89 protein-coding genes and 1 pseudogene (1 of these 90 cut by a window edge) are annotated in these 102,888 nt (G+C 63.2%); 50 read left to right on the top strand and 40 right to left on the bottom strand.

Annotation, left to right across the window (positions count from 1 at the left end; translation table 11 throughout):
* The first annotated feature begins 189 nt into the window (after window positions 1–189).
* The 5 genes from ACSAMP_RS11365 (at window position 190) to ACSAMP_RS11345 (ending at window position 5,693) form a co-directional block, all read left to right on the top strand.
* A complete protein-coding gene (locus ACSAMP_RS11365; RefSeq protein ID WP_457800528.1) occupies window positions 190–1,962 on the top strand; it encodes an N-tau-methylurocanate hydratase in 1,773 nt (590 codons plus the stop codon).
* A gap of 109 nt (window positions 1,963–2,071) precedes the next feature.
* A complete protein-coding gene (gene hutI, locus ACSAMP_RS11360; protein ID WP_457800527.1) occupies window positions 2,072–3,349 on the top strand; it encodes an imidazolonepropionase in 1,278 nt (425 codons plus the stop codon).
* Between the two features lie 174 nt (window positions 3,350–3,523).
* Window positions 3,524–4,111 carry a signal peptidase I gene (gene lepB, locus ACSAMP_RS11355; protein WP_441796809.1) on the top strand — a complete coding sequence of 196 codons (588 nt, stop codon included), beginning with the start codon at window positions 3,524–3,526 and terminating at the stop codon, window positions 4,109–4,111.
* A 505-nt stretch (window positions 4,112–4,616) separates the two neighbouring features.
* Window positions 4,617–5,186 carry a DUF3793 family protein gene (locus ACSAMP_RS11350; RefSeq protein WP_441796810.1) on the top strand — a complete coding sequence of 190 codons (570 nt, stop codon included), beginning with the start codon at window positions 4,617–4,619 and terminating at the stop codon, window positions 5,184–5,186.
* 75 nt (window positions 5,187–5,261) lie between these two features.
* On the top strand, window positions 5,262–5,693 hold the full coding sequence (locus ACSAMP_RS11345) for a flavodoxin (protein WP_441796811.1): 432 nt from the start codon (window positions 5,262–5,264) through the stop codon (window positions 5,691–5,693).
* Between the two features lie 146 nt (window positions 5,694–5,839).
* On the opposite strand, the gene ACSAMP_RS11340 is transcribed toward ACSAMP_RS11345, so the two are convergent.
* Complete coding sequence (locus ACSAMP_RS11340) at window positions 5,840–7,015, bottom strand: amidohydrolase (RefSeq protein ID WP_457800526.1); 1,176 nt, start codon at window positions 7,013–7,015, stop codon at window positions 5,840–5,842.
* Between the two features lie 68 nt (window positions 7,016–7,083).
* Window positions 7,084–8,769, bottom strand: a complete 1,686-nt coding sequence (gene ilvD / locus ACSAMP_RS11335; RefSeq protein ID WP_457800525.1) for a dihydroxy-acid dehydratase — start codon at window positions 8,767–8,769, stop codon at window positions 7,084–7,086.
* 350 nt (window positions 8,770–9,119) lie between these two features.
* On the opposite strand from ilvD (ACSAMP_RS11335), the gene ACSAMP_RS11330 reads away from it, so the two are divergent.
* The 4 genes from ACSAMP_RS11330 to ACSAMP_RS11315 all read left to right on the top strand — a co-directional run bounded on the left by ACSAMP_RS11330 (window position 9,120) and on the right by ACSAMP_RS11315 (window position 14,052).
* On the top strand, window positions 9,120–9,491 hold the full coding sequence (locus ACSAMP_RS11330; RefSeq protein WP_457800524.1) for a GntR family transcriptional regulator: 372 nt from the start codon (window positions 9,120–9,122) through the stop codon (window positions 9,489–9,491).
* Complete coding sequence (locus ACSAMP_RS11325; RefSeq protein ID WP_457800523.1) at window positions 9,488–10,390, top strand: ABC transporter ATP-binding protein; 903 nt, start codon at window positions 9,488–9,490, stop codon at window positions 10,388–10,390. The genes ACSAMP_RS11330 and ACSAMP_RS11325 overlap by 4 nt, the downstream gene beginning before the upstream one ends.
* A complete protein-coding gene (locus tag ACSAMP_RS11320; RefSeq protein ID WP_457800522.1) occupies window positions 10,344–12,374 on the top strand; it encodes a hypothetical protein in 2,031 nt (676 codons plus the stop codon). Before ACSAMP_RS11325 ends, ACSAMP_RS11320 begins: the two co-directional genes overlap by 47 nt.
* A gap of 418 nt (window positions 12,375–12,792) precedes the next feature.
* Window positions 12,793–14,052, top strand: coding sequence for an acetyl-CoA C-acetyltransferase (locus tag ACSAMP_RS11315; RefSeq protein ID WP_457800521.1), 1,260 nt, complete (start codon window positions 12,793–12,795; stop codon window positions 14,050–14,052).
* Between the two features lie 658 nt (window positions 14,053–14,710).
* Here the strand turns inward: ACSAMP_RS11315 and tadA are convergent.
* Both tadA and spoIIP read right to left on the bottom strand, forming a co-directional pair.
* The gene (gene tadA / locus ACSAMP_RS11310; RefSeq protein ID WP_457800520.1) at window positions 14,711–15,172 is read right to left on the bottom strand and encodes a tRNA adenosine(34) deaminase TadA; all 462 of its coding nucleotides are present in this window, start codon (window positions 15,170–15,172) and stop codon (window positions 14,711–14,713) included.
* Between the two features lie 247 nt (window positions 15,173–15,419).
* On the bottom strand, window positions 15,420–16,571 hold the full coding sequence (gene spoIIP, locus ACSAMP_RS11305) for a stage II sporulation protein P (protein WP_457800519.1): 1,152 nt from the start codon (window positions 16,569–16,571) through the stop codon (window positions 15,420–15,422).
* Between the two features lie 506 nt (window positions 16,572–17,077).
* Between spoIIP and ACSAMP_RS11300 the strand changes: the two genes are divergently transcribed.
* The 4 genes from ACSAMP_RS11300 (at window position 17,078) to ACSAMP_RS11285 (ending at window position 19,209) form a co-directional block, all read left to right on the top strand.
* Window positions 17,078–17,542, top strand: a complete 465-nt coding sequence (locus ACSAMP_RS11300) for a helix-turn-helix domain-containing protein (RefSeq protein WP_457800518.1) — start codon at window positions 17,078–17,080, stop codon at window positions 17,540–17,542.
* Between the two features lie 155 nt (window positions 17,543–17,697).
* The gene (locus tag ACSAMP_RS11295) at window positions 17,698–18,051 is read left to right on the top strand and encodes a hypothetical protein (RefSeq protein WP_457800517.1); all 354 of its coding nucleotides are present in this window, start codon (window positions 17,698–17,700) and stop codon (window positions 18,049–18,051) included.
* Between the two features lie 25 nt (window positions 18,052–18,076).
* Window positions 18,077–18,946, top strand: coding sequence for a hypothetical protein (locus ACSAMP_RS11290; protein WP_457800516.1), 870 nt, complete (start codon window positions 18,077–18,079; stop codon window positions 18,944–18,946).
* A 17-nt stretch (window positions 18,947–18,963) separates the two neighbouring features.
* Entirely contained in the window at window positions 18,964–19,209 is a 246-nt protein-coding gene (locus ACSAMP_RS11285) for a hypothetical protein (RefSeq protein ID WP_457800515.1), read from the top strand.
* Window positions 19,210–19,274: 65 nt separating this feature from the next.
* Here the strand turns inward: ACSAMP_RS11285 and ACSAMP_RS11280 are convergent, their stop codons facing one another.
* From ACSAMP_RS11280 to ACSAMP_RS11245, 8 genes are all read right to left on the bottom strand, one after another.
* Window positions 19,275–20,273: an ABC transporter permease gene (locus ACSAMP_RS11280; RefSeq protein ID WP_457800514.1), complete on the bottom strand. Its 999-nt coding sequence runs from the start codon at window positions 20,271–20,273 to the stop codon at window positions 19,275–19,277.
* Window positions 20,260–21,375, bottom strand: a complete 1,116-nt coding sequence (locus ACSAMP_RS11275) for an ABC transporter permease (RefSeq protein WP_457800513.1) — start codon at window positions 21,373–21,375, stop codon at window positions 20,260–20,262. Before ACSAMP_RS11275 ends, ACSAMP_RS11280 begins: the two co-directional genes overlap by 14 nt.
* Window position 21,376: 1 nt before the next feature.
* On the bottom strand, window positions 21,377–23,017 hold the full coding sequence (locus ACSAMP_RS11270; protein ID WP_457800512.1) for an ABC transporter ATP-binding protein: 1,641 nt from the start codon (window positions 23,015–23,017) through the stop codon (window positions 21,377–21,379).
* Between the two features lie 192 nt (window positions 23,018–23,209).
* Window positions 23,210–24,466 carry a BMP family ABC transporter substrate-binding protein gene (locus ACSAMP_RS11265; RefSeq protein ID WP_457800511.1) on the bottom strand — a complete coding sequence of 419 codons (1,257 nt, stop codon included), beginning with the start codon at window positions 24,464–24,466 and terminating at the stop codon, window positions 23,210–23,212.
* Window positions 24,467–24,566: 100 nt separating this feature from the next.
* Window positions 24,567–25,145 (bottom strand): xanthine phosphoribosyltransferase, encoded by a 579-nt coding sequence (locus ACSAMP_RS11260; protein WP_457800510.1) that lies wholly within the window; start codon window positions 25,143–25,145, stop codon window positions 24,567–24,569.
* Between the two features lie 990 nt (window positions 25,146–26,135).
* On the bottom strand, window positions 26,136–26,981 hold the full coding sequence (locus ACSAMP_RS11255; protein ID WP_457799222.1) for an IS3 family transposase: 846 nt from the start codon (window positions 26,979–26,981) through the stop codon (window positions 26,136–26,138).
* Window positions 26,975–27,328 carry a transposase gene (locus tag ACSAMP_RS11250; RefSeq protein ID WP_457799214.1) on the bottom strand — a complete coding sequence of 118 codons (354 nt, stop codon included), beginning with the start codon at window positions 27,326–27,328 and terminating at the stop codon, window positions 26,975–26,977. Before ACSAMP_RS11250 ends, ACSAMP_RS11255 begins: the two co-directional genes overlap by 7 nt.
* A gap of 100 nt (window positions 27,329–27,428) precedes the next feature.
* Window positions 27,429–28,670: a dicarboxylate/amino acid:cation symporter gene (locus tag ACSAMP_RS11245; RefSeq protein ID WP_457800509.1), complete on the bottom strand. Its 1,242-nt coding sequence runs from the start codon at window positions 28,668–28,670 to the stop codon at window positions 27,429–27,431.
* A 263-nt stretch (window positions 28,671–28,933) separates the two neighbouring features.
* Between ACSAMP_RS11245 and ACSAMP_RS11240 the strand changes: the two genes are divergently transcribed.
* Window positions 28,934–29,743, top strand: coding sequence for a ParB/RepB/Spo0J family partition protein (locus tag ACSAMP_RS11240; protein ID WP_441796829.1), 810 nt, complete (start codon window positions 28,934–28,936; stop codon window positions 29,741–29,743).
* A gap of 54 nt (window positions 29,744–29,797) precedes the next feature.
* Here ACSAMP_RS11240 and ACSAMP_RS11235 read toward each other — a convergent pair whose 3' ends face one another.
* Window positions 29,798–30,472: a FadR/GntR family transcriptional regulator gene (locus ACSAMP_RS11235; RefSeq protein ID WP_441796830.1), complete on the bottom strand. Its 675-nt coding sequence runs from the start codon at window positions 30,470–30,472 to the stop codon at window positions 29,798–29,800.
* A 139-nt stretch (window positions 30,473–30,611) separates the two neighbouring features.
* Here ACSAMP_RS11235 and ilvD (ACSAMP_RS11230) point away from each other — a divergent pair, with 139 nt between their 5' ends.
* On the top strand, window positions 30,612–32,273 hold the full coding sequence (gene ilvD / locus ACSAMP_RS11230; protein ID WP_457800508.1) for a dihydroxy-acid dehydratase: 1,662 nt from the start codon (window positions 30,612–30,614) through the stop codon (window positions 32,271–32,273).
* A gap of 87 nt (window positions 32,274–32,360) precedes the next feature.
* On the opposite strand, the gene ACSAMP_RS11225 is transcribed toward ilvD (ACSAMP_RS11230), so the two are convergent.
* The 5 genes from ACSAMP_RS11225 to ACSAMP_RS11205 form a co-directional block, all read right to left on the bottom strand.
* The gene (locus ACSAMP_RS11225; RefSeq protein WP_441796832.1) at window positions 32,361–34,220 is read right to left on the bottom strand and encodes an LTA synthase family protein; all 1,860 of its coding nucleotides are present in this window, start codon (window positions 34,218–34,220) and stop codon (window positions 32,361–32,363) included.
* A 327-nt stretch (window positions 34,221–34,547) separates the two neighbouring features.
* Window positions 34,548–36,908, bottom strand: coding sequence for an acetylglutamate kinase (gene argB / locus ACSAMP_RS11220; protein WP_457800507.1), 2,361 nt, complete (start codon window positions 36,906–36,908; stop codon window positions 34,548–34,550).
* Window positions 36,909–36,981: 73 nt separating this feature from the next.
* Window positions 36,982–37,695 (bottom strand): cysteate racemase, encoded by a 714-nt coding sequence (cuyB, locus tag ACSAMP_RS11215; protein WP_457800506.1) that lies wholly within the window; start codon window positions 37,693–37,695, stop codon window positions 36,982–36,984.
* A gap of 13 nt (window positions 37,696–37,708) precedes the next feature.
* A complete protein-coding gene (locus tag ACSAMP_RS11210; protein WP_457800505.1) occupies window positions 37,709–38,926 on the bottom strand; it encodes a carboxylate--amine ligase in 1,218 nt (405 codons plus the stop codon).
* Between the two features lie 287 nt (window positions 38,927–39,213).
* Window positions 39,214–40,281, bottom strand: coding sequence for an alanine racemase (locus ACSAMP_RS11205; protein WP_457800504.1), 1,068 nt, complete (start codon window positions 40,279–40,281; stop codon window positions 39,214–39,216).
* Window positions 40,282–40,499: 218 nt separating this feature from the next.
* On the opposite strand from ACSAMP_RS11205, the gene ACSAMP_RS11200 reads away from it, so the two are divergent.
* A complete protein-coding gene (locus ACSAMP_RS11200; protein WP_457800503.1) occupies window positions 40,500–41,942 on the top strand; it encodes a nicotinate phosphoribosyltransferase in 1,443 nt (480 codons plus the stop codon).
* 56 nt (window positions 41,943–41,998) lie between these two features.
* Here ACSAMP_RS11200 and secG read toward each other — a convergent pair whose 3' ends face one another.
* The 3 genes from secG to mnmG form a co-directional block, all read right to left on the bottom strand.
* Window positions 41,999–42,229, bottom strand: a complete 231-nt coding sequence (secG, locus tag ACSAMP_RS11195; protein WP_227147136.1) for a preprotein translocase subunit SecG — start codon at window positions 42,227–42,229, stop codon at window positions 41,999–42,001.
* Window positions 42,230–42,357: 128 nt separating this feature from the next.
* Window positions 42,358–43,251, bottom strand: a complete 894-nt coding sequence (locus tag ACSAMP_RS11190; protein WP_457800502.1) for an MBL fold metallo-hydrolase — start codon at window positions 43,249–43,251, stop codon at window positions 42,358–42,360.
* On the bottom strand, window positions 43,248–45,155 hold the full coding sequence (mnmG, locus tag ACSAMP_RS11185) for a tRNA uridine-5-carboxymethylaminomethyl(34) synthesis enzyme MnmG (RefSeq protein WP_457800501.1): 1,908 nt from the start codon (window positions 45,153–45,155) through the stop codon (window positions 43,248–43,250). Before mnmG ends, ACSAMP_RS11190 begins: the two co-directional genes overlap by 4 nt.
* A gap of 273 nt (window positions 45,156–45,428) precedes the next feature.
* Between mnmG and recJ the strand changes: the two genes are divergently transcribed.
* From recJ to ACSAMP_RS11145, 8 genes and pseudogenes are all read left to right on the top strand, one after another.
* A complete protein-coding gene (gene recJ, locus ACSAMP_RS11180) occupies window positions 45,429–47,471 on the top strand; it encodes a single-stranded-DNA-specific exonuclease RecJ (protein ID WP_457800500.1) in 2,043 nt (680 codons plus the stop codon).
* 53 nt (window positions 47,472–47,524) lie between these two features.
* Window positions 47,525–49,768, top strand: a complete 2,244-nt coding sequence (locus ACSAMP_RS11175; protein WP_457800499.1) for a RelA/SpoT family protein — start codon at window positions 47,525–47,527, stop codon at window positions 49,766–49,768.
* A 116-nt stretch (window positions 49,769–49,884) separates the two neighbouring features.
* Window positions 49,885–50,319: a D-aminoacyl-tRNA deacylase gene (dtd, locus tag ACSAMP_RS11170; protein WP_457800498.1), complete on the top strand. Its 435-nt coding sequence runs from the start codon at window positions 49,885–49,887 to the stop codon at window positions 50,317–50,319.
* A 15-nt stretch (window positions 50,320–50,334) separates the two neighbouring features.
* On the top strand, window positions 50,335–50,949 hold the full coding sequence (locus tag ACSAMP_RS11165; RefSeq protein ID WP_457800497.1) for an MBL fold metallo-hydrolase: 615 nt from the start codon (window positions 50,335–50,337) through the stop codon (window positions 50,947–50,949).
* On the top strand, window positions 50,946–52,451 hold the full coding sequence (gene hemZ, locus ACSAMP_RS11160; protein ID WP_441796844.1) for a coproporphyrinogen dehydrogenase HemZ: 1,506 nt from the start codon (window positions 50,946–50,948) through the stop codon (window positions 52,449–52,451). The genes ACSAMP_RS11165 and hemZ overlap by 4 nt, the downstream gene beginning before the upstream one ends.
* A gap of 44 nt (window positions 52,452–52,495) precedes the next feature.
* Window positions 52,496–53,434, top strand: a complete 939-nt coding sequence (locus ACSAMP_RS11155; protein WP_457800496.1) for a uridine kinase family protein — start codon at window positions 52,496–52,498, stop codon at window positions 53,432–53,434.
* A gap of 143 nt (window positions 53,435–53,577) precedes the next feature.
* The gene (locus ACSAMP_RS11150; RefSeq protein WP_457800495.1) at window positions 53,578–54,867 is read left to right on the top strand and encodes a glycoside hydrolase family 13 protein; all 1,290 of its coding nucleotides are present in this window, start codon (window positions 53,578–53,580) and stop codon (window positions 54,865–54,867) included.
* Window positions 54,864–55,346, top strand: a pseudogene (locus ACSAMP_RS11145) (DUF3459 domain-containing protein); the annotation flags it as partial. The gene ACSAMP_RS11150 and the pseudogene ACSAMP_RS11145, both read left to right, overlap by 4 nt.
* A gap of 159 nt (window positions 55,347–55,505) precedes the next feature.
* On the opposite strand, the gene ACSAMP_RS11140 reads toward ACSAMP_RS11145, so the two are convergent.
* The 9 genes from ACSAMP_RS11140 to ACSAMP_RS11100 form a co-directional block, all read right to left on the bottom strand.
* Window positions 55,506–56,030, bottom strand: coding sequence for a Gx transporter family protein (locus ACSAMP_RS11140; RefSeq protein ID WP_457800494.1), 525 nt, complete (start codon window positions 56,028–56,030; stop codon window positions 55,506–55,508).
* On the bottom strand, window positions 56,011–56,388 hold the full coding sequence (locus ACSAMP_RS11135) for a NusG domain II-containing protein (RefSeq protein WP_457800493.1): 378 nt from the start codon (window positions 56,386–56,388) through the stop codon (window positions 56,011–56,013). Before ACSAMP_RS11135 ends, ACSAMP_RS11140 begins: the two co-directional genes overlap by 20 nt.
* Window positions 56,385–57,530: an FAD:protein FMN transferase gene (locus tag ACSAMP_RS11130; protein WP_457800492.1), complete on the bottom strand. Its 1,146-nt coding sequence runs from the start codon at window positions 57,528–57,530 to the stop codon at window positions 56,385–56,387. The genes ACSAMP_RS11135 and ACSAMP_RS11130 overlap by 4 nt, the downstream gene beginning before the upstream one ends.
* Entirely contained in the window at window positions 57,527–57,769 is a 243-nt protein-coding gene (locus tag ACSAMP_RS11125; RefSeq protein WP_441796850.1) for an RNA-binding S4 domain-containing protein, read from the bottom strand. The genes ACSAMP_RS11130 and ACSAMP_RS11125 overlap by 4 nt, the downstream gene beginning before the upstream one ends.
* Before the next feature lie 465 nt (window positions 57,770–58,234).
* Window positions 58,235–58,507 (bottom strand): HU family DNA-binding protein, encoded by a 273-nt coding sequence (locus ACSAMP_RS11120; RefSeq protein ID WP_441796851.1) that lies wholly within the window; start codon window positions 58,505–58,507, stop codon window positions 58,235–58,237.
* Window positions 58,508–58,606: 99 nt separating this feature from the next.
* On the bottom strand, window positions 58,607–59,410 hold the full coding sequence (gene mazG / locus ACSAMP_RS11115; RefSeq protein WP_457800491.1) for a nucleoside triphosphate pyrophosphohydrolase: 804 nt from the start codon (window positions 59,408–59,410) through the stop codon (window positions 58,607–58,609).
* A gap of 91 nt (window positions 59,411–59,501) precedes the next feature.
* On the bottom strand, window positions 59,502–61,169 hold the full coding sequence (locus ACSAMP_RS11110; protein ID WP_457800490.1) for a putative polysaccharide biosynthesis protein: 1,668 nt from the start codon (window positions 61,167–61,169) through the stop codon (window positions 59,502–59,504).
* 44 nt (window positions 61,170–61,213) lie between these two features.
* Window positions 61,214–62,518: an amidohydrolase family protein gene (locus ACSAMP_RS11105; RefSeq protein WP_457800489.1), complete on the bottom strand. Its 1,305-nt coding sequence runs from the start codon at window positions 62,516–62,518 to the stop codon at window positions 61,214–61,216.
* A 34-nt stretch (window positions 62,519–62,552) separates the two neighbouring features.
* The gene (locus ACSAMP_RS11100; protein WP_457800488.1) at window positions 62,553–63,377 is read right to left on the bottom strand and encodes a purine-nucleoside phosphorylase; all 825 of its coding nucleotides are present in this window, start codon (window positions 63,375–63,377) and stop codon (window positions 62,553–62,555) included.
* Between the two features lie 392 nt (window positions 63,378–63,769).
* Here ACSAMP_RS11100 and ACSAMP_RS11095 point away from each other — a divergent pair, with 392 nt between their 5' ends.
* The 13 genes from ACSAMP_RS11095 (at window position 63,770) to ACSAMP_RS11035 (ending at window position 76,829) form a co-directional block, all read left to right on the top strand.
* The gene (locus tag ACSAMP_RS11095) at window positions 63,770–64,534 is read left to right on the top strand and encodes a ParA family protein (protein ID WP_441796856.1); all 765 of its coding nucleotides are present in this window, start codon (window positions 63,770–63,772) and stop codon (window positions 64,532–64,534) included.
* Window positions 64,535–64,892: 358 nt separating this feature from the next.
* Window positions 64,893–65,786 carry a ParB/RepB/Spo0J family partition protein gene (locus ACSAMP_RS11090; RefSeq protein ID WP_457800487.1) on the top strand — a complete coding sequence of 298 codons (894 nt, stop codon included), beginning with the start codon at window positions 64,893–64,895 and terminating at the stop codon, window positions 65,784–65,786.
* The gene (locus ACSAMP_RS11085) at window positions 65,783–66,433 is read left to right on the top strand and encodes a hypothetical protein (protein WP_457800486.1); all 651 of its coding nucleotides are present in this window, start codon (window positions 65,783–65,785) and stop codon (window positions 66,431–66,433) included. Before ACSAMP_RS11090 ends, ACSAMP_RS11085 begins: the two co-directional genes overlap by 4 nt.
* 347 nt (window positions 66,434–66,780) lie before the next feature.
* The gene (gene serS / locus ACSAMP_RS11080) at window positions 66,781–68,085 is read left to right on the top strand and encodes a serine--tRNA ligase (RefSeq protein ID WP_457800485.1); all 1,305 of its coding nucleotides are present in this window, start codon (window positions 66,781–66,783) and stop codon (window positions 68,083–68,085) included.
* A gap of 495 nt (window positions 68,086–68,580) precedes the next feature.
* Window positions 68,581–68,994: a large-conductance mechanosensitive channel protein MscL gene (gene mscL / locus ACSAMP_RS11075; RefSeq protein WP_441796860.1), complete on the top strand. Its 414-nt coding sequence runs from the start codon at window positions 68,581–68,583 to the stop codon at window positions 68,992–68,994.
* A 25-nt stretch (window positions 68,995–69,019) separates the two neighbouring features.
* Window positions 69,020–69,385, top strand: a complete 366-nt coding sequence (locus tag ACSAMP_RS11070) for a hypothetical protein (RefSeq protein WP_457800484.1) — start codon at window positions 69,020–69,022, stop codon at window positions 69,383–69,385.
* Between the two features lie 9 nt (window positions 69,386–69,394).
* Window positions 69,395–70,111, top strand: a complete 717-nt coding sequence (rsmG, locus tag ACSAMP_RS11065; protein WP_441796862.1) for a 16S rRNA (guanine(527)-N(7))-methyltransferase RsmG — start codon at window positions 69,395–69,397, stop codon at window positions 70,109–70,111.
* A 152-nt stretch (window positions 70,112–70,263) separates the two neighbouring features.
* A complete protein-coding gene (locus tag ACSAMP_RS11060; protein ID WP_147563853.1) occupies window positions 70,264–70,998 on the top strand; it encodes a nucleotide-binding protein in 735 nt (244 codons plus the stop codon).
* A gap of 45 nt (window positions 70,999–71,043) precedes the next feature.
* A complete protein-coding gene (locus tag ACSAMP_RS11055; RefSeq protein ID WP_457800483.1) occupies window positions 71,044–71,460 on the top strand; it encodes a methylglyoxal synthase in 417 nt (138 codons plus the stop codon).
* Between the two features lie 702 nt (window positions 71,461–72,162).
* Window positions 72,163–73,539 (top strand): histidine--tRNA ligase, encoded by a 1,377-nt coding sequence (hisS, locus tag ACSAMP_RS11050; RefSeq protein WP_457800482.1) that lies wholly within the window; start codon window positions 72,163–72,165, stop codon window positions 73,537–73,539.
* Between the two features lie 103 nt (window positions 73,540–73,642).
* A complete protein-coding gene (gene aspS / locus ACSAMP_RS11045; protein ID WP_457800481.1) occupies window positions 73,643–75,448 on the top strand; it encodes an aspartate--tRNA ligase in 1,806 nt (601 codons plus the stop codon).
* 236 nt (window positions 75,449–75,684) lie between these two features.
* The gene (locus tag ACSAMP_RS11040) at window positions 75,685–76,542 is read left to right on the top strand and encodes a fumarylacetoacetate hydrolase family protein (protein ID WP_441796865.1); all 858 of its coding nucleotides are present in this window, start codon (window positions 75,685–75,687) and stop codon (window positions 76,540–76,542) included.
* The gene (locus tag ACSAMP_RS11035; RefSeq protein WP_457800530.1) at window positions 76,542–76,829 is read left to right on the top strand and encodes a DUF4491 family protein; all 288 of its coding nucleotides are present in this window, start codon (window positions 76,542–76,544) and stop codon (window positions 76,827–76,829) included. Before ACSAMP_RS11040 ends, ACSAMP_RS11035 begins: the two co-directional genes overlap by 1 nt.
* A gap of 26 nt (window positions 76,830–76,855) precedes the next feature.
* Here ACSAMP_RS11035 and ACSAMP_RS11030 read toward each other — a convergent pair whose 3' ends face one another.
* The 9 genes from ACSAMP_RS11030 to rpmH all read right to left on the bottom strand — a co-directional run bounded on the left by ACSAMP_RS11030 (window position 76,856) and on the right by rpmH (window position 85,279).
* A complete protein-coding gene (locus ACSAMP_RS11030; RefSeq protein WP_457800480.1) occupies window positions 76,856–77,800 on the bottom strand; it encodes an AEC family transporter in 945 nt (314 codons plus the stop codon).
* Window positions 77,801–78,068: 268 nt separating this feature from the next.
* Window positions 78,069–79,418 carry a PSP1 domain-containing protein gene (gene ricT, locus ACSAMP_RS11025; protein ID WP_457800479.1) on the bottom strand — a complete coding sequence of 450 codons (1,350 nt, stop codon included), beginning with the start codon at window positions 79,416–79,418 and terminating at the stop codon, window positions 78,069–78,071.
* A gap of 97 nt (window positions 79,419–79,515) precedes the next feature.
* Window positions 79,516–80,433, bottom strand: coding sequence for a DNA polymerase III delta subunit-related protein (locus ACSAMP_RS11020; RefSeq protein WP_457800478.1), 918 nt, complete (start codon window positions 80,431–80,433; stop codon window positions 79,516–79,518).
* A gap of 44 nt (window positions 80,434–80,477) precedes the next feature.
* Window positions 80,478–81,800 (bottom strand): aminotransferase class I/II-fold pyridoxal phosphate-dependent enzyme, encoded by a 1,323-nt coding sequence (locus tag ACSAMP_RS11015; RefSeq protein ID WP_457800477.1) that lies wholly within the window; start codon window positions 81,798–81,800, stop codon window positions 80,478–80,480.
* A gap of 73 nt (window positions 81,801–81,873) precedes the next feature.
* On the bottom strand, window positions 81,874–82,905 hold the full coding sequence (gene jag, locus ACSAMP_RS11010) for an RNA-binding cell elongation regulator Jag/EloR (RefSeq protein ID WP_457800476.1): 1,032 nt from the start codon (window positions 82,903–82,905) through the stop codon (window positions 81,874–81,876).
* A 2-nt stretch (window positions 82,906–82,907) separates the two neighbouring features.
* Window positions 82,908–84,257, bottom strand: coding sequence for a membrane protein insertase YidC (yidC, locus tag ACSAMP_RS11005; RefSeq protein WP_457800475.1), 1,350 nt, complete (start codon window positions 84,255–84,257; stop codon window positions 82,908–82,910).
* 46 nt (window positions 84,258–84,303) lie between these two features.
* Window positions 84,304–84,522: a membrane protein insertion efficiency factor YidD gene (yidD, locus tag ACSAMP_RS11000; protein WP_441796920.1), complete on the bottom strand. Its 219-nt coding sequence runs from the start codon at window positions 84,520–84,522 to the stop codon at window positions 84,304–84,306.
* Window positions 84,522–84,923 (bottom strand): ribonuclease P protein component, encoded by a 402-nt coding sequence (gene rnpA / locus ACSAMP_RS10995; protein ID WP_227148032.1) that lies wholly within the window; start codon window positions 84,921–84,923, stop codon window positions 84,522–84,524. The genes yidD and rnpA overlap by 1 nt, the downstream gene beginning before the upstream one ends.
* 221 nt (window positions 84,924–85,144) lie before the next feature.
* Complete coding sequence (rpmH, locus tag ACSAMP_RS10990; RefSeq protein WP_147563723.1) at window positions 85,145–85,279, bottom strand: 50S ribosomal protein L34; 135 nt, start codon at window positions 85,277–85,279, stop codon at window positions 85,145–85,147.
* Between the two features lie 544 nt (window positions 85,280–85,823).
* Between rpmH and dnaA the strand changes: the two genes are divergently transcribed.
* From dnaA to ACSAMP_RS10935, 11 genes are all read left to right on the top strand, one after another.
* The gene (gene dnaA, locus ACSAMP_RS10985; RefSeq protein WP_441796873.1) at window positions 85,824–87,137 is read left to right on the top strand and encodes a chromosomal replication initiator protein DnaA; all 1,314 of its coding nucleotides are present in this window, start codon (window positions 85,824–85,826) and stop codon (window positions 87,135–87,137) included.
* Window positions 87,138–87,497: 360 nt separating this feature from the next.
* A complete protein-coding gene (gene dnaN / locus ACSAMP_RS10980; RefSeq protein WP_457800474.1) occupies window positions 87,498–88,604 on the top strand; it encodes a DNA polymerase III subunit beta in 1,107 nt (368 codons plus the stop codon).
* A gap of 519 nt (window positions 88,605–89,123) precedes the next feature.
* Entirely contained in the window at window positions 89,124–89,339 is a 216-nt protein-coding gene (locus tag ACSAMP_RS10975) for an RNA-binding S4 domain-containing protein (protein WP_457800473.1), read from the top strand.
* The gene (gene recF / locus ACSAMP_RS10970; protein ID WP_457800472.1) at window positions 89,336–90,439 is read left to right on the top strand and encodes a DNA replication/repair protein RecF; all 1,104 of its coding nucleotides are present in this window, start codon (window positions 89,336–89,338) and stop codon (window positions 90,437–90,439) included. Before ACSAMP_RS10975 ends, recF begins: the two co-directional genes overlap by 4 nt.
* 21 nt (window positions 90,440–90,460) lie before the next feature.
* A complete protein-coding gene (gene remB / locus ACSAMP_RS10965; protein ID WP_457800471.1) occupies window positions 90,461–90,724 on the top strand; it encodes an extracellular matrix regulator RemB in 264 nt (87 codons plus the stop codon).
* A 101-nt stretch (window positions 90,725–90,825) separates the two neighbouring features.
* Window positions 90,826–92,772: a DNA topoisomerase (ATP-hydrolyzing) subunit B gene (gene gyrB, locus ACSAMP_RS10960; RefSeq protein ID WP_457800470.1), complete on the top strand. Its 1,947-nt coding sequence runs from the start codon at window positions 90,826–90,828 to the stop codon at window positions 92,770–92,772.
* 39 nt (window positions 92,773–92,811) lie between these two features.
* Window positions 92,812–95,325, top strand: coding sequence for a DNA gyrase subunit A (gene gyrA / locus ACSAMP_RS10955; RefSeq protein WP_457800469.1), 2,514 nt, complete (start codon window positions 92,812–92,814; stop codon window positions 95,323–95,325).
* A 3-nt stretch (window positions 95,326–95,328) separates the two neighbouring features.
* On the top strand, window positions 95,329–95,772 hold the full coding sequence (locus ACSAMP_RS10950) for an SHOCT domain-containing protein (RefSeq protein ID WP_457800468.1): 444 nt from the start codon (window positions 95,329–95,331) through the stop codon (window positions 95,770–95,772).
* 260 nt (window positions 95,773–96,032) lie between these two features.
* Window positions 96,033–96,470 (top strand): ribonuclease HI, encoded by a 438-nt coding sequence (gene rnhA, locus ACSAMP_RS10945; RefSeq protein ID WP_227148069.1) that lies wholly within the window; start codon window positions 96,033–96,035, stop codon window positions 96,468–96,470.
* Between the two features lie 219 nt (window positions 96,471–96,689).
* Window positions 96,690–97,499: an AAA family ATPase gene (locus tag ACSAMP_RS10940; RefSeq protein WP_441796881.1), complete on the top strand. Its 810-nt coding sequence runs from the start codon at window positions 96,690–96,692 to the stop codon at window positions 97,497–97,499.
* A gap of 4 nt (window positions 97,500–97,503) precedes the next feature.
* Entirely contained in the window at window positions 97,504–98,703 is a 1,200-nt protein-coding gene (locus tag ACSAMP_RS10935; protein ID WP_457800467.1) for a vWA domain-containing protein, read from the top strand.
* A 609-nt stretch (window positions 98,704–99,312) separates the two neighbouring features.
* On the opposite strand, the gene ACSAMP_RS10930 is transcribed toward ACSAMP_RS10935, so the two are convergent.
* Window positions 99,313–100,734 (bottom strand): glycine--tRNA ligase, encoded by a 1,422-nt coding sequence (locus ACSAMP_RS10930; protein ID WP_186878588.1) that lies wholly within the window; start codon window positions 100,732–100,734, stop codon window positions 99,313–99,315.
* Between the two features lie 486 nt (window positions 100,735–101,220).
* On the opposite strand from ACSAMP_RS10930, the gene miaB reads away from it, so the two are divergent.
* Together miaB and mutS are read left to right on the top strand one after the other, a co-directional pair.
* Window positions 101,221–102,633 (top strand): tRNA (N6-isopentenyl adenosine(37)-C2)-methylthiotransferase MiaB, encoded by a 1,413-nt coding sequence (gene miaB, locus ACSAMP_RS10925; RefSeq protein ID WP_457800466.1) that lies wholly within the window; start codon window positions 101,221–101,223, stop codon window positions 102,631–102,633.
* Window positions 102,634–102,739: 106 nt separating this feature from the next.
* Window positions 102,740–102,888, top strand: the start of a protein-coding gene (gene mutS, locus ACSAMP_RS10920; RefSeq protein WP_457800465.1) for a DNA mismatch repair protein MutS. Its footprint extends 2,455 nt past the window's final position; only the first 149 of its 2,604 coding nucleotides appear in the window; its start codon is at window positions 102,740–102,742; its stop codon lies beyond the right edge, outside the window.

Genomic DNA, 102,888 nt, shown 5'->3' with positions numbered 1-102,888 from the left:
ACGATAAAAAGTGGATTATCGACGAAAAAAGCTGTAAGAAAAAATGGAGAGGGCAAATTTATCGATGGTCTATCGACAGTTGGCTGGTATGATAAACGCGTACTTGAAAGCTACGAACCCCCGACAGTCAATAAACCCTGACAAACAAAAACGCGATAAAAATTTTTGCTTGAATGGAGGAAAATAGTTATGTCTCAGAATGGTGGTAACATGTTCCCCGCCAAGGCGGAGAAGCCCGAGGTCCTGTATGAAGTAAAGGCCCAGCGCGGTGGCTTTGACAAGCCCGACACCCTGCGCTGCAAGGGTTGGAAGCAGGAGACCATCCTGCGGATGCTGGAGAACAACATGGAGAACGCCGAGATCCCCGAGATGCTGGTCATCTACGGCGGCAACGGCAAGTGCGCCCGTAACTGGGAGTCTTACTACGCCATCATCGAGTCTCTGAAGAACCTGGAGAACGACGAGACTCTGGTCATCCAGTCCGGCATGCCCGTGGCCGTGTTCAAGACCCACAACCTGGCCCCCCGTGTTGTGATGGCCACCACCAACATCATGAAGGCCACCTGGGAGCGGTTCTATGACCTGCAGGACAAGAACCTGACCATCTTTGCCCAGTACACCGCCGCTCCTTGGGAATACATCGGCACCCAGGGCGTTATCGAGGGTACCTTCGAGACCCTGTCCGCCATCGTCCTGAAGAAGGGCTGGGACAACGACATGCACGGCAAGATCTTCCTGACCGCTGGTGCCGGCGGCATGGGCGGCAACCAGACCTGGGCCGGCAAGATGCACGGCGCCGTGGTCATCCTGGCCGACGCTGACGAGCGCGTCATCGACCGCCGTATCTCCAAGGACTACATGGACATGAAGGTCCACTCCCTGGACGAGGCTTGGAAGATCGCTCAGGAGCACGTGGCCAAGGACGAGCCCATCTCCATCGGCGTGGTCGGCAACGCCGCCGACATCTACGAGGAGGCCCTGGCGAAGAACTATCTGCCCGCCGTGGTCACCGAGATGTGCCCCTGCCACGACCCCATCTCCTACATCCCCTCCGGCTACACCGGCGAGCAGGCTGATATCTACCGCGGCGAGCACCGCGAGCAGTATCTGCACGACGCCCGCGAGACCATGAAGCGCCAGCTGCGCGCCATGATCGAGTTCAAGAAGCGCGGTGTCGAGGCCTTTGAGTATGGCACCAGCATCCGCAAGGAGTGCATGGACGCCGGTATGCCCGAGGCCGAGGCCAAGCAGATCGAGGGCTTTGTGGCCGGTTACATCCGTCCCCTGTTCTGCGAGGGCCGTGGTCCCTTCCGCTGGACCTGCATCTCCGGCGATCCCGCCGACCTGGCTCGTCTGGACGACCTGGCTCTGGAGATCTGCAAGGGCGATCACCTGGTGGAGCGGTGGATCGGTCTGGCCCGCAAGTGCCTGCCCATCGAGGCTCTGCCCGCCCGTATCTGCTACATGGGCTTTGGCGAGCGCAAGCGCTTCGGTCTGGCCGTGAACGACCTGATCAAGAAGGGCGAGATCAAGGGCCCCGTGGCCTTCTCCCGCGACAACCTGGACTCCGGCTCCATCGTGAACCCCACCTTCGAGTCTGAGAACATGCCCGACGGCGGCGACTACATCTCCGATTGGCCCATGCTGAACGGTCTGCTGGACTGCGCTGCCATGTGCGACCTGATCGCCATCCAGGCCAACTACTCCATGGGCGAGGCCGTCCACACCGGCGTTACCATGATCGCCGACGGCACTGAGGAGGCCGACTTCCGTCTGGCCGCCTGCATGACCACCGACTCCGGCATCGGCGTGGTGCGTCACGCTCAGGCTGGTTACCAGATCGCCAGGGACGTCTGCAACGGCAAGGGCAAGATCGCCGGCGGCGAGAGCATCAAGATCCCCCTGTGGTGGGAGCCCGCCGACAAGGTCACCTTCGGTCCCGAGGGCCGCTTCGTCCGGTAATCTACACAGTCTTATTCATAAGTTCCTTCATAATAACAGCGGAAAGGGCGGGCGTATTTCACGCCCCGCCCTTTTCGCCCTACCTGAACCATCACGGAGGGAAAGCCATATGATCAAAGAAGAAAAGCCCGTCACCAAGCTGCTCATTGAAAACGCCAAGCAGATCCTGACCATGCAGGGGGAGAGCAACCACGACGTGGGGATGCTGGAGGGCGGCTCCATCTATATCGAGGGCAACCTCATCAAGGCCATCGGCCCCAAGGCCGACGTGGACAAGTATGTGGAGGGCATCGAGGACGTCCAGCACATCAACGCCCAGGGCAAGGTCATCTGCCCGGGCTTTATCGACTGCCACACCCACGTGGTGTTCGGCGGCTCCCGGGTGGCGGAGTATGCCATCAAGCTCACCGACCCCCGGCCCGAGACCCTGGCCAAGTTCGGCATCCCCACCGGCATCTATGCCTCCGTCAACATGACCCGAGACGTGCCCGTGGAGGAGCTGGCCGCCCGCACCGAGCGCCGGATGCGGAACATGGTGGTCACCGGCACCACCACCATCGAGAGCAAGAGCGGCTATGGCTTCACCCTGCCCTCTGAGATGAAGATGCTGGAGGTCAACCGTCTGCTCAGCGCCACCCTACCCCTGGACATCGTGCCCACCTTCTTGGGCGCCCACGGCTGGGAGGAGGGCAAGTCCAAGGAGTGGTACATCGATCACCTGTGCCAGGACATGATCCCCCAGGTGGCGGCCTTCCACATGGCCTCCTTCAACGACGTGTGGGTGGACGAGGGCCACTTCACCGCCGCCGACGCGGAGAAGATCCTCTCCTGTGGCCGGGACCACGGCCTGATCCCCTCTATCCACACCGACGCCTATTCCGACATCGGCGGCTCCACCCTGGCTGCCGAGATGAAGATGGCCAACGCCGGTCACCTGAACTACACCCCCCTGGAGGTGCTGCCCAAGCTGCGGGACGCCGGTGTGGTGGGCGTCATCCTGCCCGGCACCGACTTTGCCGTGCAGCACCCCCGCCCCGTCCGCGCCCGGCCCATGCTGGACTGCGGCATGACCCTGGCCCTGGCCACCAACTGTAACCCCGGCTGCTGGATGGAGTCCATGCAGATGGTGCTGGTGCTGGCCTGCCGTCTCCACGGCTTCTCCCCCGCCGAGGCCTTCCGGGCAGCGACTTACGGCTCCGCCAAAGCGCTGACCCTTACGGATCGCGGCGTGCTGGACGTGGACAAGGTGGCCGACCTGCTGATCCTGGACGTGGACACCTTCGAGGACGTGATCTATAAGTTTGGCCGCAACCATGTTGAAACCGTCATCAAGGGCGGCAAAGTGGTGGCCCGGGACGGGCGCATCCTCCAGCAGGAGCAGGAGTAAGTCCCCGTTTTCCCATTTCATCTTTCGCACCGTGGATGGCTCTGCCGTCCACGGTGTTTTTTTGCCCGGGAAAAAGCCGCCGCCATTGCTTTTTCTCCCGGGAGCGGCTATAATAAATCGTAATTTCTGAAAACACGCCGGGCGCGCCCGGCTTTCGGCAAGGAGGTCCTTTTTTTGGCGGAAGAGATCCATGCCAGCGCCCAGGACAAACCGGAGGAGGTCAAGCTCCCCGGGGCCGACCTGTTCGACTGGCTCCAGATGGTCATGGGCTGCATCCTGGCGGCGGTGCTGCTGTTCAACTGCTTCGCCCGGCTGACCCAGGTGGACGGCGAGTCCATGACCAACACCCTTCAGGACGGGGAGATGATGCTGGTCTGGTCCCTGGGCTATCACCCCAAAGCGGGGGATATCGTCGTCGTGAACAAAAAGACGGCCACGTTTCTGGATGACCGGGCCATCGTCAAGCGGGTCATCGCCGTGGGCGGCCAGTCTGTGGACATCGACTACGCCAGCGGCACGGTGTACGTGGACGGCTCCCCCCTGGACGAGCCCTATATCAAAGAGACCATGTACTTCCCCGCCAGCTATACCATGAGCCAGACCCACTGGGACGTGCCCCAGGGCCAGCTGTTCCTCATGGGCGACAACCGCAACGGCTCCACCGACAGCCGGGACGAGCGCTTAGGGCCGGTTGACGAGGGCTATGTCCTTGGCCGCGCCGTCCTGGCCCTGTGGCCCCTGAGCAAGGCGGGGGTGCTGTAAAAACTGCCCTCTCCGCCCCCGTCCCCCTTGGCTCCCCCCGTGGGGGAGCTGGCACGGCGAAGCCGTGACTGAGAGGGCGGGCGGCCAAAGGCCGCCCGCGATGACCGCGCATTTTCGACGGAATCCTCCAGTCATCGCCTGCGGCGATGCCAGCCCCCTTTGACAAGGGGGCCTGATGAAGCGCAACAATAGCCTCCCTTGTTAAAGGGAGGTGGCACGGGCGCAGCCCGTGACGGAAGGATTCCGTCCCCCGCAAGCCCTTCGGCGTTCCCCTCATCCGCCCCTTCGGGGCACCTTCCCCCAGGGGAAGGCTTTTGGGACAACCCATACGCATCACCAGTCAGCCCCTCCCGGGCTGACTTTTTATTTTCCTCTTGACAGCCACGGGGCGGATGTGGTATCCTCATGCAGTAGTTAGCGTTAGCTAACTTTCTGGGACGACGCATCGGTCGTCTGTTTTTTGGCATACTAGTTAGCATATGCTAATCGCAAAGGAGGCCCTGCCATGTCCCCGCTCCACTATCGGTTTGAACAGACCCTGGCCTGGCACTGCGCCCCCTCTCTGGCGGGCATCAAGGCCGCCGACCTGCTCACCTGGACGGTGGAGGGCCGGGAGGGAGCCGACCTGCTCTCTCACTACGCCGGGATGCTGTCCAGCCGGGGCGTCCGTCTCTATGTGCTGGGCTCCCGCCGGGGGCGGACCCTGCTGCTGATCTTCCGGCCCCGCCAATTAGACCGCTGGCTGGCCCAGCCCCGGGTGCAGGAGATGCTGGACAGGGCGGGCTATCCGGTGAGCCAGGGGACCGAGGCCATGCTGGCCCACCTCCGCCGACGCTTACAGGGCGGGGAGTTCCCCCACGAGATCGGTCTGTTCCTGGGCTATCCCCCGGGAGATGTGGAGGGCTTTCTCCGGGACGGTGGCCGCCACTGCAAGCTGTGCGGCCCCTGGAAGGTATATGACAACGTGGAGGAGACCGCCCGGCGCTTTGCCGCCTTCCACCGCTGCCGGGACGCGCTGACAGAGCGGGTGGACCGGGGCATCCCCCTTGCCAGCGTGTTCCCCGCCGTGTCCTGACCCTTTCTTTTGCTGTGACCGCCCAATGGGCGCTTACAAATACGATGTAAATTTTTATCGCAGGAGGTTTTTCTTATGAGCAAGATCGCCGTGATCTATTGGTCCATGTCCGGCAACACCGAGGCCATGGCCAATGCCATCGCCGAGGGCGCCCAGGGCGCCGGCGCCGAGGTGGACGTGAAGCAGGTGAGCGACATCACCGTGGACCAGGCCCTGGAGTATGACAAGCTGGCCCTGGGCTGCCCCGCTATGGGCGCCGAGGTGCTGGAGGAGAGCGAGTTCGAGCCCTTCTTCACCGAGCTGGAGAGCCGCCTGGGCGGCAAGAAGGTGGCCCTGTTCGGCTCCTATGGCTGGGGCGACGGCCAGTGGATGCGGGATTGGCAGCAGCGCGTGGATGACGCCAACGCCAGCCTGTATAACGGCGAGGGCCTGATCATCAACGAGACCCCCGACGACGACGGCCTGGAGCAGTGCCGCCAGTTCGGCGCCGGTTTCGCCGGTTTCTAAGCCGCTCTCCTCTCCTTTTACAACTTTTCTTACAACTTTCGCGACCAAGCAGACCATCCTCTGCTCATTCTATTTGGTATCATCGCTTCATACGAAGCCGCCGCCCGGGCATTATGTCCGGGCGGCGGTTTTGCGTTTATTTCGGTTTACTGCTTGGCCTTCAGGCTCTCCTCAAAGGAGGCGCGGACCCGGCGGCGGAAGTCCTCGTCGTTGAACACCCGCAGGGCCATGGCGGACAGGAACTCCGCCCCGTCGGCGATGGTCTGGTGGGCTCTGTCGGTGATGGTGGCGGCGCAGAACTCGTGGGTGTGGGGGGCGAAGGGCTCCGGGCAGATGTCCAGCAGGGGCTGGATGGTGGGGCAGTGATAGCTCACGTTGCCCACGTCGGAGGAGCCCATGGGCGGCGTGACCGGGGCGATGGTCCGGCCCAGCTCGCCGATCAATTGGGCGGAATACTCCTCCAGAGCGGGCACCCGCACCATGTCCATAAAGCTGTCGAAGGTGGGCTGGAACTCCACCTGGCACTTCAGGGCCATGGCTGCCCCCTGGGCGCAGGCGTGGACGGTCTCGTCCAGCTCCTTCAGCTTCCGCTGGGAGTCGGTGCGATACTCCATGCGCACGTCCGCCTGGTCGGGGATGACGTTGGTGGCCCTGCCGCCGCTGGTGATGATGCTGCTCACCCGGATGTCCGAGGTGAAGGACTCCCGGCAGGCGTCCAGCAGATCCAGGAACTTTCGGGCGGCGGTGAGAGCGTTGTGCCCCGCCCAGGGGGCCCCCGCCGCGTGGGCGGACCGGCCCAAAAAGCGGATGTCATAGGAGCCCAGGCTGAGCACGTCCTGGTCGGGGATGCTGCTGCCCCCGCTCCAGCTGTGGATCATAATGGCCAGGTCCATGCCGTCAAAGGCCCCCTGGGCCGCCATGCCCACCTTGGCCCCCGCGGTCTCCTCCGCCGGGGTGCCGACGACATACAGGGTCCCCTGGAACAGCTCCTTGTGCTGGGCCAGGGCCATGGCCGCCAGGATGGACATGGAGCCGTGGACGTTGTGGCCGCAGGCGTGGCCCACCACCGGCAGGGCGTCATACTCCACCAGCAGGGCCACCGAGGGGCCCTCCCCGGTCTTCAGCACCCCGCGAAAGCCGGTGGGGTAGTCCAGATAGGGATATTCCACCTGATAGCCCGCCTGGCGCAGCAGGTCCACCATAGTCTGGCTGGCGTGAAATTCCTTGTGTCCCAGCTCCGGGTGGTCGTGGAGGTCGTCGCTGAGGGCCACGGCCTGGGGCCAGAGCTGACGAATAGTTTCTTTCAGTGCGTCTGGAAGCATAGAGATCCACCTTTCTGTTTTATATTCTGTCCCTATTATAGCACGTGGGGCGGGCGTTTGAAATGCCCTCAGTCCTGCAAAATGGCCCCCCGGTCCGCCGAGGTGGCCTCCTTGGCATAGCGGCGGAGATAGCCCCGGGGGACGGGGGGCATCTGGGGCGGGGTCCATTTGGCCCGGCGAATGTCCAGCTCCTCCTGGGTCAGGTCCACGTCGATGCGGCCATGGGGCACGTCGATGACGATCCGGTCCCCGTCCTCCACCAGGGCGATGGGTCCGCCCTCGGCGGCCTCCGGGGAGATGTGGCCCACAAAGCAGCCGTTGTTGGTGCCGGAGAACCGCCCGTCGGTGATGACGGCGGTGGAGCCGCCCAGGCCCATGCCGTACAGCAGCTTCATGGCCTTATACATCTCCCGCATCCCCGGGCCGCCCCGGGGACCCTCATACCGCACCACCAGCACGTCCCCCGGCTGGATCTCTCCCGCCAGAATGGCCCGGTCTGCGGCCTCCTCCCCGTCGAAGACTCTGGCCCGGCCCTCAAAGTGATGCAGCGTCTCGGGATAGGCCCCGGGCTTGGTCACGCCGGTGCGGGGGGCCAGGTTGCCCCGGAGCACCGCGATGCCCCCCACCGGGGCGAAGGGGTCCTGCCGGGTGCGGACGATCTCCGGGTTCTCGGGGTAGAGATAGGCGTACTCTGCCAGGTTCTCCCCCACCGTCTTCCCCGTACAGGTGAGGGCGGAGCGGTCAATGAGATCGCCCAGGCGGTCCATCACCCGGGGAATGCCCCCGGCCTGGAAAAAGTCCTCCATGTCCCACTTGGCCGCCGGGTTCACCCGGGCCAGCTGGGGGGTGGTGAAGTACATGGACCGGAAGCACTCCATCACGTCCAGGTCCAGCTCCGCCTCGTGGGCCAGGGCGCACAGGTGGAGCACCGCGTTGGTGGAGCCGCTGATGCTGCTGACCACCCGCACGGCGTTTTTGATAGACGCCGGGGTGAGGATATCCCTTGCCCGGATGCCCCGGCGTGCCAGGTCGCACACCGCCCGGCCCGACTCAAAGGCCAGCTGCCGCCGCTGGGCATAGGTGGCGGGGGCCAGGCCGCTGCCGGGCAGTCCCAATCCCAACGCCTCGGCCACGCAGCCCATGGTGTTGGCCGTGCCTAAAAAGGCGCAGGAGCCGCAGGCGGGGCAGGCGGTGTTCTCCAGATTCAGCACGTCCTCCGCCCCGATCTTGCCCACTTGCAGCATCCCCAGGGCCTCGTCGATGGAGGTCTGGTCCGACTTGCGCCCGTCGAACACCGCGCCCCCGGGCATGGGGCCGCCCACCACCATCACGGCGGGCAGGTTCAGCCGGGCGGCGGCCATGAGCATCCCCGGGACGATCTTGTCGCAGGAGCCCAGCAATACCAAGCCGTCCAGCATGGAGGTCCGGGTCTGAAGCTCGATGGCGTCGCAGATGACCTCCCGGCTGGGCAGGATGTATTTCATCCCCTCGGTGGCGTCGGGGATGCCGTCGCAGGGGGCGATGACCCCAAAGTCCACCGCCGTGCCCCCGGCGGCATAGATGCCCTTGCGCACAAAGTCGGCCAGCTCGTTTAAATTATAGTGCCCCGGGGAGATGGTGTTCCAGGAGCTGGCGATGCCGATGAGCGGCCTGTCCTTCAACTCAAAATCCGTATAGCCCATGGCCTTGAGCAGACTGCGCTGGGGCGCGCAGCGCACCTGTGGGCCAAAGGTCTGTTCGCTGGGATATGCCATGTGGTCCCCCTCCTGTTCGGTTATGGACATTCGTCCTGTATACAGTCAGAATACCGCATAGGGCAGCAGATGTCAACGCTCTGACGCGATAACGGAGTGAAAAACTGATTCAGGGGATAAAACGAATGTTTCACCACTTTCCACACAGTTTTCCACAGGGGGGGTGTTAAGCCTTCCCCTGGGGGAAGGCTTAAACTCATCACTCCTATCTCCTAACTCCTAACTCTCCCGCAATCTAAAGGAAATCTTAAACCTTTCTTAATTGTATTTCCCGCTCCCCCCGGCTATACTGGATTGTACTAGCAAGACTCATACAGTTCCGGCGGCAGCGCCGGGAAAGGAGGCAGCTTATGCTGAATCTGGACTATCGGGACGCCCGGTCCATTTACGAGCAGGTGCGGGACGGCCTGCGCCGGTTGATGGTGTCCGGCGTCATTCAGGAGGGGGAACAGCTCCCCTCTGTGCGGGCGATGGCCACCAGTCTGGCCATCAATCCAAACACCATCCAGCGGGCCTATGAGCTGCTGGAGGCAGAGGGCTATGTCAGCTCCGTCCCCGGCAAGGGTTCCTTCGCCGCGCCCCACAGTCAGGTGGACAGCGCCCGGCGGGACGGCCTGCTGCGGACCTTTGACGAGACAGCCACCGAGCTTTTCTTCCTGGGCCTGTCCGCCGACGCCCTGTCCCAGCGCCTTAGTAAGTTAGATGGAGGTGTTCGCCAGTGATAAAAGTGAACAACGTGACCAAGACCTTCGACGGCTTTCGCGCCCTGGACGGTCTGACCATGACGGTGGAGCAGGGCTCCATCTATGGCCTGGTGGGGCCCAACGGCGCGGGCAAGTCCACCATCCTGCGCCACATCATGGGCGTCTATCGCCCCGACTCCGGCTCGATCTTAGTGGACGGCCAGCCGGTGTTTGAAAACCCGGCGGTGAAGGCCAAGATCGCCGTCATCCCCGACGACCTGTACTACTTCCCCTCCGCCTCCACCCGGGATATGGCCCGCTTTTACCGGGGGATGTACCCCGCCTTCGACGGCAAGCGGTACGAGGCCCTGCGGGAGGCCTTTCCCGACGTGGACGACAAGCAGCCCATCCGCCGCCTGTCCAAGGGCATGCAGAAGCAGTCCGCCTTCTGGCTGGCCCTGTGCTGCCAGCCCCAGGTGCTGGTGCTGGACGAGCCGGTGGACGGCCTGGACCCGGTGATGCGCCGCCAGGTGTGGTCTTTGCTCATGGGCGACGTGGCCCAGCGGGGCACCACCGTGCTGGTCAGCTCCCACAACCTGCGGGAGCTGGAGGACGTGTGCGACCATGTGGGCATCCTGTCCCACGGCAAGGTGCTGCTGGAGCGCTCCCTCACCGACCTGCAGGACAACGTGGTCAAGCTGCAGGTGGCCTTCCCCCAGCCGGAGCCCCCCCAGCTGCCCGGCGATCTGAACATCCTCCACACCAGCCAGATCGGCCGGGTGTTCACCTACATCGTCCGGGGCAACCCCGCAGATATCAAGGCCCGCATGGCCGCCTATCAGCCCCTGCTGCTGGAGGCCCTGCCCCTGTCTTTGGAGGAGATCTTTATTTATGAATTGGGAGGTGAGGACTATGCGGTCCGGGATATCGTGCTTTAACGGGACCCTCTATCGCAAGACCATGGCCCGCTTCTGGCCCCTCTGGGCCCTGTACGGCCTGTTTTGGATGTTTGCCATTCCTCTGAATCTGATGAACCGCTATTTCAACTATCTCCGCTGGACCGGCGGGACGGGCACGCCACAGGACCTGCTGCTGGACCTGGCCCAGTCCATCCCCGAGTATCTGGCCCCCGGCGTCTGGCTGGCCGCCCTGATGGGGCTGCTGTGCGCCATGGCCTGCTTCGGCTACCTTTATAATAACCGCTCCGCCTGCATGATGCACGCCCTGCCCATGCGCCGGGAGACCCTGTTCGTCACCCAGTATCTGGCCGGGCTGTCCTTCCTGCTGCTGCCCGTGGCGGCGGTGGCCCTGTGCGGGGTGCTGGTGGAGCTGGCCCTGCTGCCCCCCAACATGTGGGCCGACGCCCTGCCCTGTCTGGCCGTGTGGTTTTTGGCTCACAGCGGCGCCTGTCTGTTCTTCTTCTCCTTCGCCGCCTTCTGCGCCATGTTCACCGGGCACATTCTGGCCCTGCCCGTCTTTTATGGGGTGCTCAACGGCCTGGCCCTGGGTGTCTACGCCCTGATCCAAAGTCTGCTGGACCAGTTCTACTATGGCTTCTTCTTCCAGGACCCCTCCGGCGGCCCCGTCTATTACCTCACCCCCCTATACGCCCTTATCGAGGCCAACGGCCACTACTATAACCCCCACAGCTGGTCCATCGACGACCCCCTGCTGGTGGCCATCTATGCCGGGGCGGGGGTGGTGCTGGCGGTGCTGGCCCTGCTGATCTACCGGGCCCGCCAGGTGGAGTCCGCCGGAGACGTGGTGTCCATCCCCCTGGTCCGCCCCCTGTTCCAGATCGGCGTGGCCTTCTGCGCCGGGCTGTCCCTGGGCCTGTTCACCGCCCTGTTCTTCGGCTGCTATGAGGACCCCCTGGCCCTGACCCTGTGTGCCCTGATCTGGACGGCGGTGGGCTTCTTCGTGGCGGAGATGCTGCTGAAAAAGTCCTTCCGGGTGCTGGGGGCCTGGAAGCGCTGCCTGGCCATGACGGCGGCCATGGCCGCCCTGTGCCTGGTGTGCTTCCTGGACCCCTTCGGCATCGAGGCCCGCACCCCCCAGGCCGGAGAGGTGGCCTCCGTCCGCCTGTCCCTGGAGTCCGGCTATCCCTATGACAGCGGCCAGCTCGCGGGGCTGGAGCTCACCGACCCCCAGCACGTCCAGCAGGTCATCGACCTGCACAAGGCCATCATCCGGGACAAGGACCGGCTGGAGGACAAGATCGACAACTCCGTCTATGTCAGCCTGGACTACACCCTGACCGACGGCACCCGCTTGACCCGGCGGTACAGCCAGGTGTTCCTGTACAAGGCCGAGGAGCACGCCGAGGGCACCCTCACCTGGCAGGTGGGCCAGCTGATCTCTGACCGCGGCCTCGTCGCCCGGGCCTATGGCTTTGACCAGGCGGAGCAGGGCACGCTGATGGAAACCTATCTGAGCAGCGTGTACAACACCCGGGAGCAGTCCTATACCGACCTGTCCCTGGACGACTATGGCCAGCAGCTGTGGCAGGCCGTGAAGGCGGACTTCGATGCCGGGAACATCGGCAAGCGCTATCTCTTCGACGACGAGGAGCGCAGCGAGAACACCTATGTCACCGACCTGGACTTCACCTGGGGCCGCCTGAATAAAGACGGCGAACAGGAGGACTTCTACCGCAGCGTCACCGTCACCCTCACCCCCCAGGCCGCCAATACTTTGGCCGTGCTGGAGTCCACCGGTCTGCTGGGCGATGACTATCAGCTCCAGCCCCACAGCTGGAACGGCGGCGACGATGACTATGTGGACGGCGGCAGCTGGGACAGATCCGCCTCGGTGGAGGTCCCCGCCGAGCCCGCCATGGATGACCTTGCCTCCAGCTACGGCATCATCGGCGGAGCGGATGGCCCCACGGTGATCGTGTCGGGTACGGCCATTACGGGCTGAATATTTGTCTTATGCCTTCCCCCTTCCAGGGGGAAGGTGGCATGGCGCAGCCATGACGGATGAGGGTGGGTCCCGTAGGTGCGTCGGTCATCGACGGGCGGACACAGAGGTCCGCCCCTACAAGAGCCATCGTGACACGCCGTAGGGGCCGACCTCCGTGTCGGCCCGCTCGACAACGTATGCACCCCCGTGGTCCCCCTCATCCGCCCCTTCGGGGCACCTTCCCCCCTGGGTGGGGAAGGCTGACCTCTATTCCCTCCCCTCCAACTCTTCCGTCAACCTGAGACATAAATTCCCGGGGAAACACCCATTTCCCGCATTGCTTTTTTCCAGTCGTTCCGATATAATAATGTTGAATGTAGACTTGAAACATGCGTCTTTGGAATAGACGCCAAATTTATGTTGGAGGTTTTACATTATGAAGGAAGTTTATGTTGTTAACTGCTGCCGCACTGCCATCGGCTCCTATGGCGGCTCTCTGAAGGATACTCCCGCCGTAGAGCTGGGCGCTCTGGTCATCAAGGAGGCCCTGAAGCGGGCCAACGTGGCCCCCGAGCACGTGGATGAGGTCATGTTCGGCTGCATCCTCACCTCCGCCCTGGGCCAGAACCCCGCCCGTCAGGCCGCCGTCAAGGCCGGTGTGCCCCTGTCCGCCCCCGCCTACACCGTGGGCATGGTCTGCGGCTCCGGTATGAAGTCCGTCATCGAGGCCGGCCGCGCCATCCTCTCCGGCGACGCCGACATCGTGGTGGCCGGCGGCATGGAGAACATGTCCGCCGCTCCCTATGCCCTGCCCGAGGAGCGCTGGGGCGCCCGCATGGGTGACAAGAAGGTCATCGACACCATGATCCGTGACGGTCTGTGGGATGCGTTCAACAACTATCACATGGGCACCACCGCCGAGAACATCTGCGATGTGTGGGGCATCACCCGTGAGGAGCTGGACGCCTTCGGCGCCGCCTCCCAGCAGAAGGCCGAGGCCGCCATCAAGGCCGGCCGCTTCGAGGACGAGATCGTCCCCGTCATGGTCAAGAAGAAGAAGGAGACCGTGGAGTTCAAGGTGGACGAGTTCCCCCGCTTCGGCACCACCGCCGAGAGCGTGGCCAAGCTGCGCGGCGCCTTCCCTGTGGGTCCCGAGGGCGTTGAGGACACCATCGAGCACACCTTCCAGCCCACCCAGGTCCACGAGGCCGACGCTCACAAGCACGTTCAGCGTGTGACCGCCGCCAACGCCTCCGGCATCAACGACGGCGCTGCCGCCATCATCCTGGCCTCCGGCGAGGCCGTGGAGAAGTACGGTCTGAAGCCCATGGCCAAGCTGGTCTCCTGGGGCCAGGGCGGCGTTGACCCCAAGATCATGGGCGTGGGCCCCGTGCCCGCCTCCCGTCAGGCCATGGCCAAGGCCGACCTGAAGATCGAGGATCTGGACCTGATCGAGGCCAACGAGGCCTTTGCCGCCCAGTCCATCGCCGTGGCCCGCGAGCTGCACTTTGACATGAGCAAGGTCAACGTCAACGGCGGTGCCATCGCTCTGGGCCACCCTGTCGGCGCTTCCGGCGCCCGCATCATCGTCACCCTGCTGCACGAAATGCAGAAGCGTGACGAGGCCAAGAAGGGCCTTGCCACCCTGTGCATCGGCGGCGGCCAGGGCGTGGCCACCATCTTCGAGAAGTGCTGAGCTTCTAACTGAAGAAATGAGAATGAAAACCCCGGACCTGAAAATCAGGTCCGGGGTTTTTTAGCCTTCCCCTGGGGGAAGGTGGCGCGGGCGTAAGCCCGTGACGGATGAGGGGAACGCCAGAGGGAAGGCTTGGGGACGAGAGAACGGAATCCTTCCGTCACGGCTTCGCCGTGCCACCTCCCTTTGACAAGGGAGGCTGATGTCCTGCACCAATAGGCCCCCTTGTGAAAGGGGGCTGGCATCGCCGCAAGGCGATGACTGGAGGATTCCCACGCAACAGCTCCCGATCCTTCGGCGTTCCCCTCATCCGCCCCCTTCGGGGGCACCTTCCCCCAGGGGAAGGCTTTTTGAATATAGCAAAACCCGGACGCCAGCTCCAAAGCGTCCGGGTTTGCCGTTGAAAAAGAGGATTAAAATGAAACGAACTGTCTCTTGCGAAGTTTATGATACTAAAAAGTTATTAACAAATCCAACATCAAATGTTACATAAGTTTTAAATATTTCAAACGCTGTCCTGCATAAGAGAACGGCTGCCGGGTCTCCCCGGCAGCCGTCCCAAAAGATTGGAGGATAGAATGAAAAGATGCTCTTGCCTTGCAAGTATGAGTATAGCCGGATGATATTACAAAAATTCAGAAAAACTGTTACAGAAGCATTAAATCTCCCCGCTCTTTTCTCTTAATCCCCGGAAGAAGTCCTGGAGCTGACTCTCGCACTCCTCTTTCAGCGGCCCCTGGTAGATTCGCGGGTGGTGGTTGAAGCGCTCCTCGAACAGGTTGAGCACCGAGCCGCAGCAGCCCGCCTTGTCGTCCCGGGTGCCATAGCGCAGGGTGTGGATGCGGGAGTTGATGATGGCCCCGGCGCACATGGGGCAGGGCTCCAGGGTGACGTACAGGGTGCAGCCCGTCAGCCGCCAACTCCCCGTGTGGGCGCAGGCGTCCCGGATGGCCTCTACCTCCGCGTGGGCGGTGGCGTCCCCCCGCTCCTCCCGGCGGTTGCGGCCCCGGCCAATGACCTGGCCGTCCTTCACGATGACGCAGCCCACGGGCACGTCTCCGTCCCCCTCCGCCTGGGCCGCCAGCTCCAGCGCCATACGCATATATTTTTCGTGGTCCATGTGGTCGCCCTCTCCCCGTAGGGGCGGATATCATCCGCCCGGAATCGCATTTTCTCCAGTGTACCCGATGGACGGTCTGAGTGCAAGGGAAGAATGTCATTCCGAGGAGCGAAGCGACGTGGGAATCCGTCTCCCCCGTCTCTTGCTCGAAAGGAACGGATTGCCACGTCGGCCTGCGGCCTCCTCACAATGACAGTACGCTGCTCGTGAAAGTTTCCACATTTCCGTCCAATTTTGTGGAAAGTTTTCACCCCTTCTCCCGCGCCAGCAATGTCCTTGCCACGTTGTCCGCCCACAGGCGGGCGGCGTCCACCGCTTCTGTCAGGGTGTTGCCGTGACCGCCCACCTCCACCAGCAGGGAACCGGGGAGCAGCTGCTGGTTATACCGGCTGTTGCGCAGGACGATGGGCCGGGCCAGCTGGCTATAGCCCCGGGTCAGCCCCTGCTGGAGCAGCACGGCGAAGGCCAGGTTGTCCCGCCATCTGGGGTGCTCTTTCCCCCCGCCGTCAGAGCCCACCACCAGCATCACCTGGGCGACCTTCTGCCCCGCCTCCTGGGCCACCATTTTATACACCTGGCCGTCCTTGCCCACCAGCGCGTCCCGGTGGACGTCCAGCACGATCTTGATCGTCGGGTATTTACTCAGCCACTGCTCCACCGCCGCCCCGGAGCGGTCATAGGCCCCGGTGTAGGAGGGGTAGTCGTACAGGGTGGGGTCGTGGACCACCCCAAAGCCGTGGGCCCGGAAGACGGTGGCCATCTCCTCTCCCACCCGCACCACGTTGTGGGTGCAGTCGGTGGTGCGATAGGGGTCGCTGGGTTCATAGGTATCCCCGTCCGTCTGGGCGTAGGCCTCGCTGCCGTGGGTGTGGACGATGAGGATCTGCGGCCCCTCCCCCAGGTCCACGTCCACGCTCCCCTGGGTCAGCACCGACTCATCCAGGTCATAGTTGGTCCGGTTGTAGAGATAGACCCCCTGGCCGTAGAGATACTTCCCGCCGCTCTTGCCCTGGGCGGTCATCTCGATGATGCCGTCATCCTCCTGGTGGGACAGCTGGGGCTCCTCCCGGTCCTCCTCGTGCTCTTCGCTGGAGGAGGGCTCCGGCTGCTCCTCCGGGGCGGGCGGCTCGGCGGCAGAGCCTACCCCCGCCCGCAGCAGGGCGGACTGCTCCAGCAGCAGCCGCCCCCAGCCGGAGAGCTTGTCTGTCCGCGCCCCACCCTCCAGCTGGGAGGACAGCAGGGCCACCGCCACCGCCGGTTCCTCCCCCGCCGCCTTTGCCCGGCCCAGCCAGCCCGTCAGGTCCGCCGCCCAGCTCATGCACCAAAGAGCCGCCCCGGTCAGCCCCAGGGCCACCCCCCGGCGCACAGCCCGTCCCGCTCCCCTCGTCCTTCGTCCCATCCAGCCGCCCTCCTTATCTCGCGTGACCTCTGTTCCAACAGTGTATGAGGGGGAGTACGGGGGTATGACAGGACGTTTTTTAGTACGTTGTGTTAACTCAGATTTAAATATTTCAATATGTATATAGCCATGGCGTAGGGGCGGACCTCTGTGTCCGCCCGCTCGATGACCGCCGCATTTTCGACGGAATCCTCCAGTCATCGCCTGCGGCGATGCCAGCCCCCTTTCACAAGGGGGCCTATTGGTGCGCAACAACAGCCTCCCTTGTTAAAGGGAGGTGGCACGGCGAAGCCGTGACGGAAGGATTCCGCCCCCCTTGCTTCCCCCTTTTGGGGAGGTGCCCCCACAGGGGGCGGAGAGGGCCGCTCCGTCAATTTTTCCCGTTCTTCTATTCAAAACGAAGAAAATATGTTAAACTTCACCTATGTAACATGTTGTTGCCCCCGATGCAACCTCCGTATGGTTTACTTTTGCCATGCACTTCGATAGGATAGGAGCAGAAAACCATGAGTCTTGCGGAAAAGATGATCGAACTGAGAAAGCAAAACGGCCTGTCTCAGCAGGACCTGGCCGACCGGCTGGGTGTGTCTCGCCAGGCTATCTCCCGGTGGGAGACCGGGGCCGTCCAACCCCTGGCCGACAGCGTAAAGAGCCTGGCCCAGGTGTTCCAGGTCTCCACCGACTACCTGCTCAACGACGACCTGGACACTCCCACGCCCCCGCACTCCCCCCAGCCTGCGCCGACACCCCAGGAAGAACCAACGCCCACCCGGAAGCACCGGAAATGGCTCCTGGCTCTGGCTGCTCTGGCTGCTGCCGCTGTGCTGGTCCTGGTCACGGCGGCGGGCACGGCGTACTATCTCCAATGGAAGGAGAGACAGCCGGTATCCATTTATGATATGAATCGAGAAACTGCTGAGGAGAGTATTCGTGACCGCTCTGTCGTCATGTATTCATTTGACGAGTGGTAATTGATAACGGAATGAGGTGCAGCGCTTTGTTCTCCTATACAAAACGCAAATTCCATGATACAATGCTTACAGAACCACCATTCCCATATCCTTCCCCTGTACATAAAACGACTGACCGGCCCGTTCGGGCCACAGCAGAGAAAGGAGCCGACCACATGAAACACACCTGGAAACGATGGATCACGGCGGCGCTGGCTTTGGTTTTGGTTGCGGCGCTGTTCGGCTGCGCCGGGGACGCGTCGGATAAAAAGGTCTGGACCCCTGGCGCATTTGAACAGAAAGACGGCAACGGCGACCCGTCTTACAGCATCCGGCTCCCCCTGTCGGAAGACAACACGGGGATATGCGTCAGCTCCACCCATGACGGTACTGCCATCGCCATGGCCGATTTAGAACGTGGTCGAATCGACTTCATCCGCGTGGACCACAACACCGGCGAGGTCACCCGCTGGACCACAGAGAATGTACCATTCAGCGACATCTATGACCTTCCTATGGAGACCGACTAAAGGCCGACAGAGAAAGGAGCCAACTATGATCTTATGGAACGAACGTCAGTGGCGGCGGGAGATGCTGCTCTGCGCGCTGATCTTTCAGGCAATCTTTCTGATTGAGCTCGTAGGGCTTTGGGGTATGATCGTGGTAGACCCAAAGGTACATTTTATAAGCTACGAGAATTGGGGTTGGCTCTGCCAAGAGTGGCAGCAACCCGCTTGGCAGCACAATTACTTTACCCAAATCACAGGAACTGCCCTGGCCCTGAACTGGGTGGCCCAGGTCCTCTTCTGGGCCAACGCCGTCTATGTTTGGCTCCACCGGGAGCGATTCGGGCACAGCCGCCTAGCCATCGCCGCGGAGATTGTCCTGGTCACGGCGGCGGCCCTGGCCGCCCGGTGGTACATCAAGTACAACGTGGACTTCTACCGCCTGTCTATGTACGCCATCTACCCGGAGCTGCTCATGCTCCTGCAGCTGGTCTGGGTGCTGAAAAAGAGGGACCCGTGCGCTGAGAAGGAGGAAACAGCCACGACCAAACGAACTTCTCTTGAAAAAGTCCTGCTGCTGCTCGTCCTGGTTCTGGGGGTGTCCCTGGCGGCGGCTCTGTACCGCCTGTACGCCCTGAATCCCCTGGGCAGTATGTTCGGCATGTATCAGACGGAGTGGACAGATGGGGCCTTCTACAATGCGCAATTTTTCAACAAAGACCAATACTACCTGGAGGTGGACGACGGCCAGCGGACGAAGTTCTCCCAGGGGACGTATGAGAGCCTGGGAAATAACAATTATCTCCTCACCGACCAGGCCACCGGGGAGTCCACCCTCATCACCCTGGGGCACCGGGGGTTTTATTACTACTATGCGCCCATCGACACGGTGCTGTATTTCACCAAGCGGGCACCCTAAAAGGAGGCGTGACGACCATGAAAATTATCCTGCTCTTCCTGTGCATATTCGCTGGCTTTCTCATTTTCCTGCCCCAGACGCCCGTTCCCGTTGTGTACCACCGCCCACTTCTGGCACTCTTTTTTCTGGTGTGCAGTCTGGTCACTGCGGTGCGGACCTACCGCCAGGGCATAGCAAAAAACTCCGCCTATTTGAAGGTACTTGCCGTCCTGACACCGATCATGATAGCGGCGATCATCCTATTTGGCCTACTGTATCTCTAAACAAAACTTCCGGGCAGAGCCATGTGTAAGCTACATGGCTCTGCCCGGTTTTTTGTGTTTTCCATTTACCGCTCTTCCCGGAAATAGTTCAGTCCCAGGGCGGCGGGGCAGCCGGAGCCCTCCCGTTTCCGCACGGAGGTGGCCACCAGGACCACGGCGGTGATGAGGAAGGGCAGGGCCTGATAGAGCTGGGTGGGGACCTTGGCCAGCCAGCCCAGGGCGGCGGGGAAGGCGGCGGCCAGGCTGCTGCCGGACACCCGCAGGGTGCTGAAAAAGCCGAAGACGAAGGTGCCCAGAATGGCCAGGGCGGGGTTCCAGTTGGCGAAGATGACCAGGGCCACTGCGATCCAGCCATAGCCGTTGATCCAGCAGCTGCTGGAGAAGGAGCCGGACATGTTCAGGCCCATGTAATAGCCGCCCAGGCCCATGATGCCGCAGCCAATGCAGATGTGGATATACTGAAAGCGCTTCACGTTCACGCCCACCGAGTCGGCGGCGCCGGGGTTCTCCCCCACCGCCCGCAGCCGCAGGCCGGGGGTGGTGCGGTTGAGATACCACCAGGCCACGATGGCGATGACCACGCCCAGATAGACCAGCAGGTTGTGGTCAAACAGGCCCTCGCCGATGAGGGGCAGCTTGGACAGGCCGGGGATGGGTAAATTCGCAAAGCCGTTTTTGATGCCGGAATAGTCGTTCATGGCGGGCCAGCGGACGGCCTTCAGGCCGTTGCCCACGAAGAAATATACGCCCAGGCCAAAGGTGGTCAGGGTCAGGCCGGTGATGTTCTGGTTGGCCTGGAGGGAGACGGTGAGGGCGGCAAACAGCAGCCCGCACAGGGCCCCGGCCAAAAAGGCGGTGAGGATGCCGATGAGCATACTGTTGGTGTAGCAGCCGATGATATAGCCGAAGATGGCGCCCACGGCCATGATGCCCTCCACGCCCAGGTTCAGGCTGCCCGACTTCTCCACCATGATCTCCCCCACCGTGCCGTACAGCAGCGGGATGTTATAGACCACAATGTTATGCACAAAGGAGGTGACCACCCCCAGCTTATCCATTTCCATTGTCGTTTCCCCCTTTCTTCACGGGAACCACTTTAAACCGGGTGCAGAAGTCCGCCGCCAGCACCAGGAACAAGATCACGCCCTGAAGCATGTTGGCGAAGCTGGAATCCACCCGGGAGAAGGTGGCCGCGGCCACCGTGGAGCCATAGCGCAGCACGCCGATGAGGGCGGACACCACAAAGATGGCGGCGGTGTTCATCTTGGACAGCCAGGCCACAATGATGCCCGTCCAGCCCACGTCGTCGGTGATGGCGGTGGCCAGCACCCCGGCGGTGCCCACCTTAAAGGCGGCGGCCAGGCCGATGAGACAGGCGGACAGGAACACGGTGCGCAGCACGATGCGGTCCACCTTCATGCCCGCATACCGGGCGGTGCCCACGCTGTCGCCCACCACGGCGATCTCATAGCCGTGCTTGGTGTACTTCAGATAGACATACACCAGGATGCCGATCAAAAACGTGAAGATGACGCACACGTTCAGCCCGAACTTACCGAAGGGGATGCGGGGGAAGGCGGCGTACTGGGAGAAGGTGGCGAACATGGGCCGGGCGGAGCTCTTGTCCAGATAGAAGTTCCAGTCGGCCTGGGTCTCCCCCAAAAAGGTGACAAAATACAGGGCCACATAGTTGAGCATCAGGGTCATCAGGGTCTCGTTGGTGCCAAACTTCACCTTCAGCACCGCCACGATGGCCCCGTAGATCCCGGCGGCCAGCATTCCGGCCAGACACATAAGGATCAGCGTCACCGCCGAGGGCAGCACCGGCCCCAGCTTAAAGGCCACGGTGGTGGCGGCCACCGCGCCCAGGATGAACTGTCCCTCGCCGCCGATGTTCCAAAAGCGCATTTTAAAGGCCAGGGACAGTGCCACCGAGGTCAGCGCCAGGGGCACGAACACTTTTAAATAGTTCTCAAAGGTCTTATAGGCGATCTTGTTGCCCACCATGCCCATGGTGAACATGCGGCTGTAATAGGCCAGGGGGTTCACCCCCAGGGCCAGCAGCACCACGCCGCCCAGGACCAGGGCGGCCAGCACCGCCAGGACATACAGCCCCAGCTTCTTCCACAGGGGGCAGCCGTCCCGCTTTACCACATGAAAGCGCATCTCACTTCTCCTCCTGTTCTTCTTCCAGTTTTTTCGCCTGCTCCCGGTTCTGCTGCTCCAGCTGGGCCAGCTCCTGGGGGGTGATGTTGGTGTCCTTGGCATAGCCGGCGGGCTTGTCCTCATAGCGGTTTGACAGGTCCAGGGCGCCGGTCATCATCAGGCCAAGCTCCTCTTTCGTGGTCTTGTGGGCGTGGACCACGCCCATGACCCTGCCGTGGCACAGCACCATGATCTTGTCGCACAGGGCCAGCATCACGTCCAGGTCCTCGCCCACGAACAGGATGCCCACGCCGCTCTGCTTCTGCTCGTTCAAGATATTATAGATGGCGTAAGAGGAGTTGATGTCCAGCCCCCGCACGGGATAGGCGGTGACGATGACGTTGGGTCCGGCCTTGATCTCCCGGCCCAGCAGCACCTTCTGCACGTTGCCGCCGGACAGGCGGCGCACCGGCGTCTCGGTGGAGGGGGTGACCACCTCCAGCTCCTTGATGACGTGCTCCGCGTCCGCCCGGCCCCCCTTCCGGTCCACAAAGGGACCCTTGGCCAGGGCGTAATTCTTCAGGATCATGTTGTCCGTGATGGACAGAGAGGGGGCCAGGCCCATGCCCAGCCGGTCCTCGGGGATGAAGGACATGGAGATGCCCTTTTCCAGGATGGCCTTGGGGGACAGGCCCACGATGTTGTCCCCCTTGTGGATCATCAGGCCGGACTGGACAGGCCGCAGACCGGCGATGGCCTCGCACAGCTCCTTCTGGCCGCAGCCCGCGATGCCCGCCACGCCCAGGATCTCGCCGCCGCGGATATAGAAGTTCACGTGGTCGATGGCCACGGCACCCTCGTCGTTGCGGATGGTCAGGTCCCTTATCTCCAGCAGGGGGCGGGTCTTCTCCACCAGGGGGCGGTTGATGTTCAGGTCGATCTTCCGGCCCACCATCCACTCGGTCAGCTCCTGCTCGCTGGTCTCGGCGGTGTTCACGGTGGTGATATACTCGCCCTTGCGCAGGATGGCCACCCGGTCAGACAGCTCCATCACCTCGTTCAGCTTGTGGGTGATGATGATGATGGAGTGCCCCTCGTCCCGCATCCGGCGCAGGACGGTGAACAGCTTTTCGATCTCCTGCACCGTCAGCACGGCGGTGGGCTCGTCCAGGATGATGACCTTGGCCCCGTAATACAGCACCTTGATGATCTCCAGGGTCTGCTTTTCCGACACGGCCATGTTGTGGACCTTCTTCTTGGGGTCCAGCTCAAAGCCGAACTTGCGCACCATGTCCTGGATCTCGCCATAGCGGTCCTTCTTCAGGCCAAAGCCCGCCTTTTCTTTGCCCATCCAGATGTTGTCCGCCGCGGTGAACACGTCCACCAGCTTGAAGTGCTGGTGGACCATGCCGATGCCCAGCTTTTTGGCGTCCTCCGGGGAGTCGATGGACACGGGCTTGCCCTCCACCAAGATCTCCCCCGCGTCTGGCTTATAGATGCCGGAGAGCATGTTCATCAGCGTGGTCTTGCCCGAGCCGTTCTCCCCCAGCAGGGCCAGTATCTCCCCCTGGCGCAGGTCCAGGTGGACGTTATGGTTGGCCGTCACGCTGCCAAAGGTCTTGGTGATGCCCCGCATCTCAATGGCATAGGGTCGCTCCGCCATAAGAAATTCCTCCTTTGTCCCGGCAAGGCCCGCCTGGCGGGTCTCTTGCCGTTGTTCTCTCCTGTTCGGGCCGGTGCTTTCTAACTCCCGGCCCCAACAGCAAAGGCCGACCTGGGTCGGCAAAAAAGTCCGGGCCGGCCGGATATCCGGCCGGCCCGGGTTTCGGGTCTTTGATTGTCCGGGCAGGGGGCCTTAGGCCTCCTCCACCCCGGCCACAAAGTAGTTCATGGAGCCGGTGATGACGCTGTCCTCCACGCTGGGGCCGCCGGCGGCGACGATCTCGTTGCCCGCATTGTCCACCAGGGCCTCGTCGGCCTGGTCCACGGACACGGTGCCGTCAGTGTTCACGTTGACGTGCAGCTTCACGCCGGAGAACACGTCCCACTCGCCGGAGACGATCTTGGCCTTCACGGCCTCGATGGCGGCATCGGTGCCGGGGGCCACGGTGTCCTGGTTCAGGGGGGACACGTTCACAAAGTCCTGGGCCAGGCCGCCGTAGTAGGCGCCGCCGCCCATCTTGGTGACGAACTGGGAGGCATCGCCAGCACAGTCCATGGCGGCCTGGATGGCGGTGTGATAATACACGTTCCAGTTCCAGATGGCGGCGGTCAGATGGGCCTTGGGAGCGTCGGCGGTCATGTCGGAGTTATAGCCGCAGCCGAACACACCGGCATCCTGAGCGGCGATCTGGGGCTGGGCGGAGTCGCAGTGCTGGGAGATGACGCCGCAGTTATAGTTCTGGATCAGCTCCTTGGCAAAGGCGGACTCGTTCACCTCGTCGGCCCAGGCGCCCAGTTCCTTCACATAGACCTTGGCGTTGGGGTTCACGGCCTGGGCACCCAGGGTAAAGCCGTTGATGCCGGAGCAGGTCTCGGCGTACTCGGTGCCGAAGGCGGAGACATAGCCCAGGTTGTTGTTGCCCGTCTCCAGGCTCTTCAGACCGGCGGCCACACCGGCCAGATAGCGGGCCTGATAGATGCGGCCAAAGTAGTTGTTGAAGTTGGTATCGTTGCTCATATAGCCGGTGGCGTGGGAGAAGATCACGTCGGGATACTCCTGAGCCTTGTCGGCCATGGCCTGCATATAGCCGAAGGAGATGCCGAAGATGATGTTGCAGTCGGCGGCCACCAGGGTGTCCACGGCGCTGGCGATGCCGTCATAGTCGTTGTCGTTCACCTCGTCCACAATGACCAGCTGGCTGTCGGGGTTCAGGCCCAGTTCCTCCATGGCCTTGGTAATTCCGTTGTGGTGGGCGTAGGTATAGCCGGCGGTGTCGTTCTTGCTGTTGATGTAGATGGCACCAACCTTAAAGTCGGCGTTGGCAGCGGAACCGGACTCGGAGCTGGCGGAGCCGGTGGAGCCGCTGGCGGCGGGGGTGCTGTTCCCGCCGCAGGCGGCCAGGGACAGGGACATGGCGACGGCCATGACCATTGCAAGCAGTTTCTTCATGGGTGAATAATTCCTCCTTGATATTTTTGCGGTTTTTCTTTCTCGGGCAGAATGTTCTTCCGCCCTATCTTAAAGCCGGTGCCCCGGCCTTAATTCCAATTCAGTCGTCCACAAAGACCACGCCGGTCTCCTCGCTCATGGACTTCACCCGGGCCAGGGACTCCACCCGGATGCCCTGGGCCCGCAGCCGGTCGCCCCCGGGCTGGAAGGCCTTCTCCACCACGATACCGGCACCCACCAGGGTGGCCCCTGCCTGGCGGACCAGGTCGATGAGGCCTTCCAAAGCCGCGCCGTTGGCCAGGAAGTCGTCGATGATGAGCACCCGGTCCTCCGGCCCCAGGAACTTCTTGGAGACGATCACGTCATAGACCTTCCCGTGGGTGAAAGACTTTACTTTGGTGGAGTACACCGCGCCGTCGATGTTCTTGCTCTGGCTCTTCTTGGCGAACACCACCGGGCAATGAAAAGACTGCGCCGTGACACAAGCGATCCCGATGCCAGAGGCCTCGATGGTCAATATCTTGTTCACGCCGCAGTCTGCATACAGCCGCTTGAATTCCTTGCCGATCTCCTCAAAAAGGGCAACATCCATCTGGTGGTTCAGAAAACTGTCCACCTTCAGCACGTCGTTCCCCTTCACAGTGCCATCCTTGCGGATGCGCTGCTTCAACAGCTCCATAGTCCTGTTCCGCCCTTCCTCTTCATAAAAATGACAATGGCCCGGAAAAACGGGCCACGCGGATCATGTCGATACAGTGCTATTGTACAAGAAAATTTTTCGCCCTGCAATCCCTTTTTTTAATTTCTTTCCCCCCGCCGCCTTTCTTTTTTGTCCCTCCCCCCGGGCAAATGACCCTGTGAAAGCCAAAATCGCAAAAAACGTCAGCGTTCTCCCCCGCTTTTCACACTTTCCACCGACTTTTCCACAAATTTATTTCAGGTTTTGATTTTTTGCGGTTTCAGGCGGAATTGGCCGGGTTTTCCGGGGAAATGGGGTGGTTTTGATACGGGGGGTTGAATCTGATTTTAATATTGCGGGGTGTATTCGAAAAGCCTTCCCCTGGGGGAAGGTGGCGCGGGCGCAGCCCGTGACGGATGAGGGGAAGGCTTTCGGCATTTGAATGCTCCCGTCAGAACGGTCATAGCCTTCGCCCCGCAGGGGAGAAGGTGGCATGGCGAAGCCATGACGGATGAGGGGGACCACGGGGGTGCATCCGTTATCGACGGGCGGACACGGAGGTCCGCCCCTACACCAGGTTACGATGGCTCTCGTAGGGGCGGACCTCTGTGTTCGCCCACGATGACCACCGCATTTTCGACGGAATCCTCCAGTCATCGCCTTGCGGCGATGCCAGCCCCCTTTCACAAGGGGGCCTATTGGTGCGGAACATCAGCCTCCCTTGTGAAAGGGAGGTGGCACGGCGAAGCCGTGACGGAAGGATTCTGTCCCTCGTCCCCCGCAGGGCGAAAACCACGTCCATTTTAACATTAGCGCTACAAGCCCTTCGGCGTTCCCCTCATCCGGCCCTGCGGGCCACCTGCCCTATCCCTTTTGTCCCTGTGGGACATTTCCCCTTGACAAGGGGAATCGGCCCCAGGGGAAGGCAGAAAAACAGCCGCCTCTGAAGTGACCCCCAAAAGTTAGACAATATTTTGAAGTAAAAATTGTTCAAGCAGCCGAAAGGGCTTGCTGTCTGTGAATTGCAGGCGGCAAGCCCTTTAGCTTTGCCTTGATGCGGCGGTTGTTGTAGTAATCCAGATATTCGATCAGTTCCAGTTTGAAGTGTTCCATGGAGCGGAACTCCTGCAAATACAGCAGTTCACTTTTGAGTAAGCCGAAGAAATTCTCTATCACGGCGTTGTCCAGACAGTTTCCTTTCCGGCTCATGCTCTGGCGAACACCTTTCTCCCGGAGCATCTGTTGGTATTGTTTGTGTTGGTACTGCCAGCCCTGGTCAGAATGGAGAATCAGGTTTGTTCCGGCCGGGATCTTTGCAAACGCCTCGTCCAGCATGGTGGTTACCATGCTGAGTACAGGACGATCCGATATGGTGTAACTGACCAGATCGCTGCTGCACAGATCGAGAATCGGGGACAGATAGAGCTTCTCTCCAAACAGGCTGAACTCCGTCACATCCGTGACCCATTTCTGATTCGGCTTTTCGACATGAAAATCCCGATTTAGCAAATTTGGTGCAATTTTGCCTACTTCTCCCTTGTAGGAACGATATTTTTTCATCCTGACACGACAAACTAAGCCCAGCTTCTTCATGAGCCGCTGGACAGTCTTGTGGTTCACAGAGAATTTACGCTTGCGAAGTTCTGCCGTGATCCGGCGATAGCCGTACCGGCCCCTGTTTTCGTGGTAAATTGCTGCGATTTCTTCCTTAACAGATGCATATTTGTCTTCTCTCTGCATCTGCTTCAAATGATAGTAGAAAGTTGCACGGGGCAGCTGAGCGATTGAGAGCAGAATACTGAGTGCGTGTTTTTGCCTTAGCTTCTGAACTACCAGCGTTTTCTGCGCTGGCGTCGCTCGTCTTCCAAAACCAAGGCTTGCAAGTTTTTTAGGTAATCGTTCTCCGCACGCAGTCGCTGCACTTCGGCCAGCAGATCTTCTTCCACCTGCTTCGGCAGCTGCTTTGGCGGACGACCCTTACTGCTGCGGCCACGCCGTTCGATGGCTAACCCTTCCGGCCCTTCTTCCAGGTAGATTCGCTCCCATGATTTGATTCGATCTCTACTGTTTACCTCAAATCTACGGCAGGTTTCGCTGTAACTCAATTTCTCTTTCTGCATGGTTTCAATCACCAGTTTTTTGAATTCCGGCGTATATCGTTTGTTTGGTACTCCTTTTGGCATAGCAAAACACCCCACTTGTTAGATAGTATACCATACTGTCTAACAAATGGGGTGCAGTTCACTCCCGGCGGCTGTTTTTCACGCAAACTCTCAAACTCTTTCAGCCCAGCGCGCCTTTGGTGCGCTGCTCTTTCCGCTCCTCCATTTTGGAGATGACCACGGCGCAGGCGGCGTCGCCGGTGATGTTCACGGTGGTGCGGCCCATGTCGAAGATGCGGTCCACACCCATGACCAGGCCGATACCCTCCACGGGCAGGCCCACGCTCTCCAGCACCATGGCCAGCATGACCATGCCCGCGCCGGGGACGCCTGCGGTGCCGATGGAGGCCAGGGTGGCGGTGAGGACGATGGTGACCATCTGGCCCAGGGTCAGGTCGATGTTAAAGCAGGAGGCGATGAACACGGCGCACACGCCCTGATAGATGGCGGTGCCGTCCATGTTGATGGTGGCCCCCAGGGGGATGATGAAGGAGGCGATCTCCTTCCGGGCCCCCAGCTTCTCGGCGCACTCCAGGGTGAAGGGCAGGGTGCCCACGGAGGAGGCGGAGGAGAAGGCCATCATCATGGCGGGGACCATCTCCCGGAAGAAGGCCACGGGGGAGATCCGGGCCAGGGCGGCCATGCTGAAGGAATAGACGCACAGAGCGTGGATCACATAGCCGATATAGGCCACCAGCAGCACGGCGGCCAGGGCACCCAGGATCTTGGGGCCGTTCTCCGCCACCACGGGGGCCAGCAGGCAGGCCACGCCCACGGGGGACAGACGGATGATCAGGTCCATGACCTTCATAGACACCTCGTTAAAGCTGTCCACCACCTGGGCGCACACCAGGCCCTTCTCCCCGGCCACCAGGATGCCCACGCCGAAGAGGATGGCGATGACGATGACCTGGAGCATAGAGGCCGAGCGCATGGGCTCGATGACGTTGGCGGGGAAGATGTTCACCAGGGTGTCCATAAAGCTCACCGGGTCGCTGGCGGTGTACTCCCCGGCGGCCAGCTTGTCCAGGGGCGGGAAGAAGCCGCGGCACAGGTTGGCCAGCACCAGGGCGATGACCACGGCCAGGGCGGTGGTGCACATGTAATAGACGATGGTCTTCACGCCCACCGAGCCCAGCTTTTTGATGTCCCCCATGGAGATGATGCCGGCGGTGATGGAGAACAGGACGATGGGCACCACGATGAACTTGATGAGGTTCAGGAAGATGGTGCCGAAGGGCTTGACATAGGTCTTGGCGAAGTCCACGCCGCCGGGGATGGCCATCAGGGCCAGACCGGCCACGATGCCGATGACCAGGCCCACGAAGATCCAAAATGCAAGGGGCAGTTTCTTTGTGTTCATTTTCTCTCCTCCTAAATTTCAGGGTCGATTGTTTCGGGGTCGTTTCTCTTCTCTCTTTTCCCCTCCATTATATCGGCATTTTCCCCCTTTTACAAGAAAAATTTCCCCCTATTTCGTCCATTTTCCCCATTTCCCCGGGAAAATTTCGGTTTTTGCCATCCAGATGCAGGAAAATTATTTCTCCGGCCCATATTTCGACGGTTTTAATTCCACAATGTGGTAAACTGTTTTTGACAACACCAGAAAGAAAGCGGGGGTCCAGTATGCGTTTTCTCACCAAAAAGGGACTGTATGACAGCGGGCGGGTGCTGTTTCTGCCCGTGGAGGACATCGCCCCCAATCCGGGCCAGCCCCGCACCCAGTTCTCCCAGCCCGAGCTGGAGGAGCTGGCCGGGTCCATCCGCGCACTGGGGCTGCTCCAGCCCCTCACCGTCCGCCGGGGGGAGGGGGGCTGGGAGCTGGTGGCGGGGGAGCGCCGCCTGCGGGCGGCCAAGCTGGCGGGGCTACAGCAGGTGCCCTGCCTGTCCGTCCAAGCCGACGGCCAGACCTCCTCCCTGTTCGCCCTGGTGGAAAACCTCCAGCGCCGGGACCTGGACTTCTGGGAGGAGGCCCTGGCCCTGCGGCGGCTTCAGGGGGACTTTGCCCTGTCACAGGAGGAGCTGGCCCGGCGGCTGGGCAAGAGCCAGTCGGCCATCGCCAACAAGCTGCGGCTCCTCAAGCTCCCCCAGGAGGTCCTGTCCGCCCTGCGGGACGCCGGGTGTACCGAGCGCCACGCCCGCTCACTCCTCCGCCTGCCCGACGGGGAGCAGCAGCGCCGGGCGGCGGACCGGGCCATCCGGGACAAGCTCACCGTGGCCCAGACGGAGGCCCTGGTGGAGTCTATGCTCCGCTCCCCGCCCCCCAAAAAGCGCCGCCCCACCCTCATCGTCAAGGATGTGCGCCTCTTCCTGAACACCATCTCCCACAGCCTGGATGTGATGCGCTCGGCAGGGGTGGACGCCCAGTGCCAGCGCCAGGACGCCCCCGACGCCATCACCCTGACCATTCGCATACCCACGCCGCCCAGAACATAGCAAACGCGCCCATGGATCGATGTTCAAACGATCCATGGGCGCGTTTTGTTTTGTTTATAGTCCCTCCACGCCCAGCTCCTCCACGGCGTGGCGCATGTGGATGGCCATGGCGTGCTCGGCCCCCTCGCCGTCCCGCTTTTGGATGAACTCCAGCAGCAGGGCGTGGTCTTGCAGGGTGATCTGGGCCAGGGCCTCCTTGTGCTCCCCGGCGGAGATGGCCGTCTCCACCGCCCGGTCGATCATGGGCAGCAGACGCATCATAAATTCGTTGTGGGCCGCCCGGACGATGGCGGCGTGAAAGGCCCGGTCTGCCTGGGTCCGGTCCGCCCCCCGGCGGATGCAGTCGGCCACCGCCGCCCCCTGGGTCAAAATGTCCTCCAGCTCCCGCTCGGTGGCCCGGCGGCAGGCCAGGCGGGCGGCCTGGGGCTCGAAAATAGTCCGCAGTTCGAACAGGTCCCGCAGCTGGCCCTTCACCCGGGCCAGGTCGTCAAAGCCGAAGTCCTCTACCTCTGCCGCCCGCTGGGTGACAAAGGTGCCCCGGCCCCGGCGGACCTCCACCACCCCCTGGACCAGCAGGGCCCGCAGGGCCTCCCGCAGGGTGGCGCGGCTGACCCCCAGCTGGGCGGACAGCTCCACCTCGTTGGGCAGCTTCTCCCCGGGCCGGAACCGCTTTTCCACCGCGATCCAGCTGTACAGCGTCTTTCCCGCCTGCTGGGACAGATTTCCCATGGTCCACGCCTCTTTCCTCTTGACAATTCTGAAGCATATGATATAACATGTAGTCAGACAATGCAATAGTTATCAGACAACTATTTTTGTTTTGTATTCCCGTGAATACAAAACACTATTTTGAGGAGGAGTTTTTTGTATGCGTTCTGACGTTGTGAAAAAAGGCATCCCCGCCGCCCCCAACCGCTCCCTGCTCTATGCCCTGGGCTATACCAAGGAGGAGCTGGAGCGCCCCCTGATCGGCGTGGTCTGCTCCTATAACGAGATCGTCCCCGGCCACATGAACCTGGACAAGATCGCCGAGGCGGTGAAGGCCGGTATCCGGGCCGCCGGGGGCACCCCCGTGGAGTTCCCCGCCATCGCCGTGTGCGACGGCATCGCCATGGGCCACGTGGGCATGAAGTCTTCCCTGGTCACCCGGGACCTCATCGCCGACTCCACCGAGGCCATGGCCATGGCCCACCAGTTCGACGGTCTGGTGATGATCCCCAACTGCGACAAGAATGTGCCCGGCCTGCTCATGGCCGCCGCCCGGGTGAACATCCCCACCATCTTCTGCTCCGGCGGCCCCATGCTGGCCGGTACCCTGAACGACGGCCGCCGCACCTGCCTGTCCCACATGTTCGAGGCCGTGGGCGCTTACTACGCCGGAAAGCTGGACGAGGCGGGCGTGGAGGAATATGAGAACGCCGCCTGCCCCACCTGCGGCTCCTGCTCCGGCATGTACACCGCCAACTCCATGAACTGCCTCACCGAGGCCATCGGCATGGCCCTGCGGGGCAACGGCACCATCCCCGCCGTCTATTCCGCCCGGCTGCGCCTGGCCAAGCACGCGGGCATGAAGATCATGGAGCTGGTGGAAAAGAACATCCGGCCCCGGGACATCATGACCCGCGCCGCCTTCCACAACGCCGAGACCATCGACATGGCCCTGGGCTGCTCCACCAACACCATGCTCCACCTGCCCGCCATCGCCCACGAGTGCGGCATCGAGCTGTCCTTCGACATGGCCAACGAGATCTCTGACCACACCCCCAACCTGTGCCACCTGGCCCCTGCGGGCAACACCTATATGGAGGACCTGGAGCGGGCCGGCGGCGTGTACGCCGTGATGGCCGAGCTGGCCAAGAAGAACCTGATCGACACCAGCCTGCTCACCTGCACCGGCAAGACCGTGGCCGAGAATTTGGAAGGCGTGGTCAACCGCAACCACGACATCATCCGGCCCATCGATGACCCCTACACCAAGACCGGCGGCATCGCCGTGCTGAAGGGCAACCTGGCCCCCGACGGCTGCGTGGTGAAGCAGTCCGCCGTGGCCCCGGAGATGATGGTCCACCAGGGCCCCGCCCGGGTGTTCAACAGCGAGGACGACGCCATCCAGGCCATTTACGACGGCAAGATCGTCTCCGGCGACGTGGTGGTCATCCGGTATGAGGGCCCCAAGGGCGGCCCCGGTATGCGGGAGATGCTCAACCCCACCTCCGCCATCGCGGGCATGGGCCTGGACAAGGACGTGGCTCTCATCACCGACGGGCGCTTCTCCGGCGCTACCCGGGGCGCGTCCATCGGCCACGTCTCCCCTGAGGCGGCCAGCGGCGGCCCCATCGGCCTGGTGGAGGAGGGCGACCTCATCTCCATCAACATCCCCGAGCACACCATCCAGCTGCTGGTGGACGACGCCACCCTGGCCGAGAGAAAGGCCAAGTGGGTCTGCCCCGAGCCCAAGATCAAGACCGGCTATCTGGCCCGCTACGCCAAGATGGTCTCCTCCGCCGACAAGGGCGCGATCCTGGAGTAAACTTATCGCAATTTTCTTTGAAAATACAACAAAAAGCAATCAGCGTGTTCCCGGATTTAAACGGGAACACGCTGATTTTTGTTTTGTTTATTTGGCAGACAGGCCTTGGGTCTCCCGCCAATACTCCGCCCACAGGAAGCGGGTGACAAAGTCCTGCTGCTCCTGGGGGAGGGCGTCGGTGATCTGGCCGTCATACAGGTACAGCCCCCGCTCGTGGACCAGGGGGGTCACCTCCCGCACCTGGCGGGCAAGCTGCATAAAGGCCGGTCCCGTCCAGCCGCACAGGTCAAAGACCTTGGGCATGAGGAAGCAGGGAGAGAAATCCCCGCCGTCCCCGGTGAAGTCGTCGCCCAAAATCTCTTTGGCGGCGGCGTTGGCCCAGATGAGATAGGGCGTGGCGTAGTAGTCGTAAAAGCCCTGGAGGGTGCCCAGGTCAAAGGTCAGCCCCATGGCGGCATAGGCGGAGTTGCCGTTGCCCCCCCAGGGCTTGTGGTCCCCAAAGAGCACCAGCACCACCGGCTCGTCCAGACTGTCCAAGTCTTGGGTCAGCTTGTTCATGGCGGCGATGGTCTCCCCCACCCCGGAGAGATAGTGGTTCCAGATGTTGCAGCTCTCCTGGTCCAGACCGCTGCCCTCGGGGGTGACGTACTCGGTGTTGGCCGGGGCGGCCCACTCATAGGGGCCGTGGTTCTGATAGGACACGGAGAAGGAGAAGCAGGGGCCGTCGGCTACCCGCTCCTTCAGCTGAGCGAACAGCTCGTCGGTGAGAATATCGTCGGAGTGATAGATGGCGCTGGTGGGGTCCACCAGATCGCCATAGTGGTTCTCGGTGAACCAGCTGTCCTGAAAACCCAGATAGCCGTTCACGTTCTGGCGGTTATAGAACCAGCTGTAGCCCGGGTGGCTGAAAAAGGTCTGATAGCCCTGGTCCCGGAGATACCAGACGTAGGAGTCGGTGTCCCGGCGGAAGTCGTCGTGCTGGGAATAGCCGGACAGAAAGCCCCACTCGCTGTCCACCGTGCCCCCGGCGAAGATGTTGGTCAGCAGCCTGCCGGACACGCCCTGGTCGGTCAGCTCATGCCACTGCTCATATACCTGGGCCACGGCGGGCTGGCTTGCCATAAAGTCAAAGTCGGTCAGGTCGCAGAAGGCCTCCAGCATAATGCCCATGACGGACACCTGCTTGTCCGCCGGGATGTCCTCGTCGGTAAACTCCGCCAGCATGGCCTGGGCCGCCTGGGCGTCATACCCCGGGGGCGGCGCGGGGAACATGTCCCGCATGCTGTATAAGAAGGGGTACAGGCAGCCTTTCGATACGAAGACCTCCACGTCGGACCAGGGGTTGATATACTCGGAATTGTCCGTGGCCTGATACAGGTCCTGGTCAGTAAACAGGCTGGCGCAGCTCACGGCGCACAATGCGGCGCAGGAGGCGGCGGCAAAGGCCCGCACCCAGCCCCGACGGGGCCATTTGGGGATGAGCAGGGCCGAGAAGAGCAGCCCCGCCACCAGCGCCCCCAGGGTCAGCCAGGTGAGCCAGTCCACATCCAGGGAGTAGTTGCCCACGATGCCCCCGGCCTCGGAGACAAGCCGGAGGTCGGCGGCCAGAAAGGGGTCAGACCGCAGGCGGATCTTGAAATAGTTCACCATGGCCACGATGATACAGGGCAGAAAGCTGCCCAAAAAGGCGCACCAGCCCCGGCGGGTGAGGAAATAGAACAGCCAGATGAGCAGCACCGGGGGCAGCAGATTCAGCCCCAGCAGGGCCGGGTGGTGAAAATAGGACTGGAACAGGGCCAGCCCCGGCAGCTTCACATAGGCCGCCGCCCCATACAGCAGGGCCAGCACCCCCACGCAGCAGCCCAGCCCCGTGAGGGCGAAGAGCAGCCACACCCGCCGCAGCGGCGTGAGGGGCGGGGTTTGTTTGTGGGGATGATGTCGTGTCATGTGGATACCTTCCTTATCAAAAAGCCCTTCCTATGCCTTCCCCTGGGGGAAGGTGGCGCGGGCGCAGCCCGTGACGGATGAGGGGAAGGGTGGCAAATATCTGGGCATTCTCGGCGGAATCCCCCCGCCGCTTCGCGGCCCTCCCCCCTTTAACAAGGGGGGCTGCTGTTGCGCACCAATAGGCCCCCTTGTTAAAGGGGGCTGGCATCGCCGTAAGGCGATGACTGGAGGATTCCCACGCAACAGCTCTCAGCCCTTCAGCGCTCCCCTCATCCGCCCCTTCGGGGCACCTTCCCCCAGGGGAAGGCTTTGGGACGAGGGGTTTTCTCACCCCGTAATGACCGTTCCCTCCACCCGCTGGCCCAGGGTGTCCAGCAGGAGGGCGTGTTCTACCCGGCCGTCCAGGATGGACACCTGGCCCACGCCGGACTGGATGGCATGGACGCAGCCCCGGACCTTGGGGGCCATGCCCCCGGCGATGAGACCGGCGTCCATCAGCTCCAGGGCCCGCTTCACGTCCATGTGGGGCACGGCGGTCTTGGTGTTGTGGCTGTCGATGAGGATGCCCCCCACGTCGGTGAGGAACACCAGCTTCTGTGCCCCCAGGGCCTCGGCCACCGCCCGGGCGGCGTCGTCGGCGTTGCAGTTCAGGCCGCCGCCGTCCTCCCCCAGGACGATGGGAGAGATGACAGGCAAAAAGCCCGCGTCCAGCAGGGTGGTGATGAGCCTGGTGTCCACGTGGGTGATCTCCCCCACCCGGCCCAGGGCCGGGTCCTTCACCGTGGCGGTGATGAGGCCGCCGTCCTTGCCGGACACGCCCACGGCGGACACCTTCTGCCGGGCCAACTCCTGGACGATGGACTTGTTCACCTGGGCCGACAGGGCCAGCTCCGCCGTGTCCAGCACGGCCTGGTCCGTGTAGCGATAGCCGTTTTCAAACCGGGTGGGCACGTGCAGCCGGGACAGCAGGGCGGTGATGTGCTTGCCGCCCCCGTGGACCAGCACCACCCGCACCCCGGCCATGCGCAGGGCGGCCACGTCCTGGAGGGTGGTGTCGTGGACAGACTCCGCCCCGATGGCCGAGCCGCCGTATTTTACAACGACCGTCTGCCCCTCCGCCCGGTTCAGGATGGGCAGGAGGGAGAGCAGGCTGCGCACCTTCTCCATGCCGTCCAGGCCGTGGGACACGTCATACTCCTGGAGATAGGTGTGGACATAGTCCACGTCAGAGGGGGTGTCGATATACTCGCTGCCCCGCTTCTGCCGGGTCTCCGCCCCCTTGCCGGTGATGAGCAGCACCGTGGGGCTCTGGCAGGACAGGATGGCCCGGCGGATGGCCTCCCCCCGGTTGGGCTCGATGGAGTAGTCGCAGGCGACATACTGGGCGATCTCCCGGCAGATGGACACGGTGTCCTCCTCCCCGGAGTCCTCCTCGGTGAGAATGATGAAGTCGGAGTTGGCCCCGGCCACCTCGCCCAGATCTTTCCGCCGGTCCAGGGCCTTCTTGCCGGGGCAGCCGAACACGGTGACGATGCGCCGCCCGGGATACTCCGCCTGGACGGAGCGGAACAGAGTCTCGAAGCTCATGCGGTTGTGGGCATAGTCCACAATAGCGGTGACGGTGTCGTCGGCGTTAGAGTAGACTTCCATGCGCCCGGGCACCCGGGCCTTCATCAGCCCCACATACACCGCCTGCTCCGGGATGTTCAGCCCCTGGCACACGGCGATGGCGGCCAGGGCGTTTTCCACGTTGAACAATCCGGGCATGGTCAGGCGGAACTCCCGCTGGAACCGGCGGGTGCGCACCCGGAACAGGATGTCGTTGCCCCGCTTGCGCACCTGGCTGGCGTACACGTCCGCCTCCTCATTCTTCTGGGAGAAGGTGATGACGGGGCGGCCCCCCTCCTGAGCGGCCTGGAGCACCCGCTGGGCGTGGTCGCAGTCCAGATTCACGCAGGCGATGCGGGCCTGGGCGAAAATTTTCAGCTTAGAGGAGAAATAGTCCTCAAAGTCCGGGTGCTCGATGGGGGAGATGTGGTCGGTGCCGATGTTCAAAAAGCAGGCAGCGGCAAAGTCGGTACACAGGGTGCGGTGATACTTCAGCGCCTGGCTGGACACCTCCATGGTCACATAGCCCAAGCCGTTGTCCCGGGCGTTGGCAAAGTGCCGCTGAAGCTCCAGGGGCTCCGGGGTGGTGAGGTGGGACTCGAACTGCTCTGTGCCGTCATAGGTGTCGATGGAGGAGATGACGCCCGAGGCGGGGCGGCCCTCCCCCGCCAGATACTCGTCCAGAATATACTTCAGGTAATAGGCGGTGGACGATTTGCCCTTGGTCCCGGTGATGCCAATGACGTTCAGATCACCGGAGGGGTGGCCGTAGAACAGGTCGGCCAGGGGGGCGATGGTCTCCCGCATGTCCGTCACCCGGATGCAGGGCAAATCCACCTGGGGGTAGGGCTCCAGGCTCACATAGGCCATGGCCCCCTTGTCCCGGGCCATCTGCAAAAATTCCGCTTTGAAGTGGGCACCCTTGCACACAAACAGGGTGCCGGGGACCACCTGGCGGGAGTCGTAGGAAACCAGAGCCACCGGGGCCGTCAGGTCCAGGCCGGCGGGCCGGGACACCAGCAGCCCCCGCTGCTCCAACAGATCAAGATAGTCCCCCAGGGGACGGATGGACTGAGCCATAGCTGTCGCCTCCATGAAATCAAGAATAAATCGCCCGGGGAATATTTTTTATTGCCCCGGGCTTTTTTATTGTTCAGCTAAAGATGTCCCGCAGGGGACGGCGGCAGGCCAGCACGGCCCGCTCGGCCAGGACGGACATGGCGTCGGTGTAGAAGGGGGGCAGCTGGCGGCGGACGGCGAACACAGACAGCTCTGTGCAGGCCAGCACCCCGCTGTCGCAGCCCTGGGCCAGCAGGTCCTGGTGGATGGCGTCGAACTTCTGGGGGTCGCCGTCCCGCCCGGCCTTCACGTCGTCATAAATAAGGGACATGACCAGCTTCTGGGCCGCCGGGGAGGGCGTCACCGCCGTGATGCCCAGGGCCGCAAACTCCTTCTGATACAGGCCCGAGCGGATGGTGCCGTCGGTGGCCAGAATGCCCGGGCGGGTGCGCCCCTGGCGCTTTAAGGCCGCCGCCGTCTCCCGGATCATGTTCAGAATGGGGACGCCGATGTGCTCCTGCACCCGATCCAGAAAGAAGTGGGACGTGTTGCAGGGCACGGCCAGCACCGTGCAGCCCGCCCCCTCCAGCAGCCGGGCGTCGGCCAGCAGCCGCCGGAACACCGCCTCCTGCTCCTCCGCCGTGCCCAGGATGGCCGCCGTGCGGTCGGGCATCTGGCAGTCGGACAGGATGAGGGCGTTCACGTGCTCCTGGTCGGTGTGGGCGTCGGTGCGGTCAATGACCAGCTGATAAAAGGTGTTGGTGGCCTGGGGCCCCATGCCCCCCAGCACCCCGAGACGGTCGTTCACAGAAACCTCCACGTTATCCCTCCGGCACCTTGTTGTACTGGTCGAAACGCTTGATGTTGCCGATATGGTTCTTCAAAATGCGCAGGCGGCGTTTCAGGCTGGCGTCGCCGGAGTAGACCAAAGAGTGGGAGTCCTTCCCCGCCCGGATCAGCTCCTGCATCTCCCCGTGGTAGGCCTTGGGGGTGAACTTGAAGGCGACTTTTCGGGGCACCATCCGCCACAGGGAGCGGTCGTGGGTCATCTGGAAGGGCAGGTCCTGATGCTCCACCCGGTCCTCCACCACCATTTTGGCGATGTTGTGGCCGGAGCCGGTGACATAATAGTTGCTGCGGCCCTGGCGGCAGTTGATCTCAAAGGCCTTATACTTGCCGTCCCGGCGGTCATATTTGATGTCGAAATTGGAGAAGCCGGTGAAGTGCAGGCTCTCCAGCAGGTCCCGGAACTTAGATTCCAGCTCCTCGTCGCAGTCGGTGAGGATCACGGCGTGGTTGCCGATGCCGTGGGGAGAGTGCTCCTCCAGCAGCACGTGGCCCAGGCACATAGTGGTCACCTTGCCGTTGCGGTCAGAGTAGCTGGTGAGCACCCGCATATAGCTGTCGTCCCCGGGGATGAACTCCTGGAGGACCATGTGGTCCTGATAGCCCGCAGCATAGACGTGGTCCAGGCTCTCCAGCAGCTCCTCCCAGCTCTGGCAGATATACACCTTGGCCAGGGAGTGGTCGCCACAGGCCCAATAGGCCACGGAGTCGGCGGGCTTGGCGATATAGGGCGGGCCCCAGGGCAGGGAGAAGTCGTGGCCCATGGACTTGTCATAGATAAAGGTGGCCGGGTGGTCCACCCCGTGCTGGTCGCACAGCTGATAGAACCGCTCCTTGTTGATGAGGGAGTTCAGCAGATCCTCAGAGATATAGGGTGCGATGACGTTTTCCGGCAGATGGTCCCGGTGGCGGGCGGCCAGCTGGACATAGCTGTCGCCGCAGCCCAGCAGCAGGACGGTCTTGTCCGCAAATTCTTCGGCCACCGCCCGGGCGTTGCGCAGGAAGGCCTCGTCGCTCTCGTTGTCTGGGCAGACCCGATAGTCGAGGATGGCGCTGCCGTGGCAGGGGAAGGAGGGATATTTGCCAAAGGCCACCGAGCGCACGCCATAGGCCTCGTGAAAGGCCCGGGCCACGCTGTATACGTTGATGTCGCCGCCGAAGAGCAGCGGCTGGAAGGAAAGTGACTGATCCATCAAAGAGACTCCTTTGTATTCCAATGTCTGGTGTCATTGCGAGGAAGGGCGCAGCCCTGACGCGGCAATCCGCCTTTCCGCACCAGCAGCCTCCCTTGTGAAAGGGAGGTGGCACGGGCGCAGCCCGTGACGGAAGGATTCCGACGAACGGAAAGTTGTCCTAGAAACGGAATCCCTCAGTCATCGCCTGCGGCGATGCCAGCCCCCTTTCACAAGGGGGCCAAGGGACGGGGGTTACGGATTCCCACGTCGCTTCGCTCCTCGGAATGACACGGTACATATTATTCTTATCGAAACTCCACCTGAAAGCCCCGGGCGAACAGGGGGTCCATCTCAAAGGTGGCCAGGTCGCCCACGGAGCACTTCACGTCTGTCACGTCCAGGATGAGCTCGCTGGCCCCCAGGCCGCCCAGCACACGGGCCCGCTGAGACCCCAGGCGCACGGTGCGGCGGTTATTTTTCCGCCACCGGGCGATGGCAGCCAGCAGCCCCGTCTCCCTGGGCCGAGTGACCCCAAAGCCGTTTTGATAGCCCACGGGCAGCACCGCCACCCGGGTGGGCTTTTTCAGGGTGACGGGCCGGTCCACCCCCAGCACGTGGCCTTTGGGCAGCCAGCGCACCTCTGTCAGGGGGGCCTGTCCAAAGCCCACGGTCTTCAGTCCGTCGTCCCGGGTGCGGCGGCACCGGCCCAGGATGGCGGAGCCGGCCCGGACCCCGTCCAGCTCCGGCGCAAGCCCGTGGAGCAGGGCGAAGGAGCCGGCGGCGTGGACCACCCCGGTCTCGAATCCCGCCTGGTGGATGGCATCCAGGGCCTGCTGAAACTGCTCCAGCTGGCGCTTGGCCTGGGGGTCGTTGGGCCGGGCGGCATGGAGCTGGGTATACACCCCGGACAGGGCCACGTTGGGCATGGAGCGATAGGCCAGCAGCAGCTTTTCCGGCTCGCTGACCAAAAAGCCCCCAAAGCCCATGCCCGTGTCCACCTGGATGTGGGCCTCGGCCACGGTGGAGCGGTTGCCCGCCAGGGCGTTCAGGGCCATGCCCGTGTCCACGGAGGAGACGGTGCACACCACGTTCAGGTCCACCAGCCGCTCCAGCTCCTCCCGGTCGGTGGTGGCCCGGAGCATCAAGATCTCCTCGTCCACAAAGCCCGCCTGGCGCAGGGCCTCGGCCTCGGAGACCTCGGACACGGCGAAGCGCCCGATGCCCTCGTCCCGCAGCAGCTGGGCCAGGGCGGCGGCGCCCACCCCCTGCCCGTCGCCGGTGACCACGCCATAGATGGCGGCCCCGGCGGCCCGGTCTTTGATGACCGTCAGGTTATTCTTGATGGCGGCTCTGTCGATGACCAGCTTGCGCATGATGCAGCACTCCCCTTTATCTCTGTGTCGGGACGCGGTGGAACAGGGCCCGCAGCGTGAAACTTGCACGGGCACAGCCTTTTTCGGCTATTTTACCACCCTTTGCCCGAAAAGGCAATGGGACAGAATTCACAGTTGCCTTTTCCCGCGAATCCGGTTATAATAGGGGGAAAACGGGGTGTCTTGTCACCCCCTGATATGAGGAGGCGGCCTCAGGAATGAAAGCGAAAACAAACCTGACGATGCTGTGTGATTTTTATGAGCTGACCATGGCCAACGGCTATTTTCAGACGGGACTGAAGGACCGGATCTGCTATTTCGACGTGTTCTACCGCTCGGTGCCCGACAAGGGCGGTTTTTCCATCGCCGCGGGCCTGGCCCAGGTGGTGGAGTATATCCAGGACCTGACCTTTGACGAGGAGGACGTGGAATATCTCCGCGGCAAGGGCTGCTTCAGCGAGGAGTTTTTGCAGTATCTGCTGCACTTTGAGTTTACCGGCGACATCTGGGCCGTGCCCGAGGGCACCCCTGTCTTCCCCGGCGAGCCCATTCTGACGGTCCGCGCCCCGGCCATCCAGGCCCAATTCGTGGAGACCTTTATCCTGCTGACCCTGAACCACCAGAGCCTGATCGCCACCAAGTCCAACCGCATCGTCCGGGCCGCCGAGGGCCGCCCGGTGTCTGAATTCGGCTCCCGCCGGGCCCAGGGGGCGGACGGGGCCATTCTGGGCGCCCGGGCCAGCTATATCGCCGGCTGCGCCTCCACCGCCTGCACCCTGGCCGACCAGCGCTATGGCTCCCCCGCCTCGGGCACCATGGCCCACTCCTGGGTGCAGATGTTCCCCGACGAGTATACCGCCTTCAAGACCTATTGCCAGCTGTATCCCAACAACGCCACATTGCTGGTGGACACCTATAATGTGCTCAAGTCCGGCGTGCCCAATGCCATCCGGGCCTTTAAAGAGGTGCTGCTGCCCCAGGGCATCACCCGCTGCGGCATCCGGCTGGACTCCGGCGATTTGACCTATCTGTCTCAAAAGGCCCGGAAGATGCTGGACGAGGCGGGGCTGACCGACTGCAAGATTTTTGTCTCCAACGCCCTGGACGAGTATATCATCCGGGACCTGGTGCGCCAGGGGGCCCGCATCGACGCCTTCGGCGTGGGCGAGCGGCTGATCACCTCCCGGTCTGAGCCGGTGTTCGGCGGCGTTTATAAGCTGGCCGCCATCGAGGACGACCAGGGCAACATCATCCCCAAGATCAAGATCAGCGAGAACCCCGCCAAGATCACCACCCCCCACTTTAAAAAGGTCTACCGCATCTTCTCCAAGGACACCGGCAAGGCCGAGGCCGACCTGGTCTGCCTCCACGACGAGGAGTTCGACTTCTCCCAGCCCCTGGAGCTGTTCGACCCGGACGCCACCTGGAAGAAGAAGACCTTTACCGACATCTATGCCACCGAGCTGCTGGTGCCCGTGTTCCAGGGGGGCAAGCTGGTGTATCAGGTGCCCGATATCCAGACCAGCCGGGCCTATTGCCAGCGCCAGGTAGACTCCCTGTGGGACGAGGTCAAGCGCTTTGAGAACCCCCACAACTACTATGTGGACCTGTCCCAAAAGCTGTGGGACGTGAAGCAGCAGCTGCTCAGCAGCAACGGCTGAAGGCCCATAAGATAAAAAAATTCCCGTCCTTTCGGACGGGAATTTTTTGTCTTAAATTACTGAATGACGCACAGGGCCAGGGTGAGGATCACCCACAGGATGGCCACCCACTTGGTCGCCTTGGCCAGCTTGGCGTCCATGGTCTTCGCCTTGTTCTTGGACAGGAAGGTATCCGCCATGCCGGAGATGGCGCCGGACAGGCCGGCGCTCTTGCCGGACTGGAGCATGACGATGGCCACCAGGACCAGAGAACACAGTACCTGAATCACCGTGATTACCAGATTCATTGCTTTCATCGTTCCTTTCAAAGCCCTGTGGGCCGGTTGTTGCAAAGTCCGTCCAGACATCTGGACGCAGATTAAAGAATACCACAGTTTTTTCCCCAGCGCAAGCCCCTATTGGGGAAAATTCCGCCTTAAACCCGATAATACCAGACCACGCCCCCGCTGGGGCGCAGCTCCACCAGGCCTTCGTCCATCAAAAAGTCCAAAAACAGGCGGATGTTCCGCTGGAACCGCAGGGCACGGCTGGGCTTTTTGGTGAAGAGCTGATAGCGGGTACACACCGCCCCGGTGATCTGGTCCAGGGTCATGGGCCGGGTGATGGTCTCCAGGATCTCCCCCGCCCGCTGCTGGATCAGCGCCCGGTTGTCGTCGATGAGGGGCAGAAACTCCTCCCGGTCACACACGTCCCGGTGGGCCATGATGTATTTGTCGCAGTGTAAGCTGCGCAGCCGCTCCCGGCTCTCGTTGGCCTGGGCATAGTTGAAGTGATAGGGCAGCTTGGCCCCCATCAGCTCCCGGCTGACCATGGCGTCCCCGGTGTAGCACACGTTGTCCGCCGTGACCAGGGAGGTGTGCCCGGGGGAGTGCCCCGGGGTGGGGACGATGTGAAAGGTCGCCCCGGCGAAAGCGAAGTCCCCCTCCGTCTCCGGGAGGAGCACGTCCGGGGTGTGGACCAGCCACCCGGCCTCCCGCTCCACCGTCTGGGGGGACAGGACGAGAAAATAGCTCTTCAGGGTGCTGACCGACCGGCACATCCCCGCCTCGCTGGGGGTGAGGGCCACGGGAATGCCGTACTTCTCCTGAAAATACCGGTTGTTGCCGCAGTGGTCCACGTGGACGTGGGAGCACAAAATGCCCGCCGGCTCCAGGCCGTGCTTCAGGAGGGTCTGCTCGACGGCCTCCCCCTCCTCCCGCAGGCCGGTGTCCAGCAGGATCACCCGGCGGCTGTCCAGCTTGTAAAAGGGGATCAGGGCCATGGCCTCTATCACCCAGGTGTTCCCCCTCACCTGCGTCAGCTTCATCATAGGTCAGGGGCCTCTTGCTCCCGGTGCGCGCTCTCGGCCTGCTTTAAATAGATCATCAGCACGGCCACGTCCGCCGGGGACACGCCGGACACCCGGCTGGCCTGGCCTAAATTGTGGGGGCGGATATCCTGCAGCTTCTGCCGGGCCTCCATGCGCAGGCCGTGGATGGACAGATAATCGATATCTTGGGGCAGGACCCGGTCCTCCAGGCGGCGCATCTCCTCCACCTGGCGCAGCTGCCGGTCAATATACCCGGCGTATTTGATGGTGATCTCCGCCTCCCGGGCCACGGCGGGGTCCAGGGCGGGGCGGTCCGGGTCGAAGGGGGCCAGGTCTGCATAGCTCAGCCGGGGGCGGCGGATCAGGTCGGCCAGCCGCGCCCCGTTCTTCACCTCCGTCTCCCCGTGGGCCTCCAGCAGGGCGTCCAGGGCGGGGGACGGGGCCACGCCGGTGTGCTCTAACCGGCGGACCTCCCGGTCCGCTGCGGCGTATTTGGCCAGGGTCTTTTCATACTGCTCCTTGGACACCAGCCCCAGCTCATAGCCGATGGGGGTCAGGCGGCGGTCCGCGTTGTCCTGGCGGTGGAGCAGCCGGTATTCCGTGCGGGAGGTCATCATGCGGTAGGGCTCGTTGGTGCCCTTGGTCACCAGGTCGTCCACCAGCACGCCGATGTAACCCTGGTCCCGGCGCAGGATCATGGGCGGGCGGCTCAGCAGCTTCAGGGCCGCGTTCACCCCGGCCACAAAGCCCTGCACCGCCGCCTCCTCATAGCCGGAGGAGCCGTTGAACTGCCCCGCGCCGTAAAGGCCGGGGACCACCTTGCTCTCCAGGGTGGGCTTTAATTGGGTGGGGTCCACGCAGTCATATTCGATGGCATAGGCGCACCGGGTCATCTCCGCCTGCTCTAACCCGGGGATGGTGTGGAGCATCTCCACCTGCACCTGCTCGGGCATGGAGGAGGAGAAGCCCTGGATATACAGCTCCTCGGTGTTCAGGCCCATGGGCTCGATGAACAGCTGGTGGCGGGCCTTGTCCGGGAAGCGGACGATCTTGGTCTCGATGGAGGGGCAGTACCGGGGACCCACGCCCTCGATGGTCCCGTCGTACAGGGGGGAGCGGGACAGGTTGTCCCGGATGATCTGGTGGGTGCGCTCGTTGGTATAGGTCAGCCAGCACACCGCCCGATTCTCCGGCGGCGTCTCGGTCTGGAAGGAGAAGGCCAGCCCCTCGTCGTCCCCGGGCTGAAGCTCCATTTTAGAGAAGTCCACGCTGCGGGCGTTCACCCGGGGGGGCGTGCCCGTCTTAAAGCGGCGGATGGACAATCCCAGCTCCACCAGCCGCCGGGTGAGGGGCAGTGCCGCTGCCAGGCCGTCCGGCCCGGAGTCCCGGACCACGTCTCCCACGATGGTCCGGCCCCCCAGATAGGTCCCCGTGGCAACGACAACGGCCTTTACGGCATACTCCGCCCCGGTGTGGGTGACCACGGCGGACACCGCGCCGGTCTCGTCCACCCGCAGGTCCACCACCTCCGCCTGCTTCACCCACAGGTTTTCCTGAAGCTCCAGGGTGTGCTTCATCACCTGCTGATAGGCCCGGCGGTCGGCCTGGGCCCGGAGGGACCACACGGCGGGGCCCTTCCCTCGGTTCAGCAGCCGGTATTGGATGCAGGCCTTGTCCGCCGCCCGGCCCATCTCGCCCCCCAGGGCGTCCAGCTCCCGCACCAGGTGGCCCTTCCCCGTGCCGCCGATAGCGGGGTTGCAGGGCATGTTGCCCACCGCGTCCAGGTTCACGGTGAAGCACAGGGTGCGCAGCCCCATGCGGGCGCAGGCCAGGGCCGCCTCGATGCCCGCGTGCCCCGCGCCGATCACGGCCACGTCAAATTGTCCGGCGAAGTAAGTGTTCATACACATCGTTTCCTCTTTTGGTGTATCAGGGAGCACAGACCCCCATGTTAGCATTATTTTACCACGTCTCCCTCACGGGGGCAAGGGCGCAGAGAGGCCGCGTTCCCCCTCCCCCGCCCTGTGGGCAGTCAGCCGGTTTTTCCGGGATTTTAGCTTGATGAAATTGTGGGAAATATGCTATAATAGATAAGTTAAAATGACCCGTGATGGCTCTGACAGAGGGCGGCGGGGACGGAAAGGGGGCGAGGCCCATGAAATTCAAGACAGTGGCAGGTGGCTCCCCCCTTCCCGGAGGGGCAGCGCGCCCTGGAGGCGGGCGGCCTGTCCCCCCTGCTGGCGGCGGTGCTGTCCTCCCGGGGCGTGACGGACCCGGAGGCCGCCCGGCGGCTCCTCTCCCCCCAGGCCGAACCCCTGCTGGACCCCATGCTCATGCGGGACATGGACAGGGCTGTTGCCCGGGTGCGGAGGGCCGTTGAGAATGGGGAGACCATCACCGTCTACGGCGACTATGACGTGGACGGCATCACCTCCACCTGCCTGCTGACCCAGTTTTTGCAGAGCCTGGGGGCCGACGTGCGGCCCTATATCCCCGGGCGGCTGGAGGAGGGCTATGGCCTGAACCACGAGGCCGTGGCCGCCCAGGCCCGCCAGGGGGTGGGGCTCATCATCACGGTGGACTGCGGCATCACCGCCCTGGACGAGGCCGACTATGCCCGGGAGCTGGGCGTGGACCTGGTCATCACCGACCACCACGCCTGTAAAGACCGGCTGCCCCAGGCGGCGGCGGTGGTGGACCCCCACCGGCCCGACTGCCCCTACCCCTTCAAGGGGCTGGCCGGGGTGGGCGTGGCCCTGAAATTGGCCATGGCGGTGGCGGGACCGGACAGAGCCGGAGACGTGTTCCGGCGGTACCGGGACCTGGCCGCCGTGGGCACGGTGGCCGACGTGATGCCCATGACGGGGGAGAACCGGACCATCGTCCGCCAGGGACTGGACGACCTGCACCCGCCCCGGCGGCTGGGCTTTGCCAAGCTGATCGAATGCGCGGGCCTTTCTGAGCGGCCCATGACCTCGGTCACCGTGGGCTATGCCCTGGCCCCCCGGATCAACGCCTCCGGGCGGCTGGGCCGGGCGGAGGTGGCCCTGGAGCTGCTGCTCACCCAGGACCCGGACCGGGCGGAGGCGCTGGCCCAGACCCTGTGCGACCTGAACCGGGAGCGCCAGACCATCGAGGGGGACATCTTTCAGCAGTGCGTCCAGCGCCTGACGGAGCAGCCCCAGTCCGGGGCCATCGTCCTGGCCGACCAGCAGTGGCACCAGGGGGTGGTGGGCATCGTGGCCTCCCGCCTGGCCGAGCAGTTCGCCTGCCCCACCTTTATGGTCTGCCTGGACCAGGGCATGGGGAAAGGCTCCTGCCGGTCCTGGGGGGGCGTGAATCTGTTCCAGATGCTGCAGAGCTGCGCCCCCCTGCTGGAGAGCTTTGGCGGCCACGCCATGGCGGCGGGCTTCACCGTGCGGGAGGAGAACATCCCCGCCCTGGCAGACGCCCTGCGCCGGGCGGTGGAGGCCGCCCCCAAGCAGGCCGCCAGCTGCCTGGAGGCGGATGCCGCCGTATTGCCCGAGAGCCTCACTGTTCCGGCGGTGGAGGAGCTGGATCTGCTGGAGCCCTGGGGGGCGGGCAACCCCCGCCCCGTGCTGGTGCTGCCGGGGACCCAGGTGGTCAGCGCCGTGGCCGTGGGCCGGGGGCGGCACTTAAAGCTGCGGCTGGAGTCCCGGGGGGTGCCATTGGACGCCATCTGGTTCTCCAACGACGGCGCCGGATTGGATCTGGAGCCGGGCAGCCGCCTGGACGTGGCCTTCTGCCCCCAGATCAACGAGTTTCGGGGGCTGCGCTCGGTGCAGCTTCAGGTGATGGACCTGCGCCCCGCCCCCAGCCGGGCCCAGTTGGAGCGGGACGTGTATGAAAAGTTTTCTCGGGGGGAGGCCCTCTCCCCGGCGGAGGCCGAGCTGCTGCTGCCCCAGCGGGCGGAGTTCGTGGGCCTGTGGCGCTGGCTGGAGCGGCGCTGCGGCAGCGCCCTGACCATGGAGGACAGCCTGCCCCACATCGCCCGGGGGGCCGGACGGGCGGTGGGCCGGAGAGAGGCCCCCATGCGCACCCTGGTGTGTCTGGAGGTGCTGGAGGAGCGGGGCCTTATCGACCTGGACCGGCAGACTGACCGGGTCCGGGTGGTGCTCCACCGGCTGGAGCACAAGGTGGACTTAGAATCCTCCGCTCTGCTGCTGCGTCTGCGCCAGGCAGCGGAGGACCGCGCTTAACGCGGGACTTAAACAGGCATTTCGGTTTTTCCGGCGCAGCGAGAGGAGAGAGTATGGACCCTATTTTGGAACGATATCAGGCCCTGGAGGACAAGGTGGCCATGTACACCCCCAACCTGGACACCAGGCGGCTGTACGACGCCTTCACCTTTGCCGACACGGCCCACCACGGCCAGCTGCGCAAAAGCGGCGAGCCCTATATCATCCACCCCCTGGCCGTGGCCAAGATCGTGGCCGACCTGGGGCTGGACGTGGACAGCGTCATCGCGGCCCTGCTCCACGACTGCATCGAGGACACCCCCACCAGCCACCAGGACATCGCCAAAAAGTTCGGCGAGCCCGTGGCCGCGCTGGTGGAGGGGGTCACCAAGCTGACCCGGGTGCAGTATGTCTCCAAGGAAGAGGAGCAGATGGAGAATCTGCGCAAGATGCTCATGGCCATGGCCCAGGACATCCGGGTCATCCTCATCAAGATCTGTGACCGGCTGCACAACATGCGCACCATGGAGTATCAGTCCCCCAAAAAGCAGCGGGAAAAATCCCTGGAGACCATGGAGATCTATGCCCCCATCGCCCACCGCTTAGGTATGCAGAAGCTGAAGTGGGAGCTGGAGGACCTGTCCCTGCGCTATCTGGACCCGGTGGGCTATAAAGAGATCGAGGAGGAGCTGGCCGAGCGCTCCTCCGCCCACGAGGAGTTCATGGCGGGCATCCAGCATAAAATACAGCAGCGTTTAGCTCAGGAGGGCATCCACGCCACCGTCTATGGCCGGGTGAAGCACATCTACTCCATCTATCGGAAGATGTACACCCAGAACAAGACCCTGGACGAGATCTTCGACCTGTACGCCTTCCGGGTCATCGTGGACGACATCCCCGGCTGCTATAACGTGCTGGGCTGCATCCACGACATGTTCAAGCCCGTGCTGGGCCGCTTCAAAGACTACATCGGCACCCCCAAGCCCAACATGTATCAGTCCCTCCACACCACGGTCATTGGCCGGGAGGGCATCCCCTTCGAGGTGCAGATCCGCACCTGGGAGATGCACCAGACGGCGGAATACGGCGTGGCCGCCCACTGGAAGTATAAGCAGGGCCTGGCCAACAAGCAGCTGGGCAGCGAGCACGAGTTCGAGTGGGTGCGCAAGCTGCTGGAGAGCCAGCAGGACACCGACGCGGAGGAGTTTGTCCGCACTCTGAAGGTGGATATGTTCGCCGACGAGGTGTTCGTCTTCACCCCCAACGGCGACGTGAAGAGTCTGCCCGCCGGGGCCACCCCCATCGACTTTGCCTATAACATCCACTCCGCCGTGGGCAACAGCATGGTGGGTGCCCGGGTGAACGGCAGGATGGTCCCCTTTGACTATCCCCTGCACAACGGCGACATCGTGGAGGTGCAGACCTCTAAGGCCGCGAAAGGCCCCAGCCGGGACTGGCTGAAGATCTGCAAGTCTAACGAGGCCCGGAACAAGATCCGCCAGTGGTTCAAGAAGGAGCGTCGGGAGGAGAACATCGCCACCGGGCGGGCCGCCTTCGAGGCCGAGCTGAAGCACATGAAGATCCCCCTGTCCGCCATCACGGCGGAGGAGGCCCTGCCCCACATCCTGCGGAAGGTCCGCTTCGGCACCCTGGACGAGCTGTACGCCTCCATCGGCTATGGCGGCACCACCGCCACCAAGGCCGTGGCCCGGGCCAAGGACGAGCTGCTGCGCCTGGGCCGTCTCCAGGCGGAGAAGGCCGCCGCTGCGGCCAAGACCACGGCGGAGAGCGTGATCGTCCCCGGCATGAGCGCCCCGGTGACCGAACCGGCCCCCCTCACCGGGTCCAACAAGCACACCGACTCCGGCATCATCGTGGAGGGGTTGGGCAACTGCCTGGTGAAGTTTGCAAAGTGCTGCACCCCCGTCCCCGGCGACCCGGTCATCGGCTTTATCACCCGGGGCTATGGCGTGTCCGTCCACCGGGCCGACTGCCCCAACGCCGCCCCGGACAAGCGCAAGCCCGAGGAGGCCGACCGCTGGGTGAAGGTCTCCTGGGTCAGCAGCAAGCTGCCCAACTATAAGACCGCCCTGGAGCTGTCCGCCAAGGACCGGGACGGCCTGACCATCGACCTGGCCATGGCCCTGTCCGCCGCCAAGGTGAAGGTGACCGCCCTGTCCGCCCGCTCCATGTCCGACGGCCACGCCGCCGTGAACATCGTGGTGGAGGTCCAGGACAAGGCCGAACTGAACGCCGTCATCAACAAGCTGAACAACATCCAGGGCGTCTATCACGTGGCCAGAAGCACGGGGAAATAAGAGATTTTTTAGAACAAATCGTATGATTTAGGTTTAAAAATACAAATTGGAATCGATATTAGCCTTCCCCCTGGGAGGGGAAGGCTTTCTTCATCAACCAAGAGAGGAGCGCTGATATGCGCGCTGTTGTTACCAGAGTTTCCTCCGCCGCTGTGGCCATTGAGGGCCGCACGGTGGGGGCCATTGACCGGGGCTTTCTGGTCCTGCTGGGCGTGGGGCCGGAGGACACCGAAGCCATTTGCGACAAACTGGCCGAGAAGATCTGCAATCTGCGGGTGTTCGAGGACGAGAACGGCAAGATGAACCGGGACCTGTCCCAGGTGGGCGGGTCGCTGCTGGTGGTGTCTCAGTTCACCCTGTATGCCGACACCTCCTCCCGCCGCCCCGGCTTCTCCAAGGCCGCCAAGCCCGACCTGGCCATCCCCATGTATGAGCGCTTTATGGACCAGTGCCGGGCCAAGGGCTTCATCGTAGAACACGGGGAGTTCGGCGCGGACATGCAGGTGTCGTCGGTAAACGACGGGCCGGTGACCATTTTATTTGACCTGTAACAAGGAGGGTATCCCATGCAAGTGAAGGTGCTTCAGGTGGGTCCCATCGGGACCAACTGCTATCTGCTGGAGGACGAGAAGGCCCACGTGGCCGCCGTCATCGACCCCGGCGACGAGGCCGGGCGCATTCTCCAGGTGATAAAGGACGACGGCGTGGACGTGAAATACATCCTGCTGACCCACGGCCACTATGACCACACCACCGCCGTGCCAGAGCTGCACCAGGCCCTGCCCCAGGCGGAAATTTATATCCACAAGGCCGACGCCAACGGGGCGGGCAGCCGCCTGTTCCCCCTGGCCGGGCAGATCCCCGACCTGAAGTTCTATGACGAGGGGGACGCCCTCACTCTGGGGGAGCTGACCATCCAGGTGCTCCACACCCCTGGCCACTCCAAAGGCTCCGTCACCCTGAAGGTGGGGGACGTGCTCTTCTGCGGGGACACCCTGTTCGCCGGTTCCTGCGGCCGCACCGACCTGGCGGGGGGCAGCTATGACGAGATCATGGCCTCCCTGAAAAAGCTGGGAGAGCTGCCCGGGGACTGTCACGTCTGCCCCGGCCACGACGTGACCTCCACATTAGAGCGAGAGCGGCGAAGCAACCCGTTTTTGAGGGAGGCCATGTCCCATTGAAGCTATATTTGCAGCCGGGAACCATAAACTGGAGCCCGGAGCGCTATCATTATGCCGCCGAGCAGATGATGCTCACCCTGTTCCCCGGGGAGCGGCCGGAATATCCCGAGGACGGCTTGCATAGTCTGGACCGGGACAACGCCGCCGTCTTTTCCCTGGCGGTAGAGGGGGCCGACGCCCGTCTCACGGCGGAGGTCTTCCGGGGCGGACAGTCCGCCCGGGGGGAGAGCGGCTTCCCCGCCGCCGACCTGGACCAGGCCCCGGAGAAGGTCTATCACGTGGTCCAGCACGCCCTGAAGATGGCCTTTTACCAGGCCGGGTGTGCCCTGCTGGGCCAGGAGCCGCCCTGGGGCGCCCTCACCGGGGTGCGCCCGGTGAAGCTGCCTACCTGGGCCATGCTCGCCGGTGCCACGGCAGAGGAGGCCATCGCCCAGCTGGAGAGGGAATACCGCGTCTCCCCCGTCCGGGCCGCCCTGGCCACGGACTGCGCCCAGGCCACCCTGGCCGCCCGGCAGCAGTTGGGAGAAAAGCAGGTGTCCGTCTATGTGGGCATCCCCTTCTGCCCCACCCGGTGCGCCTATTGCTCCTTTGTCTCCGCCGACGTGGGCCGGACGCTGAAGCTGGTGGAACCGTACCTCCAGCTGCTGCTGGAAGAAGTGGACGCCACAGGTAAGGCCCTGCATGACGCGGGGCTGACGGTGCGCTCCTTCTACATGGGGGGCGGCACCCCCACCACCCTGTCGGCTGACCAGCTGGACCGGCTGCTGACCCGGTGCGAGCAGTCTTTACCCCTGGGCGATTGCATCGAATATACGGTAGAGGCGGGCCGCCCGGACACCATCACCCGGGAAAAGCTGGCGGTCCTCTCCCGCCACAAGATCGGACGCATCTCCATCAACCCCCAGACCCTGGAGGATCAGGTGCTCCAGGCCATTGGCCGCCGCCACCGGGCGGGGGATATTCAGGCGGCCTTTTCCCTGGCCCGTGAGGTGGGCTTCGACTGCGTGAACATGGACCTGATCGCCGGGCTGCCCCGGGACAGCTTCGAGGGCTTTTGCCGCAGTCTGGAGGGCGTGCTGGCCATGGGGCCGGAGAATATCACCGTCCACACCCTGGCCCTGAAAAAAGGCTCCACCCTGATGGAGCGCCGGGACGTGATCCCCGATGGGGACCAGGTGGCCCGGATGCTGGACTTCTCCCTGAAGACCCTGCGGGGGGCGGGCTACGCCCCCTATTACCTGTACCGGCAGAAGTATATGTCCGGCTCGCTGGAAAACGTGGGCTGGGCCAAGCCGGGGACGGAGAGCCTTTATAACATCGTGATGATGGAGGAGTTACAGACGGTGGTGTCCATCGGCGGCGGCGGCGTGACCAAGCTGGTGGACCCGGCGGCGGGGCGCATCCTCCGTCTGCCCAACCCCAAGTATCCCCACGACTATCTGGCCGCCCGGGACAAAATTCTCTCCCAGAAGGACGAGATCGTGTCCTTCTACGGCGGCTGACCCCGGCAGGACCTGCCTGAAACCGGAAAAAGGAGTTTTTCACCATGGCATATCAGTTACAGGAGATCAACCGGAGCATCCGCGCCGACGTGGCGGAGTTTCTGGCCGAGTGCGACCAGTCCTATGCCCAGCGGGTGTCTCTGGCGGCGGACCGCATCCTGGGCAACCTGGACAAGAGCCCCATCGTGCTGCTGTCCGGCCCCTCCGGCTCGGGCAAGACCACCACGGCCATGAAGATCGCCGAGGAACTGCGCCGCCGGGGGGTGAACTCCCACGCAGTGGCCATGGACAACTATTTCAAAGATGTGGACCCCAACACCGCCCCCCGCACCCCGGAGGGGGAGCTGGACTACGAGTCCCCCCTGTGCCTGGACATGGACCTGCTGGACCGGCACTTTGCCGCCCTGGCCCGGCGGGAGCCCATTATGATCCCCCGGTTCGAGTTTGCCCGCCAGATGCGCAACGACAGCCTGGGCACGCCTTTAAAGCTGGAGAAAAACGAGATCGTCATCTTCGAGGGCATCCACGCCCTGAACGACGACATCGCCGGGCGGCACCCGGAGACCGCCAAGCTGTATATCTCCGCCCGGTCCAACGTGAACGAGGGCTCCGCCCTGCGCTTTAAGGGCACCTGGATGCGCCTGGTCCGCCGGGCGGTGCGGGACTACAGCTTCCGGGGCACCGGGGTGGCCGACACGCTGAAGCTGTGGGCCAACGTGCGCCGGGGGGAGAAGCTGTACATCTCCCCCTATAAAAACCGGGCGGACATCGTGTTCGACTCCTCCCTGCCCTATGAGGTGTCGGTGATGGCCAACTACGCCGCCCCCCTCCTTCGGGCCGTGCCCGAGGAAAACGCCCGCCACGACGAGCTGCTGGAGCTGATCGACGCCTTCCACTGGTTCGAGCCCATCGACCCCAAGCTGGTCGCCCCCGACTCCCTGCTACGGGAATTCATCGGCGGGGGGAGTTATCAGTATCATTGAATCAAAATTTGCCTTCCCCTGGGGGAAGGCTATATCCGTTCTGACGCAAGGGTTCCCAGCCCTTTGGCGTTCCCCTCATCCGGTCCCTTCGGGACCACCTTCCCCCAGGGGAAGGCTCGTATTCTACTTTGGAGAGATGCCCTATGACCGACCCGGCTATTTTTGACCCCCGGGACCTGAATTTTAAAAACCCATACGGCGCGGTCCCCTCGGGGACTGTGGTCTGCTTTACCCTCCGTCCCCCCCGGGCGGGGGGATTTTCCCGTGGACGGCTCACCGCCCGGTTCGAGAGCCGGAACAACGAGGAGCAAATTATCCCCCTCCCCTGGGTGGACAGCCAGCTGGGTGTGGACCAGTTCCGGGGGACCCTGGACGTGGGCACTTATGTGGGCCTTATTTGGTACTCCTTCGTGCTGGAGGGCCTGGACGGCCGCCGGGCGGAGCTGGGGCCCTATCAGCTCACCGTCTATCAGGGGGAGGAGGCCGTCCCCACCTGGTTTGGGGAGGGCATGACCTATCAGATCTTCCCCGACCGCTTCTGCCGCAGCCGCATCCCCGACCCCACCGGCCTGGTGGGGGGCCGCACCGTCCACCAGGATTGGGAGGACGAGCCGGTCTACCGCCCGGACGAGCGGGGGGAGATCCGCAACCGGGACTTCTTCGGCGGGGACTTTCAGGGGGTCATCAGCAAGCTGGACGAGCTGAAGGAGCTGGGGGTGGAGACCCTGTACTTCAACCCCATTTTCGAGGCGGCGGAGAACCACCGCTATGGCACGGCGGACTATGACCGCATCGACCCCATGCTGGGCTGCAACGAGGACTTCTCCCGCCTGTGTGACGAGGCCCACAAGCGGGGCATGCGGGTGATGCTGGACGGGGTGTTCAACCACACGGGCTTTGTCAGCCGGTATTTCAACGGCGACGGCTTCTATCCCGACGTGGGGGCCTGCCAGAGCTGGGACTCCCCCTACCGCAGCTGGTTCCAGTTCATCCGCTGGCCCGACCAGTATGAGAGCTGGTGGGGCATCTATTCCCTGCCCGCCGTGAACGAGTCGGACCCCGGCTATCGCCGGTTCATCTTCGGGGACGAGGACAGCGTGGTCCGCCGGTGGCTGCGGGCGGGGGCGGACGGCTGGCGGCTGGACGTGGCCGACGAGCTGCCCGACGATTTCGTCGCCGGTATCCACGCCGCCGCCCGGGCAGAGAAGCCCTCGGCGGTGGTCATCGGCGAGGTGTGGGAGGACGGCTCCACCAAAGTGGCCTACGGCGTGCGGCGCAAGCACATCCTGGGCGGCCACTGCGACGGGCTGATGAACTATCCCCTGCGCAGCGCCATTCTAAGCTATTTCTCCGGGGGGAAGGCGGAGGACTTTGTCTCTGGCATGGAGACCATCCGGGAGAAATATCCCCCTTCGCCTTCTACTCCGCCATGAACTCCCTGGGCACCCACGACACACCCCGCATCCTCACCCTGCTGGGGGCCGGGGGCGAGCGCCGGGACCAGTCCCGGGACTGGCGGGCCAACTTCCGCCTGGAGGGGGACGCCCTACGCACGGCCAAGGAGCGCCTGCGGGCCGCGGCCCTGCTGCTGTTCTGCTTCCCCGGCTCCCCCACCGTCTACTATGGGGACGAGGCGGGCATGGAGGGCTTTGAGGACCCCTTCAACCGCCGCACCTACCCCTGGGGCCACGAGGATCAGGAGCTGCTGGCCTGGTTTAAGCAGCTGGGGGCCCTGCGAAAGACCCACCCCGCCCTGCGCCGGGGCACCATCCGCTATGTGGCGGCGGACGGCCCCCTGCTGGCCTTCGTCCGGGCGGACGACGGGGAGGAAGTCCTCTGCGTCTGCAACGCGGGGGACGGCCCTGTCGCCCTGCCCCTGCCGGGGAAAACCGCCAGTATTCTGGTGGGTTCCCCCGCGCTCGCCCCCCTGGAGGAGGACGAGGGGGTCCAGATCACCCTGCCCCCCGCAGCGGCGCGGCCCTTCTGCTGGGTAAGCTGGGGCAAAAGTGAAGCAAACCAAATAGAAACGAAAAAACTTTCCACAATTCCGGCGGGAATTGTGGAAAGTTTTTTAATGCAGCTTTTCCAGCCGCGCCATAAGAAATTGGGTACACAGGCCGGTGAACAGGCCGGTGATGACCCCGGACAGGGCCAGATAGGGCAGATAGGCCAGCACGGCCCAGGTGCGCATGATGGCGGCGGCCACCAGCAGCTGGCCCAGGTTGTGAAACAGGGCGGCCACGGGACTGCACAGCCACAGGTGCTCTTTGTGGAAAACCGGGCGGAGCAGGCACATGATGAGCCACGCCAGCAGCCCGCCCCCCAGGGAATAGAACAGGGTCATCATCTGGCCGGAGAACACCGCCCCCAAAAACACCCGGGACAGAAGGATGAGCAGGGCGTCCCCCGGTCCCAGAGCGAAGACGGCGTACACCGTGACGATGTTGGCCAGACCCAGCTTCACCCCCTGGATGGGCACCAGCGTGGGCAGCTGGGCCTCCGCCATGAAGATGGTCAGGGCGATGGCAGTGAGCAGGGCCAGCCGGGTCAGGCGGGCGGTGCCGCCCTGCTTTTTGTTATCCCGCTGCGGCGTCAAGGGCGTCCCCTCCCCCCTGTATCTGAATGATGAGCCGGTTGGGCAGGCAGACGATGGGCTGGCTGCCGTCGGAGATATAGCCCTGGTGGACGCAGATCTGGTCGGGGCAGTCGGCCCTCTCCACCCGGATACGCCCCGGCTCCACCAGAACCGTGTTAGTCAGGCCGTCCTTCCCCGTGACGGTGAAGGAATAAGCGCTCTGCACCTCCGTCAGGTCGATCTCGTCCAGAACCTCCCCGTCCAGGGTGATCGTCGCCACCGGGTGGTCCGTCTGGCCGGGGGCCAGGAGCAGGTAGGCAATGGACCCGGCGCAGACCAGTATCAAGGCCGCCAGGGTGAGCTTTACAGGCCGGGTCATGACAGCACGGTCACCTCCCGGCTCTGGCCGTCGGCCAGGGTAAACGCGTCCGCCAGGCCGGGGGTGAGGTAGACGGAGCCGTCGTCGGTGATGAAGATGCACTCAAAGCGCACGTCATCGTGGTCCCGCCAGGTCTGCCAGAACTGGACGCCCCGGTCCAGGCCCATGACAAACAGGGCGGTGGACAGGCCGTCGCACAGCAGGCCGCTGTCTGACACCACGGTGACGGAGGCCAGGCCGGACCGGGCGGGGGCGGCGGTGTTGGGGTCTAAGATGTGCCAGTAGATCTGCCCGTCCTGGAGGAAGCAGCGCTGATAGCCCCCGGAGGTGCTCATGGCCTGGTCAGTCAGCTCCAGCACGCCCAGGTAGTCGGGCTGGTCTGCCGTCTGGGAGGTACTCTCAGAGCCGCCGGACTGCTCCTGTTTCAGCTCCGCCAGGGCGGTGCCCTCCCCCTGGGGGTCTTGAATACCGATGCGCCAGGCCGATCCGTCGGCCTTGGCCCCCACGGTCTGGATGGTGCTCTGGCCCAGGTTCAGCAGGGCCCCGTCCACCCCGTCGGTGTCCCGCACCAGCTGGGCCAGGATATCCCCCGCCCAGCCCTTGGCCACCGCGCCCAGGTCCAGCGCCATGCCGTCAGGCAGGCTGGCCTGGCTGGAGTCCCGGTCCAGCTTCACCTGAGTATAGTCGATCTTAGCCGCCAGGGCGTCCAATTCGGACTGAGCGGGCACCCGGTAGTCGCCGCCGGTGAAGCCCCATGCCTCCACTGCGGAATAGGCGGTCAGGTCCAAGGCCCCATCGGTCATGGCGCACAGGTCCAGAGCCTTGCCCAGCAGCTGGGCGGTGTCCCCGGTCAGGGCCACGGGCCTGCCCCCGGCGTGGTTCAGGGCATAGATGTCGCTGCCGTCTGACCCCGTGGCGGACAGGCGGCGGTCCAGGTCATAGAGCCTGTCCTGGCTCTGTTGCAGCACGGCCTGACAGGCAGACTTGTCCGTGCCATAGACGGTGAGGGTCATCACCGTGTCCATGGTCAGCAGCTGGGCGGACTCCTGCACCGTCTGCTTCCCGCAGCCGGGCAGGGCCAGCACCAGGGCCGTCACAACGGCCAGGGCCGCCAGAGCCTTAAAACGGCGGGGGCGGCTCACAGCACCTCCTGATACATGGCGGAGGCGTCGTTCTTGCCCACGTTGTCCGCCACCACCAGCACCTCTACCTTCACGGTGCGCTCGCCGAAGCGCAGTTCCAGCACGTCGCCCACCTTCACGTCGTAGCTGGCCTTCACCGCCCGGCCATTGGCCGTCACCCGGGCGTTGTCACAGGCCTCGTTGGCCACCGTGCGCCGCTTGATCAGCCGGGAGACCTTCAGCCATTTGTCCAGTCGCATGTTGTTTGCTCCTTTCTGTTGTGCATATCAAAGCCTTCCCCCCACAGGGGGGAAGGTGGCATGGCGTAGCCATGACGGATGAGGGGGACCACGGGGGTGCATACGCCAACGACGGGCGGACACGGAGGTCCGCCCCTACAAGAGCCATCGTAACATGCCGTAGGGGCGGACCTCTGTGTCCGCCCACGATGACCACCGCATTGACGATACCCACCCTCATCCGCCCCCTGTGGGGGCACCTTCCCTATCCCTTTTGTCCCTTCGGGACATTTCCCCTTGACAAGGGGAATCGGCCCCCTGGGAGGGGGAAGGCTTTATCCGTTCTGATGCAAGGGCTCATGGCCCTTTGGTGTTCCCCTCATCCGGCCCTGCGTGCCACCTTCCCCCAGGGGAAGGCTTTTTCTTGGGTCTTGATGATAACAAAAACGGGAACGCCTTTTTCGCGTCCCCGTTTTTTGTTTTTGATTACTTGACAGCGTCCTTCAGAGCCTTGCCGGCCTTGAACACGGGGGTCTTGGAGGCGGGGATGTGGATCTCCTCCTTGGTCTTGGGGTTGCGGCCCAGGCGCTCGGCGCGGACCTTCACCTCGAAGGAGCCAAAGCCCACCAGCTGGACCTTCTCCTCCTGGCTCAGGGCCTCGGTGATGGCGTCTACCATGGCAGTGATGGCGGCCTCGGCGTCCTTCTTGGAGAGCTCCGCCTTCTCGGCAACAGCGGCAATGAGTTCAGTCTTATTCATAGTCGTTTTTCCTCCTGTGCATGTGGGACAGCGCCGGTAAGGCGCGTGTCGTTATATACTTATCATCCGCCCGAAGGGAGAATTCTAAGCGTCGTGAATTTAGCCCTGGGCCTGTTCCTGGCGCTCCTTGGCCTTGGCCTGCCGCCAGAGGTCCTCCAGGGCGGGGACGTCCAGCTGGTCCAGGGGCTTGTCCGCCAGCTGCTCCACGGTGCGGAAGCGGCGGATGAATTTGTCGCAGGCGGCGTGAAGGGCCAGCTCGTTGTCCAGGCCCAGAAAGCGCCCGGCCTTGGCGGTGACGAAGAGCAGGTCGCCCAACTCCTCCTCGATGTTGCTGTGCTCGTCCACAGCCTGGCGCAGCTCCTGGGTCTCCTCGGTTATTTTGTCCAGCATGGGGCCGACGCAGTCCCAGTCAAAGCCCGCTTTCCGGGCCTTTTCCTGGATCTTCTCCGCCCGCATCAGGGCGGGGAGGGAGCGGGCCACAGCGTCCAGGGCGTCGGCGGTGGTGCGCTGGTCCTTCTCCCGGCGCTTCTGGCTCTCCCAGGCGTTTAAAGCCCCGTCGGCGTCGGCGGCTTTGCCGTCTCCAAAGACATAGGGGTGGCGGAAGACCAGCTTTTGGGCCACCCCGTCCACCACGTCGTCAAAGTTAAACCAGCCGGCCTCCTGGGCCATTCTGGCGTGAAAGACCACCTGAAGCAGTACGTCGCCAAGCTCCTCCTTCAGGTGGGCGGGGTCGTTTTCGTCGATGGCCTCGGCGGCCTCATAGGCCTCCTCCAGCATGTTCCGGCGGATGGACTGGTGGGTCTGGGCCCGGTCCCAGGGGCAGCCCTCGGGACTGCGCAGCAGCTCCATGATGCGGAGCAGGTCCTGGATGCCGTAATGAGATTTGCATTCAAAATCTACCACAGTTTCGCTTCCTTATCAAGATATTTTTGGTTTTTCTTGGCGTAAAGCCGGGAAAACCGCGGGTTTTTGTTCCCACGGCCCCGTTTGTTCGTTACAGACGCAGCAGCCGGGCCAGCTTATCCCCCTTGGGCATCAGGGCCAGGTCGTCCTTGGAGATGGCCCGGATGGCCACCACCAGCACCAGATAGACCACCCCGGCCACGGCGATGGCCAGGAAGATGCCCAGGGCGTTGCCCATGCGGCTGACCACGCGGATGGTCTCCCCCGCCTCGTTTACCTGCTCAGCGGTCAGGACGCGGGACAGCAGGCCGTATACCGCCCAGGCCGCCCCGCCCATGATGGCGGAGGCGATGGCGGGTTTGACGAAGATGGGCAGCAGCCGGGGCCGGTTGGGGATGACCCGGGTGATGACCACCAGGTCCAGCACCAGGGCCAGGCCGAAGCAGAGGATGTTGCCCACGGGGGCTCCGGCGATGCCGATGGCCCCCACTAAGTTATAGTTGTTCACGATCTTCACGATGCCCCCCAGCACCATGACGATGACGGGCAGGTTGATAAAGCCGTGGGCCTGTAAAACAGAGTTGCACACCAGCACCATGCACACAAAGGGGGTTGCCACGCCCAGGGTGGACAGCAGGGGTCCGGCCACCTCCACATTCAGGCTGGGGAACAGCAGGCGGATGATGGGGGTGCCCAGCACGAACAGGCCCACCCCCATGGGGAAGGACAGCAGGGCGGTGATGCGCAGGGCCGAGCCGGTGATCCGGGCCGCCCCTCTCCGGTCCCGCCGGGCCAGGGCGGCGGACACCGCCGGGATGACCGAGGCGGTGATGGCCGCCATGAGGGAGGTGGGCAGGTTATAGATGTTCAATGCGCCGGAATAGTTGCCGTATAGCGTGCGGCTGGCCTTCTCCGTCAGGTTCAGGGCGCTTTGCAGCTGGCCCTGCACCAGGGAGGAGTCGATGACGGTGACGATGCCCACCATGGACGAGCTGAGGGTGATGGGCACGGCGATCTTTAAGATATTGGCCAGGATGCTCCCGGCGCTGTCGGGGCGGTCCGTCCCGTGGGTATCCTCACGGCCCCGGGACAGGAAGAAGTCTAGGACCATATAAATCAAAGCGACCACGGTGCCCACGGTGACGCCGGTGATGGCTCCGGCGGCGGCCACGTCCGGGTCCTTGCCCTGCTTCACCAGCCAGAAGGCCAGGCCCAAGCCCACCACAAGTTTACATAACGCCTCGATGATCTGGGAGACGGAGGTGGGGGCCATGTTGCTGTGGCCCTGGGAATAGCCCCGCAGGGCGGCCAGACAGCCCACGCACACCACGGCGGGGGCCAGGGCGCGGATACCGGCGGCGGCCTTGCTGTCGTTCATCATCCCGGCCAGGGCATCCGCCCGGAAGAACATCACCAAAAAGGAGATGAGCCCCAGGGTGAGAAACAGCACCAGAGCCAGGCGGAAGGTCCGCCGGACCTGGTTGCGCCGGTTCAGGGCGTTGGCCTCGCTGACCAGCTTGGACACGGCCACGGGCAGGCCCGCCGTGGACACGGTGAGCAGCACGGCGTAGATGTTATAGGCGTTGTTGAAGTCGGCAGCCCCCGCCTCCCCGATGATGTTGATGAGGGGGATCTTATAGAACATGCCGATGAGCTTGACGATGAGGATGCCGGCGGCTAAGATCGCCGCGCCGCCGAAGAAGCTGTTCTGCTTCTGCGTTTGGGCCACCCGCTTGGGGGCCGGGTCACGTTGGGCCATGGATATCTCTCCTTCCGCCGGGGGTCCGGCGCGTTTGGCGGCTGTCAGCCGAAGATGCGGGGCAGGGCATAGTCCTTCAGCCTGGCCCGGATGCGCTCCAGGTCCAGGGTGAGGAAGGACCCATTTTCATATATGACCTTGCCCCGGGCCATATTCATCACCACGTCACTGCCGTGGGCGGAGTACACCAGGTTCTCCTCCGGGTCGTGGCAGGGGGTCAGGCCGGGGTGGGTGAAGTCCAGCAGAATGAGGTCGGCGTCCCGCCCGGGGGCGATGCAGCCGGTGTTCCGGCCCAGGGCGCGCGCCCCGTTGATGGTGGCCATCTCCAAGGCCTGGCGGGCGGACACCGCCGTGGGGTCGCGGGAGACCCCCTTGTGGAGCAGGGCGGCCAGCTTGATCTCCTCGAACATGTCGTGGCTGTTGTTAGAGGCCACCCCGTCGGTGCCCAGGGCCACGTTCACCCCGGCTTCCAGCAGGCGGGGCACGGGGGCCACGCCGGAGGCCAGCTTCAGGTTGGACACGGGGTTGTGGACGGCGGTGACGCCCCGGCGGACCATGCCCTCCATGTCGTCCCGGCTGACCCACACGCAGTGGGCGGCCAGGCCGCCGCTTTGCCACACGCCATAGTCATCCAGCACGGCGAAGGGGGTCTTGCCCCCGTGGCGGGCCATGCACTCCAGATGCTCTGACCGGGTCTCGGACAGGTGGACCTGCATCCCCAGCTTGTGGTCGGCGGCATAGCGGCCCAGATACTCCCACATGTTGGGGGCGGAAAAAGATGTATACTCCGCGTGGACCGAGGCGTCCACCCGGATGCGGCCATGGTCAAAGCCGTTCCACTGCTCCTCCAGCTCCCGCAGCTCCCGGCAGGCGTAGTAATTTTCCGGGTCGTCCACCGGAGCAAAACAGGTGACAGACCGGCTGATGTTGGCGCTGATGCCGCTGTCCGCCACCGCCTGGGCGATGTCCGGGCAGAAGTAATACATGTCGGCCACGCAGGTCACGCCCCCGGCGATGAGCTCGGCCAGGGCCAGCTGGGTGCCCGCCTGGACGCTGGCGCTGTCCAGCTTGTCCTCGGCGGGGAAGATATAGTCGTTCAGCCAGTGCTGAAGATCGTGGCCCCCGCCATAGCCCCGCATCAGGGTCATGGGCAGGTGGGTGTGGGCGTTGATGAGACCGGGCATCATCACCTTTCCGGTGCAGTCCACCACCCGGTCAAACTGCCCCTGGGGGCGGGTCTGGCCCACCTGAGCGATGGCCGTGCCCTCCACCAGCACAAAGGCGTCGTGCAGCACAGGGGCGGCGGGGTCCATGGTCACGGCGGTGACGTGTTCAAAGAGAATGGACATAAAAACCTCCAAACAGCGGCAAAAAATCAAAAAATCAGAGCTTGGGAAGGCAGGCCCGGACCAGGCCGGAGAAGGTCTCCCGGGCGGCCTCGGCGGCATCCAAGACCTCCTGCTCGGACAGGGGCTGGTCCAGGATGCCTGCGGCCATGTTGGACAGCAGGGTCAGGCCAAGCACCTCCATGCCGCAGTGGGCGGCCACGATGACCTCCGGCGCGGTGGACATGCCCACGGCGTCGCCCCCTAATATCCGGGCGGCCCGGATCTCGGCAGGGGTCTCGTACTGGGGGCCGTAGCAATAGAAGTAGATGCCCTCCCGCAGGGTCAGCCCCAGCTCCCGGGCGGCGTCCCGGGCCAGCTGCTGTAAGCGGGGGCTATAGAGGTGAGAGGCGTCGGGGAAGCGGGGGCCGAACTGGGGCAGGTTCTCTCCCCGCAGAGGGGACGGGGAGAACATCTTGATCTGGTCGGTGATGAGCATCAGCTCTCCGGCGTGCCAGTCCTGGCGGACGCACCCGGCGGCGTTGGTGACCACCAGCGTGTCGCAGCCCAGCAGGCGCAGCACCCGCACGGCGTAGGACACCTCCTCATAGGAATAGCCCTCGTAGTGGTGCATCCGGCCCTGCATCACCGCCACCCGCTGGCCGTCCAGCATACCGCACACCAGGCGGCCCTTGTGGCCGGGGGCGGTGGACGCCTTAAAATGGGGAATGTCGTGATAGTCGATGGCGATGGGGTCCTCCACCTGGTCGCCCAAAAAGCCCAGGCCGGAGCCCAGGACCATGGCCACCTTGGGGACAAAGCCCTTCAACCGCGCCCGGATGGCCTGGGCGCTCTCTTCATACTGCTCTATGGTATAGGTCATTGGGGGTGCGCTCCCTTCCTCGCTTGGTTAAGTGGCATTATTCTACACCAAAGCCGGGGCAATTGCAACAAAACCCTTGGGCTGGGCCGGATGGGGGTAGGTTTGGGCGGATTTTCCCCTTTAGGCTGTATACAGCTATATTTTATTTTTGTACCATCTGTATACAGGTAACCCATGTTTCACGTGAAACATGGCCGTTTTTCGCCCCATCTTTGTTTCACGGCGAGAAAATTCCGGCTTTTTCCTGCCTAGGGACGAAAAAGGCGGGCAAAACGGTTGAAATACCCGGCGGCGATTGTTATAATGGGATACTGCAACCGACCTTATGTAAATGCTTGCTGCTTTCTGTATTTATATAAGGTAAGACCCTTTCCGAATTTAGGAGGCAAAACATGGCCAGAATCATCGCAGTGGTCAACCAAAAGGGCGGCGTGGGCAAAACCACCACCACCGTCAACCTGACAGCCACCCTCTGTGCCCAGGGGAAGCGGGTGCTGCTGTGCGATTTCGACCCCCAGGCCAACGCCACCTCCGGCCTGGGCGTGGATAAAAACGGCGCGTCCCCCAACATCTACGACGTGCTCATCAACGGCGCGGATGTGGAGCGGGCGGTGGTGTCCACCAAATATGGGGACGTGCTCCCCTCTAACAAGGCCCTGGCCGGTGCGGGGGTGGAGATGATCGGCATCGACCACCGGGAGACCCTGCTGAAGCAGGCCCTGGACGTCCTCTCCCCCCGGTATGACTACATCCTCATCGACTGCCCCCCCTCCCTGGAGATGCTCACGGTGAACGCCCTGTGCGCCGCCGGTTCTCTGCTGGTGCCGGTGCAGTGTGAGTATTACGCCCTGGAGGGACTCAGCGATCTGCTGGCCACCGTCCGGCTGGTAAAGCGGAAGATGAACCCCGGTCTGGCCCTGGAGGGCGTGCTGCTGACCATGTTCGACAGCCGCACCAACCTGTCCCTCCAGGTGGCGGCGGAGGTGAAGCGCCACTTCCCCGGCCAGGTATACGCCACGGTGATCCCCCGGAACGTCCGCCTGTCCGAGGCCCCCAGCCACGGCAAACCCGTCACCGCATACGACCCCTTCTCCCGGGGGGCGGAGGCCTACACCGCCCTGGCCCAGGAGATGATCGCCATCCACGATAAGAATTAGGCAAAGCGATTATTAGCCAGCGTTTCTGTCATTGCGAGGAGGCCCAACGGGCCGACGCGGCAATCCGTAACCCACGTCCAGTAGCCTCCCTTGTTAAAGGGAGGTGGCACGGGCGCAGCCCGTGACGGAAGGATTCCGACCATAGGAAAGCTATCCTGGAAACGGAATCCCTCAGTCAGCTTCGCTGACAGCTAGCCCTATCCCTTTTGTCCCTTCGGGACATTTCCCCTTGATAAGGGGAATCGGCCTTTAACAAGGGGGCCAAGGGACGGGAGATACGGATTCCCACGTCGCTGCGCTCCTCGGAATGACACAATGCCAACATTTCAGTTGCTTATAAAAGAAATCGAGGTTTGATATGGCAAAACGAAAAATTGAGACCGGCCTGGGCCGGGGGCTGGACGCCCTGTTCGGCGACCCGGACCTGCCCGCCCAGGGGGAGGGCTCCGTCTCGCTGCCCATCTCTCAGGTGGAGCCCGGCCTGAATCAGCCGCGAAAGCGCTTTGACCCGGAGTCACTGGCCGATCTGACCGAGTCTATCCGGGTCCACGGGGTCATCCAGCCCCTGACAGTGCGGCGGCTGTCCTCGGGCTATTATCAGATCATCGCCGGAGAGCGGCGGTGGCGGGCGGCCAAGGCCGCCGGACTGGACCAGGTCCCCGCCGTCATCATCGAGGCGGATGACCGGAAGGTCATGGAGCTTGGCCTGATCGAAAACCTTCAGCGGGAGGACCTGAACCCGGTGGAGGAGGCCCAGGGCTATCAGGTGCTGATGCAGGACTATGGCCTGACCCAGGAGCAGGTGGCCCAGCGCATGGGCAAGTCCCGCCCGGCCATCACCAACATGCTCCGTCTGCTGGCCCTGCCTGAGGAGGTGCTGGCCCTGGTGGAGGAGGAACAGCTGTCCGCCGGACACGCCAGGGCCATTCTGGCTGCCCCCACCGCCGATCTGCAGCGCCAGGCCGCCCAGCAGGTGGTGGAGCACCAGCTGTCCGTCCGCCAGACCGAGGCCCTCATCAAGGCCCTGCAAAAGGGGGAAAAGCCCCCCAAAGAGCCCGATGACCGCCCCGACCTGGCCCTCTATCTGGGCGAGGTGGAGAAGAGCCTGTCCAGCTCCCTGGGCCGGAAGGTGACCATCTCCCACAAGGGAAAAAAGGGCCGCATCCAGCTGGAGTATTACGACGACCAGGACTTAGAGAGCCTGCTGGCCCTGCTCCAGCAGCGTGACGGCGGGGAGGTGGAATCTCTGTGAGCGAAGAAAAGCAGCCCCTCTCCCCTACCCCGGAGGAATCTGACCGTAGGGGCGGATATCATCCACCCGAAGCCGATCCCCCTGCCCAGCAGCCGGAACCGGAGAAAAAGCCCGAGCACTCCCACAAGCACCGGCAGAAGTCGGTGTTCCAGTATATCACCATCCTGTTTGCCGCCGCCTTTGTCCTGCTGCTGTACACCTTTATGATGGAGCGCCGCCAGAACGACATTTTGCAGCAGCAGTCCAACGACAAGCTGAACCAATTGCAGCAGCAGTCGGTCTCCGCCGTCCAGTCCCTGGACAACCTCTATAAGGAGAACGAGAAACTGAAGCAGTCGGTGGATTATCTGGAGGAGCAGGTGGCCCAGCTGGAGCAGGAGAAGCTGAAGCTGGACCAGGACCTGGCCGCCGCCCAGGACACCAACCAGTGGCAGCAGCGCTCAGCTGAGGCCATGGACTGGTTCTGGCAGGTGGACGAGGCCTATGTCCGGGGCAAGTATTCCCTGTGCCGCACCCTGATGCGCCATCTGGAGGACACCGGCGACGGCGACCCCCTGAAGAACTACCTCCCCCAGGAGAGCGCCACCAAAAACGGCCGCTTCTCCCCCTATGACCGGTATGAGGAGATCTATAACGCCCTGCATTGATGGGATGTTTCACGTGAAACCTAGAAAGACCGCGTAATTTGTCATTCCGAGGAGCGAAGCGACGTGGGAATCCGTAACCCCCGTCCTTTGGCCCCCTTGTTAAAGGGGGCTGTCAGCGAAGCTGACTGAGGGATTCCGTTTCTAGGACAGCTTTCCTGTGGTCGGAATCCTTCCGTCACGGCTTCGCCGTGCCACCTCCCTTTCACAAGGGAGGCTGCTGGACGAAGAGCCGGATTGCCGCGTCGGCCTACGGCCTCCTCGCAATGACAAGACCTCTACCCACTTAATTCCCCCTCCCCCCTACCCCGCAGATTCTTAAACTTCAATATATTAAGGAGAAATCAACGATGCTGGATATGAAATTTGTCCGGGAGAATCCCGAAGCCGTCAAGGAGAACATCAAGAAGAAGTTTCAGGACGCCAAGCTGCCCCTGGTGGACCAGGTGCTGGCTTTGGACGAGGAGAACCGTGCCGCAGTGAACGAGGCCAACGACCTGCGGGCCCAGCGCAACACCCTGTCCAAGCAGGTGGGCATGCTGATGGGCCAGGCCAAAAAGGACCCCAGCAAGCTGGCCGAGGCCGAGGCCGCCAAGGCCAAGGTGAAGGCCAGCGCCGACCGGCTGGCCCAGCTGGAGGCCAAGGAGACCGAGCTGGCCGCCCAGATCCGCCACATCATGCTCCAGATCCCCAACATCATCGACCCCTCCGTGCCCATCGGCCCCGACGACTCCGCCAACGTGGAGGTCCAGCGCTTCGGTGAGCCCAAGACCCCCGACTTTGAGATCCCCTACCACACCCAGATCATGGAGTCCTTCAACGGCATCGACATGGACGCCGCCGGCCGTGTCTCCGGCAACGGCTTCTACTACCTGATGGGCGACATCGCCCGGCTCCACGAGGCGGTGCTGGCCTATGCCCGTGACTTTATGATCAACAAGGGTTTCACCTTCTGCATCCCCCCCTTCATGATCCACGGCAATGTCGTCGAGGGCGTCATGTCCCAGACCGACATGGAGGCCATGATGTATAAGATCGAGGGCGAGGACCTGTACCTCATCGGTACCAGCGAGCACTCCATGATCGGCAAGTTCATCGACCAGATCATCCCCGAGGCCACCCTGCCCCAGACCCTCACCTCCTACTCCCCCTGCTTCCGCAAGGAGAAGGGCGCCCACGGCATTGAGGAGCGGGGCGTCTACCGCATCCACCAGTTCGAGAAGCAGGAGATGATCGTGGTCTGCAAGCCCGAGGACTCCATGAAGTGGTATGACCAGATGTGGCAGTATTCCGTGGAGCTGTTCCGCAGCCTGGACATCCCCGTCCGCCAGCTGGAGTGCTGCTCCGGCGACCTGGCCGACCTGAAGGTGAAGTCCTGCGACATCGAGGCCTGGTCCCCCCGCCAGCAGAAGTATTTCGAGGTGTGCTCCTGCTCCAACCTGGGCGACGCCCAGGCCCGCCGCCTGAAGATGCGCGTGAAGGGCGAGGACGGCAAGATGTATCTGCCCCACACCCTGAACAACACCGTGGTGGCTCCCCCCCGTATGCTCATCGCCTTCCTGGAGAACAACCTCCAGGCCGACGGCTCCGTCACCATCCCCGAGGTGCTGTGGCCCTACATGGGCGGCACCCAGGTGCTGGTGCCCAAGAAGTAAGGATTCCACTCAATGCCTTCCTCTCGGGGGAAGGTGGCGCGGGCGAAGCCCGTGACGGATGAGGGGAACCACGGAGGTGCATACGCCAACGACGGGCCGACACAGAGGTCGGCCCCTACGGCGTGTCACGTAGGTTGTCTGTAGGGGCGGACCTCTGTGTCCGCCCGCTCGACGACCACCGCACCCACAATACTTACCCTCGTCCCTCCCCTCCCCCGCTTTCCCCATCTCCCGCTCCAAGTGTGGAAAATTTCTCGCTTTATTTAAATCTGTAATATTTCATCAAATTATTACAGAACGTTTTACCCGTCTCCAGCCGCTCACGGTGTCTCTTCCCCTATCTTGGGTCATTTTGGCCCCTGAAAACGGCTCCAGAGCGGTCAAGCCCGGAAACCCTTGGGCCCCAACGGTTTCCGGGGGCGGGTCATGGGGACGGAGCGCTTCCCTGTTTTTTCCGTGCGAAAAACAATGTTTTGATCGGAGACGATCCCTGCTATGAAAAAGTTTATCAACGAGTTCAAGACCTTCATCGCCCGGGGCAATGTGATGGACATGGCCGTCGGCGTCATCATCGGCGGCGCATTCAAGGCCATTGCTGACTCCCTCACCGCCGACATCATCATGCCCATCCTGGGCATCTTCACCAGCGAGGTGTCCTTTGCCGACCTGTCCGTCACCGTGGGCGGGGCGGTGATCACCTATGGCAACTTCATCAACGCCATCCTGAACTTCCTCATCATGGCCCTGGTGGTGTTCACCATGATAAAGGCCATCAACACCTTCCACGACAAGGCCGCCGCCCTGGCCAAGAAGAAGGAGGAGGAGGCCCCTGCCGCTCCCCCCGAGCCCTCCGCCCAGGAGAAGCTGCTCATGGAGATCCGCGACCTGCTGAAGGAGCAGAACAAGTAAGCCGCCGCCACGGAAAGGAGGCCCTATGGCCAAACCCAATTCTCAGCAAACACCCCAGCCTGACCGCCCTGACGACCTGAACCAGGACCAGCAGGAGCCCTATATCCCCGCCTCCCCGGTGAAGCGCACCATGGCCTGGATCGGCATCGTGTACATGGTCATCCTGCTGTGTCTGACCACCTTCTATTTTTACACCGGCAGGATGCTGGGCAACCTGGCCCCCCTGCTCACCGTGCCCGGGCTGATCGGCCTGGGGGCGCTGATTTTAGTCAGCTGGCACTCCACCGGCCACCCCCGCCGGGGGCTGGCCTTTGGGCTGAGCCTGCTGTGCTTCTGTCTGGCCGCCTTCACCCTGCCCATCGGCCTGCTGGGTCTGATGAGCAATTTTTGAGGTTATACTATGAAAGAACTGATCTCCTCCGGCCTGGAGGCCCTGGGGCTGACGGGCTCCGTCCCCCCTGACGCCGCAGAAAAATTAGCGGAATATGGCCGCCTGCTGCTGGAAAAAAACCAGGTGATGAACCTCACCGCCATCCGGGATGAGGCGGGGGTGGCCCGGCTGCACATGCTGGACTGCGCCGCCCTGCTCCCCTGCGCCGACCTGACCGGCGCCCGCACCCTGCTGGACGTGGGCACCGGGGCGGGCTTTCCCGGCCTGCCCCTGAAGATTTTGCTGCCCCAGTTAGATGTGACCTTGCTGGACAGCCTGAACAAGCGGGTGGACTGGCTGAATGAGGTCTCCGCCCAGCTGGGACTGACCGGCGTCCGGGCTATTCAAGGCCGGGCGGAGGAAAAGGCCCTGGAGAAGTCCATGCGGGACTCCTTCGACCTGGTCACCGCCCGGGCCGTGGCCGATCTGCGGCTTCTCAGCGAGCTGTGCCTGCCCTTTGTGAAGGTGGGGGGCCGCTTCCTGTCCATGAAGTCGGTGGACAGCGACCAGGAGCTGGACCAGGCCGCCCACGCCATCAAGCTGCTGGGCGGCAGAGTGCGGGACGTGAAGGACTACGCCATCCCCGGCGCAGACGTCACACACCGGCTGGTCATTGTGGAAAAGGTGGCCCCCACCCTGAAGGGCTACCCCCGCCGATGGGCCAAGATCCAAAAAGCGCCCCTGTGACGTGGGATTTTGTCCACATTTTTCCGCATTTTTGTGGAAAGTTCCCCTGGGTTTTTGGTTTTTCCCCGGCATTCGACAAATTTTTGTCTGAAAACCATTGACGCGAAACAGATTTGTGATACACTTTTATTTGGTGTGATAGGAGGTTTTTCATGGGTATCGTCATCGCCGTGGCTTCTGGCAAGGGAGGCACGGGCAAAACCTCCGTCACCGGCGGCGTGGCCGCCGCCCTGGCTATGGCCGGGCAGCGGGTATTGTGCATCGACATGGACATCGGTCTGCGGAATCTGGACATCTCCCTCGGCCTGAGCGACCGGGCCCTGATGGACTTTGCCGACGTGGCCCTGGGCCGCTGCACCCTGTCCCGGGCCGCCGTGCGCCACCCAGACCTGAAGGAGCTGTCTTTACTTACTGCTCCCATGTCCCTCCCCCCCAGCCTGAGCCCCTATCGGGTGCGCTCTATGCTGTCCGCCGCCCGGACGCTGTATGACTACATCCTCATCGACGCCCCCGCCGGACTGGGTCCCGGCTTTCAGTATGCCGTGTGCGGGGCGGACCGGGCCCTAGTGGTGGCCACCAACGACGCCTCCTCCCTGCGGGACGCCCAGCGGGTGGTGGCCGAGCTGGACTGGCTGCCCCAGGTCCATCTGGTGATGAACCGCATCCAGCCCAAGCTGCTGCGCAAGCTGCGCACCACCATCGACGACGCCATGAACACCGCCGGACTGCCCCTGATCGGGGTCATCCCCGAGGACGCCCAGGTCATGCTGTGCGCCAACCGGGGCATCCCCCTCACCAGCCAGGGCCGAAAGGGCGCGGCCATGGCCTGCCGAAACATCGCCTGGCGGCTGATGGGCCGCCGCGTCCCCATCATGCGCATCCGCTGAACGCCACATCACGCCGTCTATCACGATCAAGGAGGTTTCGCCACCATGAATATCGCCATTATGAGCCACACGAAAAAGCAAGACCTGATGGTGCAGTTCTGTACCGCCTATTGCGGGGTGCTGTCCAAGCATTCCGTCTGCGCCACAAACGCCACCGGACGCATGGTGGCCGACGCCACCGGCCTGCCCGTCCATCTGTTCCTGTCCCACGAACACGGGGGCATCGAGCAGATCGGCCAGCGCATCATCTATAACGAGATCGACATGGTCCTGTTCTTCAACTCCCCCCTGGACAACGAGATGGACAAGGACGTGCTGTATATCTCCCGCCTGTGCGACCAGCACTCCGTGCCCATGGCCACCAACGTGGCCACTGCCAAGCTGCTGATCCACGGCCTGGCCCGGGGCGACCTGGACTGGAGAGAGGTCATGAACCCCAACCGGGTGCCGTTCGCGCTGTGAGTTGAGTTTTTACCGGATCGTCCGGGCGGCCTTTGGCCGCCCGCGGTAACTGTTGCGCCAACGGCGGGCGGACACGGAGGTCCGCCCCTACGGCGTGTTTTCGATCTCTCTTGTAGGGGCGGACCTCCGTGTCCGCCCGTTTCCTCTGCTTTCAATTTATAATCTACTGTATTAAAGTCACTTTTTGCCCTGATTCCCTTGACTTTTTTCTCATTTCGAGTTAGGATACCACCATCCACCGCAATGACGGCGCATGAGTAAGCGAAACACCCCCCGACAGAGAGCGGCCCCTTGGTTGAGAGGGCCGCAGGGGAAGGAGCCGCCCAAGACAGCGCCAGCAGCGGGCCTGGAGACAGGCGCGGTTCTCCCCTTCCGCACAAAAAGGGCCAAAGGGACGCACTTTGCGTCTGAAATTGGGTGGCACCACGAAGCGTTTGTGCGCTCTCGTCCCAATCCAAGGGGACGTAGAGCGCGTTTTTTTACCCTTTTACCCCGAGCACGCCGCTCCTGCCCCCGCTATCCAGTTCTGAAAGGAGTTGTTTTTGATGTTCCGGCCCCAAAAACTTCGCCATGCCCGCCGGGGATACGGCCAGTATCACAAGCACCACCTTCCCCCCAGGGAAGGATAATTGTAATGCCGGGCCCACGGCCCCACGGGAACACACCAAAACACAACTTCATCACAGAAAGGATTTTTGACTTATGAGTAAGGTTCAGCCCCGGACCCTGTCCGGTTTTATGGAATTGATGCCCGCCCGCCAGATCCAGTTTGACCGCATGATGGCCGTCCTCCGGGAGTCCTATTCCCTGTACGGCTTCACCCCCCTGGACACCCCCATCATCGAGGCCAGCGAGGTGTTGCTGGCCAAGGGCGGCGGCGAGACGGAGAAGCAGATCTATCGCTTTCAGAAGGGCGACTCCGACCTGTCCCTGCGCTTTGACCTGACCGTCCCCCTGGCCAAGTATGTGGCCCAGTACAGCAACCAGCTGGCCTTCCCCTTCCGCCGCTTCCAGATCGGCAAGGTCTATCGCGGCGAGCGGGCCCAGCGCGGCCGCTTCCGCGAGTTCTATCAGGCTGATATCGACGTCATCGGCGACGGCAAGCTGGACATCTCCAACGACGCGGAGATCCCCGCCATCATCTATCGCACCTTTACCGCCATGGGCCTGAAGCGCTTCCAGATCCGGGTGAACAACCGCAAAGTTCTGAACGGCTTCTATGCCATGCTGGACCTGACCCACGAGTCCGGGGCCATCATGCGCACCGTGGACAAGCTGGACAAGATCGGCGCGGCCCAGGTGAAGGAGCTGCTCATGTCCGAGGAGATCGGCCTGACCGCCGACCAGGCCGGTGAGATCATGCGCTTTATCGCCATCGACGGCAGCAATGAAGAGGTCCTCCAGGCCCTGGAGGGCTACCGCGGCCGTCACCCCCTGTTTGACGAGGGCCTGGACGAGCTGACCACCGTGGCCCGCTATCTGTCCGCCTTCGGCGTGCCCCAGGAGAACTTTAAGGTGGACCTGACCATCGCCCGTGGCCTGGATTACTACACCGGCACCGTGTACGAGACCACCATGCTGGATCACCCGGAGATCGGCTCCATCTGCTCCGGCGGACGGTATGACAACCTGGCCGAGTATTACACCGACAAGAAGCTGCCCGGCGTGGGCATTTCCATCGGCCTGACCCGCCTGTTCTTCGTGCTGGAGGGCCAGGGCTATCTCAACGACCAGCTGAACACCGCCCCCGCTGACGTGCTCATCCTGCCCATGACCGAGGACCTGAGCGCCGCCATCGCCCTGGCCACCCAGCTGCGCAACGCCGGGGTGCGCACCCAGCTCTATGGCGAGCAGAAGAAGTTCAAGCAGAAGATGTCCTATGCCGACAAGCTGGGCGTCCCCTATGTGATCTTCCTGGGCGAGGAGGAGATCTCCTCCGGCGTGGCCGCCGTGAAGAACATGCGCACCGGCGAGCAGGTGAAGCTCTCCCCCGACGAGGCCGTCAAGCTCATCCAGTCCGGTCTGGAGCAGCTGAACCAGGGCGCGCCTGTAGTCGACAAAGTGGTTGACAAGGAGTAAGTGATTTCCGCCGCCCCACCCTGGAAACCCGGGGCTGGAGCGGGGATTTTCTTGACTCTGTGTTATATATCCCCCCAATAATACGATTCGGAGTTGAAATTTCATGGATAACCTTCAGAATTTCCACCGCAGCCATTACTGCGGCGACCTGCGTCTGGCCGACGCGGGCAAGACCGTCTCCCTGTGCGGCTGGGTCCAGCGGCAGCGGGACCTGGGCGGTCTGATCTTTGTGGACCTGCGGGACCGCACCGGCCTCATCCAGCTGTCCTTTGACGACAGCACCCCCAAGGACATCTTTGACAAGGCCGCCTCCCTCCGCTCGGAGTATGTGGTGGCTGCCACCGGTCTGGTCCGGGAGCGCGAGTCCAAGACCGACAAGATCGCCACCGGCGACATCGAGATCTATGTCACCGAGCTGCGCCTGCTGGCCAAAGCGGAGACCCCTCCCTTTGAGATCGTGGAGCACTCCAAGGCCAACGACATGCTGCGCCTGAAGTATCGCTATCTGGATCTGCGCCGCCCGGAGATGCAGCAGGCCATCGCCACCCGGCACAAGATCACCAAGATCGCCCGGGACTACTTTGACGAGAACGGGTTCCTGGAGATCGAGACCCCCATCCTCACCAAGTCCACCCCCGAGGGCGCCCGGGACTATCTGGTGCCCAGCCGCGTCCACCCCGGCAAGTTCTACGCCCTGCCCCAGTCCCCCCAGCAGTATAAGCAGCTGCTGATGCTGTCCGGCTTTGACCGCTATTTCCAGATTGCCCGGTGCTTCCGGGACGAGGACCTGCGGGCTGACCGTCAGCCCGAGTTCACCCAGATCGACCTGGAGATGTCCTTCCTCAACGAGGACGAGATCATGTCTATTCAAGAGGGCTTCCTGAAGCGTGTCTTCAAGGAGATCCTGGACGTGGACGTGCAGACCCCCTTCCAGCGTATGCCCTGGCGGGAGGCCATGGACCGCTTCGGCTCTGACAAGCCCGACCTGCGCTTCGGCTTTGAGCTGAAGGACATCAGCGACATCGTGAAGGACTGCGGCTTCAAGGTCTTCTCCGGCCCTGTGGCCGCGGGCGGCAGCGTGCGGCTCATCAACATCGAGGGCGGCGCGGCTGCCTTCCCCCGGAAGAAGATCGACAAGCTGGGCGAGTTCGTCAAGACCTATAAGGCCAAGGGCCTGGCCTGGACCCGCCTGCACGAGGGCAGCACCACCTCCTCCTATGCCAAGTTCCTCACCGAGGAGGAGAACAAGGCCATCCTGGACCGGGCCGGCGCCAAGGACGGGGACCTGGTCCTGATCGTAGGCGACGAGAAGAACACCGTGGTGTGGGCCGCCCTGGGCGCGTTGCGCTGCGAGATCGCCAAGCAGCTGGGCATCCTGGACCCCAAGGACTTCCGCTTCCTGTGGGTCACCGAGTTCCCCATGTTCGAGTGGTCTGAGGAAGAGAACCGCTACATGGCCATGCACCACCCCTTCACCGCCCCCATGGTGGAGGACGAGGACAAGATCCTCACCGACAAGGCCAACTGCCGTGCCCGTGCCTATGACATCGTGCTCAACGGCGTGGAGCTGGGCGGCGGCTCCATCCGCATCAATACCCCCGAGATGCAGGAGAAGGCCTTCCAGGCCCTGGGCATCAGCGAGGAGGACATTCAGGAGCGCTTTGGCCACCTGGTCAACGCCTTCAAGTTCGGCGCACCCCCCCACGGCGGCCTGGCCTATGGCCTGGACCGGCTGTGCATGCTTATGGCCGGCGCCCCCTCCATCCGTGACGTCATCGCCTTCCCCAAGGTGCAGAACGCCTCTGACCTGATGATGGCCTGCCCCGACGTGGTGGACGACAAGCAGCTGGACGACCTGTCCATCGCCGTCACCCGCATGGAGCAGAGCGACCCCGAAGCCGAACAGTAAGTTCAAAACAGACCCCATTCGCCGGGGCGGGAATCGTCCCGCTCCGGCGGTTTTATTTTGGGGACGGATTGCCACGTCGCTTCGCTCCTCGCAATGACAAGCACACAGGCCTCTCGTAGGGGCGGCCTTCGTATTCTGTCATTGCGAGGAGGGCAACGCCCGACGCGGCAATCCGTATCCCCGTCCCAAACTCATCTCTCCTAACTCCTAACTCATCACTCACCGAGGTGTTATCTATGAAACTCGTTCAATTCTGGAAAGACAAAACTCCCGCTCTGGGTCTCCAGACCCCTCAGGGCATCATCGACGTGCAGGCGGAGGCCGCACGGCGGGGGGTGTCCGCTCCGGGGGATATGGCTCAGGCCATCGCCCTGGGGGATACTGGGCTGTCCCAGCTGGCTCCCCTGGCGGAGGGCGCTCAGTGCTTTGCTGACTCCCCCCTGGCCCCGGTGGTCACCCAGACCGGGCGTATCCTGTGCATCGGCCTGAACTATCGCCAGCACGCGAAAGAATGCGGCCTGCCCCTGCCCCCGGCTCCCGTGCCCTTCTGCAAGTTCTCCAACGCCCTGGCCGCCCACGGGGACGCCGTGAAGCTGATGCCCGACTATAAAGAATACGACTATGAGGCGGAGCTGGTGGTGGTCATGGGCCGCCCCGCCCGGGATGTGTCTGTGGACGAGGCCCTGGACTATGTCTACGGCTATACCTGCGGCGACGACCTGTCCACCCGGGACCTGCAATTTGCCCGGGGCGGCCAGTGGCTGCTGTCCAAGACCTTCGACGGCTTTGCCCCCATCGGCCCCTGTCTGGTGCCCGCCGGGGAGCTGGACCCCACCGCCCTGGACATCTCCAGCCAGGTAAACGGCCAGACCCGGCAGAGCTCCAACACCGGGGACATGATCTTCTCTGTGGCGCAGATCATCGCCGACCTGTCCCGCCACTTTACCCTGATGCCCGGGGACCTGATCTTCACCGGCACCCCCCAGGGGGTCATGCAGGGCTACCCCGCCGACCAGAAGGACTGGCTGAAGCCCGGGGACCGGGTGTCCGTCACCATCCAGGGCATCGGCACCCTGGAGAACACCTTCGTGTGATGCTGGACGGCATCATCATCGGGTGCATCTCCTTCGCCCTCATCGGCCTGTTCCACCCCATCGTCATCTGGAGCGAGTATCACTTCTCCAGCCGGTGCTGGCCCGCCTTTCTCTTGGCGGGGCTGGCCCTGCTGGCGGGGTCGGTCCTCGTCCGGCAGACCATCCCCTCCGCCGCCCTGGGGGTGGCGGGGATGAGCTGCCTGTGGAGCATTTTAGAGCTGAAGGAGCAGGAAAAACGGGTAGCCCGGGGCTGGTTTCCCAAAAAAGAGCGCAAAAAATCGACGTGAGAAAGCTCACGCCGATTTTTTTATGCTCAGGACAGGATCAGCATCAGCACGGGGATGGTGAAGAAGCAGCCCAGCATGGACAGGCAGGCCCCGGTGGCGGCGTATTCCTCGTCGGCCCCATAGGCCCCGGCCATCACCGTGATCTGGCTGACCACGGGCAGGGCGGACTCCACGATGAACACCCGCATGGCCAGGCCGGACACGCCCCCCAGCAGGCAGAAGGCCGCGCAGATCAGGGGGGAGACGATCAGCCGGATGACCAGCATGGTGGGCATACCCTGGAGAAAGCGCAAGTTCTTCAGCCCCACCTCGTAGACGATGTAGCCGCAGTAAATGAGGGCCAGGGGGGTGACGCTGCCGCTGATCTGGCTAGCAAAGCGCATCACCAGCTCCGGCGGGCGCAGCCCCAGCACCAGCAGCACGATGGACACGGCCATGCCCACGATGGGGGGCTTGCGCAGCATGTCCAGCATCCGGTGGGCCAGGCTGCCCCCCTTCCCCGGCTGGCTGCCCGCCCGCTCGATGAGCACCACGGCCAGAGACTGGGTGAAGATGGTGTTGGACAGGTAATAGACCATCACATAGGGGACGCACACCTCCCCAAACAGCTGGGTACACAGGGGCAGGCCCACGAACAGCACGTTGGACAGCCCCGCCATGGGCACGAACACCCCCCACCGGGACCGGGGCAGGCGCAGCAGGGTGGCCGCCAGGGCGCTGAGCAGCAGGGTGAGGACGATGCTGCTCACGGTGAAGACCATCATCTGCCCCGCCCGGGCCAGGTCCTCGTGCTTTAAATTGTTCAGCAGACCCACCAGACAGTTGCAGGGCACGGCGATGTTCACCACAAAGCGGCTGAGAAACTTCTTCTCCCCGCTGCCCATCCAGCCGAACACGCCCAGAAAATAGCCCACGGCCATCAGGGAAAACAGCAAAAACACGGCGGACACCGCGTTGAGAAATTCCGCCATTGGGACCCTTCTCTCTTTTTTAATGAAAAGCCTTCCCCCTGCCAGGGGGAAGGTGGCCCGCAGGGCCGGATGAGGGTGGGTTCCGTGGGTGCGGCGGTCATCGCGGGCCGACACAGAGGTCGGCCCCTACGAGAACCATCGTAACACGCCGTAGGGGCGGACCTCCGTGTCCGCCCGTCGATAGCAGATGCACCTCCGGGTGGTCCCCCTCATCCGTCATGGCTTCGCCATGCCACCTTCTCCCCTGCGGGGCGAAGGCTTATCTCAATTACTCCTCCCCCGGTCTTCCTCCGGGGGCTCCGGCGGGGCCGTTGCCCCGGCCCGGGCGGCGGCGACGGCGGCGGGGGCGGTTGGCGCCACCCTCCCGGTCCGGCTGGCCGGGCTGATTCTCTCTCCGCTCCTGCTGAGGCGCCTGCTGCCGGGCCTCCCCATTGCCCTCCTGGGGGCGGCGGGGCGGGCGGCGGCGGAACTCGGGCTTTTTGCCCTCTCCGGACGGCTCCTGGCGGGGGGGCCGCTGATCCTGCCGGGGCCGGTCCTGATTCTGGTTCTGGGGCCGGTCCTCCCCCTGGGGGCGGGGGCGGCGGGTGCGATTGCGCCGGGGCTTGGCGGGGCGCTCCTCCTGGTCGGGAGCGGCGGCATTCTCCGCCGGGCGGCGCAGCTCCTTGGCCGGGCGGCCGGGGAAGGCGTTCTCCAGGGCCACGGTGAGGGCATCGGCCTCCTTCTTGGCCTGGTCCTCCTCGGTGGGGCGGCGGAGCTTGGCCAGCTCCTCCAGGGGAGGCTGGACATAGTCGTCGGGCCGCTTGCCCTTTCCGTTGCGGATGACGCACAGCTCGCAGTTGTGATAGCACTTGGGGGTCTCGGGGGCGCTGTCCAGCCGGACCTGCACCGTCTGCCGCAGCAGGTTCACGCTGGACACGGTGCCCGCCCCATCGGGGGTCTCCACAAAGGACTCCTGCTTGGGAGCGTGCTTCACCAGGTCCTCATAGGCGTCCTGCTCATATTTCAGGCAGCACATCAGCCGCCCGCAGGCCCCGGAGATCTTGGTTGGGTTCAGGGACAGGTTCTGCGTCTTGGCCATTTTGATGGACACGGGCTGGAACTCGTCCAAGAACTGGGCGCAGCAGAAGGGCCGCCCGCAGATGCCCAAGCCGCCCAGCATCCGGGCCTCGTCCCGGACGCCGATCTGCCGCAGCTCGATGCGGGCGTGGATGGTCCCGGCCAGGTCCTTGACCAAGGCCCGGAAGTCCACCCGCCCGTCGGAGGTGAAGAAGAACAGGACCTTGTTCCCCTCGAAGCTATACTCCGCCTCCACCAGCTTCATGTCCAGCCCGTGCTGGGCGATCTTCTCCTGGCAGATGGCGAAGGCTTTTTTCTCCTTCTCCTTGTTCCGCTCCAGGGTCAGCTTGTCCTCCTTGGTGGCCTTGCGCACCACCGGGCGCAGGGGGGCCATCAGCTCGATCTCGTCGATCATGGAGTTTCCGTGGGTACAAAGGCCGTATTCCGTGCCCCGGGTGGTGTCCACAATGACGCCGTCCCCCACCTGGAACTGCTGGCCGTTGGGATTGAAATAATACTGCTTGCCGCCCTCTTTAAAGCGGACACTGATGATCTCTACCATTGCCTTCTCCTTTGGTCCGGTCTTGAAAAACGAAAAACTTTTTGATCCGCCTGCCGGGGCGGGGCCGGACGCCCCCTGTTTCCCGGCGGGTGGTTTTTCAGGAAAACATCCCCGCGCACAGCCACCCGGCCAGCTGGCCCGGATTGGCGTTGAGCTTAGCCGCCTGGCGCAGGGTGCGGACAAGCTCCATGCCCTTTACCAGCCTGCGGCGGTCTTTGGCCGCCACGCACCGGCGGCCCAGGCTCTCCTCCAGGGCCTCCAGCATGGGCAGTAAACTATCTTTTTGGTCCAGAGCCATGGAGGCCTGGAACAGCTCCAGCTCGCCGCCCCGCTCTATGGCCTCTGCCAGCGTCTCTACGGCGCTTTGCCACTGGGGGGTATCGTTACCCTCTAATTGGGCCACCGCCCGGCCCAGCACGCCCTGACAGCCTAAAGCGGCCTGTTCCCGCTCCTCCTCCGATTTTTGGGGGAAGCAGGCGGCCAGATAGCTCCGGCAGTCGTTCAGGGGCACGGGGGTCAGCTCCAGCTCCTCGCACCGGGAGCGCACCGTCTCCAGCACGCCGGAGCCGTTTTCCGCCAGGAGGAGAAAGGCGGCGTAGTCCGGCCCCTCCTCCAGCAGCTTGAGCATGGCGTTTTGGGCGGAGGCGTTCATCTGGTCGGCCCCTTCCAGCACATAGACCTTCCGCTGCCCCTCGTTGGGGCGGACATAGGCGTCTGACCGGAGAGACCGCACCTGGTCCACGGCGATGGGCTTGCCCTCGCCCCCGCCGGAAATAAAATTCACGTCTGGATGTACGCCGGCGAGCACCTTTTTGCAGGGCGGGCACTTATGGCAGGGGCGCTGTCCCGCCGGAGCGGTGCAGACCATGGCGGCGGCAAGCTCCTTTGCCAGGGTGTGCCGCCCGGAGCCCTTTGGCCCGGCGATGAGATAGGCGTGGGAGAGGCCCCGGCCCTCCTCCCGCTGGGACAGCTGCTGCTTCAAGCGCTCGTTCCCCGCCAAGGCAGGAAAGTCCATGGTCTCACCCCTTTTGTTTTCGGAATTTCCGCGATGTACCGCCGTCAACCCCTGACCACGGCCACGCTGGGGTTATTATACCCTATCCGGGCGAAATAAGAAAGTTCTTTTTTCCCGATCCGCTCCCCTGGGGCCACCACGGGGACGCCGGGGGGATAGGGGGCCAGCTGTCCAGCGGCGACGCGGCCCAGGCAGCCCTCCAGGGGCAGGGTCTCCATGGGGGCGAACAGGGCCTGTCTTGGTGAGAGCACCCGCTCCGGGGCGGGGGGCGCGGGGAGGGGCGGACAGGGGCCCATGTCGCGCTCCAGGGTCTCCAGGGCACGCTCCAGCCGGTCCAGATCCTCCTCCCGGTCCTGGGCGGTACAGATGAACACCACGTGGCCCCCGTCCTCCATCTCGGGGTAGATGCCCATGTCCTCCAGGGCCCGGGCAAAGGCGGGGCCGTTTTTCACTTTCACGGTGAGGCGGGTGGGGTCCCAGGGCAGATCTTTCCCATCGCCCGCTCCCACGCTGGGGAAGCGGCGGCGGAGTTGGGCCACCCGGCAGGCCACCCGGTCATACTCCTGCTTTCCCGGCCCCAGCAGCCATTCCCGGGCGGCGTCCAGGCTGGCCATCATGGGATAGGAGGGGCTGGAGCTGCCGTACAGGCTGGCCCGGCGGCGGACCAGCTCCGGGTCCACCCCCCGGGTGAGGAGCAGGGCGGACTGGCCCATGGCGGGCAGGGTCTTGTGGGCGGATACCACTACCCCGTCCGCCCCGGCAAAGGCGTCCAGCCCCAAGAAAGGCAGGTGGGCCCCGTGGGCCCCGTCCACCAGCAGCTTAGCCCCGTGGGCATGGGTAACCTGGGCAATAGCTGGAATATCCGATAGCGCTCCGGCATATGTGGGCGAGGTTATACAGACCGTTTTCGCATCCGGGGCATTTTCCAAGGCGGCGGCCACCTGCTCCGGGCCGAAGGGACCCACCAGATTCTCCTCCGCCAGCCAGGGCCGGGGGAGATAGACGGGGTCTAAGTCCAGCAGGGCCAGGGCGTTGAAGGCGGAGCGGTGGCAGCCCCGGTCCAGCAGCACCCGGCTGCCCGGGGGGCAGAACAGGGTCAGGCCGGTGAGCACCCCCATGGTGGAGCCGCCGGTGAGGAACTGGCAGTGGTCAAAGCCGAAGGCTTCGGCCCACAGGGCCTGGGCAGAGTCGAAAGGCTCCCCCGCCTCGTACAAATTCCCCGTGCCGGGGATCTCCGTCACGTCCAGGGGGGCCAGGGGGGCAAGCTCCGGGATAGGCAGCCAGCGGCCCTTGTGGCCTGGCATATGGAACCGGGCCGTCCGCCGGGCGGCATAGTCTTTCAGGGCGTCATAAAGGGGCGTGGACATGATGAAACCTCCTGACAAAAAGGCGGCGGGAGGAAGTTCCTCCCGCCGCCAAAAGCCTCGCAGAATCAAATTTTTACTTCTGCCCCGGGGCGTAGGCCACCACGGTGCGGCGGTTGGGCTCCACGCCGGTGGAGTAGGTGGTCACGTTGGGGTAATCCTGCAGGGCGGTGTGGATCACGTGGCGCTCGTAGGCGTTCATGGCCTCCAGGGTCATGTTCTTGCGATACTTGACCACTTTTCCGGCCACCTTCACCGCCAGACGCTGGAGGGACTCCTCCCGCTTGGCGCGATAGCCCTCGGCGTCGATGTGGATGCGCACCCGCTTGGACTGGCCGTGGTTGACGGCGTAGTTGGTCAGCTGCTGGATGGCGTCCAGGGTCTCGCCCCGGCGGCCAATGATGGCGCCCAGGTTCTGGCCCTGGAGGATGATCTTATAGCCGCCCTCGTCGGTGGCGAAGATCTCGGGGGTGGCCTCCACCTCCAGCCGCTCCAGCAGGCCGGTGAGGAAGGCGCTGATCTTCTGGGCCTTCTCGTCGTCAGGGGCGGCGGGGGTCAGGGTGACCTCCTTGTGGACGTGGACGGGCTTCTCCCCGCCGATGAGCACCTCGTCCCCCTCCTGAAGCTGGTTCTGCACGGGGCGGGGGCGGCGCTGCTCCCGGCGCTGGGGCCGGGTGGACTTAGAAGCGGGCTTCCAGGCCGTCTTGGCGGTGAGGATGGTCTCCTCCTCCACGGGCTGGGCGGGGGCCTCGGCCTCGGCCTTGACCTCAGGCTCGGCCTTCACTTCGGGCTTGGGCTGAACAGGCTGGGGCTTGGGGGCCTGGGGCTTTTTGACCTCGGCCTTCTTCTCCTGCTTGGGGGCGGAGGGCCGGGCCACGTCCCGCAGCTCCTGGAAGGGGTCCTTCATGGGCTTGGGGCTGCCGCCCTCCTGGTCCACCTCATAGCTGACGCGGACCTTGGCGGGGTTGCCGCCAAAGCCCAGGAAACCGGACTTGGCCCGCTCGATGACTTCGATGGACACGTCGTCCCGCTCCAGACCCAGCTGGAACAGGGCGGCGGAGATGGCGTCCTCCTCAGACCGTCCGGTGGTCTCGATCCATTTCACCATGGTCAGTTCTCCTCCTTCTGCTGCTCCTGCTCCGGCTGCTGGGCAGACTGCTCAGGGGCGGCGTTCTCTTCGGGGGCGGGAGCCTGGACAGGCTCCTGGACCTCGGGGGCGGGGGCCTCAGGCTTGTTCTCGGGCTTAGTCTCAGTCTCGGCCTGGGCCTGGGTCTTTTTGGCCTCCTGCTCGGCCTTCTCGGCGGCCTTGCGCTCCTTCTTGCTCATAGCCAGCTGGCCCAGCAGCAGGTTGGGGTCAGTGTAGTCGGTGACGGTGTAGCGGTTAGGGCTGTAGGAGCGGCCGCGGGCGTGGGCGCGGATGCCCTCCTTGCTGTCGTTGGGGTCCACGCCGGGCTCGGCGGGGTCGGCCTTGGGGAGCTTCTTTTTCTTGTTCTTCTTCTCCTCCTCGGCCCGGCGGGCGCGCTCCAGACGAGCTTCCTCCTTGCGGCGCTTCTCGTCCTCCTTGGCCTGGCGGGCCTGCTCCTCGGCGGCGACGCGGGCGGCCTCATAGTCCTTCTTCAGCAGCTTGGCGCAGATCAGCTCCTGGATCATGTTCACCAGATACTGGGCGATCCAGTAGATGGACAGACCGGCGGGCACGGTGAAGCCGATCCACAGGGACATGAGGGGCATGGTCCACAGCATGGTCTTGTTGGTGCGCTCCATCTGGTCGTTCTTGGGCTGGGCGCTGTTGATCTTGTTGGTGTCCATGCTCACCTTCATGGACAGGAAGGAGATGACGGTGGACACCAAAGGCAGGATGGTCAGGCCGATGCTGCTCCAGCTGAGACCGTTGGCCCAGAACTTCCAGGTGGGCACGCTGGCCAGGTTGATGCCCAGGAAGCTGAAGTCCATGGCGAAGACCTTAGAACCGGCCTCGCCCAGGGCGTCCTTCACGCTCTGGAGGACGGCGGGGTCGTTCATGGCCTCGGCCATATAGATCTGGGGATAGGCGCCGGTGTTGGCGATGCCGGTGATACCGGCCACGGTGTCGATCATGTCCTTGGGCACGTCCATCAGGTTGACCAGGGGCTCCCGGATGATGGCGTACAGGGCGATGAGCAGCACCAGGGGGATCATGGACCACAGGCAGCCGCCCATGGGGTTGACATGCTCCCGCTCATAGAGCTTCTGGACCTCCAGATTATAGCGCTCCCGGTCCTTGCCATACTGCTTTTGCAGCTGCTGCATCTTGCCGGAGAGCATGGTGGTCTGGATCATGCTCTTCTTGCTCTTCAGGGTCACAGGGAACAAAATGACCTTGATGACAATGGCGAACAGGATCAGGGCCAGGCCGTAGCTGTTCAAAAAGTTATAGAAAAACAGCAGCAGCCAGGAAAATGGCATTAAAATGTATTGCACGTTGAAACCTCCACAAGTTTAAAATGGGGGCAGCGCCGCGGTCTGTTCAGGGCACGGGGTCATACTGAACGGACCTCTGCCGGTGGAAGGGATGGCACCGCAGAACTCTCCGCAATGCCAGCCAGCCCCCCTTCACCGCGCCGTATTTCTCCACGGCCTCCAGGGCGTACTGGGAGCAGGTGGGGATAAAGCGGCAGCATGGGGGGCGCAGGGGGGACAGGTAGCGCCGATAGGCTCGGATCAGGGTGAGCAGCAGGGACTTCATCACGGCTTGTCCGCCTCTTTCTGCTCCTTCGCCTTTTGCTTTTTGGCGGGAGCGGGAGCGGGGGAACCGAGGGTCAGCCCCAGCTTGCGGGTGAGCTGGCGGAAGCTGCGCTCCAGATCGGCATAGCGGCCAAAGATGGCCCGGGTGCGGGCCACCACCACGATGTCGTATCCGGGCTGAAGCCCCGCCTCGTTGGTGCGATAGAGGGCGCGGATGCGGCGGCGGACAAAGTTGCGCTTGACGGCGTTGCCCAGCTTCACCCCGGTGGTGATGCCCAGGCGGCTGTAGTCCCGGCCCGTCTTGCGGCAATAGATGGCGAAATAGGGGGACACCGCGCTCTTCCCCCGGTTGTACAGGCGGCGGAACTCGTGGTTTTGCTTGAGCGAAACCGTATGCTGCATGAAAACTGCCTCCCAAATACCAAACGGGGGGACGCCTGCGGCCTCCCCAGTCATCTTCCAGTCCCAAAAAGCCCCGGAATGCACACATGGGGCGGGGGAATACTCCCACGCCCCTTTTGCGCAATTTATGGCTTTATGGCAACTGTGTCCTCTCGTCGCATCGCAAACAGCGATCCGACCCTTGTGCTGCGTTACCGATGCCGCTTGGATATCCCGGCGGATCAGTAAGACAGACGAGCGCGGCCCTTGGCGCGGCGGCGGGCCAGCACCTTGCGGCCGTTCTTGGTGGCCATACGCTTGCGGAAGCCGTGCTCCTTGGAACGCTGGCGCTTCTTGGGCTGATAGGTACGAAGCATGGGGGACACCTCCTCATCAGATTTCAAGCCGGCTCTCCCGGCCCAACAACAGCCCGTTTTACGGGGCTGCGGTCTGCGTGGTATCGGTCAGACTGACCGGCGTTCTGCCGCCGGAAAAGGGTACAAGAACCCCTCCTTTGCTCAGAACGCAAGATTCATTATAGACGATGAGCGGCGGCGCTGTCAACCGTATTTTTCGCCCCGGCGGGGAAATTTTTTTCTGTTTCCGCCCCCTGCACCACATCTAGTGGCCGCCCGGGTATCCGGCTACAATTTGTCCACAGGTCTTTCCACACATTTATATAAAAAATATTGCGATGTCCACAGCCTTCTGCTATAATGGTGGAGAAAAATTCTGCCCTTACAGGCCGCTTTCAGCGGCAGCTTTCTCAACGCCTTTTCCTTTTTTCCGGGGAAAGGCGCTTTGGAGGTTATGCCCTTTTGGCCCCGGTAAGGCGTTTTCCCAGCCCGATCTCTAACATCCAACGACCCGGCTTATGGCCGGACAGCCCCCGCAAGTTCAAAACCGTGAAGGAGGGTCCCCATGAACCTAGCCACAGACATCTGGGCCAAGGTGCTGGAGCTGATGCAGCCCGACATGACCACCACCACCATCCACACCTGGTTCGACGACGCCACCGCCGTCGCCCTGGAGGAGGACCGCTTCGTCCTCTACTCCCCCACCCGCTTCAAACGGGACATCATCGCCACCCGGTATGTTCCCTTCATCCAAAAAGCCCTCCACGAGCTGTTCTCCACCGACTTCGACGTGGCAGTCCTCACCGAGGGCGAGCTGGACACCTATCAGCAGCCCGCCAAGAGCAGCTTTCTCCCCGGCACGGAGGAGTATACCTTCGAGCGGTTCGTGGTGGGCTCGTCCAACAAATTTGCCCACGCCGCCGCCCGGGCGGTGGCCGACAACCCGGGCCACAGCTATAACCCCCTGTTCATCTATGGCGAGTCCGGCCTGGGCAAGACCCACCTGCTTTACGCCATCGCCCACACCATCCACGACAACCACCCGGACTATAAAGTGGTCTACATCAAGGGCGACACCTTCACCAACGAGCTGATCCAGGCCATCCGAGAGGGGCGCAACTCCGAATTCCGGGAGAAATACCGGGGGGCGGACGTGTTCCTCATGGACGACGTGCAGTTCATCGCCGGGCGGGACTCCACCCAGGAGGAGATGTTCCACACCTTCAATACCCTGTACGAGCTGAAAAAGCAGATCGTCTTCACCTCTGACCGCCCGCCCAAGGAGATGCTCCGCCTGGAGGACCGGCTGAAGACCCGGTTCGAGTGGGGCCTGCTGGCGGACATCCAGCCCCCCGACTATGAGACCCGCATGGCCATCATTAAAAACAAGGCCATCCGCATGGGGGTGGAGCTGCCCGAATTCCTGCTCCAGCTCATCGCCGAGAACATCACCGCCAACGTGCGGCAGATCGAGGGCACCGTGAACAAGATCATGGCCTATCAGGACCTGATGGGCGACTCCGTGGACAAGGAGACGGTGGTCCGGGCCGTGAAAGACATGTTCAAGGAGAAGTCGGACATCGTGCCCACGGCGGAGGTCATCATCGACGAGGTGTGCAAGTTCTATAACATCGAGCCCGCCGTGCTCAAGGGCCAGGGCCGGGCCAAAGACATCTCCATGGCCCGGCAGATCGCCATGTACCTCATCCGCCGGATGACCAACCTGTCTCTGAAGGAGATCGGCAAGGAGTTCGAGGGCCGGGACCACACCACCGTGCTCCACTCCATCGAGCGCATCGAGGATCTGTCCAAAAACGACCCGGAGAAGGCGGAGATCATCAAGGACATCACCGCCAACATCAATATCCGCTACGAATAAGCAGATACGGGTATATCCGGGCAGAATGAATATGCTTGCATAAATATTCAATCCATGCATCCGTATTCAGCAGGATTTCCTGCAAAACGGGCGTCTGGGGCGATCTCTTTTTTAAAATTTTTCCAAAAGTTGTCCACACTTGTTTGTGGAATGTTCGTGGACGGATGTGGAAAACTTTTTGACCGGATCGGTCCTGTGGAAAAGCCCAAATTTTTATCCCCACCCCCTGTGGACGGCCAAATCGTTGGCTCCCAGGGCTTTTCCCAGGTTTTCCACACTTTTTTTCTCTACGGCTATTGTTACTAAAATAATCCTATCCTCTCCTCTTGTTGCGGAGAGAAAGAAACTGGAGGCATCCCAATGAAATTCTCCTGCGAGAAGGCCCTGCTCTCCGCCGCGGTGTCCGTGGCGTCCCGGGCGGTGGCCGCAAAAAGTTCCATCCCCGCCATGGAGGGCATCCTCATCGAGGCGGGCAGCCAGCTGCGCCTCACCGGCTATAACTTAGAGACGGGCATCCAGGCCACCGTCCCCGCCGAGATCACCCAGCGGGGCTCTCTGGTCCTGTCCGCCCGGCTCTTCGGCGAGATTGTCCGCAAGATGGCCGACGACGTGGTGGTCTTCTCCGCCGAGGGCTATATGGTCAACATCAAGTGCGGCCTGTCCGAGTTCAATATCCTGGGCAGCGACCCGGAGGAGTTCCCCGAGCTGCCCACCGTGGACCAGCAGAACGCCCTCACCCTGCCCCAGCCCACCCTGCGCTCCATGATCGGCCAGACCCTGTTCGCCGTCAGCGACAACGAGAGCCGCCCGGTGCACACCGGCTCCCTCTTCGACGTGGAGGGGGACAGCCTCACCGTGGTGTCGGTGGACGGCTATCGCCTGGCCCTGCGGCGAGAGGCCGTGGCCGAGAAGAAGGGGGCCGACGCCTTCTCCTTTGTGGTCCCCGGCTCCGCCTTGAGCGAGGTGGAGAAGATCTGCTCCGGCGAGGAGGACGTCACCGTCATCCAGGGCGCCCGGCACATCCTGTTCCAGACCGGGGATATCGTGCTGGTCTGCCGCCGGCTGGAGGGGGAGTTCCTCCCCTATAAAAGCGCCATCCCCCGGAACAACCCCATCCACGTGGAATGCAGCGCCCGGGCACTGCTGAGCAGCATCGAGCGCGTCTCCCTTATCATCAGCGAAAAGCTCAAGTCCCCCCTGCGGTGCGTCTTCGGCAGCGGCATGGTGTCCATCACCACCAAGACCGCCATCGGGGACGCCGCCGACCAGTGCCCCATCGACGGCGACGGCCAGGAGCTGGAGATCGGCTTTAACAACAAATATCTCATGGACGCCCTGAAGGCCGCCCCCGCCGAGAAGCTCCGCCTGGAGTTCACCTCCGGCGTGGCCCCCTGCGTCATCCTCCCCGCCGAGGGCGAGGAGAACTTCATCTATATGGTCCTGCCCGTGAGATTGAAGGCAAATTAAATGATATTAAGTTAAATTTTAATTTGGTTATACGAAATGTATAGAAAAGCCTTCCCCTGGGGGAAGGTGCCCTCGAAGAGGGCGGATGAGGGGAAGGCCGAAGGGCTGTGAGCTGTTGCGTGGGAATCCTCCAGTCATCGCCTTGCGGCGATGCCAGCCCCCTTTGACAAGGGGGCCTATTGGTGCAGCACATCAGCCTCCCTTGTGAAAGGGAGGTGGCACGGCGAAGCCGTGACGGAAGGATTCCGTTCCCCCGTCCTAAGCCTTCCCCCTCCCAGGGGAAAGGTGGTCCCGAAGGGACCGGATGAGGGTGGGTATCGTGGGTGCGGTGGCCATCGCGGGCGGACACAGAGGTCCGCCCCTACAAAAGCCATCGTGACGCGCCGTAGGGGCGGACCTCTGTGTCCGCCCGCCGACAACGGATGCACCCCGTGGTCCCCCTCATCCGTCACGGGCTTGCGCCCGCGCTACCTTCCCCCAGGGGAAGGCAAAAACAAACCCAACCAGAAAGAGGCAGCTATGGAAACTGAACACGTTAAAATTCACACTGAATTCATCAAGCTCCAGGACCTTTTAAAATTTGCCGGGGCGGTGGAGACGGGGGGCGACGCCAAGCTCATCATCCAGGAGGGCCGGGTGGCGGTGAACGGCGAGACCTGCACCATGCGGGGCAAGAAGATGCGCCCGGGGGACAGCGCCGTCATTGACGGCGAGACGGCCCTGGTGGTGGAATGATCGTCCGCAGCCTGGCTCTGGAGGGCTTTCGCAATTACGAGGCCCTGCACGTAGACTTTCACCCCCAGGTGAACCTGATCTACGGGGACAACGCCCAGGGCAAGACCAACCTGCTGGAGGCCATCGCCTATCTGTCCTCCGCCCGGTCCCACCGGGCCCGGTATGACCGGGAGATGATCGGTATGGACCAGACCGCCGCCGACATCCGGGGGATCGTCGAGAGCCGGGGCCGCACCTTCACCGTGGAGGCCCAGCTGGCCCGGGGCCGCACCAGAAAGCTCTTCTCCAACGGGGTCCGGCTGAAAAACGCCGGGGAGCTGGCGGGGGTGCTGAACACGGTGCTGTTCTGCCCGGAGGACCTGTACCTCATCCGGGAGGGGGCCGCCGCCCGGCGGCGGTTTCTGGACAGCGCCATCTGCCAGCTCCGCCCCCGGTACGCCCAGGCCCTGGCGGAATATGGCCGATTGTACGAGCACAAGACCCGGATACTCCGGGACTGGAGCGAGCACCCATCCCTGCTGTCCGCTTTGGACGACTTTGACCTGCGCATGGCCCAGATGGGGGCCCTGCTCATCCACTATCGGGCCCACTTCGTCAAGCGGTTGCAGGAGGCGGCGCCCCCCATCCACCGGGACTTCTCCGGCGGTGGGGAGGAGCTGAGCCTGACCTATACCACCGTGTCCAACATCCCCGACCCCCTGGCCTCGCCAAAAGAGCTGCTGCCCCTGCTGCTGGACCACCAGGCCCGGCATAAACAGGCGGAGCTGGACAGCCGCCAGTGTCTCTCCGGCCCCCACAAGGACGACCTGCTGGTAGACATCAACGGCCTGTCCGCCAAGACATACGGCTCACAGGGCCAGACCCGCACCGCCGCCCTGTCCCTGAAGCTGGCTCAGCGGGAGATCTTTCAGGCGGAGACGGAGGAGTGGCCCGTGCTGCTGCTGGACGACGTGCTGTCTGAGCTGGACAGCCGCCGCCAGGCATTTATTTTGAACCGTATCCGGGGCGGACAGGTGTTTATCACCTGCTGCGAGGAGGAAAAATTAGAGGGGCTGGAGGGCGGCAAGGCCTTCCATGTCCAGGGCGGAAGCCTGATTTGACCGGAGTTAGGAGGAAACGCCGTGTATCTGCACTTGGGCCAGTCGGTGGTGGTGCCCCACCGGGAGATCCTGGGCATCTTCGACCTGGACAACGCCAGCTGGGCCTTTAAGACCCGGGAATTTCTGGAGCGGGCCGAGGCCGAGGGCCGGGCCGTGTGGGTGTGCGACGATCTGCCCCGGTCCTTTGTGCTGGTGGGCGGCCAGGGCGAAAAGCCGACCGTATATATCTCCCAGCTGTCCTCCGCCACCCTCCTCAGCCGGGCCGAGCGCAATTCCTTTGAGTAGAATACAGAAAACCCAGGAAAGTTGAGAGCGGAGAGGAAAGAAGCAGTTTTCTTCCCCCTCCCCTCTCAACCATTCCACGAGATCATTTACCGGAGGTAGTTATGTCAGAAGAATTGAACGAATTGAATTCCACCCAGGTGGAACACGAGTATGGCGGGTCGGAGATCCAGGTGCTGGAGGGCCTGGAGGCCGTCCGCAAGCGCCCGGGCATGTATATCGGCTCCACGTCCGAGTCCGGCCTGCACCACCTGGTCTATGAGATCGTGGACAACTCCATCGACGAGGCCCTGGCCGGTTACTGCACCAACATCACCGTGACCATCAACCCGGGCAACACCATCACCGTCATCGACAATGGCCGCGGCATCCCCGTGGACATCCAGCCCCAGACGGGCAAGCCCGCCCTGGAAGTCGTCTTCACCATCCTGCACGCCGGCGGCAAGTTCGGCGGCGGGGGTTATAAGGTCTCCGGCGGCCTCCACGGCGTGGGCGCGTCGGTGGTCAACGCCCTGTCCGAGTGGCTGGAGGTCCAGGTCCACAAAAACGGGAAGATCTATGAGATGAAGTTCTCCCGGGGCAAGATCACCCAGGAAATGAAGGTGGTGGGCCAGACGGACCGCACCGGCACCACCGTCACCTTCAAGCCCGACCCGGAGATGTTCGAGACCCTGGAGTATCAATACGAGACCCTGCACACCCGTATGCGGGAGGAGGCCTTCTTAAATGCCGGCCTGCGCATCCAGACGGTGGACCTGCGTCCCGGCCAGGAGCAGGAGGACGACATGTGCTATGAGGGCGGCATCCGGGAGTTCGTCTCCTGGATCAACCGGGACAAGGACGCCCTGCACGGGGACGTGATCTACATGTCCGGCTCCCGGGAGGACTCTATGGCCGAGGTGGCCATGCAGTATAACGACGGGTATAACGAGATGATGGTCTCCTTTGCCAACAACGTCCACACCCCCGAGGGCGGCATGCACGAGGAGGGCTTTAAGCGGGCCCTGACCAACGTGCTCAACGCCTATGGCCGGAAGATCAAGCTGCTCAAGGACGACGAGAAGGTCTCCGGCGAGGACTGCCGGGAGGGCCTGACCGTGGTCATCTCCGTCAAGCTCACCGAGGCCCAGTTCGAGGGCCAGACCAAGGCCAAGCTGGGCAACAGCGAGATGCGGGCCCTGGTCAATGCCATCGTCAGCGAGAAGCTGGAGACCTATCTGGAGGAGAACCCCGCCGTGGGCCGCACCATCCTGGACAAGGCCCTCACCGCTAACCGGGCCCGGGAGGCCGCCCGGAAGGCCCGGGAGTCCATCCGCCGCAAGACCGCCCTGGGCGGCGCGGCCATGCCCGACAAGCTGCGGGACTGCAACGAGAATAACCCCGAGCTCACCGAGCTCTACATCGTCGAGGGCGACTCCGCCGGCGGCTCGGCCACCCAGGGCCGTGACTCCCGCTTCCAGGCCATCCTCCCCCTGTGGGGCAAGATGCTCAACGTGGAGAAGGCCCGGGCAGACAAAGTTTATGGCAACGACAAGCTCCAGCCCGTGATCACCGCCCTGGGCGCGGGCATCGGCGAGGAGTTTGACCTGGCCAAGCTGCGCTATCACAAGGTGGTCATCATGGCCGATGCCGACGTGGACGGCGCCCACATCCGCACCTTGCTGCTCACCTTCTTCTTCCGCTTCATGCGGCCTTTGATCGAGGAGGGCTATGTCTATTCCGCCGTGCCCCCCCTCTATAAGCTGACCCGGGGCAAGACCACCCGGGTGGCCTTCTCCGACGAGGAGCGGGACCAGATCTCCGCCGAGATGCGGGGCGGCAACCCCAACGTGAAGATCGACATCAGCCGCTTTAAGGGCCTGGGCGAGATGAACCCCCACGAGCTGTGGGAGACCACCATGGACCCGGAAAAGCGCACCCTGCGCCGCATCGAACTCACCGACGCCGTAGCCGCCGACGCCACCTTCAACGTCCTGATGGGCGAAAAAGTGGAGCCGAGAAAAGAGTTCATCGAGCGGAACGCGAAGTATGCGGTGAATTTGGATTATTAAGAGAAGCGCTCATCGACGAGAATAAGGAGACAACCAAAGATGTCTAAAAAACCCCAATACGACCCCGAGGAGATCCGGTATCCCCAGCAGAAGATCGTCACCTCTCCTCTGGTCCCTGAGATGGAGAAATCCTATATCGAATATGCCATGTCCGTCATCGTGGGCCGGGCCCTGCCTGACGTGCGGGACGGCCTGAAGCCCGTCCACCGGCGCATTCTTTACGCCATGTACGAGGACAACCTGACCTCGGACAAGCCCTTTAAGAAGTCGGCCACCTGCGTGGGCGACGTGCTGGGCCGGTATCACCCCCACGGCGACGCGTCGGTGTACGACGCCCTGGTCCGTCTGGCCCAGGACTTCTCCATGCGCTACATGCTGGTGGACGGCCACGGCAACTTCGGCTCCGTGGATGGCGACCCCCCGGCCGCCTATCGTTACACCGAGGCCCGGCTGAGCAAGATCTCCGACGAGATGCTCCGGGACATCGAAAAGGACACGGTGGACTGGGACCCCAACTTTGACGAGAGCCGCAAGGAGCCCCGGGTGCTGCCCGCCCGCTTCCCCAACCTGCTGGTAAACGGCTCTTCCGGCATCGCCGTGGGCATGGCCACCAACATCCCCCCCCACAACCTGCGGGAGGTCATCAATGCCACCATCTGTGTGCTGGACGACCCGGAGTGTACCCTGGCCGACCTGATGGAGCACGTGAAGGGCCCCGACTTCCCCACTAAGGGGATCATCATGGGCCGCAGCGGCATCCGGGCCGCCTATGCCACCGGCCGTGGCCGCCTGATGGTCCGCGCCCGGCACGAGTTTGAGGAGTTCGGCAAGGACCGCACCCGCATCGTCATCACCGAGATCCCCTATCAGGTGAACAAGCGCCAGCTCATCAAGAACATGGCCGACCAGGTGGAGGACAAGCGGCTGGAGGGCATCTCCGACATCCGGGACGAGTCTGACCGGAACGGTATGCGCATCGTCATCGAGCTCAAGCGTGACGCTAACCCCCAGGTGGTGCTCAACCGCCTGTTCGCCCAGACCCAGCTTCAGACCACCTTCGCCATCAATATGCTGGCCCTGGTGGAGGTGGACGGCAAGCTCCAGCCCCGCATCCTGTCCCTGCGGCACATTCTGGACCAGTATATCGCCTATCAGGAGCAGGTCATCATCCGCCGCACCAAATATGACCTGCGCAAGGCCCAGGAGCGGGCCCACCTGCTGGAGGGTCTGCTGGTGGCCCAGGACAACATCGACGAGGTCATCCACATCATCCGCTCCGCCTATGATGACGCCAAGCAGCGCCTGATGGACCGCTTCGGCCTGGACGACGTGCAGGCCCAGGCCATCCTGGACATGCGCCTGAAGGCCCTTCAGGGTCTGGACCGGGAGAAGCTCCAGAGCGAGTATGACGAGCTGGAGAAGCGCATCGCCTATTTCCAGCGCCTGCTGGCCGACGAGGCCATGCTCCGGGGCGTTTTGAAGGACGAGCTCATCGCCATCCGGGACAAGTATGGCGATGACCGGGTCACCGAGATCCAGGACGTGGAGGACGAACTGGACATCGAGGACCTGATCGAGGAGGAGCAGTGCGTGTTCACCCTGACCCAGGCGGGCTATATCAAGCGCACCCCCGTCAGCGAGTATGCCGCCCAGTCCAAGGGCGGCCAGGGCCGCAAGGGCATCACCACCCGGGAGGAGGACTATGTGGTGGACGTGTTCACCGCCTCCACCCACGACTATCTGCTCTTCTTCACCGACACGGGCAAGGTCTATCGCAAGAAGGGGTATCAGATCCCCGAGAGCGGCAAGGCCGCCAAGGGCACCAACATCGTGAACATCCTCCAGGTGGAGCCGGGGGAGCGGGTCCAGACCATGATCCACTTCCGGGACTTCACTGAGGAGGAACTGTACCTGTTCATGGTCACCCGCCGGGGCACGGTGAAGCGCCTGGCGGTGTCTGCCCTGAAGAACATCCGGGCCAGCGGCATCCGGGCCCTGCGCCTGGACGAGGGGGACGCCCTCATCTCCGTGCTGGAGACCGACGGCGGCCAGGACGTGCTCATCGCCACCCACGACGGCCAGGCCATCCGCTTCCCCGAGGATAAGGTCCGGGCCATGGGCCGGGACGCCGTGGGCGTCCGGGGCATCCAGCTGCGGGACGGCGACTATGTGGTGGGCGCCGGTGTGGTCCAGCCGGGCCGCGCTGTGCTGGCCATCACCGAAAAGGGCTTTGGCAAGCGGACCGACCTGGAGGAGTATCGCATCACCAACCGGGGCGGTCTGGGCATCCGCAACTATATGGTCACCGACAAGACCGGCCCCGTTGTGGGCATCAAGGTGGTGGACGGCACCGAGGACCTGCTGCTGGTCACCCAGGCGGGCATCCTCATCCGCACCCACGTAGACGCCATCCGCATGGCGGGCCGCGCCACCCAGGGCGTCATCGTCATGCGCTTTAAGGAGGAGGGCGATCAGGTGATCGCCATGGCCCTGGCTGACCGGGAGGAGGACACTACCCCCGCCCCGGAGCAGGCCGCCGCTGAAGAGGAGTAAATTATGAGCCTTTCTTCCTTTGGAGACAATGGCCGAAACGGGGGAAAGAAACAACTCTCCCCCAACATGATCCTGCTGCTGGTGGGCATCTTTGTCATCTTGCCCATGTCCGGCCTGTTCGGCCTGCTGTGGACCGCCGTCGCCGCCGTGCTGCTGGTAAAGCAGGCGAAAAAAGAGGGGGCCGACGGAGACAAGCGCTCCGCCCCCCTGTCCCCCCGGCGAACGGAGACAAAAGGCCCCGCCCCGTTCGTATCCAAAGTCACCAAGCACACCTATCAGAGCGTCACCAGACCCGCCCCCCGCAAGCAGGAGCAGCATGACCACATCCAGTCCACCTGTCTGGGCCAGGCAGGCCGCCTGGAACAGCTGGAGACCCTGAGAAAAGCCGGGCTCTATACCAACGAGGAGTATCGGCAGAAGAAGGAAGAGATCTTGAGGGGGAAGTGAGGGGCACGCGGGCGGCCAAAGGCCGCCCCTACGAAATGCCACCGACATTTGGCGTAGGGGCGGCTATTAGCCGCCCGGGGTAGAATTGCCGGTCATCGACGGGCCGACACGGAGGTCGGCCCCTACGGCGAGTTACGATGGCTTTTGTAGGGGCGGACCTCTGTGTCCGCCCACCGTTGGCGCACGGGTATCGCGGGCGGATGATATCCGCCCCTACACCGGGCCACCGATACCCCACCACGCACCAGGAGAACACCAACATGAAAACTGTCACCATCTACACCGACGGGGCCTGTTCGGGCAACCCGGGGCCTGGGGGGTGGGGGGCCATTCTGATGTACGGCCCCCACACCAAGGAGCTGTCCGGGGGCGAGGCCCAGACCACCAACAACCGCATGGAGCTCACCGGGGTGATCTCCGCCCTGGCCCTTTTGAAGGAGCCCTGCCGGGTGGAGCTGTACTCCGACTCTAAATACGTCATCGACGGCCTGGGCAAGGGCTGGGCCAAGGGATGGCGGGCCAGGGGCTGGGTGAAGAGCGACAAAAAGCCCGCTCTGAACCCCGACCTGTGGGGCCGCCTGCTGGACCTGTGTGAGGAGCACGACGTACACCTCCACTGGGTGAAGGGCCACGCGGAGAACCAGTACAACAACCGCTGCGACCAGCTGGCCGTGGCACAGAGCCAGAAATATAAATAAGACCGGGCGCGGAAAAGCGAGCATTTTCCGCGCCCTTTAAAAAATTTCCACTGTGCCTCCCTTGTCAAAGGGAGGTGGCACGGGCGCAGCCCGTGACGGAAGGATTCCGACCACAGGAAAGCGATCCTGAAAACGGAATCCCTCAGTCATCGCCTGCGGCGATGACAGCCCCCTTTCACAAGGGGGCCTGAAAAGCTATTTTGCAAGGAGGAAACCCCCATGAACGAATTCAAAGGCAGCCAGGACTATGTGGCCTCGGAGGAGCTGATGCGCTCGGTGAACATCGCCATGGTGCTGCAAAAGCCCCTGCTCATCAAGGGCGAGCCGGGCACCGGCAAGACCATGCTGGCCGAGGCCATCGCCGCCGCCCTGAACAAAAAGCTGCTCATCTGGAACATCAAGTCCACCACCAAGGCCCAGGACGGCCTGTATGTCTATGACGTGGTGCAGCGGCTGTATGACAGCCAGTTCGGCGGCCAGGGCGTGGACAACATCGAAAAATACGTGAAGCTGGGCAAGCTGGGCGAGGCCTTCACCGCCGACGAGCAGGTGATCCTCCTCATCGACGAGATCGACAAGGCCGATCTGGAGTTCCCCAACGACCTGCTGTGGGAGCTGGACCGCATGGAGTTCCACATCCCGGAGACAGGCCGCACCGTCACCGCCAAGCACCGCCCGGTGGTCATCATCACCTCCAACGCGGAGAAGGAGCTGCCCGACGCCTTCCTGCGCCGGTGCGTCTTCCACTATATCGAGTTCCCGGACAAGGAGCTGATGGCCCAGATCGTCCGGGTCCACTTCCCCGACCTGGACGACAAGCTGCTCACGCAAGTCCTGGAGGCATTCTATAAAATTCGCCAGCTGCCCCAGATCAAGAAAAAGCCCTCCACCAGCGAGATCATCGACTGGATCCAGGCCCTGGTCCACGGGGGCGTGGACCCCCGCCGGGTGGTGAAGGAGGTGCCCTATCTGGGCGTGCTGCTGAAGAAGAACGAGGACATGGACGCCCTGCGGCGCAACTGGCGGTGAGCCTATGTTCGAGGATTTTCTCTATCTCCTCCGGGCCAGCGGCCTGAAAGTCTCGCTGACGGAGTGGATGTCCCTGATGGAGGCACTGGACAAGGGGCTCCACGGGTCCAGCTTCACCGGCTTTTACTATCTGTGCCGCTGTCTGCTGGTGAAGAGCGAGGCGGACTTTGACCGGTTTGACCGGGTGTTTCTGGAGTATTTCCGGGACGTGCCCTTCCAGCAGGAGGTGTCCCAGGAGCTGATGGACTGGCTAAACCGGCCCGACGTGCTGAATGACTATGCCAACTGGGACGAGGAGCAGGCCCTGAAGAACATGGGCCTGTCCGAAGAAGAGATCGAGCGGATGCTGAAGGAGCGCATGCAGGAGCAGAACGAGGAGCACAACGGGGGCAATTACTGGGTGGGCACCCACGGCATGTCCACCTTCGGAAACTCCGGCCTGTCCCCCAAGGGCATCCGGGTGGGGGGACAGTCCATGTACCACCGGGCCTTTCGGGTGGCGGGGGAGCGGAAATTTAGGGACTTCCGCCGGGACAATACCCTGGACACCCGCCAGTTCCAGGTGGCCCTCCGCCGCCTGCGGCAGTTCTCCGGCCTGGTGGACCTGCCCCCTACCGAATTCGACGTGGACAACACCATCAAGGACACCGCCGACCAGGGCGGCGTGCTCCAGGTGCGCTATAAGCGCCCACGGGAGAACACGGTGAAGGTGCTGCTGCTCATGGACTCCGGCGGCTCCATGGACTACTACAGCCAGCTGTGCTCCTCCCTGTTCCAGGCGGTGAGCAAGTCGGGGCACTTCAAAGATCTGAAAGTCTTTTATTTTCACAACTGCGTCTATGGCCGCCTGTATAAGGACCCCATGCTCTGGACCAGGGAGTCGGTGCTGACCGACTGGGTGCTGTCCAACCTGCCCGGGGACTGGAAGGTCATCTTTGTGGGGGACGCCCAGATGGCCCCCTACGAGCTGCTGGGGGGCTATTATGGCCGGAACAACACCGGCGACGGCCCCCAGTGCGGCCTGGACTGGCTCAAGCGCTTTAAAAGCCGCTACACCAACGTGGTCTGGCTCAACCCCAGCGAGCGCCCCGTGTGGGGCGACTACTGGACCCAGACCTACGACGCCATCGCCCGGGTCTTCCCCATGTTCCCCCTCACCGTGGAGGGCCTGGAGGAGGCCATGAAGAAACTGCTGGCGAGGTGAGGGGAAAACCCCTCAGTCGCCTGCGGCGCCAGCTCCCCTTTCAGGGGAGCCTAAGAGCCTTCCCCTGGGGGAAGGTGCCCCAGTGCGCACACTGGGGCGGATGAGGGGAACGCTGAAGGGCTGGAAATTTTCCCGACGGAATCCCCCCGCCGCTTCGCGGCCCTCCCCCCTTTAACAAGGGGGGCTGCTGTTACGTACCATTAGGCCCCCTTGTCAAAGGGGGCTGGCATCGCCGCAGGCGATGACTGGAGGATTCCGCCGAAAATGCGGCGGCCATCGCGGGCGGACACAGTACCCGCAAGGGGTATGCCGCATCCGTAAGGCTCCTTCGTCGCCAACGGCTGCGCAAAGGTCCGCCCCTACGAGAGCCATCGTAGCCTGGTGTAGGGGCCGACCTCCGCGTCGGCCCGCCGATAACGGATGCACCCCCGTGGTCCCCTCATCCGTCACGGGCTGCGCAGTCGTTGGCAGCTTTGCTGCCTTACGAATGCGGCGTACCCCTTGCGGGTGCTTGCGCCAGCGCCACCTTCCCCCAGGGGAAGGCAAACAGAAACCCCCGCTGGAAATGCGAATTTCCAGCGGGGGTCGTGTTATTTCTGAACTTTTTGCTTAGTAAGCCAGCTTCTCCTCCAGCCAGCTCTTCAGCTGGTCGATGGGGACGCGGACCTGCTCCATGGTGTCGCGGTCGCGGATGGTGACGGCGTTGTCGGCGGGGGTCTTGTCGTCGCCCACGGTCTCGAAGTCCACGGTGATGCAGTAGGGGGTGCCGATCTCGTCCTGGCGGCGATAGCGCTTGCCGATGGAGCCGGCGTCGTCGTAGTCCACCATGAAATACTTGGACAGCATCTGCTGGATCTCGCGGCCCTTCTCGCCCAGCTTCTTGCTCAGGGGCAGCACGGCGCACTTATAGGGGGCCAGGGCGGGGTGCAGGCGCAGCACGGTGCGCACGTCGTTCTTCTCGGCGTCCACCACTTCCTCGTCATAGGCGTCCACCAGGAAGGCCAGGGTCACGCGGTCAGCGCCCAGGGAGGGCTCGATGACATAGGGGATATAGTGCTCGTTGGCCTCCTGATCGAAATAGGACATGTCCTTGCCAGAGGTCTTCTGGTGGGCGGTCAGGTCAAAGTTGGTCCGGCTGGCCACGCCCCACAGCTCGCCCCAGCCGAAGGGGAAGACGAACTCGAAGTCGGTGGTGGCGTTGGAATAGTGGCTGAGCTCCTCGGGGTCGTGGTCGCGGAGGCGCAGATTCTCGTCCTTCATGTTCAGGTCCAGCAGCCACTGGTGGCAGAACTGCTTCCAGTAGGCGAACCACTCAAGCTCCGTGCCGGGCTTGCAGAAGAACTCCAGCTCCATCTGCTCGAACTCACGGGTGCGGAAGGTGAAGTTGCCCGGGGTGATCTCGTTGCGGAAGGACTTGCCCACCTGACACACGCCGAAGGGCAGCTTGCGCCGGGTGGTGCGCTGCACGTTCTGGAAGTTGACGAAGATGCCCTGGGCGGTCTCGGGCCGGAGGTAGACGGTGTTCTTGGCGTCCTCGGTCACGCCCTGGAAGGTCTTGAACATCAGGTTGAACTGGCGGATGTCGGTCCAGTTGAACTTGCCGCAGGAGGGGCAGACGATCTGGTGCTCGTCGATGAACTCCTTCATCTGGGTCTGGCTCATGGCGTCCACGCTGTGGCCCAGGTCGAACTTGTTCTCCTGGCACCAGTCTTCGATCACTTTATCGGCGCGGAAGCGCTCCTTGCACTCCTTGCAGTCCATCAGGGGGTCGGAGAAGCCGCCCACGTGGCCGGAGGCCACCCAAACCTGGGGGTTCATCAGAATGGCGGCGTCCAGACCCACGTTATAGGGGTTCTCCTGGACGAACTTCTTCCACCAGGCCTTCTTCACGTTGTTCTTCAGCTCCACGCCCAGGGGGCCGTAGTCCCAGGTGTTGGCCAGGCCGCCGTAGATCTCGCTGCCGGAGAAGATGAAGCCGCGGCCCTTACACAGGGCGACGATCTTTTCCATGGTCTTTTCGGTGTTCTTCATGGGGATCAAACTCCTTCTGTCTTGATTTTGTTGTGACTCAGGGCAGAAAAAAACGCCCCGAGCCCAGGTAAGGCTCAGGGCGAACATAAACAATGTCCGTGGTTCCACCTGAATTCGCGCCTGGCTGGCGCGCACTCTCCTCCCGGTAACGGCGGGGACCGGCGGGCCATTTCCTGCCCGCGCTCCAGAAGTGCCTTCCCGCCGCGCCATCGAAGGGCTTTCACCGTCCGCCCTCTCTCTGCGTCCCGGACGCGGGGTACTGTTCTCTGTCGTTGCTGTTACCGGACATTTTATTACAGAACCGGGCCGGTGTCAAGGGGCGGATAGATGATTATAAAGAAGACAAAGGCAAAAGCCTTCCCCCAGGGGAAGGCTTTAAGCCGTAAATGCCCGCCCCCGCACTTGTGTTTTTTCGGGTGCCATGATAAAATAATTACTTAACTTAAATGAACACGAAGAAAGCGCCGGAACGGAGGACAATACTTTATGGAACGAAAGACCACCCAGATATCCCAGGCGGAGGTGGAGCGCCAGCTGGCCCTGTGCGACGACATCTGCCGGGTGACCGGGCAGTGGGCGGACAAGCCCCTGGCCCTGGTGGACACCTATGGCTGCCAGCAGAACGAGGCCGATTCAGAGCGCATCCGGGGCTATCTGGAGCGGATGGGCTTTGGTTTTACCGATGACCCGGAGCAGGCCCGTATCATCGTCATCAACACCTGCGCCATCCGGGAGCACGCCGAGCAGCGGGTGTTCGGCAACGTGGGCGCCCTGGTCCACACCAAGCGCCGCCACCCGGAGCAGCTCATCTGCCTGTGCGGCTGCATGGTGCAGGAGAAGCACGTGGCTGAGAAGATCCGCCAGTCCTATCGCCACGTGGACCTAGTCTTCGGCCCCCAGGCCCTTTGGAAGTTTCCGGAGATGGTCCACACCCTGCTTACCCAGCGGGGGCGCATCTTCTCTGTGGCCGACGAGGCCGGTTCCATTGCCGAGGGCATCCCCACCGTCCGCCAGGACGGCATCAAGGCCTGGGTGTCCATCATGTATGGCTGCAACAACTTCTGCACCTATTGCATCGTGCCCTATGTCCGGGGCCGGGAGCGCTCCCGGGCGCCGGAGGACATCCTGAACGAGGTGCGGGGCCTGGTAGAGCAGGGCTATAAAGACATCACCCTGCTGGGTCAGAACGTGAACTCCTATGGCAAGGACCTGCCCGAGCCCATGGACTTCTCTGACCTGCTGTCCGCTGTCAACGACATCCCCGGAGATTTTCTCATCCGATTCATGACCTCTCACCCCAAGGACGCCACCCACAAGCTGTTTGAGACCATGGCCCGGTGCGAAAAAGTGGCCCCCGTCCTCCACCTGCCCTTCCAGGCGGGGAACGACCGCATCCTGAAGGTGATGAACCGCCGCCACACCCGGGAGCAGTATCTGGACAAGATCCGGGACCTGAAGCGCCTGATCCCCGACATCGTCCTCACCTCTGACATCATCGTGGGCTTCCCCGGGGAGACCACGGAAGAGTTTGAAGACACCCTGAAGGTGCTGGAGGAGGTGCGCTTCGACGCCCTGTTCACCTTCATCTACTCCCCCCGGGTGGGCACCCCCGCCGCCAGCATGGACGACCCCATGTCCCGGGAGGAGAAGCTGGCCAACTTCAACCGCCTCACCGCCCTGCAGGACGCCATTTCCGAGGAAAAGCACGCCGCCTACATCGGAAAGACGGTGCGCTGCCTGGTGGACGGCCTGAGCGACGACAGCCGCTATGATTTGACCGCCCGCACCCCCGGCAACCGCCTGGTCCGGGTGGTGGGCGACAAGTCCGCCTTGGGACAGTTCAAAGAAGTAAAGATCACCGGGGCCAACAAATGGTCCCTGTTTGGGGAGCTGGAGTAAAGACGCGATATAAAGCCTTCCCCCTGGGAGGGGGAAGGCTTTTGACCCCGTCCAAAACTCCTACCTCATCCCTCCTACCTCCTAACTCACAGAAAGCCGGTGTACTATGGCAGAGATCACCCCCATGATGCAGCAATATCTGGACATCAAGGCCCAGAACCCCGATTCCATTCTGTTTTTCCGCCTGGGGGATTTTTACGAGATGTTCAACGAGGACGCCAAGCTGGTGTCCAAGGAGCTGGACCTGACCCTGAC

Source organism: Flintibacter sp. SJQ-8 (assembly GCF_054108085.1).
Note: the sequence above shows the minus strand (reverse complement) of the source record. Positions and strands in the feature narration are given on the sequence as shown.

Bases quoted from the DNA above. Each gene is read 5' to 3' on its own strand.
- rpmH (WP_147563723.1), bottom strand. From the start codon at position 85,279: ATGCTTCGTACCTATCAGCCCAAGAAGCGCCAGCGTTCCAAGGAGCAC.
- ACSAMP_RS11155 (WP_457800496.1), top strand. From the start codon at position 52,496: ATGGCATATCAGTTACAGGAGATCAACCGGAGCATCCGCGCCGACGTG.
- ACSAMP_RS11100 (WP_457800488.1), bottom strand. From the start codon at position 63,377: ATGACCTATACCATAGAGCAGTATGAAGAGAGCGCCCAGGCCATCCGG.
- ACSAMP_RS11240 (WP_441796829.1), top strand. From the start codon at position 28,934: ATGCGTTTTCTCACCAAAAAGGGACTGTATGACAGCGGGCGGGTGCTG.
- ACSAMP_RS11135 (WP_457800493.1), bottom strand. From the start codon at position 56,388: ATGACCCGGCCTGTAAAGCTCACCCTGGCGGCCTTGATACTGGTCTGC.
- ACSAMP_RS11060 (WP_147563853.1), top strand. From the start codon at position 70,264: ATGGGTATCGTCATCGCCGTGGCTTCTGGCAAGGGAGGCACGGGCAAA.
- ACSAMP_RS10950 (WP_457800468.1), top strand. From the start codon at position 95,329: ATGAGCCTTTCTTCCTTTGGAGACAATGGCCGAAACGGGGGAAAGAAA.
- ACSAMP_RS11035 (WP_457800530.1), top strand. From the start codon at position 76,542: ATGCTGGACGGCATCATCATCGGGTGCATCTCCTTCGCCCTCATCGGC.
- ACSAMP_RS11090 (WP_457800487.1), top strand. From the start codon at position 64,893: ATGGCAAAACGAAAAATTGAGACCGGCCTGGGCCGGGGGCTGGACGCC.
- mnmG (WP_457800501.1), bottom strand. From the start codon at position 45,155: ATGAACACTTACTTCGCCGGACAATTTGACGTGGCCGTGATCGGCGCG.
- ACSAMP_RS11175 (WP_457800499.1), top strand. From the start codon at position 47,525: ATGGACCCTATTTTGGAACGATATCAGGCCCTGGAGGACAAGGTGGCC.
- ACSAMP_RS11055 (WP_457800483.1), top strand. From the start codon at position 71,044: ATGAATATCGCCATTATGAGCCACACGAAAAAGCAAGACCTGATGGTG.
- ACSAMP_RS11125 (WP_441796850.1), bottom strand. From the start codon at position 57,769: ATGCGACTGGACAAATGGCTGAAGGTCTCCCGGCTGATCAAGCGGCGC.
- yidD (WP_441796920.1), bottom strand. From the start codon at position 84,522: ATGAAGTCCCTGCTGCTCACCCTGATCCGAGCCTATCGGCGCTACCTG.
- ACSAMP_RS11320 (WP_457800522.1), top strand. From the start codon at position 10,344: ATGAATTGGGAGGTGAGGACTATGCGGTCCGGGATATCGTGCTTTAAC.
- ACSAMP_RS10940 (WP_441796881.1), top strand. From the start codon at position 96,690: ATGAACGAATTCAAAGGCAGCCAGGACTATGTGGCCTCGGAGGAGCTG.
- ACSAMP_RS11210 (WP_457800505.1), bottom strand. From the start codon at position 38,926: ATGGATCAGTCACTTTCCTTCCAGCCGCTGCTCTTCGGCGGCGACATC.
- ACSAMP_RS11330 (WP_457800524.1), top strand. From the start codon at position 9,120: ATGCTGAATCTGGACTATCGGGACGCCCGGTCCATTTACGAGCAGGTG.
- gyrA (WP_457800469.1), top strand. From the start codon at position 92,812: ATGTCTAAAAAACCCCAATACGACCCCGAGGAGATCCGGTATCCCCAG.
- ACSAMP_RS11270 (WP_457800512.1), bottom strand. From the start codon at position 23,017: ATGGCGGAGCGACCCTATGCCATTGAGATGCGGGGCATCACCAAGACC.
- ACSAMP_RS11225 (WP_441796832.1), bottom strand. From the start codon at position 34,220: ATGACACGACATCATCCCCACAAACAAACCCCGCCCCTCACGCCGCTG.
- ACSAMP_RS11030 (WP_457800480.1), bottom strand. From the start codon at position 77,800: ATGGCGGAATTTCTCAACGCGGTGTCCGCCGTGTTTTTGCTGTTTTCC.
- rnhA (WP_227148069.1), top strand. From the start codon at position 96,033: ATGAAAACTGTCACCATCTACACCGACGGGGCCTGTTCGGGCAACCCG.
- ACSAMP_RS11280 (WP_457800514.1), bottom strand. From the start codon at position 20,273: ATGGAAATGGATAAGCTGGGGGTGGTCACCTCCTTTGTGCATAACATT.
- ACSAMP_RS11015 (WP_457800477.1), bottom strand. From the start codon at position 81,800: ATGTCCACGCCCCTTTATGACGCCCTGAAAGACTATGCCGCCCGGCGG.
- ACSAMP_RS11275 (WP_457800513.1), bottom strand. From the start codon at position 21,375: ATGCGCTTTCATGTGGTAAAGCGGGACGGCTGCCCCCTGTGGAAGAAG.
- ACSAMP_RS11095 (WP_441796856.1), top strand. From the start codon at position 63,770: ATGGCCAGAATCATCGCAGTGGTCAACCAAAAGGGCGGCGTGGGCAAA.
- ACSAMP_RS11165 (WP_457800497.1), top strand. From the start codon at position 50,335: ATGCAAGTGAAGGTGCTTCAGGTGGGTCCCATCGGGACCAACTGCTAT.
- ACSAMP_RS10930 (WP_186878588.1), bottom strand. From the start codon at position 100,734: ATGAAGAACACCGAAAAGACCATGGAAAAGATCGTCGCCCTGTGTAAG.
- secG (WP_227147136.1), bottom strand. From the start codon at position 42,229: ATGAATCTGGTAATCACGGTGATTCAGGTACTGTGTTCTCTGGTCCTG.
- ACSAMP_RS11315 (WP_457800521.1), top strand. From the start codon at position 12,793: ATGAAGGAAGTTTATGTTGTTAACTGCTGCCGCACTGCCATCGGCTCC.
- ACSAMP_RS11235 (WP_441796830.1), bottom strand. From the start codon at position 30,472: ATGGGAAATCTGTCCCAGCAGGCGGGAAAGACGCTGTACAGCTGGATC.
- ACSAMP_RS11260 (WP_457800510.1), bottom strand. From the start codon at position 25,145: ATGGAGCTGTTGAAGCAGCGCATCCGCAAGGATGGCACTGTGAAGGGG.
- ACSAMP_RS11345 (WP_441796811.1), top strand. From the start codon at position 5,262: ATGAGCAAGATCGCCGTGATCTATTGGTCCATGTCCGGCAACACCGAG.
- ACSAMP_RS11250 (WP_457799214.1), bottom strand. From the start codon at position 27,328: ATGCCAAAAGGAGTACCAAACAAACGATATACGCCGGAATTCAAAAAA.
- serS (WP_457800485.1), top strand. From the start codon at position 66,781: ATGCTGGATATGAAATTTGTCCGGGAGAATCCCGAAGCCGTCAAGGAG.
- ACSAMP_RS11295 (WP_457800517.1), top strand. From the start codon at position 17,698: ATGAAACACACCTGGAAACGATGGATCACGGCGGCGCTGGCTTTGGTT.
- ACSAMP_RS11245 (WP_457800509.1), bottom strand. From the start codon at position 28,670: ATGAACACAAAGAAACTGCCCCTTGCATTTTGGATCTTCGTGGGCCTG.
- ilvD (WP_457800508.1), top strand. From the start codon at position 30,612: ATGCGTTCTGACGTTGTGAAAAAAGGCATCCCCGCCGCCCCCAACCGC.
- ACSAMP_RS11350 (WP_441796810.1), top strand. From the start codon at position 4,617: ATGTCCCCGCTCCACTATCGGTTTGAACAGACCCTGGCCTGGCACTGC.
- rsmG (WP_441796862.1), top strand. From the start codon at position 69,395: ATGAAAGAACTGATCTCCTCCGGCCTGGAGGCCCTGGGGCTGACGGGC.
- hutI (WP_457800527.1), top strand. From the start codon at position 2,072: ATGATCAAAGAAGAAAAGCCCGTCACCAAGCTGCTCATTGAAAACGCC.
- tadA (WP_457800520.1), bottom strand. From the start codon at position 15,172: ATGGACCACGAAAAATATATGCGTATGGCGCTGGAGCTGGCGGCCCAG.
- ACSAMP_RS10975 (WP_457800473.1), top strand. From the start codon at position 89,124: ATGGAAACTGAACACGTTAAAATTCACACTGAATTCATCAAGCTCCAG.
- argB (WP_457800507.1), bottom strand. From the start codon at position 36,908: ATGGCTCAGTCCATCCGTCCCCTGGGGGACTATCTTGATCTGTTGGAG.
- ACSAMP_RS11150 (WP_457800495.1), top strand. From the start codon at position 53,578: ATGACCGACCCGGCTATTTTTGACCCCCGGGACCTGAATTTTAAAAAC.
- gyrB (WP_457800470.1), top strand. From the start codon at position 90,826: ATGTCAGAAGAATTGAACGAATTGAATTCCACCCAGGTGGAACACGAG.
- ACSAMP_RS11340 (WP_457800526.1), bottom strand. From the start codon at position 7,015: ATGCTTCCAGACGCACTGAAAGAAACTATTCGTCAGCTCTGGCCCCAG.
- ACSAMP_RS11265 (WP_457800511.1), bottom strand. From the start codon at position 24,466: ATGAAGAAACTGCTTGCAATGGTCATGGCCGTCGCCATGTCCCTGTCC.
- dnaA (WP_441796873.1), top strand. From the start codon at position 85,824: ATGAACCTAGCCACAGACATCTGGGCCAAGGTGCTGGAGCTGATGCAG.
- ACSAMP_RS11020 (WP_457800478.1), bottom strand. From the start codon at position 80,433: ATGGACTTTCCTGCCTTGGCGGGGAACGAGCGCTTGAAGCAGCAGCTG.
- ricT (WP_457800479.1), bottom strand. From the start codon at position 79,418: ATGGTAGAGATCATCAGTGTCCGCTTTAAAGAGGGCGGCAAGCAGTAT.
- ACSAMP_RS11070 (WP_457800484.1), top strand. From the start codon at position 69,020: ATGGCCAAACCCAATTCTCAGCAAACACCCCAGCCTGACCGCCCTGAC.
- mscL (WP_441796860.1), top strand. From the start codon at position 68,581: ATGAAAAAGTTTATCAACGAGTTCAAGACCTTCATCGCCCGGGGCAAT.
- recF (WP_457800472.1), top strand. From the start codon at position 89,336: ATGATCGTCCGCAGCCTGGCTCTGGAGGGCTTTCGCAATTACGAGGCC.
- dtd (WP_457800498.1), top strand. From the start codon at position 49,885: ATGCGCGCTGTTGTTACCAGAGTTTCCTCCGCCGCTGTGGCCATTGAG.
- ACSAMP_RS11190 (WP_457800502.1), bottom strand. From the start codon at position 43,251: ATGATGAAGCTGACGCAGGTGAGGGGGAACACCTGGGTGATAGAGGCC.
- hisS (WP_457800482.1), top strand. From the start codon at position 72,163: ATGAGTAAGGTTCAGCCCCGGACCCTGTCCGGTTTTATGGAATTGATG.
- dnaN (WP_457800474.1), top strand. From the start codon at position 87,498: ATGAAATTCTCCTGCGAGAAGGCCCTGCTCTCCGCCGCGGTGTCCGTG.
- ACSAMP_RS11040 (WP_441796865.1), top strand. From the start codon at position 75,685: ATGAAACTCGTTCAATTCTGGAAAGACAAAACTCCCGCTCTGGGTCTC.
- ACSAMP_RS11205 (WP_457800504.1), bottom strand. From the start codon at position 40,281: ATGCGCAAGCTGGTCATCGACAGAGCCGCCATCAAGAATAACCTGACG.
- jag (WP_457800476.1), bottom strand. From the start codon at position 82,905: ATGGTGAAATGGATCGAGACCACCGGACGGTCTGAGGAGGACGCCATC.
- ACSAMP_RS11105 (WP_457800489.1), bottom strand. From the start codon at position 62,518: ATGTCCATTCTCTTTGAACACGTCACCGCCGTGACCATGGACCCCGCC.
- ACSAMP_RS11365 (WP_457800528.1), top strand. From the start codon at position 190: ATGTCTCAGAATGGTGGTAACATGTTCCCCGCCAAGGCGGAGAAGCCC.
- ilvD (WP_457800525.1), bottom strand. From the start codon at position 8,769: ATGGCATATCCCAGCGAACAGACCTTTGGCCCACAGGTGCGCTGCGCG.
- ACSAMP_RS11285 (WP_457800515.1), top strand. From the start codon at position 18,964: ATGAAAATTATCCTGCTCTTCCTGTGCATATTCGCTGGCTTTCTCATT.
- ACSAMP_RS11120 (WP_441796851.1), bottom strand. From the start codon at position 58,507: ATGAATAAGACTGAACTCATTGCCGCTGTTGCCGAGAAGGCGGAGCTC.
- ACSAMP_RS11300 (WP_457800518.1), top strand. From the start codon at position 17,078: ATGAGTCTTGCGGAAAAGATGATCGAACTGAGAAAGCAAAACGGCCTG.
- ACSAMP_RS11290 (WP_457800516.1), top strand. From the start codon at position 18,077: ATGATCTTATGGAACGAACGTCAGTGGCGGCGGGAGATGCTGCTCTGC.
- aspS (WP_457800481.1), top strand. From the start codon at position 73,643: ATGGATAACCTTCAGAATTTCCACCGCAGCCATTACTGCGGCGACCTG.
- miaB (WP_457800466.1), top strand. From the start codon at position 101,221: ATGGAACGAAAGACCACCCAGATATCCCAGGCGGAGGTGGAGCGCCAG.
- ACSAMP_RS11200 (WP_457800503.1), top strand. From the start codon at position 40,500: ATGAAAGCGAAAACAAACCTGACGATGCTGTGTGATTTTTATGAGCTG.
- rnpA (WP_227148032.1), bottom strand. From the start codon at position 84,923: ATGCAGCATACGGTTTCGCTCAAGCAAAACCACGAGTTCCGCCGCCTG.
- spoIIP (WP_457800519.1), bottom strand. From the start codon at position 16,571: ATGGGACGAAGGACGAGGGGAGCGGGACGGGCTGTGCGCCGGGGGGTG.
- ACSAMP_RS11110 (WP_457800490.1), bottom strand. From the start codon at position 61,169: ATGGCCCAACGTGACCCGGCCCCCAAGCGGGTGGCCCAAACGCAGAAG.
- ACSAMP_RS10935 (WP_457800467.1), top strand. From the start codon at position 97,504: ATGTTCGAGGATTTTCTCTATCTCCTCCGGGCCAGCGGCCTGAAAGTC.